The sequence below is a fragment of the Arthrobacter pullicola genome (assembly GCF_014836875.1).
Lineage (GTDB): Bacteria > Actinomycetota > Actinomycetes > Actinomycetales > Micrococcaceae > Arthrobacter_B > Arthrobacter_B pullicola.
Genome location: NZ_JACSQC010000003.1, coordinates 451,779 through 554,188, shown reverse-complemented (window position 1 = coordinate 554,188; position 102,410 = coordinate 451,779). Strand labels below are relative to the sequence as shown.

The 102,410-nt window shown below is 66.2% G+C and carries 96 protein-coding genes, 6 tRNA genes and 3 riboswitches; of the genes, 59 read left to right on the top strand and 43 right to left on the bottom strand.

Annotation, left to right across the window (positions count from 1 at the left end; all coding sequences use genetic code 11):
• The 4 genes from H9638_RS08780 to H9638_RS08765 form a co-directional block, all read right to left on the bottom strand.
• Positions 1–73: transfer RNA gene (locus tag H9638_RS08780), tRNA-Gly, on the bottom strand.
• A gap of 46 nt (positions 74–119) precedes the next feature.
• Positions 120–191 (bottom strand) — tRNA-Val (locus H9638_RS08775).
• Between the two features lie 26 nt (positions 192–217).
• A tRNA-Cys gene (locus H9638_RS08770) sits at positions 218–291 on the bottom strand.
• Positions 292–329: 38 nt separating this feature from the next.
• Positions 330–403 (bottom strand) — tRNA-Gly (locus H9638_RS08765).
• Between the two features lie 176 nt (positions 404–579).
• Here H9638_RS08765 and H9638_RS08760 point away from each other — a divergent pair.
• The 6 genes from H9638_RS08760 (at position 580) to rpe (ending at position 5,483) form a co-directional block, all read left to right on the top strand.
• Positions 580–651: transfer RNA gene (locus H9638_RS08760), tRNA-Val, on the top strand.
• 81 nt (positions 652–732) lie between these two features.
• Entirely contained in the window at positions 733–1,635 is a 903-nt protein-coding gene (locus tag H9638_RS08755; protein ID WP_191746799.1) for a PD-(D/E)XK nuclease family protein, read from the top strand.
• A gap of 88 nt (positions 1,636–1,723) precedes the next feature.
• Positions 1,724–2,299, top strand: a complete 576-nt coding sequence (gene def / locus H9638_RS08750) for a peptide deformylase (RefSeq protein WP_066298347.1) — start codon at positions 1,724–1,726, stop codon at positions 2,297–2,299.
• A gap of 11 nt (positions 2,300–2,310) precedes the next feature.
• On the top strand, positions 2,311–3,240 hold the full coding sequence (gene fmt, locus H9638_RS08745) for a methionyl-tRNA formyltransferase (RefSeq protein WP_191746856.1): 930 nt from the start codon (positions 2,311–2,313) through the stop codon (positions 3,238–3,240).
• Positions 3,237–4,799, top strand: coding sequence for an RsmB/NOP family class I SAM-dependent RNA methyltransferase (locus H9638_RS08740; RefSeq protein WP_191746798.1), 1,563 nt, complete (start codon positions 3,237–3,239; stop codon positions 4,797–4,799). Before fmt ends, H9638_RS08740 begins: the two co-directional genes overlap by 4 nt.
• 15 nt (positions 4,800–4,814) lie before the next feature.
• Entirely contained in the window at positions 4,815–5,483 is a 669-nt protein-coding gene (gene rpe, locus H9638_RS08735) for a ribulose-phosphate 3-epimerase (RefSeq protein ID WP_191746797.1), read from the top strand.
• Positions 5,484–5,498: 15 nt separating this feature from the next.
• Here the strand turns inward: rpe and H9638_RS08730 are convergent, their stop codons facing one another.
• Positions 5,499–6,323 (bottom strand): SMP-30/gluconolactonase/LRE family protein, encoded by an 825-nt coding sequence (locus tag H9638_RS08730; protein WP_191746796.1) that lies wholly within the window; start codon positions 6,321–6,323, stop codon positions 5,499–5,501.
• A gap of 135 nt (positions 6,324–6,458) precedes the next feature.
• On the opposite strand from H9638_RS08730, the gene H9638_RS08725 reads away from it, so the two are divergent.
• From H9638_RS08725 to H9638_RS08685, 9 genes are all read left to right on the top strand, one after another.
• On the top strand, positions 6,459–8,051 hold the full coding sequence (locus H9638_RS08725; RefSeq protein ID WP_191746795.1) for an ABC-F family ATP-binding cassette domain-containing protein: 1,593 nt from the start codon (positions 6,459–6,461) through the stop codon (positions 8,049–8,051).
• 22 nt (positions 8,052–8,073) lie between these two features.
• Positions 8,074–8,219, top strand: a riboswitch (FMN riboswitch).
• Between the two features lie 103 nt (positions 8,220–8,322).
• Positions 8,323–9,006 (top strand): nicotinamide riboside transporter PnuC, encoded by a 684-nt coding sequence (gene pnuC / locus H9638_RS08720; RefSeq protein WP_191746794.1) that lies wholly within the window; start codon positions 8,323–8,325, stop codon positions 9,004–9,006.
• A 2-nt stretch (positions 9,007–9,008) separates the two neighbouring features.
• Positions 9,009–10,082: a bifunctional diaminohydroxyphosphoribosylaminopyrimidine deaminase/5-amino-6-(5-phosphoribosylamino)uracil reductase RibD gene (gene ribD / locus H9638_RS08715; protein ID WP_191746793.1), complete on the top strand. Its 1,074-nt coding sequence runs from the start codon at positions 9,009–9,011 to the stop codon at positions 10,080–10,082.
• A gap of 1 nt (position 10,083) precedes the next feature.
• On the top strand, positions 10,084–10,734 hold the full coding sequence (locus H9638_RS08710) for a riboflavin synthase (RefSeq protein ID WP_191746792.1): 651 nt from the start codon (positions 10,084–10,086) through the stop codon (positions 10,732–10,734).
• A complete protein-coding gene (gene ribB, locus H9638_RS08705; RefSeq protein WP_191746791.1) occupies positions 10,731–11,372 on the top strand; it encodes a 3,4-dihydroxy-2-butanone-4-phosphate synthase in 642 nt (213 codons plus the stop codon). Before H9638_RS08710 ends, ribB begins: the two co-directional genes overlap by 4 nt.
• Positions 11,369–12,016 (top strand): GTP cyclohydrolase II, encoded by a 648-nt coding sequence (gene ribA / locus H9638_RS08700; RefSeq protein WP_191746790.1) that lies wholly within the window; start codon positions 11,369–11,371, stop codon positions 12,014–12,016. Before ribB ends, ribA begins: the two co-directional genes overlap by 4 nt.
• Positions 12,017–12,069: 53 nt before the next feature.
• Positions 12,070–12,552: a 6,7-dimethyl-8-ribityllumazine synthase gene (gene ribH / locus H9638_RS08695; RefSeq protein ID WP_191746789.1), complete on the top strand. Its 483-nt coding sequence runs from the start codon at positions 12,070–12,072 to the stop codon at positions 12,550–12,552.
• The gene (locus H9638_RS08690; RefSeq protein WP_191746788.1) at positions 12,549–13,055 is read left to right on the top strand and encodes a hypothetical protein; all 507 of its coding nucleotides are present in this window, start codon (positions 12,549–12,551) and stop codon (positions 13,053–13,055) included. Before ribH ends, H9638_RS08690 begins: the two co-directional genes overlap by 4 nt.
• A gap of 25 nt (positions 13,056–13,080) precedes the next feature.
• On the top strand, positions 13,081–13,491 hold the full coding sequence (locus tag H9638_RS08685; RefSeq protein ID WP_191746787.1) for a DUF1801 domain-containing protein: 411 nt from the start codon (positions 13,081–13,083) through the stop codon (positions 13,489–13,491).
• Positions 13,492–13,497: 6 nt separating this feature from the next.
• Here the strand turns inward: H9638_RS08685 and H9638_RS08680 are convergent, their stop codons facing one another.
• The 4 genes from H9638_RS08680 to H9638_RS08665 all read right to left on the bottom strand — a co-directional run bounded on the left by H9638_RS08680 (position 13,498) and on the right by H9638_RS08665 (position 17,865).
• Positions 13,498–14,862, bottom strand: a complete 1,365-nt coding sequence (locus H9638_RS08680) for an MFS transporter (protein WP_191746786.1) — start codon at positions 14,860–14,862, stop codon at positions 13,498–13,500.
• Positions 14,863–14,961: 99 nt separating this feature from the next.
• Positions 14,962–16,188 carry an amidohydrolase family protein gene (locus H9638_RS08675; protein ID WP_191746785.1) on the bottom strand — a complete coding sequence of 409 codons (1,227 nt, stop codon included), beginning with the start codon at positions 16,186–16,188 and terminating at the stop codon, positions 14,962–14,964.
• A 98-nt stretch (positions 16,189–16,286) separates the two neighbouring features.
• Positions 16,287–17,450, bottom strand: coding sequence for an RNA polymerase sigma factor (locus H9638_RS08670; RefSeq protein WP_191746784.1), 1,164 nt, complete (start codon positions 17,448–17,450; stop codon positions 16,287–16,289).
• 7 nt (positions 17,451–17,457) lie between these two features.
• Positions 17,458–17,865, bottom strand: a complete 408-nt coding sequence (locus H9638_RS08665) for a YciI family protein (protein ID WP_066298292.1) — start codon at positions 17,863–17,865, stop codon at positions 17,458–17,460.
• Between the two features lie 286 nt (positions 17,866–18,151).
• Here H9638_RS08665 and H9638_RS08660 point away from each other — a divergent pair, with 286 nt between their 5' ends.
• The gene (locus tag H9638_RS08660; protein WP_191746783.1) at positions 18,152–19,168 is read left to right on the top strand and encodes a hypothetical protein; all 1,017 of its coding nucleotides are present in this window, start codon (positions 18,152–18,154) and stop codon (positions 19,166–19,168) included.
• Between the two features lie 97 nt (positions 19,169–19,265).
• Here H9638_RS08660 and H9638_RS17165 read toward each other — a convergent pair whose 3' ends face one another.
• From H9638_RS17165 to H9638_RS17155, 3 genes are read right to left on the bottom strand one after another with little or no spacing between them, the layout of a single operon-like run.
• Positions 19,266–19,481, bottom strand: coding sequence for a hypothetical protein (locus tag H9638_RS17165; protein ID WP_404799647.1), 216 nt, complete (start codon positions 19,479–19,481; stop codon positions 19,266–19,268).
• A 26-nt stretch (positions 19,482–19,507) separates the two neighbouring features.
• Complete coding sequence (locus H9638_RS17160) at positions 19,508–19,861, bottom strand: amidohydrolase family protein (RefSeq protein WP_404799646.1); 354 nt, start codon at positions 19,859–19,861, stop codon at positions 19,508–19,510.
• 50 nt (positions 19,862–19,911) lie between these two features.
• On the bottom strand, positions 19,912–20,118 hold the full coding sequence (locus H9638_RS17155) for a hypothetical protein (RefSeq protein ID WP_404799645.1): 207 nt from the start codon (positions 20,116–20,118) through the stop codon (positions 19,912–19,914).
• Between the two features lie 849 nt (positions 20,119–20,967).
• Between H9638_RS17155 and H9638_RS08650 the strand changes: the two genes are divergently transcribed.
• The 5 genes from H9638_RS08650 to H9638_RS08630 all read left to right on the top strand — a co-directional run bounded on the left by H9638_RS08650 (position 20,968) and on the right by H9638_RS08630 (position 25,528).
• Positions 20,968–22,701, top strand: a complete 1,734-nt coding sequence (locus tag H9638_RS08650) for an ATP-dependent nuclease (protein ID WP_404799654.1) — start codon at positions 20,968–20,970, stop codon at positions 22,699–22,701.
• A gap of 237 nt (positions 22,702–22,938) precedes the next feature.
• Positions 22,939–23,202, top strand: a complete 264-nt coding sequence (locus H9638_RS08645; RefSeq protein ID WP_066298286.1) for a phosphoribosyl-ATP diphosphatase — start codon at positions 22,939–22,941, stop codon at positions 23,200–23,202.
• A gap of 89 nt (positions 23,203–23,291) precedes the next feature.
• On the top strand, positions 23,292–24,134 hold the full coding sequence (gene hisG / locus H9638_RS08640; RefSeq protein WP_191746781.1) for an ATP phosphoribosyltransferase: 843 nt from the start codon (positions 23,292–23,294) through the stop codon (positions 24,132–24,134).
• 12 nt (positions 24,135–24,146) lie between these two features.
• The gene (gene hisF / locus H9638_RS08635; protein ID WP_191746780.1) at positions 24,147–24,917 is read left to right on the top strand and encodes an imidazole glycerol phosphate synthase subunit HisF; all 771 of its coding nucleotides are present in this window, start codon (positions 24,147–24,149) and stop codon (positions 24,915–24,917) included.
• Positions 24,918–25,159: 242 nt separating this feature from the next.
• Complete coding sequence (locus H9638_RS08630) at positions 25,160–25,528, top strand: MmcQ/YjbR family DNA-binding protein (RefSeq protein ID WP_191746779.1); 369 nt, start codon at positions 25,160–25,162, stop codon at positions 25,526–25,528.
• A gap of 41 nt (positions 25,529–25,569) precedes the next feature.
• Here the strand turns inward: H9638_RS08630 and H9638_RS08625 are convergent, their stop codons facing one another.
• The gene (locus tag H9638_RS08625) at positions 25,570–26,430 is read right to left on the bottom strand and encodes a helix-turn-helix transcriptional regulator (protein WP_191746778.1); all 861 of its coding nucleotides are present in this window, start codon (positions 26,428–26,430) and stop codon (positions 25,570–25,572) included.
• A gap of 155 nt (positions 26,431–26,585) precedes the next feature.
• Between H9638_RS08625 and H9638_RS08620 the strand changes: the two genes are divergently transcribed.
• Entirely contained in the window at positions 26,586–27,626 is a 1,041-nt protein-coding gene (locus tag H9638_RS08620; RefSeq protein ID WP_191746777.1) for an NAD(P)-dependent alcohol dehydrogenase, read from the top strand.
• A 22-nt stretch (positions 27,627–27,648) separates the two neighbouring features.
• On the opposite strand, the gene H9638_RS08615 is transcribed toward H9638_RS08620, so the two are convergent.
• Positions 27,649–28,293 carry a TIGR03085 family metal-binding protein gene (locus tag H9638_RS08615; protein WP_191746776.1) on the bottom strand — a complete coding sequence of 215 codons (645 nt, stop codon included), beginning with the start codon at positions 28,291–28,293 and terminating at the stop codon, positions 27,649–27,651.
• Between the two features lie 91 nt (positions 28,294–28,384).
• Here H9638_RS08615 and hisI point away from each other — a divergent pair, with 91 nt between their 5' ends.
• From hisI to pyk, 11 genes are all read left to right on the top strand, one after another.
• Positions 28,385–28,768, top strand: coding sequence for a phosphoribosyl-AMP cyclohydrolase (gene hisI, locus H9638_RS08610; RefSeq protein ID WP_191746775.1), 384 nt, complete (start codon positions 28,385–28,387; stop codon positions 28,766–28,768).
• 37 nt (positions 28,769–28,805) lie between these two features.
• The gene (locus H9638_RS08605) at positions 28,806–30,395 is read left to right on the top strand and encodes an anthranilate synthase component I (RefSeq protein WP_191746774.1); all 1,590 of its coding nucleotides are present in this window, start codon (positions 28,806–28,808) and stop codon (positions 30,393–30,395) included.
• Positions 30,392–31,012, top strand: a complete 621-nt coding sequence (locus H9638_RS08600) for a Trp biosynthesis-associated membrane protein (RefSeq protein WP_191746773.1) — start codon at positions 30,392–30,394, stop codon at positions 31,010–31,012. The genes H9638_RS08605 and H9638_RS08600 overlap by 4 nt, the downstream gene beginning before the upstream one ends.
• Positions 31,013–31,111: 99 nt before the next feature.
• Positions 31,112–31,402 (top strand): HGxxPAAW family protein, encoded by a 291-nt coding sequence (locus tag H9638_RS08595; RefSeq protein ID WP_191746772.1) that lies wholly within the window; start codon positions 31,112–31,114, stop codon positions 31,400–31,402.
• Positions 31,403–32,239 (top strand): indole-3-glycerol phosphate synthase TrpC, encoded by an 837-nt coding sequence (gene trpC, locus H9638_RS08590; RefSeq protein ID WP_191746771.1) that lies wholly within the window; start codon positions 31,403–31,405, stop codon positions 32,237–32,239.
• A 68-nt stretch (positions 32,240–32,307) separates the two neighbouring features.
• Positions 32,308–33,666 (top strand): tryptophan synthase subunit beta, encoded by a 1,359-nt coding sequence (trpB, locus tag H9638_RS08585; RefSeq protein ID WP_225217155.1) that lies wholly within the window; start codon positions 32,308–32,310, stop codon positions 33,664–33,666.
• Positions 33,663–34,463: a tryptophan synthase subunit alpha gene (trpA, locus tag H9638_RS08580; protein WP_191746770.1), complete on the top strand. Its 801-nt coding sequence runs from the start codon at positions 33,663–33,665 to the stop codon at positions 34,461–34,463. The genes trpB and trpA overlap by 4 nt, the downstream gene beginning before the upstream one ends.
• A gap of 2 nt (positions 34,464–34,465) precedes the next feature.
• The gene (gene lgt / locus H9638_RS08575) at positions 34,466–35,518 is read left to right on the top strand and encodes a prolipoprotein diacylglyceryl transferase (protein WP_191746769.1); all 1,053 of its coding nucleotides are present in this window, start codon (positions 34,466–34,468) and stop codon (positions 35,516–35,518) included.
• A gap of 254 nt (positions 35,519–35,772) precedes the next feature.
• Positions 35,773–40,359 (top strand): glutamate synthase large subunit, encoded by a 4,587-nt coding sequence (gene gltB, locus H9638_RS08570; protein ID WP_191746768.1) that lies wholly within the window; start codon positions 35,773–35,775, stop codon positions 40,357–40,359.
• Complete coding sequence (locus H9638_RS08565; RefSeq protein ID WP_191746767.1) at positions 40,352–41,809, top strand: glutamate synthase subunit beta; 1,458 nt, start codon at positions 40,352–40,354, stop codon at positions 41,807–41,809. Before gltB ends, H9638_RS08565 begins: the two co-directional genes overlap by 8 nt.
• Positions 41,810–41,939: 130 nt before the next feature.
• On the top strand, positions 41,940–43,451 hold the full coding sequence (gene pyk, locus H9638_RS08560; RefSeq protein WP_191746766.1) for a pyruvate kinase: 1,512 nt from the start codon (positions 41,940–41,942) through the stop codon (positions 43,449–43,451).
• A gap of 74 nt (positions 43,452–43,525) precedes the next feature.
• On the opposite strand, the gene H9638_RS08555 is transcribed toward pyk, so the two are convergent.
• The 3 genes from H9638_RS08555 to H9638_RS08545 form a co-directional block, all read right to left on the bottom strand.
• The gene (locus H9638_RS08555) at positions 43,526–43,843 is read right to left on the bottom strand and encodes an SHOCT domain-containing protein (protein ID WP_191746765.1); all 318 of its coding nucleotides are present in this window, start codon (positions 43,841–43,843) and stop codon (positions 43,526–43,528) included.
• Positions 43,844–43,863: 20 nt separating this feature from the next.
• Complete coding sequence (locus H9638_RS08550; RefSeq protein WP_191746764.1) at positions 43,864–44,289, bottom strand: DUF6325 family protein; 426 nt, start codon at positions 44,287–44,289, stop codon at positions 43,864–43,866.
• A 253-nt stretch (positions 44,290–44,542) separates the two neighbouring features.
• A complete protein-coding gene (locus H9638_RS08545; protein ID WP_191746763.1) occupies positions 44,543–45,148 on the bottom strand; it encodes an ANTAR domain-containing response regulator in 606 nt (201 codons plus the stop codon).
• 129 nt (positions 45,149–45,277) lie between these two features.
• On the opposite strand from H9638_RS08545, the gene H9638_RS08540 reads away from it, so the two are divergent.
• Positions 45,278–45,359, top strand: a tRNA-Leu gene (locus H9638_RS08540).
• 33 nt (positions 45,360–45,392) lie between these two features.
• Here H9638_RS08540 and H9638_RS08535 read toward each other — a convergent pair.
• Complete coding sequence (locus H9638_RS08535) at positions 45,393–46,676, bottom strand: MFS transporter (protein WP_191746762.1); 1,284 nt, start codon at positions 46,674–46,676, stop codon at positions 45,393–45,395.
• A 194-nt stretch (positions 46,677–46,870) separates the two neighbouring features.
• Here H9638_RS08535 and H9638_RS08530 point away from each other — a divergent pair, with 194 nt between their 5' ends.
• Entirely contained in the window at positions 46,871–47,821 is a 951-nt protein-coding gene (locus tag H9638_RS08530; RefSeq protein ID WP_191746761.1) for a zinc-binding dehydrogenase, read from the top strand.
• On the opposite strand, the gene H9638_RS08525 is transcribed toward H9638_RS08530, so the two are convergent.
• Complete coding sequence (locus H9638_RS08525) at positions 47,818–48,780, bottom strand: 5'-3' exonuclease (RefSeq protein ID WP_191746760.1); 963 nt, start codon at positions 48,778–48,780, stop codon at positions 47,818–47,820. The genes H9638_RS08530 and H9638_RS08525 overlap by 4 nt on opposite strands.
• Positions 48,781–48,913: 133 nt before the next feature.
• On the opposite strand from H9638_RS08525, the gene H9638_RS08520 reads away from it, so the two are divergent.
• Positions 48,914–49,882 (top strand): bile acid:sodium symporter family protein, encoded by a 969-nt coding sequence (locus H9638_RS08520; protein WP_191746759.1) that lies wholly within the window; start codon positions 48,914–48,916, stop codon positions 49,880–49,882.
• 124 nt (positions 49,883–50,006) lie between these two features.
• Entirely contained in the window at positions 50,007–50,303 is a 297-nt protein-coding gene (locus tag H9638_RS08515; RefSeq protein ID WP_191746758.1) for a hypothetical protein, read from the top strand.
• Positions 50,304–50,348: 45 nt separating this feature from the next.
• Here H9638_RS08515 and H9638_RS08510 read toward each other — a convergent pair whose 3' ends face one another.
• Positions 50,349–50,942, bottom strand: coding sequence for a helix-turn-helix domain-containing protein (locus H9638_RS08510; RefSeq protein ID WP_191746757.1), 594 nt, complete (start codon positions 50,940–50,942; stop codon positions 50,349–50,351).
• 110 nt (positions 50,943–51,052) lie between these two features.
• Between H9638_RS08510 and H9638_RS08505 the strand changes: the two genes are divergently transcribed.
• On the top strand, positions 51,053–52,051 hold the full coding sequence (locus tag H9638_RS08505; RefSeq protein WP_191746756.1) for an NAD(P)/FAD-dependent oxidoreductase: 999 nt from the start codon (positions 51,053–51,055) through the stop codon (positions 52,049–52,051).
• Here the strand turns inward: H9638_RS08505 and H9638_RS16835 are convergent.
• Together H9638_RS16835 and H9638_RS08495 are read right to left on the bottom strand one after the other, a co-directional pair.
• Complete coding sequence (locus tag H9638_RS16835) at positions 52,048–53,784, bottom strand: HNH endonuclease (RefSeq protein WP_318241825.1); 1,737 nt, start codon at positions 53,782–53,784, stop codon at positions 52,048–52,050. The genes H9638_RS08505 and H9638_RS16835 overlap by 4 nt on opposite strands.
• 718 nt (positions 53,785–54,502) lie before the next feature.
• Positions 54,503–55,357, bottom strand: a complete 855-nt coding sequence (locus H9638_RS08495; RefSeq protein ID WP_318241824.1) for a polysaccharide deacetylase family protein — start codon at positions 55,355–55,357, stop codon at positions 54,503–54,505.
• A 143-nt stretch (positions 55,358–55,500) separates the two neighbouring features.
• On the opposite strand from H9638_RS08495, the gene H9638_RS08490 reads away from it, so the two are divergent.
• A complete protein-coding gene (locus H9638_RS08490; RefSeq protein ID WP_191746755.1) occupies positions 55,501–55,965 on the top strand; it encodes an NUDIX domain-containing protein in 465 nt (154 codons plus the stop codon).
• Between the two features lie 4 nt (positions 55,966–55,969).
• Here the strand turns inward: H9638_RS08490 and H9638_RS08485 are convergent, their stop codons facing one another.
• Positions 55,970–57,103 (bottom strand): winged helix DNA-binding domain-containing protein, encoded by a 1,134-nt coding sequence (locus H9638_RS08485; protein WP_191746754.1) that lies wholly within the window; start codon positions 57,101–57,103, stop codon positions 55,970–55,972.
• Between the two features lie 78 nt (positions 57,104–57,181).
• Positions 57,182–58,381: an ROK family transcriptional regulator gene (locus H9638_RS08480; RefSeq protein ID WP_191746753.1), complete on the bottom strand. Its 1,200-nt coding sequence runs from the start codon at positions 58,379–58,381 to the stop codon at positions 57,182–57,184.
• Between the two features lie 120 nt (positions 58,382–58,501).
• On the opposite strand from H9638_RS08480, the gene gap reads away from it, so the two are divergent.
• Complete coding sequence (gene gap / locus H9638_RS08475; protein ID WP_191746752.1) at positions 58,502–59,512, top strand: type I glyceraldehyde-3-phosphate dehydrogenase; 1,011 nt, start codon at positions 58,502–58,504, stop codon at positions 59,510–59,512.
• Between the two features lie 62 nt (positions 59,513–59,574).
• Here the strand turns inward: gap and H9638_RS08470 are convergent, their stop codons facing one another.
• The 5 genes from H9638_RS08470 to H9638_RS08450 all read right to left on the bottom strand — a co-directional run bounded on the left by H9638_RS08470 (position 59,575) and on the right by H9638_RS08450 (position 65,650).
• Positions 59,575–61,074 (bottom strand): CotH kinase family protein, encoded by a 1,500-nt coding sequence (locus H9638_RS08470; protein ID WP_225217154.1) that lies wholly within the window; start codon positions 61,072–61,074, stop codon positions 59,575–59,577.
• A 46-nt stretch (positions 61,075–61,120) separates the two neighbouring features.
• Positions 61,121–61,921 (bottom strand): polyphosphate polymerase domain-containing protein, encoded by an 801-nt coding sequence (locus tag H9638_RS08465; protein ID WP_191746751.1) that lies wholly within the window; start codon positions 61,919–61,921, stop codon positions 61,121–61,123.
• A complete protein-coding gene (locus tag H9638_RS08460; protein ID WP_191746750.1) occupies positions 61,918–62,544 on the bottom strand; it encodes a DUF4956 domain-containing protein in 627 nt (208 codons plus the stop codon). Before H9638_RS08460 ends, H9638_RS08465 begins: the two co-directional genes overlap by 4 nt.
• 100 nt (positions 62,545–62,644) lie before the next feature.
• Positions 62,645–63,973: an LssY C-terminal domain-containing protein gene (locus tag H9638_RS08455; RefSeq protein ID WP_191746749.1), complete on the bottom strand. Its 1,329-nt coding sequence runs from the start codon at positions 63,971–63,973 to the stop codon at positions 62,645–62,647.
• Between the two features lie 48 nt (positions 63,974–64,021).
• Positions 64,022–65,650: an SLC13 family permease gene (locus tag H9638_RS08450; protein ID WP_191746748.1), complete on the bottom strand. Its 1,629-nt coding sequence runs from the start codon at positions 65,648–65,650 to the stop codon at positions 64,022–64,024.
• A gap of 199 nt (positions 65,651–65,849) precedes the next feature.
• Here H9638_RS08450 and H9638_RS08445 point away from each other — a divergent pair, with 199 nt between their 5' ends.
• The gene (locus H9638_RS08445; RefSeq protein WP_191746747.1) at positions 65,850–66,959 is read left to right on the top strand and encodes a tartrate dehydrogenase; all 1,110 of its coding nucleotides are present in this window, start codon (positions 65,850–65,852) and stop codon (positions 66,957–66,959) included.
• Between the two features lie 41 nt (positions 66,960–67,000).
• On the opposite strand, the gene H9638_RS08440 is transcribed toward H9638_RS08445, so the two are convergent.
• Complete coding sequence (locus H9638_RS08440) at positions 67,001–68,920, bottom strand: FAD-binding monooxygenase (protein WP_191746746.1); 1,920 nt, start codon at positions 68,918–68,920, stop codon at positions 67,001–67,003.
• 127 nt (positions 68,921–69,047) lie between these two features.
• Positions 69,048–69,824, bottom strand: a complete 777-nt coding sequence (locus H9638_RS08435; protein ID WP_225217230.1) for an IclR family transcriptional regulator — start codon at positions 69,822–69,824, stop codon at positions 69,048–69,050.
• 226 nt (positions 69,825–70,050) lie between these two features.
• Between H9638_RS08435 and H9638_RS08430 the strand changes: the two genes are divergently transcribed.
• Both H9638_RS08430 and H9638_RS08425 read left to right on the top strand, forming a co-directional pair.
• A complete protein-coding gene (locus H9638_RS08430; RefSeq protein WP_191746852.1) occupies positions 70,051–71,766 on the top strand; it encodes an MDR family MFS transporter in 1,716 nt (571 codons plus the stop codon).
• On the top strand, positions 71,763–72,242 hold the full coding sequence (locus H9638_RS08425) for a MarR family winged helix-turn-helix transcriptional regulator (RefSeq protein ID WP_191746744.1): 480 nt from the start codon (positions 71,763–71,765) through the stop codon (positions 72,240–72,242). The genes H9638_RS08430 and H9638_RS08425 overlap by 4 nt, the downstream gene beginning before the upstream one ends.
• A 29-nt stretch (positions 72,243–72,271) precedes the next feature.
• On the opposite strand, the gene H9638_RS08420 is transcribed toward H9638_RS08425, so the two are convergent.
• Positions 72,272–72,553: a hypothetical protein gene (locus H9638_RS08420; RefSeq protein ID WP_191746743.1), complete on the bottom strand. Its 282-nt coding sequence runs from the start codon at positions 72,551–72,553 to the stop codon at positions 72,272–72,274.
• 62 nt (positions 72,554–72,615) lie between these two features.
• Positions 72,616–74,472: an ABC transporter ATP-binding protein gene (locus H9638_RS08415; RefSeq protein ID WP_191746851.1), complete on the bottom strand. Its 1,857-nt coding sequence runs from the start codon at positions 74,470–74,472 to the stop codon at positions 72,616–72,618.
• A gap of 265 nt (positions 74,473–74,737) precedes the next feature.
• Between H9638_RS08415 and H9638_RS08410 the strand changes: the two genes are divergently transcribed.
• A complete protein-coding gene (locus H9638_RS08410) occupies positions 74,738–76,144 on the top strand; it encodes a DUF2254 domain-containing protein (protein ID WP_225217153.1) in 1,407 nt (468 codons plus the stop codon).
• Between the two features lie 72 nt (positions 76,145–76,216).
• Complete coding sequence (locus tag H9638_RS08405; protein WP_191746741.1) at positions 76,217–76,711, top strand: MarR family winged helix-turn-helix transcriptional regulator; 495 nt, start codon at positions 76,217–76,219, stop codon at positions 76,709–76,711.
• A 23-nt stretch (positions 76,712–76,734) separates the two neighbouring features.
• Here H9638_RS08405 and H9638_RS08400 read toward each other — a convergent pair whose 3' ends face one another.
• Genes H9638_RS08400 through H9638_RS08390 form a run of 3 tightly spaced genes read right to left on the bottom strand, consistent with a single transcriptional unit; the run spans position 76,735 to position 79,312 of the window.
• Positions 76,735–77,736, bottom strand: coding sequence for a heme-dependent oxidative N-demethylase family protein (locus H9638_RS08400; protein WP_191746740.1), 1,002 nt, complete (start codon positions 77,734–77,736; stop codon positions 76,735–76,737).
• The gene (locus H9638_RS17080; protein ID WP_318241823.1) at positions 77,736–78,716 is read right to left on the bottom strand and encodes a PDR/VanB family oxidoreductase; all 981 of its coding nucleotides are present in this window, start codon (positions 78,714–78,716) and stop codon (positions 77,736–77,738) included. Before H9638_RS17080 ends, H9638_RS08400 begins: the two co-directional genes overlap by 1 nt.
• Positions 78,713–79,312, bottom strand: a complete 600-nt coding sequence (locus tag H9638_RS08390; RefSeq protein ID WP_191746739.1) for a dimethylamine monooxygenase subunit DmmA family protein — start codon at positions 79,310–79,312, stop codon at positions 78,713–78,715. The genes H9638_RS17080 and H9638_RS08390 overlap by 4 nt, the downstream gene beginning before the upstream one ends.
• Before the next feature lie 280 nt (positions 79,313–79,592).
• On the opposite strand from H9638_RS08390, the gene H9638_RS08385 reads away from it, so the two are divergent.
• On the top strand, positions 79,593–81,011 hold the full coding sequence (locus tag H9638_RS08385) for a YhgE/Pip domain-containing protein (RefSeq protein ID WP_191746738.1): 1,419 nt from the start codon (positions 79,593–79,595) through the stop codon (positions 81,009–81,011).
• A 93-nt stretch (positions 81,012–81,104) separates the two neighbouring features.
• The gene (locus H9638_RS08380) at positions 81,105–82,397 is read left to right on the top strand and encodes a pyridoxal phosphate-dependent aminotransferase (protein ID WP_191746737.1); all 1,293 of its coding nucleotides are present in this window, start codon (positions 81,105–81,107) and stop codon (positions 82,395–82,397) included.
• A gap of 78 nt (positions 82,398–82,475) precedes the next feature.
• On the opposite strand, the gene H9638_RS08375 is transcribed toward H9638_RS08380, so the two are convergent.
• Positions 82,476–83,246 carry a putative protein N(5)-glutamine methyltransferase gene (locus H9638_RS08375; protein ID WP_318241822.1) on the bottom strand — a complete coding sequence of 257 codons (771 nt, stop codon included), beginning with the start codon at positions 83,244–83,246 and terminating at the stop codon, positions 82,476–82,478.
• 108 nt (positions 83,247–83,354) lie between these two features.
• Here H9638_RS08375 and H9638_RS08370 point away from each other — a divergent pair, with 108 nt between their 5' ends.
• The 4 genes from H9638_RS08370 to H9638_RS08355 all read left to right on the top strand — a co-directional run bounded on the left by H9638_RS08370 (position 83,355) and on the right by H9638_RS08355 (position 86,514).
• On the top strand, positions 83,355–83,765 hold the full coding sequence (locus H9638_RS08370) for a TOBE domain-containing protein (RefSeq protein ID WP_191746735.1): 411 nt from the start codon (positions 83,355–83,357) through the stop codon (positions 83,763–83,765).
• Entirely contained in the window at positions 83,765–84,553 is a 789-nt protein-coding gene (gene modA, locus H9638_RS08365) for a molybdate ABC transporter substrate-binding protein (RefSeq protein WP_191746734.1), read from the top strand. Before H9638_RS08370 ends, modA begins: the two co-directional genes overlap by 1 nt.
• A 72-nt stretch (positions 84,554–84,625) precedes the next feature.
• A complete protein-coding gene (locus tag H9638_RS08360) occupies positions 84,626–85,417 on the top strand; it encodes an ABC transporter permease (RefSeq protein ID WP_191746733.1) in 792 nt (263 codons plus the stop codon).
• Positions 85,414–86,514, top strand: a complete 1,101-nt coding sequence (locus H9638_RS08355) for a sulfate/molybdate ABC transporter ATP-binding protein (RefSeq protein WP_191746732.1) — start codon at positions 85,414–85,416, stop codon at positions 86,512–86,514. Before H9638_RS08360 ends, H9638_RS08355 begins: the two co-directional genes overlap by 4 nt.
• An 11-nt stretch (positions 86,515–86,525) precedes the next feature.
• Here H9638_RS08355 and H9638_RS08350 read toward each other — a convergent pair whose 3' ends face one another.
• Together H9638_RS08350 and H9638_RS08345 are read right to left on the bottom strand one after the other, a co-directional pair.
• Entirely contained in the window at positions 86,526–87,404 is an 879-nt protein-coding gene (locus H9638_RS08350; RefSeq protein ID WP_191746731.1) for a pentapeptide repeat-containing protein, read from the bottom strand.
• A 280-nt stretch (positions 87,405–87,684) separates the two neighbouring features.
• On the bottom strand, positions 87,685–88,581 hold the full coding sequence (locus H9638_RS08345; RefSeq protein ID WP_191746849.1) for a macrolide 2'-phosphotransferase: 897 nt from the start codon (positions 88,579–88,581) through the stop codon (positions 87,685–87,687).
• Between the two features lie 249 nt (positions 88,582–88,830).
• A riboswitch (SAM riboswitch) is annotated at positions 88,831–88,948 on the top strand.
• 78 nt (positions 88,949–89,026) lie between these two features.
• On the opposite strand from H9638_RS08345, the gene H9638_RS08340 reads away from it, so the two are divergent.
• The 4 genes from H9638_RS08340 (at position 89,027) to hrpB (ending at position 94,362) form a co-directional block, all read left to right on the top strand.
• Positions 89,027–89,908: a MetQ/NlpA family ABC transporter substrate-binding protein gene (locus tag H9638_RS08340; RefSeq protein WP_191746730.1), complete on the top strand. Its 882-nt coding sequence runs from the start codon at positions 89,027–89,029 to the stop codon at positions 89,906–89,908.
• A 59-nt stretch (positions 89,909–89,967) separates the two neighbouring features.
• A complete protein-coding gene (locus H9638_RS08335) occupies positions 89,968–90,996 on the top strand; it encodes a methionine ABC transporter ATP-binding protein (protein ID WP_191746729.1) in 1,029 nt (342 codons plus the stop codon).
• Positions 90,997–91,656 carry a methionine ABC transporter permease gene (locus H9638_RS08330; protein WP_191746728.1) on the top strand — a complete coding sequence of 220 codons (660 nt, stop codon included), beginning with the start codon at positions 90,997–90,999 and terminating at the stop codon, positions 91,654–91,656.
• A 63-nt stretch (positions 91,657–91,719) separates the two neighbouring features.
• A complete protein-coding gene (gene hrpB / locus H9638_RS08325; RefSeq protein ID WP_191746727.1) occupies positions 91,720–94,362 on the top strand; it encodes an ATP-dependent helicase HrpB in 2,643 nt (880 codons plus the stop codon).
• 27 nt (positions 94,363–94,389) lie between these two features.
• Here the strand turns inward: hrpB and H9638_RS08320 are convergent, their stop codons facing one another.
• Together H9638_RS08320 and H9638_RS08315 are read right to left on the bottom strand one after the other, a co-directional pair.
• Positions 94,390–94,902, bottom strand: coding sequence for a CarD family transcriptional regulator (locus tag H9638_RS08320; protein ID WP_191746726.1), 513 nt, complete (start codon positions 94,900–94,902; stop codon positions 94,390–94,392).
• Positions 94,903–95,249: 347 nt separating this feature from the next.
• Positions 95,250–96,134, bottom strand: coding sequence for a C40 family peptidase (locus H9638_RS08315; RefSeq protein ID WP_191746725.1), 885 nt, complete (start codon positions 96,132–96,134; stop codon positions 95,250–95,252).
• Between the two features lie 3 nt (positions 96,135–96,137).
• Positions 96,138–96,286: riboswitch (cyclic di-AMP (ydaO/yuaA leader) on the bottom strand.
• Positions 96,287–96,614: 328 nt separating this feature from the next.
• Here H9638_RS08315 and H9638_RS08310 point away from each other — a divergent pair.
• Complete coding sequence (locus H9638_RS08310) at positions 96,615–97,277, top strand: MBL fold metallo-hydrolase (RefSeq protein WP_191746724.1); 663 nt, start codon at positions 96,615–96,617, stop codon at positions 97,275–97,277.
• A 31-nt stretch (positions 97,278–97,308) separates the two neighbouring features.
• Here the strand turns inward: H9638_RS08310 and H9638_RS08305 are convergent, their stop codons facing one another.
• A complete protein-coding gene (locus tag H9638_RS08305; RefSeq protein ID WP_191746723.1) occupies positions 97,309–97,743 on the bottom strand; it encodes a hypothetical protein in 435 nt (144 codons plus the stop codon).
• 341 nt (positions 97,744–98,084) lie between these two features.
• On the opposite strand from H9638_RS08305, the gene H9638_RS08300 reads away from it, so the two are divergent.
• The 3 genes from H9638_RS08300 to H9638_RS08290 all read left to right on the top strand — a co-directional run bounded on the left by H9638_RS08300 (position 98,085) and on the right by H9638_RS08290 (position 101,637).
• Positions 98,085–98,360, top strand: coding sequence for a hypothetical protein (locus H9638_RS08300; RefSeq protein ID WP_191746722.1), 276 nt, complete (start codon positions 98,085–98,087; stop codon positions 98,358–98,360).
• A 63-nt stretch (positions 98,361–98,423) separates the two neighbouring features.
• Positions 98,424–99,518 carry a DNA alkylation repair protein gene (locus tag H9638_RS08295; protein WP_191746721.1) on the top strand — a complete coding sequence of 365 codons (1,095 nt, stop codon included), beginning with the start codon at positions 98,424–98,426 and terminating at the stop codon, positions 99,516–99,518.
• A 169-nt stretch (positions 99,519–99,687) separates the two neighbouring features.
• Positions 99,688–101,637, top strand: coding sequence for a glycerophosphoryl diester phosphodiesterase membrane domain-containing protein (locus H9638_RS08290; RefSeq protein ID WP_191746720.1), 1,950 nt, complete (start codon positions 99,688–99,690; stop codon positions 101,635–101,637).
• Positions 101,638–101,678: 41 nt separating this feature from the next.
• Here H9638_RS08290 and H9638_RS08285 read toward each other — a convergent pair whose 3' ends face one another.
• On the bottom strand, positions 101,679–102,332 hold the full coding sequence (locus tag H9638_RS08285; RefSeq protein ID WP_191746719.1) for a hypothetical protein: 654 nt from the start codon (positions 102,330–102,332) through the stop codon (positions 101,679–101,681).
• Positions 102,333–102,410: the final 78 nt, after the last annotated feature.

Below are 102,410 nucleotides of genomic sequence, written 5' to 3'. Positions count from 1 at the left end.
GCGGACGACGGGATTCGAACCCGCGACATCCACCTTGGCAAGGTGGTGCTCTAGCCAGCTGAGCTACGTCCGCAAATGAACATTCCACACTCTGTTAGTACACAAAGTATGAAACTTCGTGCGCGATACTGGGATCGAACCAGTGACCTCTTCCGTGTCAGGGAAGCGCGCTACCGCTGCGCCAATCGCGCCCATAAATGGGTCATGCATGTAACCGTGGAGGTGGGGACGGGATTCGAACCCGCGTATACGGCTTTGCAGGCCGCTGCCTCGCCTCTCGGCCACCCCACCGTGACCGGCTTGTGAAGGCCAGCTTACAGTGACTTGCGAGCGGACGACGGGATTCGAACCCGCGACATCCACCTTGGCAAGGTGGTGCTCTAGCCAGCTGAGCTACGTCCGCATGTTGGTGTTTCTGCGGCGAACTCCCGCTTTCCAACGAAGAAAAACTCTATAGGACGTTTCGAGGTTCGTCCAATCGGGACCATTTCACGCCGGGTGCCTAATCCGGTTTTGATCAGGCCCGATTGTGGGCTAGCATCTTTAGACGTTGCAGCAGTTTGAACGCAACTCCCGCAAGGGCGATTGGCGCAGTGGTAGCGCGCTTCGTTCACACCGAAGAGGTCACTGGTTCGAACCCAGTATCGCCCACAGAATCACCCTCAACAGGCACCGGATACCCTCCGGTGCCTGTTTTGCTTAAACGTCACCGCCGGGTGACAGACTGGGTTTATGACTGATCCAGCCCTGGCACACGCAACCGAGTTCGGACGCATGTATTCGCGCTCCCTGACCGAACCTCCGGCGGTTCCCTCCATTACGACCGTCATCGCGCAGGGAAGTACCTCGCTGGCCGGCTGGCACAGCTACATGGCGGCCAGCGCCGTCGTAAAGCACCCGGCACTTCCGGGAGCCCTGGGTAACGCCGGGCAGCTGCGTTCCATCGTGAAGGAAGCCTCCCGCGCCTCGGAGGTTTACCGGGACCAGGCCGCCGAGCGCGGAACACGCGTGCACTACTACTGCGAGCAGGTGGCGCTGCGTGCCCTGGACCAGCCCCACCAGCTGGCCGAGGCCCGGGCTGTCCTGGCAGAACACGGTGAGCACCAGTTCGCCGACCGCTTCGATGAGTGGTGGCAGCTGTACCAGGTCCAGCCCGTCGCCGCGGAGATCACCGTCTGGAACCACGATCTGGGCTACGCCGGAACCCTGGACCTGGTGGCAAAGATCGGCGGCAGGCTCTGCCTCATCGACTACAAGACCAAGAACACGGACCGCGACGGCCAGGTCAAGCAGCTTGATGACAAGGTGGTTATGCAGCTGGTTGCCGGCATGAAAGCGGAGGAATCACTGGTCGACGCCGGCCGCGGGGAATGGGAACCGTGGCAGTACGGCCAGGACCCGCTGCTGCTGGGAGTCGCCGTCGGCCAGACCGAGGTGCGTCCCATGCGGGCCAACCCGGCGGTGCTCCCGCAGCACTGGTACAAATTCTGTGCCCTGCGCCGGGTCTGGCAGACCAGCCACGATGCCCTCGCTGCCGGCCAGGCCCTGCTGCCGATCGCCCCGCCGCCGGTCCAGCATCCCGTCCAGCCAGTCGGTGCCCACACCGCCGCAGCAGGGCAGCCTGCGTCCAACTAGACTGGTAAGCGGGCACTCCGCCCCGTTTGCACAGCGCATTACACTGCGCACGGCGCAGCACATCGCGACAGTAAGGAACACATTCCAGATGGCAATCCTGACGATTCGGATCATCGGCGACCCCGTTCTGCGGACCCGTGCCGAGGAAGTGACGGAGTTCGGTCCGGAACTCGCCAAGTTAGTTGCTGACATGGAAGAGACCATGGAGGACGTTGAAGGTGCGGGCCTGGCAGCACCCCAGGTCGGCGTGAGCCTGCGCGTCTTCACCTATCGGATCGACGGCCAGGCCGGACACATCGTGAACCCGGTCCTGGAGCTGAGCGAAGACCTGCAGGAGGACGAGGTGGAAGGCTGCCTCTCCATTCCCGGCATCGGATACCCCGTTCCGCGCTACCGCTGGACCCGCGTCACCGGCCAGGACAAAAACGGCAACCCCGTCAGCATTGAGGGCGAAGGTATGCTCGCGCGCTGCTTCCAGCACGAGACCGACCACCTTGACGGGGTTCTGTACATTGACCGGCTCGAAGGGGAGAACCGCAAGGCTGCCCTCCGCGCCATCCGCATGGCCGACTACGACTCGATCGCCGAGCGCACCGCCGCCCAGCGCGCCCAGACGGTCGGCTCCAGTTTCGGAACCTTCGGTACCCCCAGCGCGGGAGCCTGACCGCCGTGGCGATGCGCGTACTCTTCGCGGGCACACCAGCCGTTGCGGTGCCTTCGCTTAATGCCCTCCTCGACGCCGGGTTCGACGTCGTTGGCGCCCTCACACGCCCGGACGCACCGCTGGGGCGCAAACGCGTTCTGACGCCGTCGCCCGTCGCGGCCCGCGCAGCGGAACTCGGGCTTCCGGTGATCAAGGCGGACAAGATTGACGACGACGCCGTGGCCGCCATCGCGGCCCTGGCACCGGACGCCGCTGCCATCGTCGCGTACGGCGCCCTGATCCCCGAACGCGCACTAACCATTCCTAGGCACGGGTGGATCAACCTGCACTTTTCGCTGCTGCCGGCCTGGCGCGGGGCGGCACCGGTGCAGCACTCGGTCATCGCCGGCGATGAAATCACCGGCGCCAGCACATTCCTGCTGGAAAAGGGCCTGGACACCGGTCCCGTCTTCGGGCAGCTGACCGAAACAGTGGATCCGGGACTGACCAGCGGTGAACTGCTGGAACGGCTGTCGCACAGCGGAGCCGTCCTGCTGGCCCAGACCCTGGCCGCGATCGACGCCGGCCGGGCCGTACCCGTGCCGCAGTCCGGCGATGTGACCCTGGCACCCAAACTGACGATTGAGGACGGCCGGATGGACTGGAAGCAGCCCGCCCTGGCGATCCGGCGCCGGATTAACGGCGTGACCCCGGAACCCGGAGCCTGGACCACCTGGGACGGCGCCCGGTTCAAGATCGGCGCGGCAACCCCGCGGCCCGATGTGACGGACCTGGCCCCCGGTCAGGTGCGGCTCGGCTCGGGCGCCGGAGCGTCGGCGCTGGTCGGCACCGGAAGCACTGCGCTGGAACTGCAGCTGGTCCAGCCTGCCGGAAAAAAGATGATGCCCGGCCCCGATTGGGCCCGGGGACTAGGCCAGCGTGAGGACGTGGTTTTTGAATGAGCACCCCCAATAACGGTTCCCCGGGGGAGCGCCGCCGCAGTTCCGGCAGCAACACCGGCGGCAGCAACAGCAGTAATTCCAGCGCTGGGCGAAACGCCAAGGGTCGTGAGCGGAACCGTCCGCGGACCCGCAGCCGCACCGAGGCAGCGCCGTCACAGCGGACCCGCGCCGCGGATCCGGCCCGCCTGGTGGCGTTCGAAGTTCTCCGTGCCGTGTCCGGTGAGGACGCGTACGCCAACCTGGTGCTGCCCAAGAGCATCCGCAAGCACCGGCTGGACAAGCGCGACGCGGGGTTCGCCACCGAACTGGCCTACGGAGCCCTGCGCGGCCAGGGAACCTATGACGCGATCCTGGCCCGCTGTGTTGACCGGCCGCTGGAGCAGCTGGACCCGGCCGTCCTGGACGCGCTGCGGATCGGCGTGCACCAGCTCGTCGCCATGCGTGTTCCCGCGCACGCGGCCCTGGACCAGACGGTGGGCCTGGCCCGCGCGGTGATCGGCGCCGGCCCGTCAGCACTGATCAACGCCGTGCTGCGCAAGGTTGCTGCCCGAGACCTGTCCGAGTGGACCGCGCTCCTGACTGAGGGAGAGCCGGACGCGGTCAAGCGCTCTGCGATCGAATACAGCCACCCTGAGTGGATCGTCCGCGCCCTGCGCCAGTCCCTGGTCGCCCACGGCCGGAACGTAGAGGAAATCACCGACCTGCTCCGGGCCGATAACGACGCCCCCGTGGTCAACCTCGTCGCCCTGCCCGGACTGGGGGACCTCGAGGAGGCCCGGTCCGCCGGCGCCGTGGACGGTGAACTCGTTGAAGACTCAGCCCTGTTCTCCGCCGGCGACGTTGGCCGCCTGGATTCCGTGCGCGCCGGCACTACCCGCGTGCAGGACGCCGGTTCCCAGCTGGTGGCCCGTGCCCTGGCTGAACTGGCGCTGGACGGTGTCTCCGTGGACGAGGACGGTGTGGAGAAGTGGCTGGACATGTGTGCCGGCCCCGGCGGCAAAGCCGCGCTCCTGGCCGCCCTGGCGCACCAGAAGGGCGCCGTGCTGCTGGCCAACGAACCCGCACCGCACCGCGCGCAGCTGGTCCGCCAGGCACTGGACGCCGTGCCGGGGGAGACCTGGAACGTCCGCACCGGAGACGGCCGCACCGTGGCCGAGGACTACCCGGAAACCTTCGACCGGATCCTGGTGGACGCGCCCTGCACCGGCCTCGGAGCGCTGCGCCGCCGCCCGGAATCGCGCTGGCGCCGCAAACCGACCGACGTCGGCGAACTCGGGATCCTGCAGCGCGAACTGCTCACCACCGCCGTCGATGCAGTGAAGCCCGGAGGCGTGGTTGCCTACGTGACCTGCTCACCGCACCCGGCGGAGACCACCGCCGTCGTGGCGGATGTGCTGCGCAAGCGGAACGACCTGGAACTGCTCGACGCCGGCGCTGCCCTCGACGCCGTGAGCCTGACCGGTTCCCTTGGCGCCGGACATGAGTCCACCGCCCAGCTGTGGCCGCACATACACCAGACCGACGCCATGTTCCTCGCCCTCATTCGCCGCAAGATCTGATTTAGGAGCTTCCCTTTGACCCAGTGCTGCATCAACCCGAGCATCCTGTCAGCCGACTTTGTGAACCTCGAAGCCGAACTTGAGCGGATCAGCGGCGCGGACGCCGTCCATGTGGACGTGATGGATAACCACTTCGTCCCGAACCTGACGATCGGACTTCCGGTGGTGCAGCGGATCCAGGAGGTCAGCAAGCTCCCGCTGGACGCGCACCTGATGATTTCCGACGCCGACCGCTGGGCTCCGGCCTATGCAGAGTTGGGTCTGGCATCCGTCACGTTCCACGTGGAGGCAGCCGCCGCGCCGATCCGCCTGGCACGGGAACTGCGGGACCGCGGCGCGAAGGCCGGCATGGCGCTGAAGCCGGCAACCCCGGTGGAACCGTACCTGGACATGCTTTCCGAGCTGGACATGCTGCTGATCATGACGGTGGAGCCCGGCTTCGGCGGGCAGAAGTTCCTGGACGTGACACTGCCCAAGATCCGCCGGGCGGCCGAAGCAGTGCGCGGCTCGGACCTGCAGCTGGCCATTCAGGTGGACGGCGGCATCGCTCCGGACACCATTGAGCGCGCGGCGGAGGCCGGCGCCAACGTTTTCGTGGCCGGGTCCGCCGTCTACGGCACTCCCGATCCGAACGAGGCGATCGCGAAGCTGCGGGCCCAGGCCAGCGCGGTGGCAGGGAACTAGTTCACTACCCCCGCTTCACGGTTTAACCCGCATGACCTGGACCCGGCCGGTCTTTTCGGAGGCCGGGTCCAGGACCTGGGGCCACTGCGCGGTCATCATAAACAGCAGGCCTCCGTCGAGGCCGCCGGCTGCACAGGAAAAGCAGCCCTGGTCCAGCTGCACCGTATCCAGGACCGTCCCGCCCTGCGCCACCCGGACGCAGCGTTCGCCAGGCACGTCGGCAAACCAGATTCCGCCGCTGCCGTCCCAGCTGATCCCGTCCGGGGCACTGCCCTCCAGCGCGGCCCAGCTTCCTGCGGGATCCAGGCCGCCGTCCGCCCGGATGGCAAAAGAGGCCAGGCGTCCGGCGTTGGACTCGGCGACCACCAGCGTGCCTCCGTCTGCGGAGACGAGCATCCCGTTGGGAAAGGACAGCCCATCGGCCACCTTCTCGACGGAGCCGTCGGGCCGGACCAGTGCAATGACACCGGTTTCCTGGGGCTCGCCGGCATAGTCATAGCCGATGCCGTTGACGTAGATGTTTCCGGCGGGATGAACGGCAATCTCGTTCCAGGGGTGTTCGGAAATGCTGCGGAGATCGGCCAGCGGCACCAGCCCCGCGTGCGGTACCTCCACCAGCACCGCGGCGTCGCTCCCGGAGACCACGGCCATCCGCCCGTCCGGAAGCCAGTCAAAAGTGATGGGGAAGGAGGGCACACCGGCCACACGCCGGACGTTCCCGTCGCCGTCGAGCGCGGAGATGGTTCCGGCGATCCAGTCGGCGTAGAAGAATTCCCCGCCGTGCCAGCGGGCCGATTCCCCCATGCCGAGGCCGCTGACCAGCGTTGTCGCTTCACCCATCGGGGGGACTCCTTTGTGCAGGAAACGGTGTGTGTTGTGCAGAACAGTATGCGGCGGGCAGGGCCACAGGGAACAGGGGATGCCGCTGGCACCGGTAGGATGAGTGGCTGGCTTCCACCCCCGAGAGGACCCCGAATGAGCCTGATCAGGCTGCAGGACGTCAACGTTGGTTTCGAGAAGACGCAGATCCTGCGCGAGGCGTTCTTCCGCCTGGAACCCAAGGACCGGGTGGGGCTGATTGGAAAGAACGGTTCGGGAAAGTCCACCCTGCTGAAGCTCATCCTGGAGCAGGTGGAACCGGATTCCGGAACTGTCACCGTGGAGCAGGGCGTGAAGATCGGCTACTTCTCCCAGTTCTCCGAACTCAACGGCGAATCCACCATTACAGAGGTCCTGGACGCCCTGTTCGTGGAGATCAAGGCCGTCGAAGCGGAGCTCGCCTCCATCGATGAGACCCTCGGCGCTGACCCGGAGCCCAAGGTCATGGACCGGCTGATCCGCCGCCAGGCGGAACTTTTTGAGGAGATGGACCGGCTGAACGGCTGGGACTACCCCCGCCGCATCGATGCCGCCCTCACCACCCTCGGCTTCAGCGAGGCACACCGCACCTGCCCCATTGATGCCCTTTCCGGCGGCTGGCGCAACCGCGCTGCCCTGGCCAAGATTCTGCTCCAGGCCCCGGACGTGCTGCTGCTGGATGAGCCCACCAACTACCTCGACGTCGCGGGTGTGGAGTGGCTGGAAGGCTGGTTCCGCGACTTCCGCGGTGCCGCCGTCGTCGTCTCCCACGACCGGAAGTTCCTGGATGCTGTGGTGACCCGCATTATCGAGGTCGAGAACTACCACCTGCATGAGTACGCCGGGAACTTCGCCGAGTACGTGGTCCAGAAGCAGTTCCGGCTCAAGGCACTGCAGTCCCAGTTTGTTCACGAGTCCGAGCTGCTGGCCTTCGAAGCAGAGGGCATCTCCGACCGGCGCGAGGCCGCCAAAGCCGGCGGCGGCGCCCTGGGCAACCGGCTGGCGAAGATCAAGAAGGCCCGCGCACCGCGCCCGGTGGATCAGATCATTACGGAAATTTACGGCGGCCTGCACGTCAAGGACAACCTGTGCCGGGTGGAGTCCCTGGAGAAGTCCTATGGGGACAGGACGCTCTTCAGCGGGCTGAGCTTCGAGATCCGGCGCGGGGACCGGCTGGTAGTGCTCGGAGCCAACGGCAGCGGTAAAACCACGCTGCTGCGGGTCCTCACCGGCGAGGAGACGCCCGACGCCGGCAGGGTCGCCTGGGCCAACGGCGCGAAGATGGTTTCCTACAACCAGGTGCTGGCGGAGCTCGACGACGCCGACACCGTCACCCACGCGGTGAACGCCATGCCGGACAGCCTGGCGCTGACCGCAACCAAGAAATCCGTGAACCGGTTCCTGACCATGTTCCAGTTCTCCGAGGCGGATCTCAAACAGAAAATCGGTAACCTTTCCGGGGGTCAGAAGGCCCGCGTCGCAATGGCGCAGTGCCTGCTCTCCGGCGCGTCGGTACTGCTCCTGGACGAACCGACCAACCACTTGGACCTCTCCAGCACCCAGGTGATGGAACGCGCCCTGCTGCACTTCCCGGGCGCCGTGGTGGTGGTCAGCCATGACCGGTTCTTCACCGAAAAGATCGCCAACCGGCAGCTGGTGTTCGGGGCCAGCGGTTCCGCCCCCGGCGAGATTGACCTCCGCGTGGCCTGACCTGTGCAAGAATGTCGTTAACAAACGTGCTCCGGGGTCGGTGTAATTCCGAACCGGCGGTTATAGTCCGCGACCCGCACGTCCAGCCGGAACCCCCGGCGGGACGGACGGTTGAACTGGTGAAATTCCGGTACCGACAGTTAAAGTCTGGATGGGAGAAGCACGTACAGTTTGTTGGACCGACGCTCGGCGTACCCATCTGGGTGCCCTGATCCGTTGATGCACCGCACTGTCGTACCCCCGGAGCCGCCGCTACGGGATAAGGAACGACATGGATTTTTTGCGGTGGCTCTTTGACGCGCAGATCCCGGTAGGGAACTCCTCCCTGCTGCTGCGCGAACTGCTTGGCAACATTTTCGGGCTGCTCAGCGCCCTCGGCGGTATGCGCCGCAAAGTCTGGGCCTGGCCGGTGGGCATCATCGGCAACGCCCTCCTGCTGACAGTTTTCCTCGGCTCGATCTTCGGCGACGCGGACACCGCGAACCTGCTGGGCCAGGCCGGACGGCAGATCATGTTCATTGCCGTCTCCATCTACGGCTGGCGCCGCTGGCAGACCAGCAAGAACTCCGGAGCCGACGCCGTCACCCCGCAGTGGGCGTCCGGCCGGACCCGGATCCTTCTGGTGGCGGTTCTGATTCTCGGAACCGCTGCCCTGACGCCGGTCTTCGCAATGCTGGGCTCCTATGAGCCGGTGTGGGCCGATGCCTGGACCTTCGTCGGGTCGCTGCTGGCAACGTATGGCATGGCCAAGGGGTGGGTGGAGTTCTGGCTGATCTGGGTGGCCGTAGACATTGTTGGTGTGCCGCTGCTGTTCAGCGCCGGCTACTACGCGACGGCGTTTATGTACCTGTTCTATGGAGGCTTTACCCTGGTGGGCTTCTTCGTCTGGTGGCGGGCCAAGGCCCATGAAAAGCCGCAGGTCCAGGTGGACATGCCGGACCCGACGGTGCGGTAGCCATGGCCTTCAACGCAGCAGAGAAAACCGCTATGGGCCAGGCCCTCGAACTGGCCCGCCGGGGAGTGCGCGGTGCGAATCCGCTGGTGGGAGCAGTGATCCTGAACAACGACGGCGCGGTGCTGGCCACCGGCTGGCACCGCGGGGCGGGGACAGCCCACGCCGAAGCTGACGCGTTGGCGACCGCCGCTGCGGCCGGAATCGACGTGCGGGGGACCACCATGGTGGTCACGCTGGAACCGTGCAGCCACACCGGGCGGACCGGTCCGTGTTCGCAGGCCATCATCGGTTCCGGGATCGGCCGGGTGGTGTACGCCGCCGCGGACACAACCAGCGACGCCGCCGGGGGAGCAGCTGCCCTGGCGGCCGCGGGAGTGGAAACAGAGGGCGGGCTGATGGCCGGGGAATCCAGGGAACTGAACCACCGCTGGTCCGCCGCCGTCCGCGAAAACCGGCCCTTCGTCACGGTCAAGACCGCACAGTCCCTGGACGGACACACCGCAGCTGCGGACGGAACCAGCCAATGGATTACCTCACCGGAGGCACGGGAAGATGCGCAGGAGCTGCGGGCCCGGTGCGACGCGATCGTCGCCGGAACCGGCACAGTGCAGGCAGATAATCCGCGGCTGACAGTCCGCGGCCGGCCCGGAGCGGAGGACGCCGCGGAGCCGCTGTCCCAGCCCCTGAGGGTGGTCATGGGAACCACGGAAGTTCCCGCCAGCGCCGCTGTCCGGGGAACCGACGGCCGGTTCCTGCAGATCCATACCCATGATCCCGCCGTCGTACTGTCCGGGCTGCATGCCCGCGGCGTGCGGCACGTGCTGGTGGAAGGCGGAGCCACCGTGGCCAGCGCGTTCCTGCGTGCCGGACTGGCGGATGAGCTGGTGGTCTACACCGCGCCGAAGCTGCTGGGGGCGGGCACACCGTCCTTCTTCGGACTGGGCGTAAGCACCCTAACGGAGGCCCAGGCCTGGCGGTTCGATGCTGCCGGCGGCGCCTTCCGCCTCACCGGCCCTGACCTGCGGCTCCAGCTGGAACCGACCCCTGAGAACAACGAACCAACGATAGGACACTGACGTGTTTACCGGCATTGTCGCTGAACAGGGCAGCGTAATTTCCCTGACACCCCACCCCTCCGGCGCCGGCAAGGTCCTGGTGATCGAGGCACCGGCCAGCTCGGCAGGCCTGGAGCTGGGCGGGTCGATAGCGGTCAACGGCGTCTGCCTCACCGCCACAGCGGTCGATGGCGAACAGATCTCGTTGGACGTCATTGGCGAAACCCTGGACCGGACCACCACCGGGTCGCTGGCCCCGGGCCAAAAGGTCAATCTGGAACGCTGTGTACCCGCCGGGGGACGCCTGGACGGGCATGTGGTGCAGGGACATGTCGACGGCGTGGGGCACCTGGTGGAGCGCGAGCACCTCGGCAGCTGGGACCGGCTCCGGTTCGGAGTGCCGCAGCCACTGGCGCGGTATATCGCCGAGAAGGGGTCCATTGCGGTCGACGGCGTGTCGCTCACCGTCACGGCGGTCAGTGAACCGGCAGATCCGTCACCGTGGTTCGAGGTGGGTCTGATCCCCACGACGCTGGCCGAAACCGGGCTCGGTGCACTGGATCCCGGCGGCCGGGTGAACCTGGAAGTCGATGTGCTGGCGAAGTACGCCGAGCGGCTCCTGGCCTTCGCCGCCGTTCCCGCATCAGCCGTCGCAGCGGGCGGGGCAGCATGAGCATCCGCCTGGATTCGATCGCCGCCGCAGTGGACGCCATCGCCGCGGGCCGCGCCGTCGTCGTCGTGGATGACGAGGACCGCGAAAACGAGGGCGACATCATCTTTGCCGCCCAGCACGCCACACCGGAGCTGATGGGCTTCACCGTCCGCTACACCTCCGGGGTTGTGTGTGTGCCGCTGCCGGGCAGTTATGCCGACCGGCTGAACCTGCCGCCAATGACCGCGGTCAACCAGGACGCCAAAGGCACGGCGTACACCGTCTCCTGCGACGCGGCGGCCGGTACCAGCACCGGGATCAGCGCTGCGGACCGGGCGCTGACCTCTCGGGTGCTGGCCGATCCTGCGTCCGTGGCCGCTGATTTGAACCGGCCCGGGCACATCTTCCCGCTGCGGGCGCACGACGGCGGCGTCCGGGCCCGCCGCGGCCACACCGAAGCCGCCGTCGAGCTGGCCCGGCTGGCCGGCTGCACGCCCGTGGGTGTAATCGCCGAACTGGTGCACGACGACGGGACAATGATGCGGCTGCCGGCGCTCCGCGAGTTCGCCGACGCGCACGGCCTGGTGCTGGTATCCATCGAGGACCTGGCGGCGTGGCTGGAAGCCGCCGCGCCGGCAGCTGCCGGGGGTGTGCGGTGACTGCCCCGGGTGCCGCGGGCGTTGTTCCGGGGCCGGAGGTCCAGCTGCCGACGGCGTTCGGGGACTTTACTGCCCGGGTCTGGACCGATGCACGCACCGGTGCCGAACACTTGAGTGTGTCTGCGCCGGGCGCCGACCGCACGGCACCGGATCCGGCCCCGCCGCTGGTGAGGCTGCACTCCGAGTGCCTGACCGGTGATGTGTTTGCCTCCTACCGGTGTGACTGCGGGGAGCAGCTGGAGCAGGCCCTGGGACTGATCAGCCTGCATGGCGGAACCGTGCTCTATCTGCGCGGACACGAAGGCCGGGGGATCGGACTGGCGAACAAGCTCCGTGCCTACGCCCTGCAGGAAGCCGGCGCGGACACGGTGGAGGCCAACGAACAGCTTGGCCTGCCGGTCGACGCCCGCGACTACCAGGCGGCCGCGGAGATCCTGCTGCAGATGGGCCTGGACCGGATCCGGCTGCTCACCAACAACCCGGCCAAGCGCGAGAGGCTCGAGGCGTACGGAGTGCACGTTGACGCGATGGTGCCGTCCGAAGTGCCGGTCCGCGCCGAAAACGAACGCTATCTGCAGACCAAGCGGGACCGGATGAACCACCACCTCAACCTGCTGCGGGCCCATCCCGTTCAGCAGGGCTGACTTTCTCATCAAAACCTGGCCCTGGCCAACCAACGAACTGAAGGACACGAACCATGAGCGGACACGGCGCACCCGATAACGATGTCAGCAGCATCAAGGCGCAGGGCCTGGACTTTAAGGTGGCTATTGTCGCCGCCAGCTGGCACACCGAAGTAATGGACGGGCTGCTCGACGGCGCGCTGCGGGCAGCGTCGGATGCCGGCCTTGGCCCCAGCGTGGTCCGGGTGCCCGGCACGTTCGAGCTTTCCGTGGCTGCCGCGCGGCTGGCACCGCACTTTGACGCCGTCGTCGCCCTCGGCGTCGTCATCCGCGGCGGGACGCCGCACTTTGACTACGTCTGCTCCTCTGCGACCCAGGGGCTGACCGAGGTCAGCGTGCAGACCGGGACTCCGGTCGGCTTCGGCGTGCTGACCTGCGACACCGAGCAGCAGGCACTGGACCGTGCCGGGCTTGAGGGCTCGTCGGAGGACAAGGGCTACGAGGCGTTTGCGGCCGCCGTCAATACCGTGGCTGCGCTCCGCGGGGCCGGGGTTTGAGCGTTCCGTTGAACAAGAAATCACTTCTGGCGGACGGATTTACCGGGTTCCGCCCCATCGCTGACCTGGAGATCAACCGGATTCCGCAGCGGCCGGGGATTTTTGTGGTGCTGCGGCCCGCCGGGTTCGAGCCGGTGTTCCTCGCCGAAAGCACCGCCGGGACGTTCAAGCGGAAGAATCCCTCGGTGTCCCGTGCGGTGCTCGCCACCGAATGGGTGGAGGACGCGGACATCCTGTTTGTGGGCAAGGCCGGCCCCGGAAGCAAGGGCAACCGGGGCCTCCGCCGCCAGATTCAGGAGTATCTGGACTTCGGCCGGGGCAAGCCGCCGGGGCACTGGGACGGCCGGCTGATCTGGCAGCTCGCTGGCGCCCGGACGCTGCAGATGGCCTGGAAGGAGCTCCCTCCGGAGGAGCTCAACGCGGCCCAGGCGGCTTATCACGAGCGGTTCCGCCAGCTCCACGGCAGGCTGCCGTTCGCCAACCTTGTCCAGGCGCGCGCCTAGGTTCCCGGAGCGCTAGGCTCGGGGCATGGAAAAATCAGCGGCCGACGTCGGCACCTTCCTTGAAGCCATAGCTCCGGCCGTGCGCCGGCGGGATGCGGGCACGCTGCTCGAGATGATGACGCGGGTTACCGGGGAGTCACCCGTGATGTGGGGACCATCGATTATCGGCTTTGGCGCCTACCACTACAAATACGCCAGCGGCAGGGAGGGGGATGCCCCGGCGGCGGGGTTCTCACCGCGCAAGGCGGCGACGACGGTCTACCTCGCCGACGGAACAGAGGCCTATGCCGAGCAGTTGGAGCGGCTCGGCGCGCACACCACGGGAGTGGTCTGCCTGTATCTGAAGGATTTGTCGAAGGTGGATCTGGGCGTGCTGGAGGAGATTGTCCGGGATTCTTATGAGCGTTCCAGCCGTGAGGGATTTGGCATCCAGTGAACGGGCTTACTCGGCCGGTTTGGGTGTCCGGATTCCGATCAGGGCAATAAATCCGGCCCCGAAAAACAGCACGGCCGTTGCCAGTGCCGTCTGCTGGAATCCGGGGTAGTCCAGGGCGCCGGCGGAGATCGTGCCGATCAGGGCGACGGCGACGAGCCCGGCCACCCGGGCCACGGCGTTGTTGACGGCGGAACCAATGCCCGCCTCTTCCTCCCGCAGCGCACCCAGCACCGCGGCAGTCAGCGGTGCGACCATCACGGCCAGGCCAAAACTGAAGAGCAGCAGGCCGGGCAGCAGCTGGGTGAAGAAATTCAGCGGGGGACTCACCGTGAGCATCAGCAGGAACCCGGCCCCCATGATCATCGGACCCACCGTCATAAAGATCCGCGGCCCGTACTTGCCGGCCAGGTTGCCGAAGAACGTGGACAGCAGGAGCAGGGCGATCGGCACCGGAAGGGCCGTGAATCCCGCCTCCGTGGCGGAGAAGCCGCCGGCTTCCTGCACGAACACGGTGATGGCGAAGGACCCCAGGGAAATCGCACCGTACGCCGCCGCGGTCACCAGGTTGCCGTAGCGGAAGTTCCGCGCCCGGAAGAGGGAGAGCGGCATCATCGGCGCCCGGGTTCGCGCTTCGCGAAGGACGAACAGCACCAAGGCTGCGATTCCGAGGAGCAGGGGCACGACGACGGCGGGATGGCCCCAGCCCAGCCGCTCCTGCTCGATCAGCGCGTAGACCGGTCCGGCCAGGCCGATGACGGCGAGGAGGGCACCGGGAACGTCCAGCGCCGTCCTGCGCCGCGGACTGTCCTGCAGGCCGATCATCAGTAAAAGTGTGAGGGCCACGGGCAGGACATTGACCGCAAAAATCAGCCGCCAGCTCGCCCAGTCCACCAGGATCCCCCCGAGCAGCGGCCCGATGATTGCCGCTGTGCCGGTCCAGGCCGTCCACTGGCCGATGGCGCGGGCGCGCTCCCGGTCCTGGAACGCCGTCGTAATCATGGCCAGGGAACTGGGGACCAGCAGTGCCGCCGCCATGCCCTGAATGGCCCGGGCCAGGATGAGGACTTCCGGGGTCCAGGCCAGGGCACAGGCCAGCGAGGCAGCGCCAAACCCGAGAAGTCCCAGCCGCAGGATCAGCAGCCGGCCGTAGGAGTCTGAGAGCGAGCCGGCCAGCAGGATCAGCGCACCGAGCGTGAGCAGATATGCGTTCACCACCCACTGCTGGGTGACCAGCCCGCCGCCGAGTTCGGCGCTGATCGCGGGCAGGGCGACGGTGACGATGGTGCCGTCGAGGAACGCGACGAAGGACGCCAGGATGGCGACGACGAGCAGGCGGCCGCGTTGTGCGGATGGACTGGCTGGGGCGGGCATCGCGGGGGTCCTTCCGGAACCGGGAGTTGCCTACATGCTGGCACTGTCCACCCGGTGTTGGACAGGCAGGACGGAGACCGGAGCCTGTGGGGGCGCGGGCTAGACCAGTTCCAAACCGTCCGCCACCACCTGGCCGCTGTGAAGAACGGTTCTGCCCGGCAGCCGGTCCATGACTGCGGCCGTCACCGTGTCGCCTTCGACCAGCACCAGCTCGGCCGGGTCGCCGGCATTGAGCCCTGGACGGTCCGCCACCGATGCCAGTCTCGGGGCCTGGGGGTTCATGACGCTGGCCCCGCCGACGGTGGCCACGGCAACGCAGTGTTCGATGAGTTCGTCGGCGCGGAACCTGCTGGTGAAGGCCAGCTGCCAGGTGCGGTCCAGCATGTCCGCGTTGCCGTAGGGGGACCAGTAATCCCGCTGGCCGTCCTGGCCCAGTCCCACCCGGACCCTGGCCGCGGCGAGCTGCTGCAGCGGGAGCGGCTGCCCGGCAGGGGCGATGGTGGCCATGGAGATGTCCAGCGCCGCGAACTCGTCGATGAGTTCCTGCAGCTGGCCGGCGGGCAGGTCGGCCAGTCCGTAGCCGTGGGAAATAGTCACGAGTCCCTGCATGCCCAGAGCCTTGGTGCGCTCCAGGATCAGCTGGGCACTGAACAGCCCCAGCTGGTCGGGTTCATGCAGGTGGATGTCCACGGGAACGCCGTACTTCTCGGCGAGCCCAAAAACAATGTCCAGATGCTTTACCGGGTCCCGGTCCAGGGAGCACGGATCAATGCCGCCGACGACGTCGGCGCCCAGCTTCAGGGCCTCCTCCAGCACCTCGGCGCTGCCGCCTTCACGGAGCAGCCCCGCCTGCGGAAACGCGATGACCTCGACGTCGGCCCGGTTCCGGTGCGCTTCGCGGGCGGCGAGGACACCCTCGAACCGCTCCAGGCCGGCGTCGACGTCCACCTGCACGTAGGTCCGGACCCGGGTGGTGCCGCGTTCAATCATGGCCCCAAGGCAGGCCGTGGCCCGGTCGGCAACGGAAGCCTCGGCGTTGCGCCAGTTCTGCCTGTCATTCAGCATCATGCCCCACACCCCAGGGGCCCCCGTGTGCGGGCGGAACGGCAGACCGATCCGGTTGGAGTCCAGATGCACGTGCACGTCGGAGAAGGAGGGCAGCAGGATCCGGCCGTTGCCTTCGACGACGCCGGCGCCCGTTGGGGCTTGATCCGCGGCTGCGGTGTCCGCCCTGACGGGCTTGACTGACGCGATCACACCGTCCTCGAGTGTCACATCGGAGGCTGCTTCGCCCCAGGGGCGTACGTTGCGAAGAAAAACGGTCACTGGTTCAGTCCTGTCGCCGAAAAGTCAGAGCGTGCGCTGCATTCTCCCATCAAAGGGCTGCCTGATGCGAAAGGGCCGGCCCCCCGTAACCTCGACTCCTACGACGATGCCTCCCGGGTAGTCCGTTCGGCCGAATTCAGGCGCGCCGCCTGACGGATCAGATGCTCGCGTTCGGGGAGGTTCGGGGCGGCGACAGCGGCCCGGGCATAGAGCCGTGCGGCTTCTCCGGTGTCGCCGCTGCGTTCGCGGAGGTAGGCCAGGGCAGCGGTATAACGGGGGAGCGCAGGGTCCAAGGCACTCAGAGCAGCCAGCCCTGCCTGTGGACCGTCTGCCTCCCCCACGGCCACGGCGCGGTTCAGCTTCGCGACCGGACTCTTCGTCAGTGCAACCAGTTCGTCGTACCACTCAACAATCTGCGGCCAATCGGTTTCCCCGGCGCTGGGGGCATCAGCGTGCAGCGCGGCGATGGCAGCCTGCGCCTGGTATTCGCCCAGCCTTTGCCGGGCCAGTGCCCGCTGCAGTATCACCACCCCTTCGGAGATCAGGGCGGTGTCCCACAGGCTTCGGTCCTGCACCGCCAGCGGGACCAGCTGCCCGTCGTCGTTGATCCGAACCCGCCGGCGGGCGTGATGAAGCAGCATCAGGGCAAGGAGGCCCTGCACTTCTTCATGCCGCAGCCGGCCGGCCAGTTGGCGGGTCAGCCGGATCGCCTCGGCGGCAAGATCCACGTCGCCGGAGTACCCCTCATTGAAGACCAGGTACAGCACCCGGAGGACCGTGGACAGATCCCCCGGAGAATCCAACCGGACCCCGGATACCGTCCGTTTGGCCCGGCTGATGCGCTGCGCCATGGTGGATTCACTCACCAGATAGGCAGCGGCAATCTGCCGGGTTGTCAGGCCGCCGACGGCGCGCAGCGTCAGGGCGACCGCTGAGGAGGGCGTCAGGGAAGGATGGGCGCACAGGAAATAGAGCTGCAGCGTGTCATCCGTTTCGCCGGCGGTCCCGGGTGGAGGTTCGGCATCGGCCCTGAGCTCACGACGACGGCGGGAGGCATCGGCCCGCCCGGCGTCGAGGAACTTCCGCCAGGCCACAGTGACCAGCCAGCCCAGCTGATCCCGCGGCGGAGTGCTGGACCAGGTCCGGACGGCCTCGATCAGGGCTTCCTGGACGGCGTCCTCGGCCGCCGCGAAACCAGCTCCGCGGCGGACGAGCACGGCGATCACCTGCGGGGTGAGTGTGCGGACCTGGGTTTCCTCCACGGGCTGTTTACTCCGTGATGGTGATGGGGGAACCCATAAAGGGGCGCAGCTCGATCCATTCGCGCAGCGGCTTGCCGCCGGCGGCAGGGGCGGCCGAGAGGTCACCGGCCAGTTCGACGGCACGGTCATAACTGTCGACGTCGATCACCATCCAGCCGGCAATCAGGTCCTTGGTTTCCGCGAACGGGCCGTCGGTCACCGGGGGCCGCCCCTCGCCGTCGTACCGTACAAATGTCCCCTCAGGGGACACCGCCTGTCCGTCGATGTACTCACCGCTGGCCTGCAGCCGGTCGGCGAAGTCCTGCATGAACTGCATGTGGGCGGACACTTCCTCCGGTGTCCACTGATCCATCGGCACATCGTTCAGGGGTGCCGGCGCGCCGCGGTAGTGCTTGAGCAACAGATACTTAGCCATAACGCTCTCCTTGTGTGGTTCAACACTGGGTCTCCTGCAACACAGCCATTGTGGCCGCATTCACTTCTAAGACGCAGCCGTGTGCCGAATCTCGACATCGGGGCTCCGCCGGGCAGTCTTGCTACGCTAAGGCACCGACTGAGGGGAGCTGGGGGCATTGAAGCGGATGCGTTGGGGGCGGGCAGGGGTGGTGCGGGGCAGCACCTCAGCTGCGGCGGTCCTGCTGCTGATGTGCGTTTCGACCGGGTGCGGGCAGCAGTTCGGAAACCCTGCAGGACCCCGGCCCGTGGCCGAGCTGGCCGATGCCGTCGACTGCACCAGCATGGAGCACATTTTTGGATCAGAGGCCCAGCCGACGGCGCCGGCGGCAGCACCGCCGCCGATAGCCGGATCGGTGCCCGAGGGCTTTGTGCCGGTCGAAGTCATCCGCTGTGGTGCCGCGCTGGAAACCGTCGAGGATCAGGACGGGCTGTGGCGGGCGGTCACGCAGGAGCGTCTCACCGGAGACCTGGACGCCCTGGCCGCGGCCCTGGCGGAACCCAGCGACGGACCCGGGTGGAACCAGGTCTGCTCCGCCGACCTGGAACTGGTCCCCGATCTCTGGCTGCTGGCGGCAGACGGAAAGGCCATGCGCGCTGCCTGGCCCACGGACTCCTGCGGTAAAACCAAGCCCGGCGTGCACGGCGTCCTGGCAGAGATGGACGTGGTCGAGGTGAGCCAGCACAAGACGGCGTTGATCCAGTCCAGGGCAGCCCTGGACGCCGGCTGCCCCGAGGAATGGAGTTTTAGCACGTGGCCGGGAGTAACGGCCCTCGCACCAATCACGACTGACGTCGAGGATGCAGCTACGAGTGGCGGTGAGACCGTGCCTGGCTCACCGGGGCTCCTGCCCAGCGCTGACGACGTCGATTCCCTGCGGATCTGCCACTACCGGATGGCACCCGCGCCGAGCACACAGACAACACCGGACGCGTCGGCTGGACTTCCCGGCAGTCCGCAGCCGGAACAGCCCTTTGACCTTATTGAGAACGTTTCGGGAACCTTCTCCGGAGGAGGAAACCTCACGGGCCCGGCAAAGGATGCCGTTCTGCGGGCGGCCGCCGCTGAACCGTCAGCGGCGGAATGCGGCGAAACGGCGACCGGGTTCGTGACGCTCTGGCCTGTGGCCCTGGGGCAGGACGCTGGTGCGCCACTGACGCTCGAGCTCGACGCCTGCCGCCGGCTTGTCAGCGTAGACGGTTCTGCCCGGACCGTAGCGGAGGAGGTGACCGCCGCCGTCGTCACGGCACTAGGGGGTAGCTGAGACACCACGTTAGTTACACGTGAATAGGGCGAAGGCCTTAGATTTGGTGGTTTATTCACACACCTGAACCCAAAGAGGTCTTCATGCCCACCGAAGTTCACGTCTGGAGCTGGCCGAAAGATTGATCCTGACCCAGGGCGATATCTCCGGTCAGCCGGTAGCCCACATGGACGTAGTCGAAAACCACCATGGCGTGCCCGTGTGCGGTCGGCGACGGAGGACAGGAGTGCTCTTGACCCGGAACCGGCTGGTGAACGCCAGCTGCCAGGTCAGCCAGCCCGTAGCCGTGGGAAGTGGTTACGAGTCCCTGCATGCCCAGTGCCTTGGTGCGTTCCAGGATCAGCTGGGCATTGAACAGGCCCAGCTGACTGGCTCATGCAGGTGAATGTCCACGGGAACGCTGTACTTCTCGGCGAGCCCAAAAACGATGTCCAGGTGCCGCACCGGATCCCGGTCCAGGGAGCAGGGGTCGATGCCGCCTACGACGTCGGCGCCCAGCTTCAGGGCTTCCTCCAGCACCTCGGCGCTGCCCGCTTCACGGAGCAGCCCCGCCTGCGGAAACGCGATGACTTCGACGTCGGCCCGGTTCCGGTGCGCTTCGCGGGCCGCGAGGACACCTTCGAACCGTTCCAGGCCGGCGTCGACGTCCACCTGGGCATAGGTGCGGACCCGGGTGGTGCCGCGTTCAATCATTGCCCCGAGACAGGCCGTGGCCCGGTCGCGACGGAAGCCTCGGCAATGCGCTAGTTCCGCCGCTCGTTCAGCATCATGCCCCACACCCCAGGGGCTCCTGTGTGCGGGCGGAACGGCAGACCGATCCGTGTGGAGTCCAGGTGCACGGGGGCGTCGGAGAACGAGGGCAGCAGGATCCTGCCGTTGCCATCAACGACGGCGGCGCCTGCGGGCGCGGCGGTTCCAGCTGCCGAGGCGGGCTTAACGGCGGTAATCACGCCCTCTTCGAGTACGACATCGGAAGCTGCTTCGCCCCAGGGGGCGGACGTTGCGAAGAATAACCGTCAAGGTGCTGGTCCTGTCGTGGAAAAGTCGGAGCGTGCGAGTTCTCCCATTAAGGGGCCTGCCGGAATTGTCGGGCGCGCCGTCGCCGCCGGTTTCGGTTGGCGGTCCGGCGACGGCACTGCGGGGCCGCACTCGAGGGTCTTGGAATGCCGTTGAGCTAAAGCGTTTCTCTCCCATAGCCGTCCAACATGATTTCGCAATACTCCATCGGACTTTTGGACGACAAACGTCCACGCGCTATAGGCATACCTCGGTAGGCGGGCATCCAGCCACTGTTAGCTCCGTCCGGTGGGCAGCCATCACCTCATCGCGCATTAGGAAACCCACATGCGCTTCCCAGGCAATTTGTTGCGGAACAGGCTTGAATCCGCCCATTGCACTTGAGAGTGCCGGTTCCTGTGACGGTAGAAATTTGACTTGTCGAGCGTAAATCTTCGCGTCTACGCTATGGTCCAGGGTGCCGCTGATCGATGAGTCCAGATCGCATTGGGGACTGCGCAGAGGAGGTCCCAGCGCCAGTGCCCTGGTGCGATGAATTCGATCTAGCGTGCCCCGGTGCTGTCACAGATCCGAGCCCACGACTAATGTGGTGACCATCTTTTGGGAGGACAGGGAATGGAACTCAGTTCCGGGCCCCGCAACGGACCTGAAAGTGATGTGGCCACTAACGACGAGGCCCAGCTGTCTCACTCGTGGGCCACACGTTGACCAAGGCGCGGTCGCTCCCTGAACAGATATATGATCTTCGTTCAGACCAAAAATTATGGGGGATACCGACACAAATGCTAAAAAGTCTCACGCTTACAAGGTATAAAGGATTTAAGACTTATTCTATCCAGTTTAAAAACGGCGCACTATTGGTTGGTCCAAATAATGCCGGAAAGAGTACCATCATAGAAGCCACGCGGCTCGCGTATGCTGCGACAAAGATTGCGGCCCGGGTTGGACCCAAGGATGTGTACTACGACAAGAATAAAACGGTCATGGGTTATCCTTTAGCACGGATACCTGAATCCGGTTTCAATAATGAGAACGTTCAATTCGAGTTTGAGGAAGAACTCACGCGTATTGGATTAACGTACACGTCCGGAGCCACGGTCAACATAGTTTGGCCGATCGATGAGGCACCTTTTTTCTGGCTCGAGCACAAAGGTTCTCACGTGGTGAACGCTGCGGCGGCCAAAAAATTAATTTCAACGGTTGGTATCGTTCCTACGCTGAGTCCAGTGGAAAAAAATGAAAAGACGGTGAGCGAGGCTCATCTCCGCACACACGTGGAGACGAAACTGTTTAGCCGGCACTTTAGAAATCATTTATATGCTACAAAAATATCAAGTGATACAGATTTTGCATTGTTGATAAGCTTCCTCCTAGAACACACTGAGGAGCTCAGTAGTCTCCAGATCACGACTTCGATACGTGACGGCGGTACATGGCTCAACCTGTATTATCTAGATGCAGTGAGCAGGACAGAAAAAGAAATAGTTTGGGCCGGAGATGGACTGCAGATCTGGCTCCAAGTGCTCTTCCACGTTTGGAGGACTCGTGAATCAGAAACAATCATTCTGGATGAGCCGGATGTGTTCTTGCATCCAGATTTGCAAAGGAGACTAGTACGAGTCCTCGAGGCCAGCGGTCGGCAAGTTATCTTGTCGTCCCACGCCTCTGAGGTGGCAAGCGAATCGGACGCTGCGCGTCTGACATGGATTGAGCGCTCCGCAAACAAGGCGCGCAGAATCTCTGACAGTTCGGAAATGGAATCTGTATCGTCGGGACTTGGGAGTTCTTTTAATCTGTCCATGGCTCGTGCGCTAAAGGCCAAGGTTGCCCTCTTTGTTGAAGGTGACGATATGAAGCTAATTCGGATAATTGCTGAACGGCTGGGATGCAGGCACGTAGCTTCGGAAAGCGGATTAGCTGTCATAGGAATCGGCGGATATTCGCACTGGCCGGGCGTTGAGTCGTTCGGATGGTTAAAACAGCATTTTCTTGGCAACGCGGTTAGTGTTCGGCTAATCCTCGATCGCGATTATCGGACTGATTCGGAGTCCACTGAGTTGATTCAAAAGGTATCTCGTTTTGGGGTGTCAGCTCACATATGGCGACGGAAGGAGATTGAGAGCTATCTCCTCGAACCAGTTCTTATTGCTAAAGTCACGAAGCTTGAGATCAGCGTCGTTTGCAATACGCTGATGGAAATCTGTGACGGTATGAAAAACGAAATTCAAGGCCAATACACAAAACACTATGTTGCGGAATTGGATTCCAAACTCGATGAGTCAACGAAGTACTCGAAGGCCTTTAGTGCGTTTGAAAGCGACTGGGCAGATCTTTCTGGAAGGATAGTGATGGCTCCGGCAAAGAGTGTGATTAACGGCTGGAATTCCCATACAAACGCTAATAAACTTCCTGGTATTACGGCAAGAAAGCTTGCGGCTATGGTGTCTGAAGACACGTTGGATTGGGAGTTTGTTGAGTTGATGAGAGAAATTGAAATGGAGCTCTCAGATAACTGACTATGCCTATGCCGGTTCTCACTACCGCTGGGCTGTGACGTGGCGGGGGCGAAGGACGCCACGTAACAGGGGTCGACGTCGTCACGTCATAGACCCAGAAAGGGCACTCGGCTAAAACTGTTGTAAGTGCTAGGAATCAGAATGGAGGCTGCTGATGTGACGGGACGTGTCCGATAGGCTGCCGTCACACCCACACCCAATTCCGCGCCGACCCGCGCCAGAGCGTACCCTTGATCTGTGAAAACCTTCGAAGAGCTATTTGCCGAACTCAGTGAGAAGGCGGCGACCCGGCCTGCCGGGTCTCGCACCGTCGCCGAACTGGAGTCCGGCGTGCACGGCATCGGCAAGAAGGTTGTCGAAGAAGCCGCCGAAGTCTGGATGGCCGCCGAGTACGAGTCGGATGAAGCCGCCGCTGAGGAAATCTCGCAGCTGCTCTACCACCTGCAGGTGCTGATGCTGGCCAAAGGCCTCACCCTGCAGGACATTTACAAGCATCTCTAGCCACGTGCTGCCCTGAGTTCCGCTCAGGCAGCGTGTGGCCCGCCGGCAGGCCCAGCTCCCATCTGACTTCCAGCGAAAGAAACAATTAAATGCTCCGTGTAGCCGTGCCCAACAAGGGTGCCCTGTCCGAATCCGCTTCCGCCATGCTCTCCGAAGCCGGATACCGCCAGCGCCGCGACAGCCGCGAACTGGTGATGGTTGATCCCGACAATGACATCGAGTTCTTCTTCCTCCGCCCCCGCGACATTGCGGTTTATGTCGGCTCCGGAACGCTCGACGTCGGACTCACCGGCCGCGACCTGTTCCTGGACGCCCAGGTGGACGCCGAAGAACTGATGAGCCTCGGCTTCGGCGCCTCAACCTTCCGCTTCGCCGGGCCGGTTGGGGACTTCTCCTCGATGGCCGAACTGAATGGCAAGCGCGTCGCCACCAGCTACGACGGCCTGCTGCGCGACTACCTCGCCGAACACGGCGTGGATGCGTCCGTGGTCCGCCTCGACGGTGCCGTCGAATCCTCCGTGCGCCTTGGCGTCGCTGACGCGATTGCCGACGTCGTCGAAACCGGAACCACTCTCCGCGCCGCCGGCATGGAGATCTTCGGGGAACCGATCCTGAAATCCGAGGCCGTGATGATCGGCCGCAAAGGCGCCAACCCGGCCGGACTGGACGTGCTCAAGCGCCGGCTCAAGGGTGTCCTGGTGGCCCGCCAGTACGTGATGATGGACTACGACGTCCGCAAGGAACTGGTCGAAGCAGCCGCCGCGCTGACTCCTGGCCTGGAATCCCCGACCGTCTCCCCGCTGCGGGACTCGGACTGGGTGGCTGTGCGCTCCATGATCAAGAAGTCCGACACCAACCGAATCATGGATGAGCTGTACGATCTCGGCGCCCGCGCCATCCTGGTCAGCACCATCCACGCCTGCCGGATCTAGGGAAGAGCTGACATGAGTGTTGCCATTCGCGTCATCCCCTGCTTGGACGTCGACGCCGGCCGTGTGGTCAAAGGCATCAACTTCGAGGGGCTGCGGGACGCCGGTGATCCAGTCGAACTGGCCCACCGGTACGACCGGGCCGGAGCCGATGAACTCACGTTCCTCGATGTCACCGCGTCCTCCGGTGCCCGCGAAACCGTGTTCGACGGCGTCTCCCGCACCGCGGAGGAAGTTTTCATTCCGCTGACCGTCGGTGGCGGTGTCCGCACTATTGACGACGTCGACCGGCTGCTGCGCTCCGGCGCGGACAAAGCCTCGATCAACTCCGCCGCCGTCGCCCGCCCGGACATCATTGATGAAATCACCCGGCATTTCGGATCCCAGGTGCTGGTGCTCTCCGTGGATGCCCGGCGCATCCACGACGGATCCACGCCGTCGGGCTTCGAAATCACCACCCACGGCGGCCGCAAGGGCACCGGGATCGACGCCGTTGAATGGGCAAAAGAAGCCGCTGACCGGGGTGTGGGGGAGATCCTGCTGAACTCGATCGACGCCGACGGCACCCGTGACGGGTTCGACCTGGAAATGATCCGCGCCGTCCGCGCCGCGGTGCACGTGCCGCTGATCGCCTCCGGGGGAGCCGGCGTGCCGGAGCACTTCCCGCCGGCCATCGCTGCCGGTGCGGACGCCGTCCTGGCCGCGTCGATCTTCCACTTCGGGCCGGACAACGCCATCGCTGACGTCAAGAAGGCGATCGCGGACGCGGGTTACCCCGTCCGCTAGGGGCGCCGTGGAGGGACAGGAGCTGCAGGACGCTGCACGCGAGGCGGCCGAGGAATTCCCGACACGCAAGACGCCGACACCCAAGGCAAGGGCGGCGGCGAGCCTCTGGACAGCGAGACCCTGGATGGGGACATGGTCCGGGAGCTGGTCATGGAGTCGTACCGGCTGGTTGTGGCGGGACTGCCGCGCGCGGAGCGGCCCGTCGACCCTGACAGCTTCGGAAAACCACGGACGGAGACTGCGTGAGGCTGGACGGTGAACAGCTGCAGCGGACCGCCCGGAGAACGGCAGACTCTCTGCCCCTGGTGTCGAACGGGCGCCCCTTCACAAAGGCCCTGGACGTGTACAAGGTCGGCAGCAAAGTGTTCCTGATCGTCACCGACGATCCGGACGAGCTAATCATCACCGTTAAGGCCGAACCCGACCGCGGGCACTCCCTGCGGCGCGAGTACGCGTCGATCACCCGTGGCCGTTATCTGGACAAGGAGCACTGGGTGAGCGTCGGCGCCGGCGAGGGTATCACCGAGGACCTGGTCAAGGATCTGGTGGAAGGTTCCTATCAGTTGGTCCGGGAAACGCTCCCCAAAAACGAGCAACGCGACGCTCAGTGAAGTGAAGCCCAGTGAAGTGAAGCCCGTGAAGTGCTGCCGGGTTAGCCCTGGCGTACAGCCACAGGCACTGATGCAGACAGGCGCTGCAGTGCCTCGGCGGAAAGGCTGCCCGGTTCGGCGGTGTAGATAAACATCGCCAGGGCCGGGTTGCCCTGCACGGACAGGGTCTCATAAATCAGGTCCATGTCCCCGACGTCGTGATGGTGGACCTTTTTCACCCCGGACTGATGCTCGTGCAGGTTGTGCTTGGCCCACCGCACCCGGAAGTCCTCGGACTGGGTGGCGAGCTCGCCGATCAGGTTGGACAGTTCCCGGTCGTACGGATTGCGTCCGGCCGAGACGTGCAGCATGGCCGCACTGTAGTCAGCTATCTCGTTCCAGTCGCGGTAGAACTGCTGGGATCCCGGATCCAGATGAATGTAACGGGCATGGTTCCAGGGCCCGCCGGTGCCGTTGATCAGCCCGGCGTACAGCGCCCGCGCAGGAGCATTCAGGGCGAGGATGTCGGTGCGGTCATTCTGGATGACCGCCGGCAGCGTGGTCATCTGGTCCAGGACCAGCTGGAGCGTGCTCCGGACGGCGGGGGAGGACTGCCGCCGCCGCGCAGGCTTCGGCGCACCGCCGTTCGAGCCACGGCTCAGGTCGTAGAGATGCCGGCGCTCGACGTCGTCGAGCTTGAGGGTGCGGGCGATCGCGTTCAGGACCGCGTCGGAGGCGCCGACGGCGTCCCCGCGCTCGAGACGGATGTACCAGCTCACGCTGACACCTGCCAGGGCAGCAAGTTCCTCCCGGCGCAGACCGGGAACACGGCGGTTGGTGCCTACCGGCAGGCCAACATCCTCCGGCCGGATTTTCGCCCGGCGGGACGCAAGGAACTCGCGCATCTCGGTTCGGTTGTTCATGCATCCGACTGTACGCGGCGCTGATGGGGTCATTACTAATGACCCCATCAAGCGGCACTCCCGGGAGCACTGACATTGCCTCGGCGAAGGGGCCCGGACCCAGTAGCGTTGACTACGGAAGTTGTACACACAGACCCCACAGTTTCGGAGATTTTATGACGACCGCACGCGCCTACGCTGCCACCTCCGCCACGGACCCGCTGGTCCCCACCACGATTGAACGCCGCGACGTCGGCCCGCACGACGTGCTGATCGACATCGCCTACGCCGGGGTCTGCCACTCCGACATCCACACCGTCCGCGGCGAATGGGGACCCATCGCCTACCCGCAGGTGGTTGGCCACGAAATCGTGGGCACCGTGGCCGAGGTTGGCGCTGAGGTCACCTCCCATAAGGTCGGAGACCGGGTGGGCGTGGGCTGCATGGTGAACTCCTGCCGCGAGTGTGAGAACTGCCTGGCCGGCATGGAGAACTACTGCCTCAAAGGCAACACCGGCACATACGCCAGCAAGGACGTAGACGGCACGATCACCCAGGGCGGCTACTCCACCTCCGTGGTGGTCAACCAGGACTTCGTCCTCCGGGTTCCGGAGAGCATCCCCTACGAAGCCGCAGCTCCGCTGCTCTGCGCCGGCATCACCACCTACTCGCCCCTGGCCCACTGGAACGCGGGACCGGGCAAGAAGGTCGCCGTCGTCGGAATGGGTGGGCTCGGCCACATGGCCGTCAAGATCGCCGCCGCCATGGGGGCCGAAGTTACCGTCCTGTCCCAGACGCTGAACAAGCAGGAGGACGGCCTGCGTTTCGGTGCTGAGCATTACTACGCCACGAGCGACGCCGCCACCTTCGAGAAGCTGGCCAACAGCTTTGACCTGATCATCAACACCGTCAGCGCTCCGGTGGACCTGCAGTCCTACCTGGACCTGCTGCGTCTCGACGGCACGATGGTCAACGTAGGTGCACCGCCCGAGGCGCTGCCGGTTTCGGTCTTTGGCCTGATGCGCAACCGCCGTTCGTTCGCGGCGTCGGGCATCGGCAGCATTGGCGAGACCCAGGAAATGCTGGACTTCTGCGCCGAGCACGGCATTGCACCGGAAATCGAGCTGATCGACGCCAGCGAAATCAACACCGCCTACGAGCGGGTGCTGAAGTCCGATGTGCGCTACCGGTTCGTGATCGACACGGCGACTATCTAACCGCCGAATCTTACGTCAGGCCCTACAGCCCGATGTCGGCGCTCTCCAACAGGGCGACGGCGTCGGGCTGGCCTTCGAACATGACCAGCGCCTGCTGCGTGCGGCCGTGGGCATGCAGGAGCAGTTCGCAGGGTTCGCCCACAATCGCCACGGAGACTGCAGCCCGCTTGGCGACGTGCCGGGGACCGTCCGGACGGACCAGGATGATGCCGACGTCGACGCCCCGGTACAGGATGGCTGCACGCTTGAGCAGGTCGGACCAGAGGGCGTCGGAGTACTCGGAATCCAGGGCCCGCGGCGCCCACCGGTCACCCGCACGGCGGATGTCCTCGGTATGGACGAAATATTCGGTAAGGTTCGCGCTGTTATCCACGGATTTCAGGTGCATGGGAGAGAGCCGCGGAGGGCCCGCCTGGAAAGCTTTCACGAGCTTGGCGTAACCCTCGGTGGTGGATGCTTTTTCCACCATGTCATCCATGGCCTTGGCAGTCTTACCGGCGAACGGCTTCATGAAAAAACCCAGCGCGGCGGCCGGCCGGTGCTCGCGCAGGTAGAGGTGCGCTGCCAGGTGCCGGGTATCCCACCCTTCGCAGAGCGTAGGCGCGTGGGGACCGGCCGCAAGCAGTGTTTCGGCCAGGACTTCACGGGAAGGTTCAACGAATTGCATCACTGCTGAAACTAGCACGGAACCCCCGGCTTTGCCCGTGGGACGCGGCCATTCGGCCCGGCCGGAGGTAAACCCACTAGAATCGGGAGTGATGGCAACAGATACCACCCCCCAGACACCCCGCCCGGACTCCGCTTTGGACCCCGGTATTGCAGCGACCCTGAAGCGGGATGACGCCGGCCTTGTTGCCGCAGTCATCCAGCAGCACGACACGGGGGAGGTGCTGATGCTCGGCTGGATGGACGACGAAGCCCTCCACCGAACCCTCACCACCGGCCGCGTCACCTTCTGGTCCCGGTCCCGGCAGGAATACTGGCGCAAGGGCGACACCTCCGGCCATGTGCAGCACGTGAAGTCAGTGGCACTGGACTGCGACGGCGATGCCCTCCTGGTCCGCGTCGACCAGGTGGGAGCCGCCTGCCACACCGGCACCCGGACGTGCTTCGAGGGCCGCAGCCTGGCCGTGTCCGCCTAAGTCTCCAGACCCCTTCTAACCCGAAAGCCCCAACACCATGCAGGATCTAGGCGTTATCAGTCCCACCCTGGAGGAGTTCCGGGCCCTGGCCGCGGACCGCCGCGTTGTACCCGTCCGGCTGAAGGTCCTGGCCGATGCGCATACCCCCATCGGCATCTACCGCAAGCTCGCCGCAGGTGAGCCCGGGACGTTCCTGATGGAGTCGGCGGCCTCCGGCGGTGTCTGGTCCCGCTATTCCTTTATTGGGGCCCGCTCCCGCGCCACGCTGACCACCCGGGACGGACAGGCCTGCTGGCTGGGCGAGCCGCCCAAGGGGGTTCCCCTGGACGGAAACCCGGTCGAGGCGATGGCCGCCACCCTGCAGCTGCTGTCAACCGACAGGTTCGACGGGCTGCCGCCCTTCACCTCCGGCCTGGTCGGATTCGTGGGCTGGGAATCGGTGCGGCACTGGGAGAAACTGCCCTCCCCGCCGGTCGATGACCTGGACCTGCCCGAAATTGCCATGAACCTGGTCTCCGACATGGCTATTCATGACAACTCCGACGGCACCGTGCTGCTGGTCGCGAACGCCATCAACTTCGACGGCTCCGATGACCGGGTGGACGACGCCTGGCAGGATGCCGTAGCCCGGCTGCACAGCATGCTGGACCGGCTCGCCGCGCACACCCCGCAGCAGGCCGTCACGGTGCTCGACGGCGGAACAGTGGACGTTGCCTCGCTCACCGCCGGTGTTAAGGAAAGCTGGCCGAAACCCGACTACCTGTTGGCTGTGGAGCGCGGCAAGGAAGCCATTGTTGACGGCGAAGTCTTCCAGGTGGTCATTTCCCGCCGCTTCGAGATGGAATGCCGGGCGGACGCCCTGGATGTGTACCGCGTGCTGCGCAACACCAACCCCAGCCCGTACATGTACCTCTTCAACTTTGAAGACTCCCGCGGCAACCCCTTCGCCGTCGTCGGGTCTTCCCCCGAAGCCCTGGTGAAGGTAACCGGCACCGAGGTAATCACCCACCCGATCGCGGGTTCCCGGCCGCGCGGCAAGACCCAGGAGCTGGACCGTACCCTGGCCGAGGAACTCCTGGTGGATGAGAAGGAGCGCGCCGAGCACCTGATGCTGGTGGACCTGGCCCGCAACGACCTCTCGAAGGTCTGCCGGCCCGGCAGCGTGGACGTCACCCAGTTCATGGAGGTGGAGCGCTTCAGCCACATCATGCACCTGGTCTCCACCGTGGTGGGTGAGCTTTCACCGCAGAGTTCCGCCTACGACGTCCTCTCCGCCACCTTCCCTGCCGGCACCCTTTCCGGGGCGCCCAAGCCGCGGGCACTGAGTCTGCTGGACGAACTGGAACCGCACCGCCGCGGCATCTACGGCGGCGTGGTCGGGTACCTCGACTTCGCCGGCGACATGGATATGGCCATTGCGATCCGCTCGGCCCTGCTCCGCGACGGCAAAGCGTACGTGCAGGCCGGCGGCGGTATCGTAGCGGACTCGGACCTGGAGGCCGAGGCCCTGGAAACCGTCAACAAGGCGGCAGCCCCGCTGCGTGCAGCTTTGATCGCCGGCGGCCTGGAACCGGTCACTCCTACAGTGACGGAATCGATTTTCAAGAGGCAGGAAACCCCTAAGTGAGCACAAAATCCGTCCCGTCTGCGCCGCGCTGGCGTCGCAAGTCGACGGTCGTGTTCGGCACCGTGCTGCTGGGCGCCGCGGCTTTCGGAACGACGACCCGGACCTGGCTCAACGTCGTCCTCCCGGAGGCGGCGGTCAACACCCCTGACATTGCCGTTGCCGGCAGCGAAGCCGCGACAGCCGTGACTGCCTTCGCCGTCGTCGCCGTCGCGGCCGCCCTGGCCGCCTCGATTGCCGGGAAGGTGGCCCGGTGGATCATCGCCGGAGTCCTGGTCGTCGCCGGGATCGGGGTGACCTACGCCAGCTGGGCCGTCATCCAGGACCCTGCCCAGGGTGCTGCCGGTGCGGTCGGCAAGGCGATCGGAGTGAGCGGAGCAGCAGGCGCAGAGGTCAGCCTGACGCCCATGCCGTATCTGGCCGCCGCCTCCGGTGTGCTGATAGTGCTGGCCGCGTTCTGGCTGGCCGCGGCATCGCGCAGCTGGCCGGTCTCACGGCGCTACGCTGCCCAGCCGGCCACCGGTGCCGCGGCCAAGGGCGAATCGACAGAGCCGCCGATCGACGAAATTGACAGCTGGGACCGTCTGACCAAGGGTGAAGATCCCACCAATTACCGCTGACGGGCCCCGCGGCACGGCAACGTGCCGCGCAACATGTAAGAGAGTTTCCGCCTGCTAATGGCAGAATGGAGACCAGATTCGTTCACGAGGAGATTCACCATGAGCACAAACGCCATCGACCAGCACGAGACCAAGCCCGAAAACGAGGCTGAGGCCCACGCCAGCATCCACGACGAGACGATCGGCCACGGCAACACGCCGGCCGCCTGGACCTGCGTGCTGATCATGATCGTTGGCGGCCTGGTCTCCAGCATCGGCTTCGTCCTTGCCAGCTGGGTGGTATTCGGCAGCGGCCTCGGCCTGATGGTTGTCGGCCTGATCGTCGGCTGGGCCATGCGCAAGGCAGGCTACGGCGTCGGCGGTTCCAAGCTTTCAGGCAACGGGCACTAAATGAGCGTTCTCGACGACATCATTGCCGGCGTCCGTGAGGACCTGGCCCAGCGGCAGCAGGACGTGCCGCTGGAAAAGGTGCAGGAGCGCGCCGCTGCGGCGGCTCCTGCCCTTGATGCCTTCGCCGCCTTGGGCGGTAACGATGCTCCCCGCACCACCCTGCGGGTGATCTCCGAGGTCAAGCGCAGCAGCCCCTCCAAGGGCGAGCTGGCCGAAATCACCGACCCGGCCGCTCTCGCGGTGCGCTACGAACAGGGCGGTGCCGCCGTCATCAGCGTCCTCACCGAGCAGCGGCGCTTCAACGGATCACTGGCAGATTTCGACGCCGTCCGGGCCGCCGTACGGATTCCCCTGCTGCGCAAGGACTTCACGGTTGACCCCTACCAGATCTGGGAAGCCCGTGCCCACGGCGCTGACCTGGTGCTGCTGATCGTCGCCGCCCTCGACGACGAGCAGCTTCGCTCTTACCTGGACCTCACGCATGAACTGGGCATGAACGCCCTGGTCGAGACGCACACCGCGGAGGAAATCCAGCGGGCAGTGGCCGTCGGCGCCCGCATCATCGGAGTCAACGTCCGCAACCTGAAGACCCTCGACGTCGACCGGTCCGTCTTCGCGGCACTGTCGGCTTCGATCCCTGCGGAAGCCGTGGTGATTGCCGAATCCGGTGTCCGCGACTCCTCCGACGTTGCGCACTATGCGGAAAACGGCGCCAACGCCGTCCTGGTGGGAGAGGCGCTGGTCAGGCACAACGACCCGTCCGCCACGATCGCCGAGTTCATGCAGGTAGGGGCGGGCGCGATCGCCGCCCGGCTGCAGGCAAGCGGCCAGGGATAACTAACGACATACCTATTTCCGGAACCGCCCGCAGCGAATCCGGACCAGAGCAGGACAGGACAGGCTCCATGACCGGGACCCCGGAAAACAGCATCCCCGCCAGTACGCCCAGTGCGGAAGAGAACAGCGTCTCGGAGCAGGTGACAGAGTCCTTCCTGGCCGGCGGAGACTCACTGCGCCACGCGGCGGGACCCTACTTCGGCGAGTACGGCGGCCGCTGGATGCCCGAGTCGCTGATTGCGGCCATGGATGAACTGAGCGACACGTTCGAGCAGGCCAAGGCTGATCCGGAGTTCCGAGCCCAGATCGCGGACCTGAACAAGAACTACTCCGGCCGTCCGTCGCTGCTGACCGAGGCCAAGCGTTTCGCCGAGCACGCCGGGGGCGTGCGGATTTTCCTCAAGCGCGAAGACCTGAACCACACCGGCTCGCACAAAATCAACAATGTGCTGGGCCAGGCACTGCTGGCCAAGCGCATGGGCAAGACCCGCATCATCGCGGAAACCGGAGCCGGCCAGCACGGCGTGGCCAGCGCCACCGCCGCCGCCCTGCTGGGGCTGGAATGCGTGGTCTACATGGGTGCCGAGGACTGCCGCCGGCAGGCCCTGAACGTGGCGCGGATGCAGCTGCTCGGCGCCACCGTCATTCCGGTCAGCCACGGCTCGGCCACGCTCAAGGACGCCATCAACGAGGCCCTGCGGGACTGGGTTGCCAACGTGGGGAACACCCACTACCTGCTGGGCACCGCGGCCGGCGGACATCCCTTCCCGGCGATGGTCCGCTACTTCCACGAGGTCATCGGTGAGGAGGCCCGCGCACAGATCCTGGAGCAGACCGGCCGCCTGCCCGACGCCGTGTGCGCCTGCATCGGCGGCGGCTCCAACGCGATCGGCATTTTCCACGGCTTCCTGGATGACGCCGCGGTGAAGATTTACGGTTTCGAGGCGGGCGGCGACGGCGTGGACACGCCCCGCCACGCCGCCACCATCACCCTGGGCCGGCCCGGCGTGCTGCACGGCGCCCGGTCCTACCTGATGCAGGACGAAGACGGCCAGACCATCGAATCGCACTCCATTTCCGCCGGCCTGGACTACCCCGGCGTCGGGCCGGAACACTCCTACCTCGCGGACATCGGCCGGGTCTCCTACGAACCCATCACCGACACCGAAGCCATGGACGCCTTCCAGCTGCTCTGCCGCACCGAAGGCATCATCCCGGCGATCGAATCCGCGCACGCACTGGCCGGCGCCATCAAGGTGGGCCAGCGCCTCGCGGCCGGCTCCGACGGCAAGGCCCAGGACAAGATTGTCCTGGTCAACCTCTCCGGCCGCGGCGACAAGGACGTGGCGACGGCCGCCGAATGGTTCAACCTGCTGGACGAAGAGTCAGCTGAAGCCGAGATCGGCAAAGAAGGAGAACAGCTGTGAGCGTCTCAACCCTGAGCAAGTCCGCCGCAGCGATCGACCGGGCACGGGCCGACGGCCGCGCCGCACTGATCGGCTACCTGCCCGCCGGCTTCCCCTCCGTCCAGGAAACCATCGACGCCGGCATCGCGCTGGCCCGGAACGGTGCGGACCTGATCGAAATCGGCATTCCGTACTCTGATCCGGTCATGGACGGCTCGGTTATCCAGGCTGCAACCGGCCAGGCACTGGAGAACGGCTTCCATGTCCGCGAAGTCTTCGACGTCGTCGCCGGGATCACCGCCGCCACTGACGCCGCAGTCCTGGTGATGACCTACTGGAACCCCGTGATGCGGATGGGCGTGGACGAATTTTCCCGCCGCCTGGCCGAAGCCGGGGGAGCAGGCCTGATCACACCGGACCTTATCCCGGACGAAGCTGCCGAATGGATGGCTGCCTCGGACAAGTACGGACTGGACCGCGTCTTCCTCGTGGCACCGTCCTCCACCCCCGAACGCATGAAGGCCACCGTGGAGGCCAGCCGCGGCTTCGTCTACGCCGTGTCCATCATGGGCGTCACCGGCACCCGGAACCAGGTGTCCGACGCCGCTGAGGGCGTTGTCACCGCAGCGCGGCAGGCCGGGGCAGAGCGGGTGTGCGTAGGCCTGGGCGTTTCCACCGCCGGGCATGTGCGTGAAATCGGCGCCTATGCCGACGGCGTGATTGTGGGAACCGCCCTGGTGGCGGCCCTGCGCGACGGCGGCCCTGACGCCGTCGGCACTCTGACCAGTGAACTCAGCACCGGAACCCGAAAGAGCTGACCATGCCGATGTCCCTGGCGGTTCCGGCCGCAATTCCCAGCCCGCCAGCCGACTTCAGCAGCATTTCGCTGGGGCCGCTGACCATCCACGCCTACGCGCTGTGCATCCTCGCCGGGATTGTCCTGGCCCTGTGGATGACGTCGGTGCGCTGGAAGCGCCGCGGGCTGCCGGCCGACGCCGTCTGGGACATCGCCATTTGGGCCATCCCGTTCGGCATCATCGGCGGACGCCTTTACCACGTGGTGTCCTCTCCCGCTGCGTACTTCGGACCGGACGGGGACCTGGCCCTGATCCCGCAAATCTGGCGCGGCGGGCTGGGAATCTGGGGCGCAATCGCGCTCGGTGCGGTAGGTGCCTGGATCGGCTGCCGCCGGGCGAACATCAAACTTTCCACCTTCGCCGATGTGGCTGCACCCGGTGTGCTGCTGGCACAGGCCGTAGGCCGCTGGGGCAACTGGTTCAACCAGGAACTTTTCGGCGGCCCGACCGATCTTCCCTGGGGCCTGGAAATCGACCCCAATAACAACAACTTCCCCGACGGCACTGCGCCCGGGACGCTCTTCCATCCCACGTTCCTGTACGAGTCGCTCTGGAACCTGGCCGGCGTGGCCGTGCTGCTGGCACTGGATAAGCGCTTCCGGCTGCGTGGCGGGCGGCTCTTCTGGCTGTACGCGGCAATCTACACGCTCGGACGCACATGGATCGAAATGCTCCGGATCGACGACGCCGAAATGATCACGTTCTTCGGCCTCACCCAGCGCCTGAATGTGTGGACCAGCCTGGTCATGCTCCTGGTTTCCATCGGCATGTTTATCTACCTTTCCGTCCGGGCCAAGAAGGCGCCCGGGGCTTCGCTCTACCTGGACGGCCGGAAGGGCGCAGAGGGTGAATCTGCTGACCGCAGTAACAATTCACCGATTGATAACAAGAACGAAACAGATTCCGGCCAGATGAAATCTGCGTCACAAATCCGTGAATCGCGTGCTAATCTCGCAGAGACAAAAAACGAGGCGTCCAGGCCTCAGCGGCCCGATGAGTCGGGCCCAGCCACTTAAGACCTCGCCGGGTTACCTCCCGGGACCAGTCTTAGGGCCACATCGAGGTGGCGGCACACGGTGACCGCACCCGGGGACAACCCCGGCAGGCAACCGCACGGATTCGATTTCCAGAGCCAGCCCCCATCCCGCATGCAGGGCCCTCACGGAATCGCGGCCGTAAAATCATTCTCTGACCCACCGGCAGGTATCTGCCGCCGGTGTGGGGCCAATGTCGTCCCCTCCCACGCACAACAGGGGGAAGGACTTACCCTATGACTGATTCATTGTCCCCGCAGCCCGCACAGGTGATTTCGCCGTTCAAACGGTTCGCAGCCTACCCGGAAGATTCAGGGCTGTACCGCGCCGAGAATGAGAAGGATGCCTGCGGCCTGGCCGTTATCGCCACCCTGCGGGGAGTTCCCGGCCATGACATCGTCGACGCGGCGCTGACCGCGCTGCGCAACCTCGAACACCGCGGCGCCGTCGGCGCTGACGAAGGCACCGGCGACGGGGCCGGCATCCTTACCCAGGTTCCGGACGAGTTCTTCCGCGCCGTCGCTGGCTTCCCGCTCCCGGCAGCCGGGAGCTACGCCGTCGGCACCGCTTTCCTGCCCACCGAGGAACGGGAGCAGGAAACCGCCAAGGCCGGGGTTGAGTCAATCGCCGAGTCTGAGGGGCTGACCGTCCTGGGCTGGCGCGAGGTCCCCGTTGCCGCCAACATCGTCGGAGCAATGTCCCGGGCCTGCATGCCGCACTTTGTCCAGGTCTTCCTGGCCCCCGCCGATCCCGGCTGCACGGACCTGGATGCCCGTGCCTTCCGGGTGCGGAAGCGGACACAGAACAAGTTCGGCGTCTACTTTCCGTCCCTGTCCTCCAAGACCATGGTCTACAAGGGCATGGTGACCACTGCGCAGCTGGAACCGTTCTTCCCGGACCTGTCCGATCCGCGGTTCAAGACCAAGCTCGGCATTGTGCATTCGCGCTTCTCCACGAACACCTTCCCGTCCTGGCCGCTGGCCCAGCCGTTCCGGGCGATCGCGCACAACGGGGAAATCAACACCGTCAAAGGCAACCGCAACTGGATGCGCGCCCGGCAGTCCCAGCTCAAGAGCCCGCTGCTGGGCGAAACCCCGGAGGAGCTGTTCCCCATTTGCACGCCGGGCGCCTCCGACTCCGCGTCCTTCGATGAGGTCGCCGAGCTGCTGATGCTCTCCGGCCGCCCGATCACCCACGCGGTGATGATGATGATCCCGGAAGCCTGGGAGAACCACGCGACCATGGATCCCGCCCGCCGCGCCTTCTACCAGTACCACTCCATGCTGATGGAGCCGTGGGACGGTCCGGCAGCGGTGTCCTTCACCGACGGCGACCAGGTGGGAGCGGTCCTGGACCGCAACGGCCTGCGTCCGGCGCGCTACTGGATCACCGAAGACGGCCTGGTGGTCCTGGCCTCCGAGGTTGGCGTGGTGGACCTGGACCCGGCGAAGATCGTCCGCAAGGGACGGGTTTCCCCGGGCAAGATGTTCCTGGTGGACACCGCCGAGGGCCGGCTGATCGAGGACTCCGAAATCAAGGACGAGATCGCGGCAGCCAACCCGTGGGCGGAATGGGTCCGGGAGAACCAGGTTTCCCTGGAGGAACTGCCCGAACGTGAGCACGTGCTGCACACGAAGGCTTCCATCAACCGCCGCCAGCGCACCTTCGGCTACACGCAGGAGGAACTGCGGATCCTGCTCGGCCCGATGGCCCGCACCGGCGCTGAACCGCTGGGCGCCATGGGCTCCGATACGCCCATTGCTGTGCTTTCGCAGCGCCCGCGCCTGCTGTTCGATTACTTCGTGCAGTCTTTCGCGCAGGTGACCAACCCGCCGCTGGACGCCATCCGCGAAGAGCTGGTCACCTCCATGCAGAGCTCGATAGGCCCTAACGGCAACATCCTGGCCCTGGGCCAGGTCAAGACCAGCCAGGTCGCGCTGAAGTTCCCTGTCATCAACAACGATGAACTCGCGAAAATCGCTAACCTGACCAACGATGACGGCGAGAAGGTCGCGCTGAAGGTCCGCGGCCTGTACCGGCCCGACGGCGGCGAATCGGAACTGCGCGCACGGATCAGTGAGATCTGTGAAAAGGTCTCCGGTGCCGTCAACCGCGGTGTGCAGTACGTGGTGCTTTCCGACCGCGACTCGAACGCCCAGTGGGCGCCGATCCCGTCGCTGCTGCTGCTCTCCGCCGTGCACCACCACCTGCTCAAGAGCGCCAACCGCACCAAGATCTCGCTGCTGGTCGAGGCCGGCGACGTGCGCGAGGTCCACCACGTGGCCGTGCTGATCGGTTACGGTGCCTCCGCTGTGAACCCGTACCTGGCGATGGAAAGCTGCGAGGAACTGGTCCGGAACGGCGACATCACGGGAGTGAGCCGGGAGCAGGCCGTTACCAACCTGATCAAGGGGCTGGGCAAGGGCGTCCTGAAGATCATGTCCAAGATGGGCATCTCCACGGTCGCCTCCTACTGCGGGGCGCAGACCTTCGAAGCGATCGGCCTGGGCCAGGAACTCGTGGACGAGTTCTTCCACGGCACCCGTACCCAGCTCGGCGGCGTCGGCCTGGACGTCATCGCCGCTGAAGCGGCGGCCCGGCACACCAGCGCCTACCCGGCGGACGAAATTGAGGAACCGCACCGCCGGCTGGAAAACGGCGGCGAATACCAGTGGCGCCGTGAAGGCCCGCCGCACCTGTTCAACCCGGAGACAGTCTTCAGGCTGCAGCACGCCACCCGCGAACGCCGCTACGACGTATTCAAGGCCTACACCCGCGGTGTGGATGACCAGTCAAAAAACCTGATGACCCTGCGCGGGCTACTGGACTTCCGCCGCGGTGAACGCCCGGCCGTGCCGCTGGCGGAAGTGGAACCGGTCGCCTCGATCGTTAAGCGCTTCTCCACCGGGGCCATGAGCTACGGCTCCATTTCGCAGGAGGCCCACGAAACCCTGGCCATCGCCATGAACCGGCTGGGCGCCAAGTCCAACACCGGTGAAGGCGGCGAGGACGTGGACCGGCTGCTGGATCCTGAGCGCCGCTCGGCCATCAAGCAGGTAGCCTCCGGCCGTTTTGGCGTCACCAGCCTGTACCTGACCAACGCCGATGACCTGCAGATCAAAATGGCGCAGGGCGCCAAGCCCGGTGAAGGCGGGCAGCTGATGGCGCAGAAGGTCTACCCCTGGGTGGCCAGCACGCGGCATTCCACTCCCGGCGTCGGCCTGATATCCCCGCCGCCGCACCACGACATCTACTCGATTGAGGACCTTGCCCAGCTGATTTACGACCTCAAGCGGGCCAACCCGTCCGCCCGGGTCCACGTGAAGCTGGTCTCCGAAGCCGGGATCGGCACGGTGGCAGCGGGCGTGACCAAGGCCAAGGCCGACGTCGTCCTCGTCTCCGGGCACGACGGCGGCACCGGCGCGTCGCCGCTGAACTCGCTCAAGCATGCGGGTGCTCCGTGGGAGCTCGGCCTGGCCGAGACCCAGCAGACCCTGATGCTCAACGGACTGCGCGACCGCGTGGTGGTGCAGGTGGACGGGCAGCTCAAGACCGGGCGCGACGTCGTGATCGCCGCGCTGCTGGGCGGTGAGGAGTTCGGTTTCGCAACGGCACCGCTGGTGGTTTCGGGCTGCATCATGATGCGGGTCTGCCATCTGGACACCTGTCCGGTGGGCGTCGCCACGCAGAACCCCGAACTGCGCAGCCGCTTCACCGGAAAACCCGAATTCGTGGTGAACTTCTTTGAGTTCCTGGCCGAAGAAGTGCGGGAGCTGCTCGCGGAACTGGGTTTCCGCAGTCTCGAGGAAGCCATCGGTCACAGCGAAATGCTGGACACCAGGGCCGCCGTCGACCACTGGAAAGCCGACGGCCTGGACCTGGAACCGATTCTGCGCGGACACGACATGGAACCCGGCGCCCCGCTGCGTAACCTGTACCGCCAGAACCACGAGCTGGACGCGCACTTCGATAACAAGCTGATCGAGATGAGTTCCGACGCGCTGCAGAACCGGCAGCCGGTGCGGATCACCCTCGACGTGGTCAACACCGACCGGTCCGTCGGAACCATGCTCGGCCACATGGTCACCAAGACGTTCAGCACCGATGTGCTGGCCACGGACACCATCGACGTGACCCTGACCGGGCAGGCCGGACAGTCACTGGGTGCGTTCCTGCCGGCCGGCATCACCCTGCGGCTGTTCGGTGACTCCAACGACTACGTGGGCAAAGGCCTGTCCGGCGGCCGGATCATCGTCCGCCCGGACCGGAACAACGTGTTCCCCGCGGAGCGGAACGTCATTGCCGGGAACGTGATCGGCTACGGGGCCACCAGCGGCGAAATGTTCCTGCGCGGCCTGGTCGGCGAACGCTTTATGGTCCGCAACTCCGGGGCGACCGCCGTCGTTGAAGGCATCGGCGACCACGGCTGCGAATACATGACCGGCGGCCAGACACTGATCCTGGGTCCCACCGGACGGAACTTCGGCGCCGGCATGTCCGGCGGCACCGCGTTCGTGGTGGACCTCAACCGGGCCCGGGTCAACAAGGACGCCCTGGACAAGGGTGAGCTGCTGCTGCTGGAACCCGATGCCGAGGACGTGGACATTATCCGCGGCCTGCTGATCAAACACGCTGAGGAAACCGAATCGGCCCTGGCCGCTGACCTGCTGGCTGACATCGCCGGCACGGTTTCCCGCATCACCAAGGTGCTGCCCCGCGACTATGCGGCAGTACTGGACGCCCGAGCCTCCGCGGCCGAAGCGGGGCTGGACCCCGACGGCGCCGAAGCATGGACCAAAATTCTGGAGGTAACCGGTGGCTGACCCACGTGGATTTCTAAAAGTACGGGAGCGCGAAACCCAGCCCCGCCGGCCCGTTTCCGTCCGCATCATGGACTTCAAGGAAGTCTACGAACGGCAGGAGCAAGGCGTGCTCAAAGAGCAGGCCGGGCGCTGCATGGACTGCGGTATTCCGTTCTGCCACCAGGGCTGCCCGCTGGGCAACCTCATCCCGGAATGGAACGACCTGACCTGGCGGGACAAGGGACAGGAAGCAATCGAACGGCTGCACGCCACGAATAACTTTCCGGAGTTCACCGGGCGGCTCTGCCCTGCGCCGTGCGAAGCGTCCTGCGTCCTGGGGATCAACCAGCCCGCCGTGACCATCAAACAGGTCGAGGTCTCCATCATCGACCAGGCCTTCGACGAGAACTGGGTGACCCCGCACGCCCCGGAGCGCCTCACGGACAAGACCATCGCCGTCGTCGGCTCCGGCCCGGCCGGACTGGCGGTGGCCCAGCAGCTCACCCGGGCCGGCCACACCGTGGCCGTCTACGAGCGGGACGACAAGATCGGCGGGCTGCTGCGCTACGGCATTCCGGACTTCAAGATGGAAAAGCTGCAGATCGACCGCCGGCTTGACCAGATGCGGGCCGAAGGCACCCGCTTCCGCACCGGCGTCGAGGTTGGCAAGGACATTTCCTGGGAGCAGCTGCGCCGCCGGTATGACGCCGTCGTGATCGCCACCGGCGCCACCGTGCCGCGGGACCTGCCCATCCTTGGCCGTGAACTCTCCGGTGTGCACTTCGCCATGGACTACCTGGTGCAGTCCAACCGGGCCGTGGCGGGGGAGAAGGTCAAGAACCAGATCCACGCCGAGGGCAAGCACGTGGTGATCCTGGGCGGCGGGGACACCGGTGCGGACTGCATTGGCACTGCGCACCGGCACCAGGCTGCTTCCGTGACCACGCTGGCGATCGGCAAGCAGCCGCCCGCCGAGCGTGCCGCCCATCAGCCGTGGCCGATGTTCCCCACCCTGTTCGAGGTGGCCAGCGCCCACGAGGAAGGTGGTGAGCGCACCTACCTGGCCTCCACTGTCGAGTTCGTGGGGGAGAACGGCAAGCTAACTGGGGTCAAGGTTGCGGAGACCGAGTTCGTCGACGGCAGGCGCCTGCCGAAGGCCGGCACCGAACGGATCATTCCGGCGGACCTGGTCTTCCTGTCGCTGGGCTTCACCGGTCCGGAACCGGCTGGCCTGGCCGAGCAGGTTCATACCGAGTTCGATGAGCGGTCCAACGTGGTGCGCGACGGCTACTACATGACGAACACACCGGGCGTCTTCGCGGCCGGCGATGCCGGCCGGGGACAGTCATTGATCGTCTGGGCGATTGCCGAGGGACGCGCCTGTGCCGCCGCCGTCGACAAGTGGCTGGAAGGCTCCACCCGCCTCCCGGCGCCCGTGGCCCCCAGCGACCGGGCGATCACTCCGCTGTAGCGGAACGCGGAGATTCAGCGGCAGGGGGCGTGGCGAAGCTGCCCGCCCCTTGCCGGGTTTGAGGATTCGAGCCCGGAGGATGAGCCGCCGGGCTTAGGTGCAGGACCAACAGGAGACTAGGCTAGAGATTATGAGACGCGCAAAGATTGTTGCCACTTTTGGCCCTGCCATCGCCAGTTACGAAAACACCGTAGCCGTGCTGCGTGCCGGCGTTGACGTTGCACGCATGAACATGAGCCACGGTGACCATTCGGTCCACAACAACACGTATGAAAACGTGCGCCGGGCTTCCGCCGAACTCGGAAAGCCTGTCGGCATTTTCGCGGACCTCCAGGGTCCGAAGATTCGCCTGGGCCGGTTCACCGACGGACCGCATTTCCTGAACCGGGGCGACACCTTCACAATCACGATCGAGGACATTCCCGGTACGGCGGAGATCTGCTCCACGACCTACAAGGGCCTTCCGGGTGACGTCAACGTGGGCGATTCGCTGCTGATCGACGACGGCAAGGTCGCCCTCCGGGCCACCGCCGTGGACGATACCAAGGTAGTCACCGAGGTCACCGTCCCCGGGCCCGTCTCCAATAACAAGGGCATCAACCTTCCCGGCGTGGCCGTGAACGTGCCGGCCATGAGCGAGAAGGACGAGGAAGACCTCCGCTGGGCCATCCGCCGCGGCGTGGATATGGTCGCCCTTTCCTTCGTGCGCAACGCCGAAGACGTTAGCCGTGTCCATGAAATCATGGACGAAGAGGGCCGCCGCGTCCCGGTCATCGCCAAGATCGAGAAGCCGCAGGCCGTGGCCGCGATCGAAGAAATCATCGACGCCTTCGACGCGATCATGGTGGCCCGCGGCGACCTTGGCGTGGAACTGCCCCTCGAAGACGTGCCCCTGGTGCAGAAGAACGCGATCGAGCTGGCCCGCCGCTGGGCCAAGCCCGTGATTGTGGCCACCCAGGTCCTGGAATCCATGATCGAAAGCCCGCGCCCCACCCGCGCCGAGGCTTCGGACTGCGCCAACGCCGTGCTCGACGGCGCCGATGCCGTGATGCTCTCGGGTGAAACCTCCGTGGGTAAGTACCCGATCGACACGGTCAAGACCATGGCCCGGATCATCGAGTCCACCGAAGAGCACGGCCTGAACCGCGTCCCCCCGCTGGGCAGCAAGCCCCGCACCCGCGGCGGCGCCATCACCCGTGCCGCCGTCGAAATTGCGGATCAGCTGGACACAGCCGCCATCTGTACCTTCACCCAGTCCGGTGACTCGGCCCGCCGCCTGTCCCGGCTGCGCCCGAAGAAGCCTGTGTTTGCTTTCACCCCGGTGGAATCAACCCTGAACTACATGTCCCTGTTCTGGGGCATCCAGCCGATGCTGGTGGAGTTCGCCGAGCACACGGACAAGATGACCGCCCAGGTGGACCGGATCCTGGTCGAACGCGGCATCGTGGACGAAGGTGCCATGGTGGTCATCGCCGCCGGCTCGCCTCCCGGACAGGCCGGATCGACCAATCTGATCAAGGTGCACCGCGTCGGCGATGCCGCAGACGCCGGTGAAGACGGCACCGGACGCCGCCTCGAGAAGGAAAAGGTCGGCCCGTGGCCGGTCAAGGAAGCCAACAAGGGCAAAGCCAAGCCGATCTAATCCGGTGACGGTCTGAATCCCAAACAGAACTGCCCGGCCGGGTCATCCGGCCGGGCAGTTCTTCGTCGCGGGGGTCAGGTCAACAAGCGGGATTTAGCCGCCGCGAACTCTTCATCAGTCAGCACGCCCGAAGCGTGCAGGTCTGCCAGGCGGGTCAGCTGATCGGCCAGCTGGTGCCCTCCTCCGGCGCCTGCGGACGGAGCGGGCTGCGGGGGAGCCGGGGGCGGAGGCGGAGCCTGTTCGGGCACGTTCGCCGCGGCGTAGTCACGTTCGCTGCGTGCCCGCGCCCGGCGGTTGACCGCGTTGGAGGTCGCCTGGGCGGTTCCTGAGATAACTGCGGTACGCGCTATGGTTCCCAGCAGGCCGGGCCGGCCGCCTCTGTCGAATGGCATGGGTCTTCCTCCGTGTCGGCTCAACGGGCCGCTGCACTGGCATCCAGCGCTGCGGTGACTGTTTCGCGGGGAATCCGGACATGCAGCGCGGTTGTGCCACCTGCCCGCCGGACCTCCGCAGAGAGGGGCTGTGCCCACTTGTGTTCGAACGCCGCAACAACTGCAGTTTCATTGGGTCCCACCGAGTCGGCGGCGACGTCCAGATCGGAATCGCTCAGCAGGGTCAGCGGGCGGGAGTCAACGAGGACATCGGCCCAAGCCTCAGGGAGGTCGTCTTCGATGTCGCGGATGTGGATTTTGCCGTCCCCGTCCCGGGTAACGAGGACCAGATCGATGAGGGTGACAGCCCCGCCGCGGACAGTCTCGCCGAGGGCGGCGATGACGCCGGCGTCGACCTCCGGGCGGGGGAACGTGAAGATCACTACTTCTACGGGGCCAAGGTCCATGCGCTGCTCCTGATCCAGTCCTGATTCCGGGAGGCTTGGCTCAATGCGGAGCCGGTGTGGTCTCAATTGTTCACCCGGTGGACCAGGAGCGGAAGCTCTGGGGCGGTTTCCCGGCGGTTTGGGTTCCACCCCCAGCATCAGGACTGAGAATCCGGCCCTGACGCAGAACGGCCGCCGCAGCACCCGAATCTGCAGGTGCGGGTGCTGCGGCGGCCGCCCGGATGTGTCCGGTAACCGGACGGACCAGGACCGGTTAGTTGACCTGGTTGATGATGGTCTCCGCAACCTCGCGCATGCTCAGGCGGCGGTCCATGGAGGTCTTCTGGATCCAGCGGAAGGCCTCCGGCTCCGTCAGGCCCATTTTGGTGGTGAGCAGGCTCTTGGCCCGCTCCACGAGTTTGCGGGTGGCGAACTGTTCCTTGAGGTCAGTGACCTCGTTCTCCAGGGCCTTGATTTCCTCATGCCGCGACAGGGCAATCTCGATGGCCGGAATCAGGTCCGCAGGGGTGAAGGGCTTCACCACGTAGGCCATGGCCCCGGCTTCACGGGCGCGTTCGACGAGTTCCTTCTGGCTGAAAGCAGTAAGCAGCACCACGGGTGCGATCCGTGCCTTCACGATGGCTTCGGCCGCACTGATGCCGTCCATGACCGGCATCTTCACGTCCATCAGCACCAAATCGGGCTTCAGCTCGGTTGCCATTTCCACGGCTTTTTCGCCGTTATCTGCTTCGCCGACAACGTCGTATCCTTCGCCGGTGAGGATTTCCACGATGTCCAGGCGGATCAGCGTCTCATCCTCCGCAACGAGGACGCGCCGCGCGGGAGTGTTGGACGGTACGGGCTCGGTTGACTCAGACACAGATGCTCCTCAAAAGACGACAGCACCACCGGTGGTGACCGGTAGTTCACGGAAACAGCCTATCTGCATGTAGAGTAGTTTCGCGCCCAACACGAGGGATCAATCCGCTTGATCAACGTCACAGGGCATGCCCGAATGGCGGAATCGGTAGACGCGCTGCACTCAAAATGCAGTATCGAAAGGTGTGTGGGTTCGAGTCCCACTTCGGGCACTTTGGCATAGGCACCCCCCTGCACCCCGGTCTTCAGACCCGGGTGTTTTCTTTTGCCGGAGGCCGAAGTCCCTGCAGGACTGTCCAGGCGATAACCACCGCCACCAGCAGGACGGCGGAGTAGCCCAGGCCCGAGTAGCCAACCGCAGCCAGGATCAGCCCCGCGGAGGCGCCGCCGAGGGCCCCGGCCGCATTCATGCCCAGATCGGAAATGCCCTGGATGGCCGGGCGTTCGGGAACGGCGACTGCCTCCGAAACCAGCGCCGACGCCGATACCACCGAGGCAGACCAGCCCAGGCCCAGCAGCACCAAACTCACCGTCACGGCAACGACGGACTGCGCGGCCAGCCCGGCGACGATCAGCGCGGCCAGCAGGAACCCCTGACCCAGCAGCACCACGGACTTGCGCCCGAGCCGGTCCGACAGCCAGCCGAACACCGGCGAGAGGGCATACATCCCGGCGATGTGCAGGCTGATCGTGAAGCCGACAATGCTGATGCTCGCCCCGTGGCTGCTCAGATGGACCGGGGTCATCGACATCAGGGCCACCATCACCGCGTGGCTGAGTGCAATGACGGCGACGGCGTAGCGCGCGGCAGGGTTGGTCCGGAGGATGGCCAGGCCGGAGCTCCGCGGCGGGGGTGCCGCGCCGTCGTTCCCTCTGTCCCGCACCCGCTGCGCAGCCAGCAGCGGGTCAGGCCGCAGGCCGGTGAGGTAGACGGCGGCGGCCGCCAATTGGGCGGTCAGGGAGAAGACAAAGGCACCGGTGAGCGGGGGAAGACCCAGGGCTGCTCCGACGACCTCGCCGGGCCCGAACAGGTTGGGTCCGAGGACAGCGCCGATGGTCGTGGACCACAGCACCACGGAGAGGTCCCGGCCCCGTGTCTGGGGTTCCGCCAGGTCAGCGGCCGCGAACCGGGCCTGGAGGCTGACTGCGCTGCCCGATCCGAGGAGTACCAGCCCCAGCAGGAGCAGTGGGAAGGCCCCGGCAACCGCGGAACCGACCGCGGTGACGGCACCCAGGGCGGCGATCAACGCACCGGTGGAAAGGGAAACCCGGCGCCCTGATGCCTCGGCGAGCCGGGCCAGCGGCACGGCCGCTGCTGCGGCCCCAAGGGTGCTCATAGTGGCCGCCATCCCGGACCAGGCTGCGGACCCGGAGAGCTCCGCGGCGAGCAGCGCTCCCAGGGAGAGCGTGGCACCCATGCCGATTCCGCCCAGGATCTGACCCACCACCAGGATGGACAGAACACGGCGCTGGGACGGGACAGCCTGCAGCTCCGGGCCGGTGTGTCCGGCCTTCCGCGGTATTCCCATTTGCTGCCCCGTTCGCGTCGCTGCTGTCCCGGCAGGATATCGCGGCGCGTCCAGCGGGATGCACATCACAGGGCATGGTGTCGGTCCTCTCCCGGCGGTCCCGGCGGCGGAAGTTCGGGAGTAGGCTCGAAATATATGTGATCGCATGAACGAATATGCGGGCACATGTCGGGAAAAAGAGAAGGAGATGCCCCATGAAGGCATGGCAGTTTACCGGTACCAACAATCCCCTGGAACTCAACGAAGTTCCCGAGCCGAAGGCGGGCCCGGGCCAGGTTGTCGTCGAAGTGAAAGCCGCAGGAGTCTGCCACTCCGATGTGACCGCACTGGATGATCCGGGGTGGATGCCGCTCTTCCCGGTCCTGCCGCGGACCATGGGCCACGAGAACGCCGGAGTGGTCGTTGAGGTCGGCGAAGGCATGGATCACTGGAAGGTCGGTGACCGAGTTGGTCTGGCTCCGGTGATGAGCGACGGCGACGCGCTTGGCTACGGACAGTGGGACGGCGGATTCGGCCCGAAGCTCCTCGCCACCGATGACAATCTGGTCAAACTTCCCGACGAGGTGTCTTTCGAGCTTGCCGCCATGGCCACCGACGCCGGCCTGACCGCCTACCACGCCATCATGGCGGTCGGCGGAGCAAAGGCTGGCATGAAGGTTGGTGTGATCGGCCTCGGCGGACTCGGGTACATCGGTGCCCGGGTGGCCGTGCTGTCCGGCGCGGAAGTCTACGGTGCAGAGATTAACCCGGAGACGCAGAAGCTGGCCGATGAGATCGGCCTCGCCGGTGTGGCTTCCTCAATTGATGAGTTCAAGGACAAGGGACTGGACCTGATCGTGGACTACGCCGGATTCGGCACCACTACGTCGGCAGCCCTCGAAACCCTGGCTGAGTTCGGCACCCTGGTGCAGGTGGGCATGGGCCGGCTGGAGTCCACCATCAACACCTACCCGCTGATCATCAACCAGCTCAGCATCAAGGGCTCCAAGTCCGGAACCAAGGAGGACCTCGAAGCACTGTATGAGCTGATGAAGTCCGGCAAGCTGAACCCGCCGATGAACATCATCACCCAGGCTGAGATCCCGGAAGCGATCGACAAGCTCCGGGCCGGCGGCGTGATCGGCCGGTTCATCGCGAAGTACTAACCGCCGGTTGCCGGCTTCTGGTGTCCGATTGCGTCCAACGCCTCCAGAAGCCGGCGCACGGAACCGCCGAGGTTCCAGTCATCGGCCAGCTGCTCCAGCCCGGTCCGGTTTTCACCCCCAACCGGGCGGAGCCGGGCCCCGGCTTCGTCCAGCGACGGCAGCTCGAGGCCCCGCACGATCCGCACCACGGCCGGCGCGGCCTCGAGATAATCCGCCGCAGCAGCGAGCTTGGCCCGCATGGCCGAGGAAAGCCCGCTGCCGCGGTCTTCGACGGCGGCGAGCAGCGACTCCAATGAACCAAATTCGGCGAGCAGCGACGCCGCCGTTTTCTCTCCGATGCCCGCCACGCCGGGGAGGCCGTCCGAGCTGTCACCGCGGAGTGTTGCATAGTCGGCGTACTGCTCCGGCAGGACACGGTATTTGGCGACCATCGCGGCGTCGTCCATCACTTTCAGGTTTTTCATCCCTCCAGCGGTGTAAAGGACCCTGATCCCGCGGCGGTCGTCAATCAGCTGGAACAGGTCACGGTCGCCGGTGACAATGTCGACGGGGGTTTCGGCCTGCGCGGCGTAGCTGCCGATGACGTCGTCCGCTTCGTAGCCGGGAATGCCGACGACGGCGATTCCCGCCAGCGCGAGCACCCTGCGGATCATCGGAATCTGGGCTTCGAGGGCATCCGGCACCACCTCTAGATCCGATCCGCCGTCGACAACCTGCGCTACCCGGTGTTCCTTGTAGGAAGGAATGAGATCCACGCGCCACTGCGGCCGCCAGTCATCGTCCCAGCAGGCAACCAGGTACGTGGGGCCAAACTCGGTGGTCAGCCGGGCAATCATGTCCAGCAGGCCGCGGACGGCGTTGACCGGTGTGCCATCCGAACGGCGGATCGAATCCGGCAGCCCGTAGAACGCACGGAAGTACAGGGATGCGGTGTCCAGGAGCATCAAACGGCCAGCCATACGCCGATCCTTGCACGGATGAGGCGCCCCGGGGAGCTCTGAACCCGACCGTTGCCGTTTCTTCTGCATGGCCATGTTCACCGCCAGCCCGTCATAGTTAGGGCAGTTCCACGTGCCGTGCCAGCATGTGGGGATGTCCTCCAACACCGTTCGTCCCGCCCCTCAGCGTGTTCAATCCTCCGAAGAGCGCAGTGCGCGGATTGCGGTCACCGTCTTTCCCCTGCTGATTCTGGCCGGGGGAGCGCTGGCGCTGCTCTTCCCCGCACCGTTTACCGGGCTGTCCCCGCTGATCAACCCGGGGCTGATGCTGATCATGTTTGGTATGGGGCTGACGCTGACGCTGCCGGACTTCGCCCTGGTGATCCGGCAGCCGCTGCCGGTTTTCCTGGGCGTTGTGGCGCAGTTCGTGATTATGCCGCTGCTGGGCCTGGGGATCGCCTGGGCCCTGCAGCTGCCTCCTGAGCTGGCAGCCGGCGTCATCCTGGTGGGCTGTGCTCCGGGTGGAACCGCCTCCAACGTGGTGACTTATCTGGCCAGGGGAAACGTGGCGCTGTCCGTCGCCATGACCTCGGTCTCGACCCTGCTGGCACCGATTTTTACACCGCTGCTTGCCCTCTGGCTCGCCGGCCGGTACATGGCGGTCGACGCCGGAGCGATGGCCCTCTCGATCGTCCAGATTGTGCTGATTCCAGTGCTGCTGGGTCTGGTGATCCGGTATCTGGCACCCCGGCTGGTGGACCGGGTCCTGCCGGTCCTGCCATGGGTCTCCGTTCTTGCCATCACCTTCGTGGTGGTGGCCGTTGTGTCCGGCAGCGCTGCCGCCATTCTCACGGCTGGCTGGCTGATCCTGCTCGCAGTCATCCTGCACAACGGTCTGGGCCTGGCACTTGGCTACGGCGCCGCGAAACTCTTCCGCCAGCCCGTCGCTGCCCGGCGCACCATGGCCATTGAGGTGGGGATGCAGAACTCCGGCCTGGCCGCCGGGCTGGCCAGGGACTACTTCACCCCCGAGGCTGCCCTTCCAGCGGCCGTCTTTTCGGTCTGGCACAACGTTTCCGGCGCCTTGATGGCAGCGTTCTGGCGGCGCCGGCCCACTGCATGATCATGTGACAGGTCAGGACTTTTCGGATTCCGGCGGCGCTGTCACCGGGACTGGGTTCTAACGGCACCGCGGACCGGCGTACCGTGTTGTTGCCGCGGCACCCGGCCGGGGTGGAAAGGCTGCCATGAGCGTTTCGATCAGGCTGACAGAGGCTGCAGCCGGGGAACTGGGCGAAACCGCCTTCATCCAGTTCGCGGACAGTGCCCAGAATGACTACGCGTACAACACGACCGAGGGCGGAACGGCGAGGATCCTCCGCACAGATCCGGGGACCGGGAACTGGAAGGTCCTCATGGAGTTTTCGCCGCCCGCCTGGATCCGGATCACCGGCACACGCTTTCCGGCGAACAGCAACATGCTGGGCGGCGAGGCAGGAACCGCTGAAGGACTCGACCCGTCCACCCGGACCCCCACCCAGTAGTCCTCCCAACTGCACCGGCTCAACTGCACCGGCGCCGCAGGATGGCTATCCGGCCGGTTTCGCCGCCGGACGGGCACGCAGATGGGCCTTTTCACCCTGCGGGCCGAAGAGCGCCAGGAACTCCACGCTGCCCGCACCGGTGCTTCCCATCCAGTGCGGCACGGTGGTGTCGAACTCCGCGGCCTCACCTGGCTGGAGGATGAGTTCCTGCGCACCGAGTGCCAGGCGCAGTGACCCGCTGAGTACGTACAGCCACTCATACCCCTCATGGGTTCGGAGTTCCGGAGTTTCCGGACGCTTCCGGGCTGGAAGGATGTACTTGTAGGCCCGGATGCCGCCGGCCTTCTCCGTGAGCGGAATAATCGTGGCGCCGTGCCGCCGGATCGGGCGCATGTGAACCCGTGGATCTCCGGTTGGCGGCGCTCCCACCAGTTCGTCGATGCTCACCCTGTAGGTCCGGGCGAGCGGCATGAGCAGCTCCAGGGTGGGACGGCGGCCGCCCGACTCCAGCCGGGAAAGGGTGCTCACGGAGATGCCGGTGTGCTCAGATACTTCGGCCAGCGTGAACTGCCGGTCGGTGCGGAGTGAGCGGAGGCGTGCTCCGACGCCGCTGAGGGTGTCCTGGAAGGTTTCGGCCATGAGGAGAATCTTGCCATAGCGGCAAAAAAGATTGCTCCTTTCGGCGATCGACGCCAAGACTGGAACCAGGGAAGCGGCGACCAGCGGCCCCGGACAGGGAGCGAAAAACAATGAACACTGAAACAGGCGCACAATCTACCCGGGCTGAGGCAGCGCTGGCCGGCGAGACTTACGACGTCGTTGTCGTGGGAGGTGGGGCTGCAGGCCTGAGCGGCGCCCTGGCACTGTCCCGCGCCCGCCGTTCGGTCCTGGTGATCGACGGCGGCGATCCCCGGAACGCTCCCGCTGGGCACGTCCACAACTATCTGGGACGTGAAGGAACGCCTCCGGCCGAGCTCTACGCCATCGGCCGGAGCGAAATCGAAGGCTATGGGGCGGCCGTTGCGGAGGGATTCGTTGCCGGAATCACGCGCGAAGACGGCGGCCTGTTTGCCGTTGAACTGACCGGCGGAAGATCAGTCCGGGCACGGCGGATCCTGGCCGCCACCGGCGTCACAGATGTGCTCCCGGAAATTCCGGGGCTGAAGGAGCACTGGGGGACCGGAGTGCTGCATTGCCCGTACTGCCACGGTTGGGAAGTCCGGGACCAGGCGATCGGCGTCCTGGCTACTGACCTGCCAACCGCCGTGCACCAGGCACTGATGTGGCGGCAGTGGAGTGCCGACGTCGTACTTTTCCTGAACGGTACAGGGGAACCCGATGAGGGGCAGGCCGAGCAGCTGGCCGCCCGCGGCATCCGTGTGCTGCCTGGAGATGTGGCCGGGATTGAGGGGCAGGACCGGCTCACCGGTGTCCGCCTGGCCAGCGGTGAAGTCGAAGCCCGGGACGCCGTTGTGGTGTTCAGCCGGCTGAGTGCGCGGGCAGGGTATCTGGCTGGCCTGGGGGTCATTCCTGCCGAGCAATTTGCGGGCGAGACGCCCATCGGCACTGCGCTCACGGTAAATCCCATGGGCGCCACGGAGGTTCCCGGCGTCTACGCCGCCGGGAACCTGGCCGCACCGATGGCCCAGGTGATCGGGTCCGCCGCAGCCGGCCTGATGGCGGGCGCCGCCATCAACGGGGACCTGATCATGGAGGACACTGCGTTGGCCGTGGCAGCGCGCGTCTAGCTGTACTGCGACAACACCTTGGTTTCACCGGGTGACCGGTGAGTCGTGTCCGAGCCAGCGTTCGTGTGAGTTCTGGTTGAATCAGTTACCGGGGAGGCGGCTCCCGGCAAAGGTGGTGCCGTGGAGCGGTAGGTGTGGCCAGTGGGGGTGATCGTGCGGACTGTGTGGCGTTGGCCGGGCCCGTTGGTGGTGCTGGACTTCCATCCAGGTGCTTCCTTGGCCTGGTTGCAGGCCTCGCAGAGACCCTGTCCATTCGCGTAGCTCGTTGGCCCTGCTTCAGTGTGCGGACGGATGTGATCGATATGCCGGATAGGTGCGTCACACCACGGTGTACGGCAGGTCTGATCGCGGGTGCGGATCAACCGGGCCAGCCCGGGCGGGAAATAGCGGGCCCTGGAATCCATCGCGACAAGCTCTCCCGTTGCAGGGTCGAGGTACAGCCGGCGCAGGGTCACCCGGGCCTGATCGTGAGTGATGGGGGTGCTGATGTCGGGGCAGAAGCAGGGCGTTTCGCGCCGGCCGGGTGCGAGGCGGTCGCCGGGATTGTGCTGGCCGCGTGGCTCTGGGGCAGCGGGCGGGGACTGTCCCTGCCCGTGGAGAGCGTCGGTGATGAGATCCCTGGCCCATTGCCCGGGAACGATGCCGTATCCGGGGAAGTACGCTGGCTCGTCCCCGGCCGCGTCACTGTTCCCGTTTCCGGCCCCGGCCCAGCTCCCGGCCCCGGCCCAGCCCCCGGCTTCGGCCCCGTTTCCGTTCCCGTTCCCGTTTCCGGCCCCGGCTTCGTCCGCGTCACTGTCCCCGGTCCCGGCTTCGGAAGGTGCCGCGCTTATGTTGCCGCTCTTGGCTTCCGCGGTCTCGAGGTGTCGGGGATTGGGCGGTCCCGGCTCGAAGGCACTGGGGAAGAGTGTCCGGTCGGTCATCACGAGCTGCACCTGAACCGGAACCTGGGCCGCGGTGGCCTGCCCGGTGATCCGTTCCACCAGGGTGTCGGCCATGATCTGGCCCCGGCCTCGTTCGTCACCGGAGGAGCGCAAGCTATCAGCGGTCCGGGACAACGCCGTGAACACTGCCACCCCTTGGGCCACAGGCAGCAGCCCGGTCAGATATGACATGGTGTCCGGGGCCGGGCGGCAGGACACATACCTGTCCGCGACTGCCTTGGCATGCCGGCGCACCTGGGAGGCGGGATCAATCGCCTGGGTGAGGGACCGGATCCTGGCTATGAGTTTGCGGTCTCCTACGCCTTCCAAGGCTGCCGGGTTTCCGCAGACGAGGGCATCGACCCGGCGTCGGTCCTCCACTTCTAGGCAGGCGGTTTCCCGGACCAGGAGCGTGGCTCGCCATTCGCTGAGGACTCCAGTGGATAGGGCGGTCAGGGTGTGGGGCATTTCGTGGACCAGGGCTTTGCCGAGGCCGAGGTGCCTGCCGCCGCGGTGGGGTGAGTCCCGCCGGGCCAGTGCGATCTGCGCTCCGATACCGCGCCCGAGCTGGGCCGGCGGGATCCCGGCCCGGGCCTGTGCCTGCCGCTGGGAGGCATCAAACGCAGCAGTGGCGCGGGCCTGTGCTGCAGCGGCTGCTGACTTCAGCTCCTCGAGGACCCGGACCAGATCAATCAGGCCGCGGTCCGTCAGGTCACGGCTGATCAGGCCGACGTTAGGAAGCTCCCCATCGGTGCCATGCTCCTGCAGCCGGGTGATCCACTGGCCGACTTCGGAAACCAGTGCCTGACCCACAAGACCTGCAGGATCCGCGGGCGGGCGGGACGATTGGTCGGGACGGTGGTCCGATCCCGCCCGCGGATCAGCTGGTGCTGTTTGTATAAGGGTCAGCTCGCCGGACTGGCTGCGGCTGCTTGGGGGCTTCGAGACGTGGATGGGCCTGCCTGTGGACTCGTCTGTGGCCGTGTCCCTCTGGGTGTTGCCGCAGAGATCCGCTCTCATTTCCAACATGGCCATAGGCTAAAATCCACCCCGCAAAACCGGGCCAGAGATTGGCTGGAATGTGGATAACCCTCGCTGCCACCGGTGTAAAGCCGAAGCTGTGCAGGAAGGGAAGGGAAGGGGAGGAAAGGGAACGGGAAGGGGAGGGAACGGGAAGGGGAGGGGGCGGGAAGGGAAGGGAACTGGAAAACGGGAACAGTTGCGCAGCGACCCGCCCGCCGCGCCCTTGGCCCGGCTCCGCCCGGCTCCGCCCGCCGCGCCTTGACCCGGCTCCGCCCCGCCAGCCGCGCCTTGGCCCGGCTCCGCCCGCCGTGCCTCCGCCCGGCTCCGCCCGCCGTGCCTCCGCCCCGCCCGGCTCCGCCCGGCTCCGCCCCGCCCGCCCGGCTCCGCCCCGCCCGGCTCCGCCCCGCCCGCCCGGCTCCGCCCCGCCCGCTGCGGCAACCACTAACCTCAGAGCCCCTCACCCTGTTCGTGTGTAACTAACGTCGCGTCTTAGTACGGCTGGTTGCACTCAGACAGCCAGGAAATCCTCCAGCAGGACCACCTCGAGCCCGGCGGCAAGCTGTGCCTGGCGGAAGGCGTTCAGATCGGTGGCGAACTCGGGCCGGAAGTGCATCAGGACGATGTCTCCGGGGCGCAGCGAGCTGCCCACCTGATAGTCCATGCCGCCGGCATTCGCTTTGGCCTCCCACGTAATGATCGCCCGCAGACCCGCTGCTGCTGCGGCCTGCTGCATCGCAGGGGAGTAGGCGCCCCCGGGCGGCCGGAAGAGGGTGGGAAGCCGTCCGTAGTGCTGCAGGGCGAAATCCTGCATGCCGGCAATCTCTGCCAGCTGCTGGGAGTAGCCGAGCTGCCGCACCATGTTGATGTTGTGGCTGACAGTATGGTTCTCGATCAGGCTGCCCTGGGCAAGGAACTGGTCGAAATAGGCAGGGTCCGCCTGCACGAATGTCTGTGACAGAAAAATGGAGGCCTGGTAGCCGTACTCGGCCATCAGGGCCACCATCTCCGGAGTCCGGTGGGCCCCGTCGTCGATGGTTAGGAAAACCACCGGGTGACTGGTGGGAATGCGGGTGATGACCGGGGCCAAACCGTTCGTGACCGGCGGAAGTACATAGTCCGGCACAAATACCGGCCGGGCAGGCGGCGAGGGGGACGGCTCCGGGAGCGGTTCGGGAACGGACGACGCCGACGGCCGCCCGGTTGCGGAGGCCCGCGGTGATTCGGACGCCGGCGGCGAGGTGGGGGCGGGCTCTGCGGCGCCGCGCGCACAAGCCGCCATCCCCAGCAACGCAGCCGCACCGAGCGCCGCCAGGGCAGTCCGTCGGCTGGCGGAGGATTCGGACGCGGGTGTCACTTCAGGCACAGGCACCCCTATACGGTAAGGAATCAGCCGGGTTTCCGCACCGGCCTGCCCGCTGTTTGATCTGATCTGGCGGGAAAGACACCCCTGAGATGCGTGTCGCCTATCCTGATCCGACTGACCTGCCAGTCCGGATGGAGGGAAACATGATCACCAGCGCTGGAATCCTGCTCTACCGGTTTGCTCCGGACGGGGAACGCCAGGTGTGGATCGCGCACATGGGCGGGCCGTTCTGGGCCGGGAAGGATGCCCATGCCTGGTCCATTCCCAAGGGTGAATACACCCCGGGGGAGGATCCGTATGCTGCTGCCCTGCGGGAGTTCGAGGAAGAAATGGGAAGCCCCGCCCCGACGGCTGATTACGTGCTCCTCGGCGAGTTCCGGCAGTCCTCCCGTAAAACGGTCACCGTCTTCTGCGCGGAAGCGGATTTCCAGCCGGAACGGATCGTGAGCAACACCTTCGCGCTGGAATGGCCACCGCGCTCAGGCCGGTTCCAGGAGGTTCCAGAGATTGACGACGCCGGCTGGTTCAGTACGGCTGCCGCGCGAACCAAGCTGGTCAAGGGGCAGGTTCAGATGCTGGATGCCCTGAGGGAGCGGCTGCACGGCTAACCCCCTACGACGGATCGAGTTCCACCGGGACCGCGAGAAATCGGCCATACTCCTCCGCGGCCCGCCGGATGCCCGCATGGTCACGGCGGGGGATCGGCGCGAAGGGATGGAGGCTGAGCACTGTCTTTTTGGCCGTGGATTTCCGGGACCACAGGCCCGCGATGCGCCCGCGGATCACCAGGGTGGGTTTGAAGATGCCATTGCCGCCCGGGACGGTCAGAGGGGCATGTTCCGCAGCCAAGGCCGCGCTGCGGTCCGTGTAACCCAGCAGATATTCGTCGAAGCCCGGCAGCAGGGCCACGGATCTGGTTCGGAAACCGGGCTCCGCGGCGTCCGTTCGGTCCGACGGATCTCCCGGGAATTCTGCGCCGCCGCTCAGCCGCCAGTGCGGGGTGCCGGCGTAATCCACCTCGTCCAGATCCGCCGCTGCTTCAGCCAGGCCTGCACGAATGTCAGCCAGGGGCAGCTTGGCCCACCAGGCGATGTCCGCGGTGCCGGCCGGGGCCCGGCCGGCAAGATACCTCCGCACCAGTTCGGCCAGGGAAGCGTCCCGGTCCAGCCGCCGCGGCTCGGATACCCACTCGTCGAGCAGCACAAACAGCTGTTCGGAGCCCTGCATCGGGCCCAGGACCGTGGTGCCGGTGACGGACAGGTGCCACAGCAGGTGATAACCGCGCTGACCGTTGGTCCGGATACCGGCAGCCTCGAAGAGCTCCAGCAGTTCCCGGCGGCTGAGCCGCCCGCCGCCGGTAAGAGCGCCAACAGCAGCCGCTCTGGCTTTCTCCAGGGTTTCCGGATCAAGCTCGAGTTCTTCCCGGCGCCGGACCGCGGAGCGCAGGATCCGCTCGGACGTCAGGGCAAGGGTCCAGTGCACGTCTTCGGCGCGCAGCACATGCAATGTGCCGCGGAAGGGCCAGCTGCGGACCAGTGTGCCGTCGTCGAACGCTGCCGTGACCTCTGTCAGCGTGCTTCCGGAACGCAGGCCCAGGGACCACAGTGCTCCCGGAAGGTCCTGCCCCTGCAGGGCGAAAAGCCGGTCCACGACGCCGGGTGCACCGTCGGGGATGGAAACCGGCGATGTCAGGGCATGGCTGTGCAGCCGCCGCGCCAGCAGCTCCGTGCGTCGAATACTGTCCATACCCGCGACCCCCGCCCGCCCGGAAAGCCGGATGTCCCGGGGCAGGGCCAGTCTAGGACAGGGAAACCGGACTGTCCCCTAGGCAGCAGGCCGCGGCGTGAGCTCGAGCATATGTGCTTCCACATGGTCCAAGGCAAGCCGCACGGCCCCGGTGGGGACCAGCATTTCGCCCAGCCCGGAGACCGCAATGCGCGGCGGGTCCGGCACATACCGGCCAAGTTCCTCGGTGATGACCGGCAGCAGGGCGGTGGCCGAGGCGGCAACGGCACCACCCAGCACAATCAGGCGCGGGTCGAAAAAAGTGGACACCAGGGCCAGGACCCGGGCCATGCGCCGGGCAATCCGGTCCAGGATCCCGGCGGCCACCGCATCGCCGGCCGCCGCGGCCTCAAAGACATAGCGGGCAGAGGCACGGTCGGTTTCGGTCCCAACGAGCTCCCGAATCAGGCCGTTATGTCCGGCCTCCAAGGCGGCGCTGCCCCACAGGCGAGCCAGCTTGGCAATGCCGTCCTGGTTCCCGACGCCGTCCACCAGCTCCAGCCCGCCCATCGCCCCGGCCCGGCCGCGGGCGCCGTGCAGCAGACGGCCCGCTTCGATTACGCCGGTGCCCAGGCGTTCGCCCGCCAGGATCACGGCGAGGTCGGATTCGTTGGTGCCCGTACCGCGCCACCGTTCGGCCAGCGCCGCCAGCTTCGCATCGTTCTCCACGAGCACCGGCCAGCCGGCCTCCCCGAACTCCTTCGCCAGTCCCAGATCGAACATTGGGGCGAGCTCCTCGCCGGGCGCGATCGTTCCCTGACCGGTGACCTGAGCGGCAATGCCCATGGCCGCACACAGTACGGACGACGGCGTGATCCCGGCATCCGCCATCGCCTCCGCTGCGGCTGCCAGGACGGCGGCCCGCCGCTGCTCCGGGGTGCCGCCGTGCCGGGGAAACCGTACTTCTGTCTGTCCCACCACCGTGCCGGCCAGGTCGGCGACCAGCACGCGGACAGTGGCCAGGCCGACGTCGAGCCCTAAGACATAGCCTGCCCGGGCGTTGAACTCGAACCGGCGTGCGGGGCGGCCCTTCTGTCCGGCAGCGCGGGGAGACTCCTGCTCGCGGGCCCAGCCACGGCGGATCAGGTCATCGCAGACGGCGATCACCGTGGCGCGGGTGAGGCCGGTGGCCTCGATCAGATCGGATCCGGTCACGGACGGAACGGAACGCAGCACATCGAGGACGGTGCGCAGGTTGGTGCGGCGCAGCAGCTGAGGTGTGCTGGCGGAGGAGTCCATGGGTGCCCTTTTGACGTGTGGCGGTTCTAACAGCATAATTGTACTAGTTCATATATTTAGTGCCTAAATAAATCACTGGATGTATTGATGAAACTTAGTCGAGTGCCTGAGGAGGCCCAAGTGACGATCCGCGTCGGCATCAATGGTTTTGGCCGCATTGGCCGCAATTTCCTCCGCGCCGCCCTGCAGAACGGAAGCGGCTTCGAGGTCGTGGCCGTGAATGATCTGGGCGACCCCAAGCAGCTGGCCCACCTGCTGAAGTACGATTCCGTGGCCGGCCGCCTGTCCCAGGCCGTTTCCGTCAATGACGGCAACCTGGTGGTGGGGGAGAAGACCATCAAGGTCCTCGCCGAGCGTGATCCCGCCAACCTGCCCTGGGGTGAGCTGGGTGTGGACATCGTGATCGAATCCACCGGCTTCTTCACCAAGGCCGATGACGCCAAGAAGCACATCGCCGCCGGCGCCCGGAAGGTGCTGATCTCCGCACCCGCCAAGGGCGAGGACTTCACCGTGGTGATGGGTGTCAACGACGGTGACTACGACGCCGAGCAGCACAACATCATCTCCAATGCCTCCTGCACCACCAACTGCCTGGCGCCGATGGCGGATGTCCTGAACAAGGCATTCGGGATCGAAAAGGGTCTCATGACCACGATCCACGCCTACACTGCGGACCAGAACCTGCAGGACGGCCCGCACAGCGACCTGCGCCGTGCCCGCGCCGCTGCGCTGAACGTGGTGCCGACGTCGACCGGTGCAGCCAAGGCCATTGGCCTGGTCCTGCCGGAGCTGAAGGGCAAGCTGGACGGCTACGCAATGCGCGTTCCGGTCCCCACCGGTTCCGCCACCGACCTGACCGTCACCGTGAACAAGGAGACGACGGCGGAAGAAGTCAACGCCGCGTTCCGCGCCGCTGCTGCATCCGAGCAGTGGTCCGGCATCCTCACCTACACCGAGGACCCGATTGTCTCCTCCGACATCGTGGGCGATCCGGCATCATGCATCCTGGACTCCGGCCTGACCAAGGTCATGGGCAACCAGGTCAAGATTGTCGGCTGGTACGACAACGAGTGGGGCTACTCCAACCGCCTGGTGGACCTCACCAGCCTGGTCGCCTCCAAGCTGAGCTAAGCAGCCGGAGCTGACAGATGGCCCCGCCCGGACCAAACGGTTCGGGCGGGGCCATCCGTTTCTCAGGGGGCTTCAGCTCCAGCATCCGCGTCCGCCGCGGGTGCAGGGCCTGCCGATGTGGCCGTTCCGCCGGCGGTGAAGTACTCCGCGATCCCGGCGGACTCCTCGAGGACTGTTTCCGGAGAAACCAGGTCCGCTGCCTGTTCGGTCAGCAGGTCAGTCCAGCTCTCGAGGATTTCCTGCGCCAGACCCGACTCATAGAGCTCCGTCCGCAGGTCCTTGAGCGCCTGCTCATATTTGGCCTCGAACTCCGCGTCCGCATGGAACCGGGTGGTTAGCGGGTTCTCAGTTGATCCCGGCATGCCGGCGCCGTTCCCGGGTTCCCCGCCTTCCGGGAGCGGTGCTCCGGCAGGACGCTCCATCCCCTCAGGGAGGCCTTCCGGTGGTTCCATTCCTTCCGGGAGGCTTTCCGGGAAGCCCTCCGGTGGTTCCGTCCCTTCAGGCATTGCCGGTCCGCCGGCATTCCCCGCTCCGTCCGGCATGCCGCCGGTGCCGCGCATGCCGCCCATGCCGCCGAAGGCCAGATTCAGGTCCCAGGTGACGACGGTCATTCGGCCGGTTTCGGAATCGTAGCGCAGATAGGAGTTGTTGCCCGGACCGTCGATGTCGTCCATGTTCCCCATGAGTTCCTGGACGGCCAGGTACCGGGCAAAGGCGTCGACATCAAGGTGATCAGCCAGGTGGGCGCTGAATTCCTCGTCTGAGGAATTGTTGATGAAATCCAGGAACTCGATCACCGGCTGCAGATCTTCTGTCTCGCCGGCTTTCTGCTCGAACACATCCGTGTACGACTCCGGATCCTCGCCGCGGTAGGTGTATTCCCCGGTGCTCTCGGCCTTGTAGATGCTGCCGTCGTCTCCGAAGGTGTCTTCATTCCATTGGTCATCGTCGGGGGACTCGATGACCAGGCGAAGCTGCTGGGCACTGCCGTTGACGCTGAACCGGGTCGCGGCAGCTTCCAGTGTCGCGAGGTCCGCGGCACCGACAACTTCCAAGGCAAGGGCCTCGTTAAGGGAACTTTCAGTGTTGTTGCCGCGGACAACCAGGTCCGTGCGGCCCTGGTATTCCTGGCCGTCAACAAACTTGTCGGTGCGAATGAGCCAGGGAAGGGTTTCCGGAGACTCGGACGTTCCATTCCCGTCTCCGCCGGTGCCATGGCCGGAGAGTCCGTTCAGGCTGGAGTTACCTTTCAGGCGCAGCCCAACGTTCTCCAATCTGGTGCCGTCGATGGTCACGGATGCGGAGATCCAGTCCTTGTCACCCGAGTCACTGTAGGCGGCCAGCATCGCCTGGTAGTCGGCGTCGCTGAACTCCACACTGATCTCGTGGACCACGGAGTCATCGAAGAAGGCGATGGCGTTCTCCGCTGTGGACCCTTCGCTGGTGACGGCGCCGCAGCCGCCGAGGCCGAGGGCAATCGAGAGGGCCGCGGCTGTCAGTGCCGAGCGCGGCCAGCGTGGACCTGATACGGGTGTGGAGGGCGATGTTCCAGGGGTAATCAATGGTGAAGCTCCTTCTTAGTGCCAGAACGTAGTGCGGAGCTGAACTTCACCCTGCGTCCTCAGGACGCAGGGTGAAGCCAGCCGCCAGAGTGCGGTGCCACCGGTTGGACGGAAGCTCCGGACACAGTGCCGCGAGCCCGGTTGCGAACTTTGAGATGCGGCATGGCCGGACCCCGTGTGCCCAGAGGTGCCGGTCGAGCGCACCGGCCGTGGAACCGGATTTTGTTTCCACCACGACCTTGCGGTCCAGGGTCCAGCCGCGGCTCCCCGGGATGCGCCAGGTAACGTCCGTATCGATCGTTGCGCGGCTGCCGGAGCCCGGAAGGTAGAGGGTGGTGCGGGCGTAACCGGTTTCCAGAACCGGACCCAGCAGCGTCAGAGCAGGCTGCGTTCCGAAAGCGCTCAGGGTTTCCGAGATGTAGTCCAGTCCCGCCGGGGTCAGGCGGTTCCGGTCCGCCAGGCCGTAGGGGATACGGTCCTTCACCGTGGCAGACCGGGCTCCTTCGGTTTTGACCTCCAGGAAGCTCAGTGCGCTTTCCAAGTAGGTGCGGGTGCGGATTTTGTATCTCCGGCGCCGTCCATGTGCCGCAAGTAGATAGCTTTCCCGTGCGGGGGTGTCGAAGTAGACGGAGTCATACGTGAAGGACCGCAGGCCATCCATTTCCAGGACCATCGCGCGGGCCGGCAGCGTGGCCAGGAGCTTGTCCGCCACTGCGGAATCCACCAGGTACTTTCGGTCCACACGGGTCTGCAGGGCCGCGGAGGCGTTCAATTCCTCAAGGCCGATCGCCGGCAGCACGTCCGCGAACGTCAGTTCGCCCAGCCGGTGGAAAGTCCCGGAGCTCATGCGCTGCGCGTGGGGAACGCAGGATCCTGGGTCCGGTACGTGGCGGTGCCCGCTTCCGCCGGCACCGGCAGCCCGGTGGCCGGCTGGCTTGAATAGCGGACGTTGACAATCGTCTTGTCGTTGACCAGATCCAGCTCGAGCACGGTGGCAGAGTGCACCTGGCCTCCCAGTACTTCGCTCAGCCGCCGGTACAGCTCGTCTTCGCGGCTGACAGCCTGGTCCAGGACAACTCTCTGGTGGCGGTAGGCGGGAAGCACCCGCGGATGGTCGCCCACGAACATCACCGCCAGGATCAGGCCGATGAGTGCCGGTGCGAGCCAGGCCGGGGTGCTGCCGATCCCTGAGATGAGTCCAATCGCCAGTGCGGAGAAGTAGTAGGCCACCTCATGCTGCTCCAGTTCGGTGGAACGCAGCCGGATGATGGAAAGCACACCGAACAGTCCGAGGCCCAGCCCGGCGGTTGCAGCCGAACCGCTGAGCACGGACGCCACTGCGAACACACCCACGTTGATACCCAGGTAGGAGACAGCCAGGTCCCTGCGGCGGTGGCGCCGCAGATACAGGCCGAACGTCAGCAGGAAAATTGCGGCAAGATCTGCCGCTGCCATGGTCACGATATTCATGCGGTGTTCTCCGAAAATTCATGTTGGGGGAGAACCCATGTTTACAAACCATGCTGTGCTGGAGCTTTGCCGCGGTTAGCTGCAGCTTGTTGTGTCCCGGCTAACAGGCCCGCTGCCTGACCTGCCGGCGGGCACCTTTCCGGGCACGCCTGCGGTGGGCATAAATCCTGGCCCGGTCGCTGGACAGGGCCAGGAGGATCAGGACGTCGAGGGCATAGGCTGGGCGCTCACCCTGCAGGGTCCCGGGGCCGCCGCTGACGAAGGAGATGCCCTGCAGCAGGATGGAGACCGTGCTGAAGGCCATGGCCGTTAGCCTGGCCCCATTGCTTCCGCGCAGGATCAGCACGGCCAGGGCTGCTTCAACGCAGGCAAAGAGCACCATCGCCGTGCCGATGGGCACGTAGGCTTCGGTGGCATCCAATACCCGCTGGTCCTGGCCCATCAGGTCGCCGATCCAGGTGCCCTCCACTGAACCGGTCAGCAGCACACCGGAGACTGCCAGGGCTGCGATCATCCGGAGCAGCACCAGGGCGGAGCCGACAACCGTGGGCGCGGGCAGCCGGTCGCGGCTGTCCGCCGGGGCCGTCACAGGTTCAGCCGGCCTGGGCAGGGCGCGCAGGTCCACGATCGGGAGATCGCCGTCGGTCTGAATCGAGTCCCCGCCGCCGTTGCGGGAGTGATAACCGGTGGAGTAGTCCTTGATCACGTGCACGGACGCTGCCGGTGACGTCCGGGTCACGGTATCGAGGACGTGGTCCCGCTCCCGGTCCACGTTGGGGCTGATCCGGTGGGTGACCTGCAGCGTGAAGTAGGAAAGTCCGACGGCGCGGTCATAGGAGGCGGCGGCGAGCCAGTCCACGGCGATGCCGCCGGGCAGCATCCACCCCGTCGGGCACTTCCAGAAGCGGATGTGGTGCCGCCGGCCGGGGGTGCCGTCCACTTCCTGCTGGTAGGCGAAGTCCTCCTGCCGGTCGAAGAGCAGCAGGGGACTGACGGGCGCGGCGTCGTAGCTCCGGCGAAGGACCGTGGAGGTGATGATGCGCCAGCTGCTGGCCAGGTTAACCGGATCTGCCTCGGTCCACCCGGCCCGGACCATGGCATCACGCACCTGGTCCGTTTCGCCCAGGAAGGCGAGATTCACCGGATCCCCGAAGAGACCGTCACTGGTCCGGGTGCGGCCCATGAAGTAGTTGGGAACGTAGATCCGGGTCAGGATCCGGTGCAGGCGGGGCAGCACCAGGTACGCGAGGGCCGCCCAGAAAACAATCAGAAACCAGATGCGCTGCCAGCTCAGGCTCTCGTCGAGGAGCAGGAAAGCGAACCAGACGGCCGCGATCCCGCCGAAAACAAAGAACGCCCAATCCAGGACGGTGGCCGAAACCGGCGGGTCGGCGCCGTCGTCCGCGGGTGCTGTACCGCTCTGCGTCATAGGCACACAGTCACCTCCCGCGGGGAGGGGAGTCAACCCTGGCCGGGCCTATTGGCCGATTCCCACCAGGCCCACCATGAGCGGCAGGATCGCGATGATCAGGATGGCGCCGAGGATGTCGAAGACCAGGCCGGTGCGGATCATGCGGATGATCGGCACGGCGCCGGAGCCGTAGACGATCGCGTTCTGCGGCGTCGATACGGGCAGCATAAAGCCAAACGACGCGGCGAACGTTGCCGCCAGCGCGGGCACGAAGGGGTCCAGCCCCATGGCCGTGCACAGCGGAATGACGATGGGTACGACGACGGCGGCAGACGCGGTGTTGCTGGTGGTCTCGGAGATCAGGATCGCCAGCAGGGTCGAAAATGCCGTGATGGCAAGAAGGCTGGAGATGCCCAGGCTGTCCGCAGCGGTGGTGCCGATGGTTTCGGCGAGGCCGGTTTCTGCCAGCAGGGCGCCAAAGATAATGCCGGTGCCAAAGAGCAGGATGGTTCCCCAGTCGATCTTCGCGGCGTCCGTCCAGGTCAGGGTGGCTTTCCGCTCCTTCCAATTGGTGGGAAGGATGAACAGCAGGGAAGCGCCAAGCACCGCGACGATCCCTTCGTCGAGCCGGTCGTCCATAAAGACATAGACCTCCGAATCCGTCCCCGCCACCAGACTGACAACGGCCGGCGCGAGCCAGAGCGCCACGGTGGTGCCGAACGCAATCAGCGTGTTGATTTCCGCACGGCTCATTTTTCCGTGCTGGGCCCGCTGCTCCCGGATGTATTCCTCCACCCCCTCGATCCGCCGCACCTCCGGCCGGTTCAGCAGGAACATCACCAGGACCAGGACAATGAACATGCCCAGGCACAGCGGAGCCGCAGCCGCCATCCACTGGGCGAAGGAGATCCGTTCCCCGGTGGCTTCCTCGATCAGGCCCCGGCCGATCAGGTTGGGCGGTGAGCCGACCGGTGTCAGCAGCCCGCCCACGCTGGCCCCGTAGGCCAGCATCAGCATGAGTGCCGCGCCCACCCGCAGGCGCAGCGGATCGAAGTTGGGCCGTACTTCACCGCGGTCCTGCATCAGTTTGGCAATAACAACGAGGATGCCCAGCGCCGTGGGAAGCAGCATGGCCACGGTGGCGGTGTTGGAGACGAACGCCGAGAGCAGACAGGTGATCACGCCAAATGCGGCGATCACGCGGTAGGTGGACCGCCCGACGCCGGGAATGGACAGCACCGCGAACGCCAGCCGCTGCGCCAGGCCGTGTTTCAGCATCGCCTGCGCCAGGATGAACGCACCGATAAAGGTAAAGATGGTGGTGGAGCCAAACGGTGCCAGCACCGCACTGGCGGGGGCAACGCCCAGGATCACCACGGCAGCAACGCCGATCAGGCCGCCCACTGGAATTGGAACCGGTTCGCAGATCCACAGCACGATCACGCCGAGCAGGATGGCCGCCAGCAGCTGCTGCGTCGGATCCATCTCCGAGGGCCACAGGGCGAAGACAACCGCTATGGCGGGTGCGAGAAAGAATCCTGTCGTTTGGCGGGCCCGTTCAAACCGTTCCTCACGGGGGGAGAGGGTCTGCTCGCTCAGGGTGCGGAAGGTCCGTCCGCCCAGCAGGGCAGCTTCGACATCGGTCCGTTCCGGCTGGTCCCCACTGGTCCGGGAGGGGGAAAGGTCCTGGGACATCGGTGTCCTCCGTGTCGCGTAGAAGGGCCGAAGCGGCACGGGCGCACGCCGCGGTTCCGCCAAAATAGCCGCTGTGTGCCAGCGTGCCCAGAGCCGTACAGCGGATTGGCCGGGCTGGCGGACAAATTTGTTCCCGTGTCAGCGGATCCGGGCTAGGCTCCCGGCACACCGTTCAGCAACTTCCAGGGAGGAAGCAGCAATGGAGCACGGTCAGATCTTCCGGATAGCGGCCATTCCCGGCGACGGCGTTGGCGCCGAGGTGGTGGCGGCCGGCCAGCAGGTACTCGACAGCCTGGCGCAGGCCTCGACCGGAAAGTTCAGCATTGACTGGATCAGCTTCCCCTGGGGCAGCGCCTATTATGCCGAGCACGGCGTGATGATGCATCCCAAGGGCCTGGAAATGCTGCAGGACACTGATGCCATCTACTTCGGGGCAGTGGGCTGGGAAAATGTGCCGGACCACACCAGTCTGTGGGGCCTGCGGCTGAACATCACGCAGAACTTTGACCAATGGGCCAACATCCGGCCGGTGAAATTCCTGCCCGGCATCCAGTCACCGCTTGGGCGCACCGATACAGCCGAACTGGACTGGGTGGTGGTGCGGGAGAACAGCGAAGGGGAGTACGCCGGACTGGGTGGCCGTAACCTTTCCGGGCGGGGCCCCGGCAGCGAGGTCGCCGTGCAGACCGCACTGTTCACAGAGTCAGGATGCGAACGGATCATCCGGTTTGCCTTTGAGCTGGCACGCACCCGTCCCGTCCGGAAGGTCTCCTCGGTCACCAAGTCCAACGCGCAGCAGTACGGGATGGTCCTCTGGGATGAGGTGTTCCGGCGGGTAGCGGCCGGTTACCCGGAGGTGGAGACCGAAAGCGTCCTGGTGGACGCCATGAGCGCCAAGTTTGTCCTGCAGCCGGAACAGCTGTCCGTCGTCGTGGCTTCTAACCTGTTTGCCGACATCCTCTCCGACCTCGGCTCGGCGCTGGCCGGCAGCCTGGGGCTGGCGGCCAGCGCCAACCTCAATCCGGAGCGGCGGTTCCCTTCCATGTTCGAGCCGGTCCACGGGTCGGCCCCTGACATTGCCGGGCAGGGAATCAGCAATCCCGTGGGCGCGGTCGCCAGCGCCGCCCTGATGCTGGACCATCTGGGACTTCCGGAGGAAGCGCGCCGGCTGGAGGCCGCCATTAAAACGGTCACGGCCGCAGGAATCAAAACGCGCGACGTCGGCGGCACCGCCGTCACCCAGGAGGTCACCGACGCTGTGGTCGCCGCCCTCCTGAGCCAGGATGCCGCCGTCGGGCCCGAACGGTAACTGCCGGCGGCTGCCGCTCCACGTGGGTCCGGCCGCCTTCCTTAGGCGGGCAGGAAAATGCCGGACAGGAATTTATCCAGTTCCGTGCAGGCATCCAGCGGCAGCACGTGGGCGACGTACTGGTCCGGGCGCACCAGGACAATGGCTCCCTGCGCGCGGTCGATGCCGCGTGCGTCGAAGATGTCCTCCGACTTCGGATCCGGAGTGAACATCTTCTCGTAGTCGACAAGCCCGAACGGGCCCTTCCGGGGCAGCAGGAAGGCAGGCATCTCGTTGAGCATCAGGTCCCGGTGGTGCTGCTGGAACACGGCCCGGACATCAAACACGGCATCCGGGTCAGCGGCCTGCGGCGTAAACCGGCGGATGGGAGAGTCCGCTGATTCCAGGTGCCGGCAGAGCGCTGCGAGCCGGGAACCGGATTCCGTGGGGGCCGCGGCGTCGGCAAAGGCATACAGCCGCCAGCGTCCGTCGGCCTCCGCCGTGTGTCCGAGGCCGAGCGGCTTGGCATCGGCCAGGCGGAGCACCGGTGCCGAGTAGAACCGCTCGCCAATGGGGAAGCCTTTGGCCAGGTGCTCGTGGGTGTCGATTCCGGTGATTATGGAGGCCTGGTAGTCGGTGGCGAAGCCGGCCGTGAACCGTCCTGCTTCCACAAACTGCCGTTCCACTTCCGCCGGGTCCACACCGTCCTGGTCGGGCGCGCCCGGATCCTTGGGCTTCGAGCTCATGGTCTTGGACCAGCGGGTGTCGAAGTCGATAAGTTCCTGGGCGATGGCCTGGCGCTCAGCGGTGTAGGTGTCCAGCAGGCTGGCCGGGCTGCGGCCTTCGAGGACGGCGGCGATTTTCCAGCCGAGGTTGAAGCCGTCCTGCATGGACACGTTCATGCCCTGGCCGGCCTTGGCGCTGTGCGTGTGGCAGGCATCTCCGGCAATAAAGACCCGGGGACTGCGGCTGCCGCGCTCAGCGGCGGGAACGTCGTCGAACCGGTCCGCGACCCGCTGGCCAACCTCATACACCGACCACCAGGCGACGTCCTTAACGTCCAGGGTGTAGGGGTGCAGCACGTTCTGCGCGGTCTGGATGATGTGGTCCACGGTGAACCAGCTGCGGGCCTGGCGGTCCGCGGGGTCCAGATCGCCCAGGTCCACGTAGAAGCGGGTCAGGTAGCCGCCCTCCCGGGGGATCAGCAGGATGTTGCCGCCGCCGGCGGACTGGATCGCGGCCTTTAGCCGGATATCGGGGAAGTCGGTGACCGCCAGGACGTCCATAACGCCCCAGGCGTGGTTGCGGGCATCACCGGAGAGCTCGACGCCGATCGACTTCCGGACGGCGCTGCGGGCGCCGTCGCAGCCCACCACGTACTTGGCCTTTACCGTGAGGGGAGCTCCGCCGTCGTCCCCGCTTTCAGTGGTCCGCTGCAGGGTAGCCGTGACCGGGTACTCGCCGCTGTCCGCCACCGCAACGCTGACGGCTTCCAGTCCGTAGTCCGGCTGCAGCCGGCTGGGGGAGTTACGCATCCGTTCCAGCAGGAAGTCCTGCATCCGGGCCTGGTTCACGATGACGTGTGGATACTCGGACAGGCCGTCGGCCACGTCCTGGACCCGCCCGCTGCGGATGATGCTGCTGCGGTCGGTGGCATCGGGCCGCCAGAAGGAGGTCTCATTGACCCAGTAGGCTTCCCGGAGCAGCCTCTCGGCGAGGCCGAACGCGTTGAACATTTCCACGGTGCGGCAGGCGACGCCGTCCGCCTGGCCCTTTTCCAGCGCCCCGCTGCGGCGTTCCACGACGCGGGTGGTGATGCCGGGGAACTCGGCCAGCTGGGCAGCAAGGACCAGCCCGGCCGGGCCGGTGCCTACGATCAGGACATCAACTTCGGCGGGCAATTCGGTGGCATGCTCACGGCCGGGTGCTGCGGGGCGGATATCGGGATCGCCGGGGCGGTAGCCGTCGGAATAGAACTGCACTGTTGCTCCTGCTGTTCGGCGGGTCCGTCCTTGGACCCGGGTCTTGGAAGCGCCGCCGCAGGCGCTCCAACAACCCTAGTGATCCAGCTGACATTTCCGGTAGACGATTCCGCAGGGCAGAATCCCGCTACAGGTGCCCCTGCGTTTCCAGCTCCAGGCGCAGGGCAGCGCAGCAGGTCAGGAGCGCCTCCACTGCGGCCGGGTCCTGGATCTGCCGGGCCCGGGACAGGGGTGCGCTGATGGACAGTGCCAGTGCTGCCGGCCGGGTTCCGGACGCCAGCGGCGCGCCGACTGCCGCGAGGTCCGGCTCGGTCCGGCCGAGGTTGACGGCGAAGCCGCGGCTGCGGACGTCCCTGAGTTCTGCCAGCAGCTCATGCACCTCGGCTGCCGTGAGTGCGAAGCCGCCATGCGGGGGCTGGCGGGCGCACACCGCGGAAACCATCTCGTCCGCAAGCGTGGAAAGGATGGCTTTCCCGGCGGCGGAGACATGGGCCGGGAGGATGGTTCCGGCGCGGTTGCCGACCCGCAGCAGCTGCGGCCCTTCGACGGTCGCCAGGTAGCGGGCCGTGGCGCCGACCCGTTCCACCAGGTTCACGGTCTCCTGGACCGTGGCGGCCAGCGCCTCTAGACGCGGGCGGGCCGCGGCGATCAGGGCGCGCTCCGCAGCGGCGGCAGGTTCGGGGTGAAGGGCCGGCCCGGCGCAGTACCGGTGCTGATCGTCCTGCAGGGCGAATCCCCGGTAGACGAGCGTGGACATCAGCCGGTGTGCGGTGGACGGTGCGACGCCGAGGGCTTTCGCTGCCTGGCCGACGCGCAGCCACTCGGTTTCCTGCAGAAGGAGGATCAGCTGCAGCGCCCTGTCCACGGAGTCGACGGCGTAGCCGGGCTTCTTGACGATCCGCATGTTCTGCACAGCAGAATCTTAGCCCTCCGGGTCCAGCAGGCTCCGCGTCACCGCGTGTGCGCTTCCTTACTTAATTAGTTGTCTGAAGCAACTAGTTTATATAGTTGACCTAAATCAACTACCAAGCAGGAGCCAGATGCCGCCCGCAGAACCCACTCCGGCGAAAACGCCGAAAAAGAACTCCCCAGCGAAAGCGCCCAAGCGCACCGTCTCGCCCGACGGCACCATGACGCAACGTCAGGTGCTGGAAGCCCTCTCGGGGCTGCTTATGGGCATGTTCGTCTCGATTCTCGCCGGAACCGTGGTTTCCACGTCGCTTCCGCTGATCATCTCGGACCTCGACGGCGACCAGGCCGCCTACACCTGGGTGGTAACGAGCACACTGCTCGCGACCACGGTGTCTACGCCGCTGTGGGGCAAGTTCGCCGACCTCTTCAACCGCAAGCTGCTGATCCAGCTTGCGCTCGGGGTCTTTGTGCTCGGCTCCGCCCTGGCCGGGTTCTCCCAGGACACCGGCACGCTTATTGTGTTCCGCGTGCTTCAGGGCCTCGGCGCCGGCGGTATGGCAGCACTGAGCCAGATCATCATGGCGGACATCATCAGCCCGCGTGACCGCGGTAAGTATGCCGGCCTGTTTGGTGCGGTGATGGCCGTCGGAACCGTCGGCGGACCGCTCCTTGGCGGCGTCGTCACTGATGCCATTGGCTGGCGCTGGAACTTCTTTATCGCCCTGCCGGTCGCCATCGCGGCGATCACCCTGCTGCAGCTGACGCTTCACCTGCCCAAACACCCCAAGCGCAAGGTCCACATCGACTACCTGGGTGCTGTCCTGATCGCCGGCGGCGTATCGCTGCTGATGATCTGGGTGACGCTGGCAGGAAACCAGTTCGGTTGGGCCTCCCTGGCCTCGTTCCTGATGGTCGCCGCTTCCGCTGTGCTGCTTATTGCCGCCGTGCTGGTGGAATTCAAGTCCCCGGAACCGATCATCCCGCTGTCCATGTTCAAGAACCGCACCTTCACGCTCGCCGTCGTGGCCAGCATCTCCGTTGGTGTCTCCATGTTCGGCACGTCAGTGTTCCTGGCCCAGTACATGCAGCTTGCGCGTGGCGCCACCCCGACCCAGTCCGGCCTGCTGACAATCCCGATGATGGCCGGTCTGCTGATCTCCTCCACGCTGTTTGGTACGGTCATCAGCCGCACCGGCAAGTGGAAGGCCATTATGGTCTCCGGTGCTGTCCTGACGGTGGTCGGAACCGCCCTGCTGAGTACCCTGGATTACCAGACCAACCTGGTGCTGGTGGGCATTTACATGGCCGTCCTGGGTGCCGGTCTGGGCATGCTGATGCAGAACCTGGTGCTGGTGGTCCAGAACTCGATCGAGGTCAAAAACCTCGGCGTGGCTACCAGCTCCGTGACGTTCTTCCGCAGCCTTGGCGGAACCGTGGGCGTCTCGGTCCTCGGTTCGGTACTCGGAACCATCGTGTCCTCCCAAATCAAGGACGGCATTGGCGGCCTGTCTCCCGCCGATCAGGCAGCCGCAGCCGCGGCCCTGGGCAGCGGAACGATCCCCAAGGTCTCCGAACTGCCGGGAGCCATCGCGGCCCTGGTGGAAAGCGCCTACGGCGTGGGCGTCGGTTCGGTGTTCCTGTACAGCGTGCCGCTGGCCATCATCACCCTGATCGGCGTCATCTTCCTGCCGAACGCCCAGCTTGGCCGGCAGAACGCCGTGCAGCTGAAGAACGCTGCTGCCACGGCTCCGGCTGCGGCGGGCACCGGTGCTGCCACCGCTGAATCTCCGGCACCGTCCCAGGACGGACATTCGGAAACGGAAGAGGCGCTGCCGGAAGGGTTTGCGCTGAGTGCCGCTGCCACAGGTTCCGTGGCCATGGTGGACCCGAACTCACCGGTGAATCCGGCGCATGGGGAGCCGGGAGCAAAGTGAGTCAGCTCGAGCTGACCCGGGAGCAGGCGCTGCAGGAGGTCGAGGACAGTCTGCGGCGGCTCACCGAGCTGGTCCGGGCGCGGATGCGCGCGGCGGCGAAGGACGTAGATCCGTGCCTCTCCCTGTTCGGGCTGAAGGTGCTGCAGCTGCTCAAGGGCGTGGGTCCGCTGCACCCGGGAGCGGCTGCCGAGATGCTGATGGTGGATAAGAGTGTCATCAGCCGTCAGTCCCGTCAGCTCGAGGAGCTGGGCCTGATCGAGGTGCAGCCGGACCCCCAGGATGGACGTGCCCGGCTGCTGGTACTGACGCCGGCCGCGAAGGAACGGGTCACTGCTGTCCGGACCGGGATCATGCTGGACCCCCGGGTGCTGGGCTCCTGGACGGTCGAGGAGCTGCACGAGTTCGCCGGATATCTCACCCGGCTCGGCCGCAGCGGGGAACCGGTTGCCGCGTCCGTACTGGCGGAAGTGCGGTAAGCGCGTAGCCCGGGCGGCCCTCCGCCGCCTCAGGAATCAGGCGTGGGACCGCCGGGCTGCGCCGGGCCCTTGGGCGGTGAGGCCTTCCTGCGTCCGCGGGCCGAAAGGAATGAAAAGGCCGTACTCAGAATGAAGAATTCGCTGACATAGCCCATGGGGCTGGCGGGCAGGGGAGCGAACTGGTGGTAGAGCACCAGGGCCGAGACCATGAGGATGGCGGGCTGCGCACGGCGGATCCATTCGGCGGGGATTTCACGCGGCCAGGGATAAAAGCCTTCTTCGGCTGCAGCGTCGGCGCGGGAGGGCAACATGTACCCATCCTGCCAGAACCCTCAGTCGAAGTGTGGCGGGCACAGCGGGGCCGCCTCCCGTGTCAGCGTCTGCTGCCGGTTTCGGCACCGGTGCGTTCTGCCAGCCGGGCGAAAGGACCGTTCCCGCTGCGAAGCTCTGCCGGCGTGCCGCGCTCCACGATACGGCCGCCGTCGAGCACCACCACCTGATCCGCGTTCTGCACGGTGGAAAGCCGGTGCGCGATGGTCAGGGTGGTCCGCCCCGCGGAAAGCTGTTCCAGCGCCAGCTGCACCTGCGCCTCGGTGGTGTTGTCCAGGGCGGAGGTGGCCTCGTCCAGGACCAGCACCGGAGGGTTCCGCAGGATGGTCCGGGCGATCGCCAGGCGCTGCTGCTCACCGCCGGAGAAGCGGTGTCCGCGCGCACCAACCAGTGTGTCCAGACCCTCGGGCAGGGCGCCGATGGTGCCGGCCATCTGCGCGGCGGACAGTGCGTCCCAAAGCTCGGTATCGGATGCTTCCGGGGTAGCCAGCAGCAGGTTCTCGCGGACCGAGGCGTGGATCAGGTAAGTTTCCTGCGACACAACCCCCACTATCCGGGCCAGATCCTCTGGGGCCAGGTCCCTAACGTTGATGCCGTCAATCGTGATCCGGCCGCCGGATGCTTCGTTCAGGCGCGGTACCAGTGAGGCCAGCGTGCTTTTGCCCGAGCCGGTGGGCCCGACGACGGCGGTGGTGGACCCGGCGGGCAGCGTCAGGGTGATGCCGTGCAGGACGTCAGTGCCGCCGTCGTAGGAAAAGCTGACGTCCTCGAACCGGACGTCACCGCGCAGCCGGGAAGCATCCAGCCGGACCGGATTGGCGGGCGCCTTAATCTGCGGATCCAGGTCCAGGTACTCGAATATCCGGCTGAAGAACGCCAGGGCGGTGACCCACTGGACGCCGATGTCCAGGAGCCCCATCACCGGGCGGAAAATCGTGGCCTGCAGGCCGGTGAAGGCGACCAGGGTGCCGATCGTCATGCCGCCGCTGGTCGCCGGGAATCCGGCAGCCAGGTAAATAATGGCCGGAATCGCGGCGAAGACCACCTGCATGGTGGCCATCCGCCAGCGGCCGGCGAGCTGGCTGCGCAACTCCAGGCCCACCAGGTTCTCCGACCGCGCGGTGAACCGCTCGGCGTCGCGCGGAATGGTGCCCAGGGTTTTGGCCAGGCGGACGCCGGAGACGGAGAGGCCTTCTTCGACCTGGGTGTGCAGCGCCGCGAGTTCGCGCTGGCGTTCGTCGGTGACCGTCCGGCGGAGTCTCGCGACCTTGCGGGACAGCCAGATTGCCGGTGGAAGGACCACCAGGGAGATCAGACTCAGTCCGGGGGACAACGCGGCCATGGCCGCGGCGGTTGCGATCGTGGTGGTGAGGTTGGAGGCCACACCGGTCGCCGTGGTCGTCACTACCGACTGCATGCCGGAGATGTCGTGCGTCAGCCGGGACTGGACTTCGCCCCCGCGGGTACGGGTGAAAAAGCCGAGGGACTGCGCCTGCAGGTGGGTGAAAAGCTGGACGCGGAGGGTGTGCATCACGCGCTGCCCCATGGCTGTGGCCAGCCAGGTCTGGACAACGCCAATGGCGGAGGTGAGCGCGGCAACGCCCACCATCGAGGCGGTGAGGATCAGCAGCAGCGTGGTGTTTCCGTGCGGCAGCGCATCGTCGATCACCGCGCGGACCAGGAAAGGCTGGGCCAGGTTGATGACCGACGCGACACTGATCAGCAGCACGACGACGGCGATGGTCCGCTTGTGCGGGGCGAAGAGCCGGGCGATGCGGCGCAGGCTGACCGGATGGCGGGCCAGCTGTTTTTTGTCCGCCGGGTTCAGGCGGGCTGGACCGCGTCCGCCGCCACCGCCGGACGGGCCGCCGCCTGGAACCGCTCCGGGTCCTTCGGGAATGCCGGCGCCCGGGCGTTCCCGGGTGGTGTTGTGAATGGCCAAAGATTCCTCCTCATGAATCCGGGTTTGCGCAGCAGTGCTTCGCGCCGGATATGTAGAGGTTACCTCATTATGTGGTTGCCGTGAACCATGCTCTGGTTCCGGCTGATGTCAGCTGGCGGTCCGCCGTCTCAGGGGGAACCGCCACCGGCTCCCGCGAAATTGGAGGCCCGTGAAACGCCCGGGGCACAATGGACAGGAAACGAACGGTTGAACCAGCGAGGAGATGCATAAGGTGTCGGTGCCGGGAAGTATGCGGGATCCGTCGACGGTCCGTAAGCCGGGTGGAACTGCTGGGAGCCGCCCCCGCTTCCGGTTCAACCGGGAGTCGCTGCGGGCGTCGCTGTGGTTCTGGCCGGTCCTCGCGTGCCTGGGCGCACTCCTGCTGACGCTGCTGCTCCTTCCGGTGCGGCCGGACGGCGGTCCGGGTTCCGCGGACTGGCTGTGGCCGTCCGGCGTTGACGCCGCAGCCACGCTGCTCCAAACGGTGGCCACCAGCGTTATGACGGCCGCGACCGTGACGTTCTCCCTGACCGTGGTTGCGCTGCAGCTGGCATCCCAGCAGTTCTCGCCCCGGCTGCTGCGCGAATTTGCCCGGGATCCGCTGACCCAGGTGGTTTTGGCGGTGCTGCTGGCAACGTTCGTGGTGAGCATTACGGGCCTGCGCGGTATGGATCCGGAACGCCCCGTGCCGGTGCTGGTGGTGGCCCTGGTGTATGCGCTGGGCATCGGCTGCGCTGCCGTGCTGCTCCTGTTCATCGGGCACATCACGCGTTCCCTGCGGGTGGACACCATGATGCTGACCGTTCACCAGACCTGCCTCGCCGTACTTGACGACACCTATCCGGCGTCGGAGAAGGGCGAAGTCCAAACTTTCCCCGCGGCCGCCGGCGGAACTCTCGTTCCGGCTGTCCGCAGCGGGATCGTCCAGGCGGTCCACTGGCAGCCGCTGATGAGAATCCTTGAGGAACAGCGCCTGGTCCTGCGGATGCAGGTGCAGCCGGGCGACCATGTGACGGTCGGGACGCCTGTGGCCACGGTCTGGCACGACGACGGCGGCGGTGCGGTTGACCTGGCCGGGCTGCGGCAGTGCCTGGTGGACGCTTTGGAGATCGGCTACGAGCGCACCCCGGAGCAGGACGCGGCCCTAGGGCTGCGCCAGCTGACGGATATCGCCGTCAAGGCGACCTCATGGAGCATCAACGATCCGATCACTGCCGCGCATGCCCTGGGCTACTGTGCCGACCTGCTGGTCGATATCCAGCGCCGCAGGCTGGGACCGGAAGGCCATGCTGATTCCGCAGGGACCGTGCGGCTGGTTACCGTGGGCCGGGATTACCGGTACTTCCTGGACCTGGTGTGCGGGCCGGTCCGCCGGTTCGCGAACTCCGAGCCGATTGTCCTGACCGCGATTCTGCGGCTCCTGCGGGACTGCGCTGCGAACGCCGTTAACCAGGACCAGCGGAACGAGATCCGCCGCCAGGCAGAGCTGGTCCTGGAGACCATGGCGGATGGCCTGATCGGGGCGGATGAGCTCGAAATCCGGGATATGGCCAGGCGGGTGCACGCGGCCGCCGACGGAAAGATCGAGGAGGCCTTCGCGGACCGGGCAGGGGAGACCCGCTCGGTTTAGCGGTGGTCCGCAGTCGCCTGCGGTGCTGTGGTTACCTCACAGTGTGGCCGGGGCGCGGCTAGACTGGGTGGCATGCCGCACCCAGAAGCTGACTCCGCCGTCCTCGGTGACCTGATGCATGCCGCGTTCCGCGGCCTGCGGGGCCGTTGGCTGACGCAGCTGGCACCGTTCGACCTGACACCGCATCAGTACCGCGCGCTCAACGCCGTTGCACGGAACGCAGACGACGGCGGCATGCGGCTCAAGGAACTGGCGGAACAGCTGCGGATCGCTCCGCGGTCGGCGACTGAAGTGGTAGACCAGCTTGAGGGCAAGGGTCTGCTGGCCCGCGGACCGGACCCGTCCGACCGGCGGGCGACGCTCATTTCGCTGACTGCCGAAGGCACCGCAATGCGCGACGGCGTCCGCAAGGACCGTGCCCGGGAAGCCGACGAGTACTTCGCTGCACTATCCGCCGGGGATCGGGCAGAGCTTGCCCGGATCCTGGGCGTGCTGGCGAAGGGCGCACCCGAGGGGCACTTCCGGCACGGCCGCGGAGGACGGGCAGAGTCTCAGCCCCGCAGATAGTTCTCCCGGCACAGGCGCAGCCCTTAGTCTTTGCCCGACCCCAGCAGCCAGTCGGCGGCGGGTCCGCGGATTCGGGCAAGCCCCTTGTACTCGACCAGATCCTCCGGCAGGCCACGCAGCACCTCGCCGAACCGCGCGCGCCACACAGGGACCAGGGCCAGATCCCGCAGGGACAGCAGATGCGTGCGGATCAGGAACAGCAGGCCACCGGTGCTGGGGACCTTGATCAGGTGCTGGACCTCCACCCGCAGGTGCAGCCGGTCCGGCAGGGCCGGATCCTCCGCGATCGAGGCCCGGTGCGGCCCCCACTCGGGATAGGTCTCGGTGGAGATATCCAGGCGCCGGTCCACCGAAACACTCCAATTGGTCCGCCGGTAGGGCTCACCGGGCTGGAGGCCAATCAGGAACTTTTCCGCCCGCTCGATGACGCCCAGGTCCGCCACCCGGGGCACGGGTGCATGGATCTCGCTGAAGGGGAGACCGACGTCGAACCGCAGGGACCAGTTGGAAGCAAACGTCACCACTCCGGCATCCAGCCAGAGCGCCCCCTCCCGGTGGTGCAGCAAGGCAAAGTCCTCCTGCATCTGGCTGGAGAGGAACCTCAGCGGGCCGCCGGGCACCGTGGTGTCGTCTCCGTAGGTGAAGAAAAGGCCTGTGCCGGTGAGTTGATTGGTCCAGCGGCACCTGGTTCCGCTGCGCTCATACCGCATCGAATCCGGATAGGCGCCGGCCAGTTCAGTGAGGACAAAGTTCAGGGCGCCCCACACACTGGGACGCAGGTGCGGGGTTTCGGCGGCGCGGCTCGGATCACGCGCCAGGATGCTCCGGCGCACGGAGAGGTCCTGTGAGTAATCGTCGTCCACCTCCACGATCCGCCGGCCCCACCCGCCGGCAGCTGTAGGCCTGAACCGGCCCGCCGGCTCCACATTGACGCTGTACATGTACTGCCCGTGCGGGAAGGGGAAGGGGAACCGGCGCACGTGTGCGGGAAGGCCGGGAGTGGGCTCCGCGCCGCCGTCGCGCATCACAGGTCCACACCGATCCGTTCACCGGCAGCCCGGGAAACGCAGGGCATGATCACGCTATTGCTGCTTCTGGCAGCAGCCGGCAGATAGCTGTCGCGGTGGAGCGGGACCCCGGATGTCACGGTGAGCCGGCACTCGCCGCACACGCCCTGCCGGCACAGATTGGGGATCTCCAGGCCCTCGTCCTCGAGGGCTTCGAGCAGCGACATTCCGGCGGGCACGGGAACAGTCCGGCCGCTGCGTTCCAGATGGACGGTGAAGGGTTGTCCCGGTTCCAGGACAGCGTTATCAAACACCTCCCGGTGCAACCGCTCCTCCGGCCAGCCGAATCCCCGGGCAGCGCCGATCACCGACTCGACGAAGCTGGTGCCGCCGCAGACATAGAGGTGGGTGCCCAGTGGCTGGTGTGTCAGCGCAGCGGAAAGCTGGCGGACAAACACCGGCCGGTCCGGGCACTCGATGAGCCTGCCGCCGCACAGCTCCCGCAGCTCCTGCACATGGGGTGCAATGCGGTGCCGGTAGCCGTAGAGCACCGAAAACGGCTGGCGCCACATTGCTGCAGCCCGGGCGTGGGACAGGACCGGGGTCACGCCGATGCCGCCGGCGATCAGCAGGTGGCGGGTGGCCGTGGCCTGGGGGCTGAAACCGTTGCGCGGGCGGGAAACCCGGACCCGGTCTCCCGGGTGCAGGCCGTGGAGAAAGCGGGAACCACCGCCGCCGTCGTCCTGCAGGAGAACTGTGATCGTGTACGCGGACGGGACTGTCCCCGATGCGGTGAGCGAGTAGGCATTCACCTTGTTGCCGCATTCGACCAGAAGGTGGCTGCCCGGCACGAACTCCGGCAGCGGCGAGCCGTCCGGGCTGGCCAGGGCCAGGGACCGCACTCCGGGTGCTTCGTCGCGGGTGGACTGGACCACCAGGGTGAAGCCCTGCCGCAGGGGGAGCGGACGCCGGTAACCCGCCGCGGCAGCGTGATTCACGTTGGTCCCTCCTGTTGTGAAACCGGCTCGATGCCGGCGGCGACCCCCAGGTACGCGGACAGGGTACGGGAGAAATGGTCGAAGATCTCCAGACTGCGGCCGCAGCCGCTGCAGCAGAGGCGGGATCCGGGCTCCAGGACGGTGCGGGTGATGGTCCTGCAATGCGGGCAATAGACGCGGCGGGCGGGATCCGACCTGGACAGCAGCAGAATCTCGGCGGAGACCATGCCATAGGCCAGGGCATCGGTCCGGGCGGCAAGAACATCGGTCTCCGGACCGGCCAGAACCAGCTGGGTTCCGACGACGGCGGCGCTCACCTCGCTGCGCAGCCACTCGGCCGCTGCTGCACCATAGAGGGCCGGAACCGCAGGATGCACGCCGGAATCCGGGCTGGACGCGGGAGGCGCCGGCCGGAAGCTAGCCGTGATGGTGGCGGCCCGGGCGGAACCCAGTTGTTCCAGCATTCGGGACCGGTCGGCATCGGTGAAGGCCAGTGCGATCCGGCAACGCACGAACTGGTCCGGCGGGGCGGGGGCAGCAGGGCTGCCGGCGGCAGGGTGTGTCTGGCCAGCGGCCGGCAACGGAACAGGTTCCATATGTTCCTCCTGGCAGGTCAGCGGGCGTGCACCGGGGATCGCTCTGCCGCCCAGCGTAAGCGCTGGTTGCGGTCCGCGTCAGCCAGTAGTTTGCGGGAAGCCAGAACCGGCGGTGCTGCCCAGGCAGGAGGCAGTCCCGCCCGGGGATGAGTTGAGCCGCTTCCACGCGGTATGCCTGGTCCGGCCTGTTCTCCGCAGCGAACCGGCGCGTAGCGTCGATGGGGACAAACGCTCCCGCGGATCAAACGGAGCGTGTCCGGCGATCCGGGAGGTTCTTCCCATGCCAGCACATAACTCCCTGCCCGGCGACGCCGCCCGGCCCAGACGCCATCGGAGTGAATCCCGCGCGGCCGCGTTCCTGTCCCCACTCACCTGGCTGCTTCCGTTGTTGGTGCTTCTGCTGCTCGGCGGCACGGGTTCGGCCCTCTACATCGGCGGACTTGGCAGTCCGTCCGGGCACCTGCAGCACGTGCCGATCGCCGTCGTTAACCGTGACCAGGGGAGCGACGCCGGTGGTACGGAACAGAACTTCGGACAGAACATCACGGACACCCTGACCGAGAATTTCGGCAAGACCGATGAAATCGACCTCCGGCCGCTGAACTGGGACGACGCCCAGCATCAGCTGAGGTCCGGACAGGTTTATGCCGCTGTGGTGTTCAACGAGGACTTCTCCGCCGACGCCGCCGGGTTGGTGACGTCCAGCCTCACGGCGTCGGAGGCCAGCAGGCCGCAGGTCACGCTCTACACCAACCCGCTCGCCAGTCCGCTGGGGAGCCAGCTGGCGGGTGAAGCCGTGGAACCTGCTCTGCGGGAGGCCAGCAGCAGCCTGGGGGGACAGCTGGAGTCCTCCGCCCAGGCCGCCCAGACCGAGGCGCAGCGGAGCCTGGACCGGCAGCTGGCCCAGGTGCCACTGCCTGCAGCTGTGGAGAGCAGCCTGGCCCCGCAGATCGACGGAACGGCGGAGACGGTGCTGCGGGATCCGATCCAGGTCACCGAAACGCCCTTCGAAAGCCCGGCCCAGGGGGAAGCACTTGGCATGGGAGCGTTCTTCTACTCCGTGCTGCTGATGGTGGTGGGAATCAGCGGATCGGTGACGCTCCACTTCCTGATCGACTCACGGCTGGGGGTCAGCCCGGTCGAACTGGGGACCAGATTTGTCCTCGGCCCCCGGCTGCAGCCGGCGCGCTGGGTGACGTTCCTGCTCAAGTGGGGCCTGATGCTGGCTATCGCGGTGCCCACCGCGGGTTTGATCATGTGGATCGCCAACCTGGTGGGCATGCCCATTCCGCACGGCGGATGGTTCTTCTTCAGCACCTGGCTGTCGCTGGCCACCATTTCAGCGGTCACGCTGGGACTGGTGACCCTTTTCGGCAGCGCCGGGCTGATCCTCTCCATGATCTACGTGGTGTTTATGGGGCTTCCCGCGGCCACGGGTGTGGTTCCGCTGGAAATGCTGCCGGGCTTCTTCAGCTTCATCGCCAGGGGCGAACCGCTCTATCAAATGACTATCGCCAACAAAGCCATCCTCTATTTCGACGCCGAGGCAGGCGCCGGACTGCAGGCCGGCCTGATTGGCATGGGCATTATCATTCTGGTCTTCGTGGTGATCGCGCTGGCCGCCGGCTTGCTGTACGACAGGCTGTTCGGCGTCCGGTCGGCGCTGCCAGAGCGGAGGAAGGCTGCGGCCCGGACCTGACACAGGCGCTTCCGGCAGTAATTCCGGCCCGGTTCGAGCCGTCATGGAACGGCCCGTTTTGGCGCAAGGGCCAGGTGGTGGGAAAATCCGATGATGCGTCCCATGCAGAATTCCAGCCGTTTGCAGAACATCCGCTACGATCTCCGGGGCCCCGTGCAGCACGTGGCCAAGCAGATGGAGGCCGCCGGCCAGCGGATCCTGAAGATGAATCTGGGTGATCCGGCGCCCTTCGGACTGGAAGCGCCGGAATCGATCGTGGTGGATATGATCCACCACCTGCGCGGCGCCCAGGGTTACAGCGACTCAAAAGGCATCTTCTCGGCACGGACCGCTATTTCGCAGTACTACCAGACCAGGGGTCTGATGCAGATCGGCGTCGAGGATATCTTCATCGGCAACGGGGTCAGCGAGCTGATCTCCATGACGCTGCAGGCATTCCTGGAACCGGGCGACCAGGTGCTGATCCCCTCACCGGACTACCCCCTGTGGACGGCCTCCGTGATGCTGTCCGGCGGTGAAGCCGTGCACTACGCCTGCGACGAGGAGAACAACTGGTGGCCGGACATGGCCGATCTGGAAGCCAAGATCACCGACCGCACCCGCGCGATTGTGATCATCAATCCGAACAACCCCACCGGCGCCGTGTACCCCCGGCATATCCTGGAACAGTTCGCCGACCTGGCCCGCCGGCACGAACTGGTGCTCTTCTCCGATGAGATTTACGAGAAGATCCTCTACAAGGATGCGGTGCACATTCATACCGCGTCGGTGGCCGGGGACCTGCCCGTGCTGACTTTCTCCGGCCTGTCCAAGGCCTACCGGATGCCCGGCTACCGCGCCGGCTGGGTAGCCGTGACCGGCAAGCGCGCCGATACCGCCGCCTACCGCGAATCCCTAGAACTGCTGGCTTCGCTGCGGCTCTGCCCCAACGTTCCTGCACAGCATGCGATTCAAACCTCGCTGGGCGGCTACCAGAGCATCGGGGACCTGGTGAAACCAGGCGGACGCCTGGCGGAGCAGGGGGACCTGGCGTGCCGGCTGCTGAATGAAATCCCCGGCGTCAGCTGTGTCCCGGCCGCCGGCGCAATGTATCTGTTCCCGAAGCTGGACCGTGAGATGTACCCGTTCGACGACGACGAGAAGTTTGTCCTGGACCTGCTCGAGGAACAGAAGATCCTGGTCTCGCAGGGAACGGCCTTCCACTGGCCGACCCCGGATCACTTCCGCTTCGTGATCCTGCCGGCCGAGGATGACATCCGCGACGCCGTCAACCGGATCGCGTCGTTCCTGGCCAGCCACCGGCGCACCCCCGGTACGGCGGGCTCAGCGCAGACGGCAGACGGCGGCATTCTCGAACCGGCCGGGGCCGACGTTTCAGGGGACTAGAGCTCCGGAGACCCGGGAACCTCCGGCGCGCGGTCACGGCGGGATCAGCGCCTCAGTCCGCTCAGCACCTCAGCCCGCTCAGCACCTCAGTCCGCTCAGCACCGTGGCGTCCGATTTCTCCTCCCGCAGAACCTCGGGCCGCAGACCTGCGGCGGTAAAAACAGCCGTCAGTGCGGGCACCTGGCCGGTGCTGCACTCCACGAACAGGCGGCCCCCGGGCCGGAGCCAGGCCGGTGCCTCAGCGGCGATCCGGCCCAGGACCTTGAGGCCCTGCTCACCGCCGTCGAGCGCGTCTGCTGGTTCGTGCAGCCGGGCCTCCCGCGGCATAAAGACCAGGCGCTCCGTGGGCACGTAGGGCGCGTTTGCCACCACCAGGTCAGTGCTTCCGCGAAGCCTGTGCGGCAGGGCGGCAAAGAGGTCGCCCTGGTAAACAGCGGCACGGGCTCCGAGATTCAACCGGGCGTAGCCGGCTGCATCCGCAGACAGGTCAGCGGCGTGCAGCCGGGCGGACGGGACGGCTGCCGCAACTGCCGCGCTGATCGCACCTGATCCGCAGCACAGCTCCACCACCAGCGCTGCGGCGCCTCCGCCGCGCTCCGCCTGCTCCCGCAGGAAATCTACGACGGCGGCTGCCAGAAACTCGGTCCGCCGCCTGGGGATAAAAACGCCCGGACCGACCCGAATCCGCAGCCCGCTGAACTGCGCCCAGCCGAGGAGGTATTCGAGGGGTTCGCCGGCGGCCCTCCGGGTCAGCAGCGACTCCAGCTCACTGCCCGAAGCTGCCGCGGTAACCAGCAGCAGCGCTTCTTCTTCGGCGAATACGCAGCCAGCACTCCGCAGCCGCGACACTGACTGAGACAGTGACGCGTCTCGATCCAACCGATCTAGCCGATCAAAGTTCCGCATATATTTCAGGTTCCTCTGGAAATAGACGCATGTGCGGCATATTGTCGGACTATGCCTAGCCTGAGAGTCGCCGAAGCAGCACGGTTTCTGGGAGTCAGCGATGACACCGTCCGGCGCTGGATAGAGCACGGTACCCTGACCGGCCGCCGCGATGCCAGTGGCCGGCAGGTTATTGACTCCCTGGAACTGGCACGTCTGGCGCGGCGGCAGGCGCATTTGCCGGAGGACCCCACAGAGATTGCCAGTTCTGCACGGAACCGCTTCGTAGGCCTGGTGACTGAAATTGTGATGGACAAGGTGATGGCCCAGGTTGAACTGCAGTGCGGGCCGTTCCGGGTGGTATCGCTGATGAGTTCGGAGGCCGTGCGGGAACTCGGGCTGGAACCCGGGTCCACGGCCACCGCCGTGGTGAAGGCAACCAACGTTATCGTCGAAATGCCCCCGGTAAAGAAGCAGGCCTAATGCTCCACAGGAATCGTCCGTTTCGTGCTGCCCGGACGGGTGCACTGTGGCTGGCCGCCGCGATGCTGCTGGCCGCGTGTGGCGGGACGACGTCGTCCTCAGATTCGGAACCTGCGCGCGAGCTGATGGTCTTCGCTGCGGCGTCGCTGTCCGGGCCCTTCACGGACCTGGCCGAAGAATTCGAGGCCGTCCACCCCGGCACCACCGTCCGGCTGAACTTTGCCGGTTCAGCGGATTTGGCAACCCAGATCCACTCCGGCGCCCCGGCGGATGTCTTCGCATCAGCGGACAAAGCCAACATGGACAAAGTCGCCGCTGACGGCTTGACGGCCGGCGATCCCCAGCCTTTCGCCGTCAACACCCTGACGATCGCTGTGCCGCCGGGCAATCCCGCGGGTATCACCGGGTTCGGTGACCTGGGCGAACCCGGCAGACAGGTGGTGATGTGCGCGGAGCAGGTTCCCTGCGGCGCCGCGGCTGCGCGGATCGAAGCAGTCACCGGAACGGAGATTAGCCCGGTGAGCGAGGAGTCCTCTGTCTCCGGCGTCCTGGGAAAAGTCTCCTCCGGAGAGGCGGACGCGGGGCTGGTGTACGTCACCGATGTGCTCGCGGCCGCCGGGAGCGTGCAGGAAGTGGCCTTCCCGGAAGCAGCCCACGCGGTGAACACCTACCCGATCGTGCGTATTGTCCACGCCCGGCAGCCGGTGCTGGCTGACGATTTCATCAGCTTTGTCCACAGCGGCGCCGGCCAGGACGTCCTGCGGGAAGCAGGTTTCGGTGCGCCCTAGCAAGCTGCGCCCTCCACAGGTCCGCCGCAGCCGGGAAGCCATGGCAGGCATCGGGGCAGCCGGAGCGCCACGATGATTCAGCTGCCACGCTGGGTACTGGCTGCTGCCGGCCTGGGAACGGTGTTTCTTCTGCTGCCGCTGGCGGCCATCACCGCCGAGGTGAACTGGGGAGAATTCATCCCCCTGATCACCTCCGAATCGTCGCTCGCTGCGCTCTCGCTGAGCCTGCGCACAGCTACCGTCAGCACCCTGCTCTGCGTACTGCTTGGCGTGCCGCTCGCACTGGTCCTGGCCCGGCTGCAATTTCCCGGCAAACGGCTGGTGCGGGCACTGGTCCTGCTGCCGCTGGTGCTGCCGCCCGTGGTTGGCGGGATCGCGCTTCTCTATACCTTCGGGCGGCAGGGGTTGCTCGGTGGTGCGCTGGAGGTCCTGGGGATCCAGATAGCGTTCTCCACCACCGCCGTCGTCCTGGCACAGACCTTCGTGGCACTCCCGTTTCTGGTGCTCAGTGTCGAAGGCTCACTCCGGACAGCGGGCACCCGGTATGAGGCAGTGGCGGCAACCCTGGGCGCCGGCCCCGGAACCGTCCTGCGGCGGGTGACCGTTCCGCTGGTGCTTCCGGGGCTGGCCTCCGGCGCCGTCCTATCCTTCGCCCGCTGCCTGGGCGAGTTCGGTGCCACGCTTGCCTTCGCCGGGAGTCTCCAGGGCGTCACCCGAACGCTTCCACTGGAGATCTACCTGCAGCGCGAGACCGACGCCGATGCAGCCGTGGCCCTTTCACTGGTTTTGGTGGCGGTCGCGGTGATCGTTGTGGGTCTGTCCTACCGCAGCGCTTCCTCCGGTACGGCCGTGGTGCGCCCATGAGGCTGGACCTGCGTGCTGTGCTCCCTGAGCGGGGCCTCGACGTCACCCTGGAAATTGCGGCCGGTGAAACGGTGGCGCTGCTTGGACCGAACGGTGCCGGGAAATCCACGGTGGTCTCCCTGATCGCCGGTTTGCTGCAGCCCGGGGCTGGGCGGGCGGAGCTTGGCGGACGGGTACTGTTCGACGTCGACGAGGGCGTGCTGCTGCCGCCCCACCGCCGGGGCACTGCCCTGCTGGCCCAGGAGCCGCTGCTCTTTCCGCACCTGAGCGCCGAGGAGAACGTGGCCTTTGGGCCCCGAAGTGCCGGAATTCCCCGGAGGGAGGCCCGGACGGCGGCCCGCTACTGGCTGGAACAGGCCGACGCGGGCGGTTTGGCCTCCCGCAAACCCGCCGAACTGTCCGGCGGGCAGGCCCAGCGGGTGGCCCTGGCCCGTGCGCTGGCCGCGGAACCGTCCCTGCTGCTCCTGGACGAGCCCATGGCGGCGCTTGACGTTCACAGCGCACCTTTACTGCGGCGGTTACTTAGCCGCGTCCTGGTTGAGCGAACTGCCCTGATTGTCACCCACGATGTTCTGGATGCCCTGATGCTGGCGGACAGAGTGCTGGTCATGCAGGGCGGACGGATCGTTGAGGGCGGCCCGCCGGGAGAGGTCCTGCGGCAACCCCGCAGCCGGTTCACGGCGAGCCTTGCCGGCTTGAACCTGGTGGAGGGCAGCCGCAGCGGCAACAGCTTCAGGGCGCGGGGGTTCGAGGTTCAATGCGCATCGGCAGCGGCCCCCGGCCAGCTCCTGGATGAGGAAGAATGGTTCGCTGCCTTTCCGCCGTCTTCGGTTTTGGTCAGTGTGACGGACCCGGCGGCTCCGGCCGGGCCCGCCCACTGCGCTGGGCAGGCCCACGCCGGAAACGTTCTCAGGGTCACCGTCACTGACCTTGAGCCCCGGGGTGACAGGATCCGGGTCGGAGCGGGGGAGCTCGCCGCCGACATCAGTCCGGCTGAGGCAGCGGATCTGGCACTGCGGCCGGGTCAGGAGATCTTTTTCACCCTGGACGCGTTGGCCATGGCGTTCTATCCCGCGCAGACCAGCCCGATTCTTTAGCCAACCTTCCGTTAGCGGTCCAGCCAATGTCCGGGGCGGCTGAGCACCGGAGGCAGAAGCGTGTTGCTGTTCCCGCGGGCCGCATTCACCTGCGGCTGCGTCAGGAACAGGGCGCGGGTGAGGTCGGCACCCTCAAGCCGGGCGCTGCGCAGGTCCGCACCGAGCAGATCCGTGCCGGCAAGGTCGGCACCGCGGAGATCCGCCCCGATCAGGTATGCCCCGCGGAGGTCCGCACCGCAGAGGGAAGCCGAACGCAGGTCCCGGCCCATCAGGTCCGCGGAGGGCAGCAGGTCAGTCCCGGCGTCCTGCTGCCCCTCGGCAAAGTAGCCGGCGCGCACCTCGGCGCTGACTTCCAGCAGGAGGGCCCGGACCCGCTCGTGAAGTGCGGGAAGATCCAGGGCCCCCAGTGCTGGCGGGCCCTTGACCAGCTCCCGTCCGATCAAGTCGCGGAGTTCCTCCGCCCGCCCTGCAGCGTCCGGATCGAAGGCCCGCTCCACAGCCTCCGCCAGGTACCAGAGCATCTCGTGCAGCTGCCGGACGGCGGCGAAGGTGCTGAACATCTCCCGGGCAACTTCGGGATGGGTCCGCCAATCTTCACCGGCGTAGTAGCCCTGGGACACGGTTTGGCCGGCTCCATGGCAGTCAAACACCGTGCAGCCGGTGAAACCCCGCGGACGCAGGGAGGTATGGATGGTGCAGGTGAAGTCCTCGGCCAGATTGCTGCAGGGGGTTCCGGCGGCTTTGTCGACGGCGAAGTCAGCGGACCGCGCGAACCCGAAGGCCGTGCAGCACAACGCGTAACAGTTGGAGCAGTCCGGGCGCAGATCCTCCCGTTCACGCAGCGGGGTAAGGGAAAGGGATCGTCCTGGTGCAGGTTGTTGGACAGGCATGGTTGTTCTTCCGTGAAGTATCCGGTGGTGGGCCTGAGCATCCGGGACCCCTGGCGGGTCCCGGTACCGGGGCACACGAAATCACTACTCGCCATGGAGCAGTTTCACGGTTCCGCGTGTCAGCGGAAGCACAGCGCAGAGAGTTCTGCGTCACGAAAAAGAAGAAATTTGCACTGCTCGCAGGATACACGGGGCCCGGCCCCGGCCACCAGCAGTAGCCGGGCCTCCGGGACCGGCCGCAGGTGCCTCCATGGCCTGGACTGCCCGGTAACGAATGAAGCTATTCCGGGTACAGCTGGGCAGCTGCGGCATCCCGGTGCTCGGGCAGTCCCGTAGTCAGGGCATAGAGCGCGTAGTTGAGCGGACCGGCGGCGATGAGAGCCGCACAACGCTCCACCAGGAAGGGCTCGGCGGTTCCGGTGGCCTCACGGTACCAAGAGACCACCTCCGGCAGTGCAGCGGGTGAAATGAGCTGGACATACATGAATTCCAGGGCAGGGTCGCTGACCTTGGCAGTGGTCCAGTCCAGCACGGAGACAATGCGGTCCGCCTCGTCCAGCAGCAGGTGGGCGGGATACAGTTCCCCGTGCGTCAGGACAGTCCGGGCCGGCCAGAGCCGGTCATCGCTGAGCCACTGCTGCCAGCCTGCAAGCAGGTCCGGCGCGATCCGGAACTCCTGTTCCACCCTGCGGAGCCCCTCCGCCCAGTGCTGCCGGACGGCGTCGGGAGTTTCAGCGGGAATGCCGGCGGCTGCTGCGGCGGCGGCATCCATGCTGTGCAGGGACGCGATCAGCTCCGCCAGGGACTGCAGGTAGGACTTCGACGACGGGTCGAAATGCCAGTCCGGCTGGTTCGACGGACCCACGGTCAGGCCGGGGGAGCCGGGCAGCAGCGGGTAGGCAATCAGGTCATCGGCCTGGATCCTCCAGCCCGGGATGGCCACGGGCAGGCGCGGGCGGACAAAGTCCAGGATGGCCCGTTCCTGGTCCTGGTTCGCGGCAACGTCCGGCCGGCGCGGCACCCGAAGTACCCACTGCTCATTGGTTTCGGCAGCGCTGGCGAAAGCCACCCGGTAGTCCAGTCCGGCCTCATTAAACCGGACGGTCCCCGGATCGAGCACCAAACCGTGGCGCGCCGCCAGGGCACAGACATCGTCCGCGCCCAGATCCTCAACCATGCCCATGATCAGCCTTTCTGGAGCAATCAGCCTTTCCCGGATGGTTCGCTGACGTTGATTCCGCGGCAGGAAGAAGTAAGCCTACCGACCCCGCGGCCAGAGCTCCATCAACAGGAACGGAAGAAAAGCCGGAACCGCTTCTGCCCCTGTATGACAGCACATGGCGTCATATGACCTGCGGTGACGGTGCGCTACGCCTTATGGCGCAACATTTGGCCCGTGCCGCCCGCGCCCCTAGCGTGAGTCCGGAATCAAGAGTTCCAGCCATCGGCCCTGGCCGGCTGGACAGCAACCCTCTCGTCGTAGCGGGGTGCTCCAGGTGAAGATTCGGCCTTGGCGGAAACCCTCCGCGGGGCAAGTACGGCGCCGGCACTGCCCTCACAGCGGCCTGCGCCTCCCCACTTCCGTGCTTCGCCGCGGACCCATTCAGGAGAAGAACCGAACCATGAAACTCAGCAGGAAAATTCTGGCACTTGCCGCAGCACCCCTCCTTGCCCTCGGCATGGCCGCCTGCGGTTCAGCGGCAGGAGACGAAGGGGCGCCGGTGAAAATCGGCGTCGTCGGTGCCAGCGATCCGTACTGGGCCACCTACACCGAGGCAGCCAAGGCAGAAGGAATCGACGTGGAAATCGTCGACTTTGGCGAGTACACGCTGCCCAACCCCGCACTGACCGAGGGCGAACTGGACCTCAACCAGTTCCAGCACATCGTCTACCTGGCCCGCTACAACGTCTCCGCCGGGGAGGACCTGACCCCGGTCGGATCCACGGCCATCTACCCGCTGGGCTTGTACTCCACCCAGTACGACTCGGTTGAGGAAATTCCCGACGGCGCAACGGTCGCCATCCCCAATGATGAAAGCAACCTGTCCCGCGGACTGCTGGTGCTGCAGTCCGCCGGCCTGGTGACGCTGGAGGGCGGCGGCAGCGCCTTCTCCACCCTCGACGAAATTGATGAAGCCAAGTCCAAGGTCAAGGTGACCACCCTGGAGGCGTCACTGACCCCGACGTCGCTGCCCGACGTCGCGGCGGCCATCATCAACAACGACTTCGTGGAGGACGCGGGGCTGAAGTTTGAGGACGCCATTGCCCAGGACGATCCCTCCGATCCGGCCGCGATTCCCTACGTGAACATCTTCGCCGCCCGCGCCGGCGAGGAAAACAACGAGACCTACCTGAAGCTGGTGGAGATTTACCAGAACACCCAGTCTGTCCAGGACGGCGTGCAGGAGGCCTCCGGCAACACCGCCGAGTTCCTGAAGGTTCCGGCCGAGGATCTGCGCACGTCCCTCGCCAAGGTCCAGAAGGACATCGAAGCCCGGGGCTGATCCCGGCGCATCATCGTAGCGTCCCCGCCGGCCCCCCCGTCTCTACCCAAGGAACCGTCATGGCCCTTATATCGCTGCATAACGTCAGCAAGACCTATCCACCGGCGCGGAAAGGCGAACCCCCTGTTGCCGCGCTGCAGGAGATCAACCTCGAGATTGAAGCCGGAGAGATCTTCGGGATCATCGGTTACTCCGGGGCCGGAAAAAGCACCCTGGTCCGCCTGATCAATGCGCTGGAATCCAGCACCTCGGGAACCATCACCGTAGATGGCCGGCAGGTCTCCGGGGTCCCCGAACGGAAGCTGAAGTCCATCCGTCTGGGCATTGGCATGATCTTCCAGCAGTTCAACCTGTTCAATTCGAAAACCGTGCGGAACAACATTGCCTATCCGCTCCGCGTGGCCGGGCAGAGCAAGGCGGAGATTGCGGCGCGGGTGGATGAGCTGCTCGCTTTCGTCGGCCTCACCGACAAGGCTGACAGCTACCCCGAGCAGCTCTCCGGCGGGCAGAAGCAGCGGGTGGGAATCGCCCGCGCACTGGCCGCAGCACCCAAAATCCTGCTCGCAGACGAGGCAACCTCGGCGCTGGACCCGGAGACCACCCACGAGGTGCTGGCCCTGCTGCGCCGGGCTAACCGGGAGCTGGGCATCACCATCGTGGTGATCACCCACGAGATGGATGTGATCAAAAACCTGGCCACGCGGGTAGCCGTGATGGACGGCGGGCGGATCGTGGAACAGGGCGAAGTTTTCGAAGTCTTCTCCAATCCCCGCCGCGACTCATCGCAGAAATTTGTCTCGACCGTGGTGCGGGGCATTCCGTCTCCGGATGAGCTTGCGTCGCTGAAGGCCCGCCATGAGGGGCGGATCGTCACGCTGTCCTTCCGCGACGGCGATGAAGCCCAGGCAGGTGTCTTCCTGGAACTCGCCGCGGCAGGTGTGGGGTTCGAACTGATTTACGGCGGCATCAATGACATCTCGGGGCGGGCCTTCGGGCATCTCACCCTGGCACTCAAAGGAGCCGACCAGGCGATCGACGACGCACTGGCCTCGGTGGGCACAGGCATCAAAGTAACGGAGCTGAGCTGAATGGAAGAACTGATTCCCCTGACGCCCCAGCTGTGGACGGCCGTCGGAGAGACCCTCTACATTGTGGGACTGAGCCTGCTGTTCGGCGGATTGGGCGGCATGCTGATCGGCCTGGGCCTCTACACCACCCGCAGCGGAGCGCTGCTGGCCAACCGTCCGGTCTTCGGCACCCTCAACGTGCTGGTAAATATCTTCCGCCCCATTCCGTTCATCATTTTCCTGCCCGCGGTCCAGCCGCTGGCACGGTCAGTGACCGGCAGCGGCATCGGCAACAACGCCATTATCTTCACGCTCTCGCTGGCTGCCGCGTTTGGCATCAGCCGGATCGTGGAGCAGAACCTGCTGACCGTGCAGCCCGGTGTCATCGAAGCAGCCCGTTCAATGGGTGCAGGTCGGCGCCGGATCATCCTGACCATCCTGATTCCCGAAGCGCTGGGTCCGCTCATCCTGGGCTATACCTTCGTCTTCGTCGCCCTGGTGGATATGTCCGCGGTAGCCGGCTATGTGGGCGGCGGAGGCCTGGGAACCTTCGCGATCCAGTACGGCTACCGGCAGTTCAATCCGGTGGTGACCTGGGCCGCAGTGGCCGTGATTATCGTGCTGGTCCAGCTGGTGCAGCTCCTGGGCAACCAGGCGGCACGGAAGGCGCTGCGCCGGTAGCCCCGCGGCCGGTGCGTCACGGTCAAAGTCGGCCACGGGAGAGACACGGGAGAGAATAGGTGGGTGAGCACACCACTGCCGGCGGCCGGTCCACTTCCGGACGGACCCTTCAACCTCTCCGCCCTCGGCCGCGGGCTGACCTTTGCCCGTTCCCTCCCGGACCTCGCGGCAGCCCTGGATCCGGCGGACGGAGGACGCACCGCCGTCGTGCAGGCACCACCGGGGACCGGTAAAACCACCCTGGTTCCGCCGCTGGTGGCCAACCTCACCGGTTCCGGGCAGGGGCGGATTATTGTCACCCAGCCCCGCCGGGTGGCGGCCCGCGCTGCCGCCCGCCGTCTGGCCTCCCTCGCTGCTTCCAGCGTCGGGGAGGCAGTTGGATACACCGTGCGCGGCGAGCGGCATGCCGGCAGCCGCACCATCGTGGAATTCGTGACCCCCGGCATCCTGCTGCGCCGGCTGATGGATGATCCCGCCCTGGAAGGCACCGCCGGCGTCATCCTCGACGAAGTCCATGAACGGGGGCTGGAAACCGATCTGCTGCTGGGCCTGCTTTCGGAGGTGCGGCAGCTGCGGGAGGATCTGGTGCTCATCGCGATGTCCGCCACCCTGGACGCCGGACGCTTTGCCACGCTGATCGGCGGGCCGGACGGGCCGGCGCCGGTCATCGACTGCCCCTCCGCGCTGTACCCGCTCGAAGTGCGCTGGGAACCGACCGCCGCCCGCCGGCTGGACGACCGCGGCGTGACCCGGCCCTACCTCAGCGAGCTGGCGCAGACTGCCGCGGCGGGGTACACCGGGACACTTGAAGCTGATCCAGAGGCGGATGCCCTGGTGTTTGTGCCCGGGGCCCGGGAAGTGTCCACAGTGGCGGCACACCTCCGGCAGCTGCTGGGCAGGACGGCCGACGTCCTGGAACTCCACGGCCAGGTGCCGGCAGCGGAACAGGACCGGGCAGTTTCCGGCCGGCCCGCCGGAGGCCGGCCGCGCATCATCGTGACGACGTCGCTGGCCGAGTCCTCGCTCACCGTGCCGGGGGTGCGCCTGGTGGTGGACTCCGGGCTCTCCCGTGAACCGCGCCGGGACGCGGCCCGTGGAATGTCCGGACTGGTGACAGTGAGCTGTTCGCGGGCCTCGGCCCAGCAGCGTGCCGGACGCGCCGCCCGGCAGGGTCCGGGGACAGTGATCCGGGCCTATCCGGAGGCGGCCTATGCCGCGGCGCCGGCGCAGCAGACCCCGGAAATCGCCACCGCGGACCTCACCTCGGCAGCCCTGGTACTGGCCTGCTGGGGGACTCCCGGCGGACGCGGACTAACCCTCCCTGACCCGCCGCCTGCAGGCGCCCTGGCCGACGCGGAAGCCGAACTCCGGGCCATCGGCGCAGTTGACGAGGAAGGCCGGGCCACAGACACCGGCCAGACACTGTCCCGCATCCCTGTTGATCCGCCGCTTGCCCGTGCCCTGGTGGATGGGGCTCCCGTTACCGGGGCACGCACTGCAGCGGAGGTAGCCGCCATGGTAGCCGGCGACTTCCGGGTGCCGGGGGCGGATCTGGTCCGGCAGCTGGCAAGGCTCCGCTCGGGCGGGGACCCCGGTGCGCGCGCCTGGTCGCAGGAAGTCCGCCGGCTCGAGCGGTTGGCGGCGCAGCAGGCCCGGGGTGCTCTGCCCGGCCTCCGGCTGGACCCCGGTGAGGCGGCCGGATTCATCATTGCGCTGGCCTTCCCTGCCCGCGTAGCCCGGCGGGTGGCAGGAAGTGCGGGGGAGCAGTACCTTCTTGCTTCCGGCACCCGGGCGGGACTGCCGGCGGACAGCCCGCTGCGGGGGTCCGAATGGCTTGCGGTTGCCGATGTGACGCGGGCCCAGGGCCGCGCGGCCGCGGGCACCGGTGCTGTCATCCGCGCTGCGGCGCCGCTGGAGGCCGGGACGGCTGAGGCTGCGGCCGCTCATCTGCTCACGGAATCCGTTTCGGCGGAATTCTCCGGCGGGCGGGTGAACGCACGGCGTGAGCGCAGGCTCGGCGCCATCGAACTGGTCTCCACACCCATTCGGGCGACGCCGGCCCAGGGCCGGGCGGCCGTCGCAGCGGCCCTGGCCGCCCAGGGGCTGTCACTGATTGGATGGTCGCCGGCGGCAGACGCCCTGCGGCGGCGGCTGGCACTGCTGCACCGTGAACTTGGCGCACCCTGGCCCGATGTCTCCGAACCGGCGCTCCTGAAACGTCTGGATGAGTGGCTCGGTCCGGAACTGGATGAGCTGGCCGGCGGTGCGCGGGCTGCCGGGATCAATCTGGCTGATCCGCTGCGGCGGCTCCTGCCCTGGCCGGAGGCATCGGGCTTGGATGAGCTGGCGCCGGAACGGCTGCAGGTGCCCAGCGGCTCCCGGGTGCACATTGCTTATCCGGAACCAGGGGACGACGACGCGCGGCCGGTGGCCGCTGTCAAGCTTCAGGAATGCTTTGGCTGGGCGGGCTCACCCACGCTTGCCGGAGGACGGGTCAGGGTGCTGTTCCATCTGCTCTCCCCGGCCGGCCGGCCGCTGGCGGTCACGGATGACCTTGCCTCCTTCTGGGCTGGTCCCTACAACCAGGTCCGGGCGGAAATGCGCGGCCGTTACCCGAAGCATCCCTGGCCGGAGGACCCATGGTCTGCCGCTGCGACTGCACGGACCAAAACCAGGTCGCCAGGCCCGGACACGGGTAAACGGTAAACGACGGGATGGCCCGGGGGCCGGAGGCTAGGTAACCGGCTCGGCCAGGGAGGTGCCCGCGCCGGCCCAGACGCCGTCGAGCACTGCAGAGGCTTCCTCCTCGCTGACCCCGAGGGACAGGGAAATTTCCGTGAGCAGCGGCCGGCGGGCATGCCGGAGCATGTCCCGCTCGGCGTGGGAGAGTCCCTTGTCCAGGGAGCGCAGCGTGAGGTTGCGGACCACCCGCGCCACATCCGAGATCCGGCCGCTGGCCAGCAGTTCCGTGTTTTCCTTGAACCGTCTTGACCACTGGGATTCCTCGGCATCCGCAGCAGCCTTGAGGATCTCCATGAGTTCTTCCAGCTGCGGTGAATTCAGGACCGGGCGCAGCCCCACGTCCTGTGCCTTGGCGGTGGGCACCCATACCTCAAGCTTGTTGGCATGTACTTCCAGTACCAGGTACTCGTGATCCACGCTGCGGATCTGGCGGGTCGCCAGGCGGCGGATGGTGGCCGGGCCGTGGTGGGGGTGGACTACGGTTTGACCTACGTTAAACGTCAATGTGATTACCTCTGGCTGGATCGAAGCCGGGCCCGGCAGCCGCGGAGCGCTGCACTGGACAGGGTCTGTTGTTGGGACGGGTGTCCCGCGCTTGCCCGGATTCCGGTGACAGTCGTGACGGAAGCGCGGCCGGGAGCGCCGCACATGGGGGTGAAACGCCGGGAAGCCGCGGGTCTGACCTGACTATTATTTCACGTCTCGGTGGGCATGTTCCCCCGCAGCCGCAGGGCAGTTCCGGCAGCGGGGTAGGAGTACATTCCTGTGCCGGAAGTGAAAAGCACCCCGCCTGGTTCCAGGCGGGGTGCTTCCCGAACATGGGCGGACCGGACAATCCGCCGCTGTTTTGGCTAGGCGCGGTAGTAAACCGGGCCGGAGCCGACGTTGACGGACTGGATAACGGTCTGGTTGCCGTTCCAGCCGCTGTGGATGGCCTGGCCGTCGCCGATGTAGATCGCGATGTGGGCAAAGCCCATGCCGCCGTCGGCGTAGTAGACCATGTCTCCGGGCTGGGGGTCAGAGACCGGAGTGCCGTAAGCGGCAAGCTGGGCGGGGGCCAGGTCGCCAACCGAGTGGCCGGCGGCGCGGAGTGCAACCTCGACCAGGACGGTGCAGTCCTGGGCAGCACCGAGCTGCGAGTAGGCAGAGTTCACCATGATCTGGCCAATGGCAGAGGCGCCGGCGCTGGAAGCGGCCGGGGTGACCTGGGTGCTCAGCGTGGTGTAAGCGCCGGGGTCGGTGTACGAAGCCGCTGCGGGAGCCGCTTCAACCACAGCTGCGGTTTCCACCGGCGTGTAGGCGGCAGCGGGCTGGATGGCAGCAGCGCCGGCGTAGGTAATAACGTCACCGGGGTAGATGATCGAGGACATCGACAGGCCGTTGAGCGCGAAGATGCTGTCCAGGCTGACGCCATAGGTGGCGGCAATCTGGCCCAGGGTATCGCCCGCAACTACGGTGTGCGTGGCTGCGGCTTCCACGGCCGGAGCCTCGGCCACGGTGGCTGCGGCGGGAGCTGCAGCAGGAGCTGCGGCAGCTGCGGCAGCCGCCGGGACGGGATCGTTGGCGACGACGCCGGCCTGGGCCGGGGCAGCCATGCCGAACATGAGTCCGGAACCGGCAACAACGGCCGCTGCGGTTCCACCGAAGGTGCGTGCCTTCACCGGTGAGACCTGGGCGATGGTCGTCCAGATGTTGGAATTTGCGCGGTGGCGTCCGCGGTTCTTATTGATAGACAAGGAATTACCTCTCCCTATACCTGCGAGGTGAGCTGTCGGATTCGGATGGGAGTCACCCGGCCGACGGACTGAACCGTCGGCTTAACCCCAAGGATTCAAAGGATCCAAAATAATTGGGTCCCCCGCCCCTGCCGTCGTAGTACAAAGGGGACCTTGGCCAGCGGCAGAGTTAGGTAACAGGCCAAGGACGCCGCATCAGTATGGCGGCATGCCAAGGACACTACAGGGAATTGCGATTGCATTGCAATTCGGTAACGGTGCCGTGTTGTTGTTGTGTGCGTCCCGTCACTCTGCTAATGGAAAGCGTGCTGTTCTGTTTAGTCCCAGCCATCACAATGCGGTGGCTGCCGGGGCTTCCAGGCCGGCCGCCACCGCTGGTTCCTTCCGGTGTGGGAACCCTGGATTTTTGCGGAACTCGGCGACGGATGCCACGGTGCGGGAATACGCTGGAAGGGCCGACTATCCAGCGAAGGAGGGGCCATGAGTGAGCAAACCGGTGGCCGCGGAGCGCAGCTTCCCGTTCAGGACGTGGTGCGCGAGGTGGTGATCCCAGCCGGCGTCGCCGGGCCGGATCAGCTGATCATGGATGTGCGCTGTTATGCCGTAGCTCAACCCGCGGGAATAGTGGTGATTGACACAGGCATGCCGGACGCAGAAGCGGGTATTGCCGCCGCCGTCGAAGCCCTCGGCGGGGATTGGTCGGATGTCCGTGACATCGTGCTGACGCACCTGCACATGGATCATGTCGGCTCTCTTTTTGCCATCGCCGAACGGGCCCCCCATGCTGCGATTTACGCGGGTGGGCCGGATTCTCCGGATATCCGCTCCCCGCGGCACGTGAGCGCGATCAGCGAAGGAGCCATGGTGCAGGACTTGGAGATCCTTGCCACTCCCGGCCACACGCCGGGGCATATTTCCCTGTTCCATGAGGGGACAGGGACGCTTTTTGTTGGAGATGCAGCCGGATCATCCCATGGGCAGGTGGTCCGGGGGCCCAGTGCGTTTATGTCCGACGCCGGCCGGGCGGAGGAGTCCCTGGAACGGATTGCCGCCCTGGGGCCGGATCGCGTTCTGTTTGCCCACGGTGCCGAGGTGGACTCGCCGGCCGACGCTCTCTCGAGGATGATTGGCGGCCCGCACTGAACCCGCGCGGCTGGTGCCGCCATCACGGACCTTACGCAGCCTCCGGCCCGGCCGCCGGTGCCTTGGGGCGGGTAGTGAACCACACGAACCAGGTGCCCACCGCCGTCGTTACGACGGCGGCCACCGGCAGCAGCACGGTTACCGGCGTGCCGCCGGACGCTGGGACGCCCGCATAGAGGAGCCAGCATGCGGCCAGGACCAGCGCCGCGGCAGCTGCGCAAAAGTGCCGGGACTTTCCTGCGTCCGCGCTGAGGAAGGACACCACGCCTGCCGGGCAGGCAAAAGAAGCACCGAGCGCTGCGCCGCCGATAAGCGTCCAGAGGATGTAGCTGGTGAGGTCCTGGGATTCCACGGCCGAGGCGTAGTTTCTCTGGAAGTTCAGGATGGCCAATGCCATGCCCGCCAGGGCGCCAAGGGGAATGAGGAAAAAGACAGACCTGCGGGCCCGCGCGGGGGTGTTGCTCATGATGCAACTCTATCGCCGGTCCCACACCACCCGGCGCAACAGGAGGCGCGGCAACTGAATGGCTCCGGGCTGCCGGAACTCCAGCGTGCTGAAGTGCCGCGGCGCCGCCTTTTTATGAATGACTCAGAATAACTGGTAGAGTCTTAGCAGACGCCGCGCCAGCCGGATCTGCTCCACCGCAAGGAGTTCAGTACGGCAGGACCCCTCTTCGGAGGCGGGTACGCGGCCCGGGGCACTGCGCGCCGCACCTAAGCGGCAGCGCGTCGCCCTTCCCCCATGACAGACACCGCAGCCTGTGCCGGCTTGCCCGGTGCTGCCCTTTAATCCCCAGGAGTATCTCCTTGTTCAAGACCATGTTTGCCCAGACCGCCCGCACCGCAACCCCGGCCGGCACGGGGACTCTCCGCGCCGCAAGCCCCTTGGGCGGGAGCTACGTCGCAGTGTTTGACCGCCCCCAGATTCCTGTCGAAACCAGCGGCGGGCACTACACCGCAACCTTCGGTGGCCCCACCGTCCGCTGCGCAGCCAAGCCCGTTGACAGCTACGTCGCCGCATTCGGCACCGCCGGGCGTCCGGCCCGCGGCCGCCGCGGCAGCTACACCGACGCCGAGCGCTGAATCGGCGGCCCGGCCCCGGCTAGGATGAGGATCCGGTAACCGTAGTCCGCAGCAGGGAGCAGTATGGGTGCCATGGATGACCTGCTGGGCCCCCGGCAGATAGCGGAGCTCTGCGAATCGCTGGAGCGTGCCGACCCGGATCGGGGATTTGATGCCCTGCTGGAAACCAGTGTGCGCCTCGGACCCCTGCCGCTGCGCGGCAGGACGGACGTCGCTGCGCACGCCCTGGCCGGGATCTTCCCGGAGTATTCGGAGGCGGCCGAGGCTTTCCGGACCGCTTTGAAGGATCCCGCCTTCAGGAGCTGGGCCCTGTGGCCGGTCACTGAAGCGGCTGTCACGCTTGCCCTCAGGCAGGGTGGCAATCAGGCCTTCGATGACTGCCTCGATCTGCTCGCGGAACTTACGCCCCGCTTGACCAGTGAGTTTGCCATCCGCCGGCTGCTGCGCGCCGACTTGGACAGGGCTTTGACCCGCATCCAGGCCTGGACGGCAGATGCCGACCCGCACGTTCGCAGGCTGGCCAGTGAAGGCACCCGCCCCTACCTGCCATGGGCGGTCCGGGTGGCAGGGCTGATCGAGCGCCCCGGTGCCACCGTGCCGATCCTCGATTCCCTGCGCAATGACCCCAGCGGTTATGTCCGCCGGTCGGTGGCCAACCATCTCAACGACCTGGCCCGGCATGCACCGGAAATGGTTCTTGGGCTGGCCTCTCAATGGCAGGACTCCGGCACCCCGGAAAGCGCCTGGATCACCCGCCGCGGATTGCGGACCCTGGTGAAAAAGGCAAACCCGGACGCCCTGGCACTGATGGGCTTCCGGCCTGCCGAAGTAGCCGTCGAGGGCCCGAATTCGGAGACCGGGCAGCTTACACTGCCTGCAGTGCTCAGCTTCGATTGCGTCCTGACTAACAAGTCCGCCGCCCCCGCCCGCCTGGCTGTCGACTATGTGGTCCACTATGTGAAGGCCAGCGGTTCCACGGCGCCAAAGGTCTTCAAACTTGCCGTGCTGGAGCTGGATCCCGGAGAATCGCGGCAGCTGTCCGGCCGGCATGCCTTCCGGCAGATGACCACCCGGCGGCACTACGCCGGGGTGCACCACCTGGAACTGCAGGTCAATGGAATTCGTCACGGACGGCTGGAATTCGAGGTCAGCCTGTAGTCACCCGGTGTTCCGCAATCCTGTATGTGTCGCGGCTATGACGGTGTGTTTGTGACGCAGCTTATATACTCTGACAAAAGTTGGACGTAGTCCAGTTTCCCGGGCCAGCCACGTACCGGAGCAGCGGTGCGCATGGAAGCCCTGTTTGCTCCTGAGCAGAGGAGCAAGCATGAGGACGACGGCGCCGGCGACGGACCAGCCCAGACAGGATGGGCACTATGGTCCGGACAGCTTCCGTGCCCTGGTGCCGGGCCTGCTTGGCGCAGGCTGGAGGACGCTGCGTACCGGCGGCTGGCGCCTGCTGGCACTTTACGCAGTGTCCCAGGCGGTGCTCCTGATGTTCTTCTCGCCCCTTATCCGCTGGATGTTCACGGAGGCTCTTTCCGCGGCCGGGATGTATGCCGTGGATTCCGCCGCCCTGGCATCCCTGCTTGGCAACGGCGGCTCGATCGCCTGGCTGACCGGGCTCTGCCTCGTAGCCGTGCTCGGGGTCTCCCTCCAGCTGATGCTGCTGGTTGTGGCAGCGGCCAGGGTCCGGGCCGGACTCGGGCTCCACCCCGCCGCCCTGGCCCGGGTGCTTCTCCCGGTCCTGCGGCGGCTTTTGCGGCCGGGTTCACTGCCGCTGGCCTGGTACCTCTTCCTGGTCCTGCCGCTGGCCCAGGCCGGCTTCTTCTCGGTACTGACGCACTCCATTGCCGTCCCTAACTTCATCTCCGGAGAACTGCTGAAGTCCACCCCGGGAGCGGTCTCCTACGTGATATTCCTGCTGGTCGCTGGAACCCTCGGTATCCGCTTCTCCCTTGCCCTGCCGATCTTCGCCCTGGCGCGCGTTACCGGCGGCAGCAGCATGCGGCTTAGCTGGTGCCTGACGCGGAGGACCGACTTCGCGCTCACAGCTGCAGGGGCCGCCGCTGCGGCCGCGGCCTTCGTCTGCGGTGCGGTACTCGTGGCCGCCTCGCTGCTGCCGACGCTGGCGGCGGACCTGGCAGCGCCAGGCCTGGCCGCCGTAACCGCCGCCTTCGCCCTGGGTGCTGCCCAGGTTGGCGGCATCGTCATCGCAGGCAGCTTTGTGATGTTCCTGGCCGCCATGCTCATCGAGCTGACGGTCCGGAGCCTCCCGGGGCTGCCGAAGGGCCTGATGCTGTCCTGCGGCACTGAGCGGGACGGAACAATTGCCGCAGGGGAGGGCACTGACCGGACGATTCCTGCGGCCGGTCCGCTGCCCTGGGCGAAAGCCGCCACCGGCCGGTCCAGGCGTGGTCCGGCCCTGGTGACTGCCGCCGTCGCCGTTCCGGCGTTGATCCTGGGCGGACTGAACATCCAGCTTATGGAGGGCCTGCGGCAGGTGCCGCAGACCCTGGTGCTGGCCCACCGCGGTTTCAGCAACGGCGGCGTGGAAAACACAGTTTCCGGCCTGAAGGCCGCTGCCGATGCCGGCGCGGACCTGGTCGAAATGGACGTTTTGCAAACTGTCGACGGCGGATTCGTGGTGATGCATGACGCTTCACTTAGCCGGCTGGCTGGCCGCGGCCAGTCCGTCAAGGATCTCACTCTGGCCGAGCTCACAGCCGTTACGGTGCATGACCAGCTTGGACACCAGGACACCATTCCTTCCCTGGAGGAGTACATCCGTGCTGCGCAGGAGTTCGGCGAACCGCTGCTGATCGAGCTCAAGATGCACGGAGGCGAGACCGCGGACTACGTGCCGCGGCTGGTGGCAGAACTCGAATCCCTTGATGCTCTGCGGGAGAACATCTACCACTCGCTGGACAAGGACAAAGCAGAGGAGCTGAAGCGGCTGCGTCCGGGTCTGTATGTGGGCTTGACCATGGCGGTGGCCGGGGTTGCGGCTCCGGACACAACAGTGGACTTCATTGTGGTGGAGGAAGCGTCCTATACAGACGCGGTGCGGGAATCGGCCTGGGCCAAGGGCATGGAAATCTATGTCTGGACGGTCAACGGCACCGGCAGTATCCGAAACATGCTCCGGGATAATGTTGACGGCATCATCACGGATCACCCGGATGCAGCGCTGCGTGACCGCGGTGCCATGGGACCGGGGGAGCTCATGAGCACCAAGCTCTATGACGCGGTCATGCGGTTCGTGGTGATCTTCTAGCACCGGGCACCGGGCACCGTCCCGGGCCCCGGCGTTCGGGACTAGAGCACCACTCCGTCCGGAAGCTCCGGCGCCTCGAACTTCTGCCGTTCGCACTCGGCCTGCAGGGCCGGATAAGTCCGGGCGATCAGATCCAGGATCCGGTTCCGGACCACCAGATAGGCCTCACCGACACCGACAACGCCCTTGAATTCCTTCAGCTCCGCTTCATACGAGGTCTGCTTGTGCCGCAGGTAGTTGACGGTCAGGCGGTCGAGCCGGGAGCGGGTGGTCCGCGGGCCGGCGGGGGACTGGTTCCTGCGGAGCCGTGAGTTGTAGTGCTCGATTGCCTTTCGCTGAACCTCTTCCCAGGACTCCGGCACGAGCTGCAGCTCCAGGGCTTCGGCCACCGCAACCGCCTGTTTCTTTTTCTCCAGCGCCCGGCCGCGGGCCGCGAGCTGGCGGTTCCGCGAGGCCTCACGGGCCCGGCGGAACTCCTCCGTCGCCTCCACTTTTTCCACCCGGTCCAGCGCATACAGCTTCATGGGCGCGGCCTTGCGGGAGAACGGATTCCTGGCAGTCTTGTCCGGTTCCGGCAGGAAGGCCTTGATGTGGGTTTCGGTCCAGCCGCGTTCCTTTTTGAGGTCCGCTGCGATCAGGAAACCTTCACTGTTGGCGGGCTTGGGACGGGGAGGGTGGTGCTTTCCTCTGGACATGGGTACTTCCGGTGGTGCGGGCAGGGCGTCCACCAGTCTAGTAAACCGGCGGGGGGCCCCCCCCCCCGCCGGGGGGGG

Bases quoted from the DNA above. Each gene is read 5' to 3' on its own strand.
- H9638_RS08455 (WP_191746749.1), bottom strand. From the start codon at position 63,973: ATGACGCAGAGCGGTACAGCACCCGCGGACGACGGCGCCGACCCGCCG.
- H9638_RS08360 (WP_191746733.1), top strand. From the start codon at position 84,626: ATGATTCAGCTGCCACGCTGGGTACTGGCTGCTGCCGGCCTGGGAACG.
- H9638_RS08290 (WP_191746720.1), top strand. From the start codon at position 99,688: ATGAGGACGACGGCGCCGGCGACGGACCAGCCCAGACAGGATGGGCAC.
- H9638_RS08435 (WP_225217230.1), bottom strand. From the start codon at position 69,824: ATGCGGATCGTCAAGAAGCCCGGCTACGCCGTCGACTCCGTGGACAGG.
- H9638_RS17165 (WP_404799647.1), bottom strand. From the start codon at position 19,481: ATGCAGGGACTCGTAACCACTTCCCACGGCTACGGGCTGGCTGACCTG.
- H9638_RS08535 (WP_191746762.1), bottom strand. From the start codon at position 46,676: ATGGGAATACCGCGGAAGGCCGGACACACCGGCCCGGAGCTGCAGGCT.
- fmt (WP_191746856.1), top strand. From the start codon at position 2,311: ATGCGCGTACTCTTCGCGGGCACACCAGCCGTTGCGGTGCCTTCGCTT.
- pyk (WP_191746766.1), top strand. From the start codon at position 41,940: ATGAGACGCGCAAAGATTGTTGCCACTTTTGGCCCTGCCATCGCCAGT.
- ribH (WP_191746789.1), top strand. From the start codon at position 12,070: ATGAGCGGACACGGCGCACCCGATAACGATGTCAGCAGCATCAAGGCG.
- H9638_RS08345 (WP_191746849.1), bottom strand. From the start codon at position 88,581: ATGGTTGAGGATCTGGGCGCGGACGATGTCTGTGCCCTGGCGGCGCGC.
- H9638_RS08410 (WP_225217153.1), top strand. From the start codon at position 74,738: ATGCATAAGGTGTCGGTGCCGGGAAGTATGCGGGATCCGTCGACGGTC.
- H9638_RS08525 (WP_191746760.1), bottom strand. From the start codon at position 48,780: ATGGCTGGCCGTTTGATGCTCCTGGACACCGCATCCCTGTACTTCCGT.
- H9638_RS08680 (WP_191746786.1), bottom strand. From the start codon at position 14,862: ATGCCCGCCCCAGCCAGTCCATCCGCACAACGCGGCCGCCTGCTCGTC.
- H9638_RS08685 (WP_191746787.1), top strand. From the start codon at position 13,081: ATGGAAAAATCAGCGGCCGACGTCGGCACCTTCCTTGAAGCCATAGCT.
- H9638_RS08460 (WP_191746750.1), bottom strand. From the start codon at position 62,544: ATGAATATCGTGACCATGGCAGCGGCAGATCTTGCCGCAATTTTCCTG.
- pnuC (WP_191746794.1), top strand. From the start codon at position 8,323: ATGGATTTTTTGCGGTGGCTCTTTGACGCGCAGATCCCGGTAGGGAAC.
- H9638_RS08730 (WP_191746796.1), bottom strand. From the start codon at position 6,323: ATGGGTGAAGCGACAACGCTGGTCAGCGGCCTCGGCATGGGGGAATCG.
- H9638_RS17160 (WP_404799646.1), bottom strand. From the start codon at position 19,861: ATGATTGAACGCGGCACCACCCGGGTCCGCACCTATGCCCAGGTGGAC.
- H9638_RS08520 (WP_191746759.1), top strand. From the start codon at position 48,914: ATGTCCTCCAACACCGTTCGTCCCGCCCCTCAGCGTGTTCAATCCTCC.
- H9638_RS08335 (WP_191746729.1), top strand. From the start codon at position 89,968: ATGGCCCTTATATCGCTGCATAACGTCAGCAAGACCTATCCACCGGCG.
- H9638_RS08445 (WP_191746747.1), top strand. From the start codon at position 65,850: ATGGAGCACGGTCAGATCTTCCGGATAGCGGCCATTCCCGGCGACGGC.
- H9638_RS08340 (WP_191746730.1), top strand. From the start codon at position 89,027: ATGAAACTCAGCAGGAAAATTCTGGCACTTGCCGCAGCACCCCTCCTT.
- H9638_RS08430 (WP_191746852.1), top strand. From the start codon at position 70,051: ATGACGCAACGTCAGGTGCTGGAAGCCCTCTCGGGGCTGCTTATGGGC.
- H9638_RS08465 (WP_191746751.1), bottom strand. From the start codon at position 61,921: ATGAGCTCCGGGACTTTCCACCGGCTGGGCGAACTGACGTTCGCGGAC.
- H9638_RS08555 (WP_191746765.1), bottom strand. From the start codon at position 43,843: ATGCCATTCGACAGAGGCGGCCGGCCCGGCCTGCTGGGAACCATAGCG.
- ribB (WP_191746791.1), top strand. From the start codon at position 10,731: ATGAGCATCCGCCTGGATTCGATCGCCGCCGCAGTGGACGCCATCGCC.
- H9638_RS08490 (WP_191746755.1), top strand. From the start codon at position 55,501: ATGATCACCAGCGCTGGAATCCTGCTCTACCGGTTTGCTCCGGACGGG.
- H9638_RS08595 (WP_191746772.1), top strand. From the start codon at position 31,112: ATGAGCACAAACGCCATCGACCAGCACGAGACCAAGCCCGAAAACGAG.
- H9638_RS08505 (WP_191746756.1), top strand. From the start codon at position 51,053: ATGAACACTGAAACAGGCGCACAATCTACCCGGGCTGAGGCAGCGCTG.
- lgt (WP_191746769.1), top strand. From the start codon at position 34,466: ATGCCGATGTCCCTGGCGGTTCCGGCCGCAATTCCCAGCCCGCCAGCC.
- H9638_RS08310 (WP_191746724.1), top strand. From the start codon at position 96,615: ATGAGTGAGCAAACCGGTGGCCGCGGAGCGCAGCTTCCCGTTCAGGAC.
- H9638_RS08620 (WP_191746777.1), top strand. From the start codon at position 26,586: ATGACGACCGCACGCGCCTACGCTGCCACCTCCGCCACGGACCCGCTG.
- H9638_RS08355 (WP_191746732.1), top strand. From the start codon at position 85,414: ATGAGGCTGGACCTGCGTGCTGTGCTCCCTGAGCGGGGCCTCGACGTC.
- H9638_RS08605 (WP_191746774.1), top strand. From the start codon at position 28,806: ATGCAGGATCTAGGCGTTATCAGTCCCACCCTGGAGGAGTTCCGGGCC.
- hisF (WP_191746780.1), top strand. From the start codon at position 24,147: ATGAGTGTTGCCATTCGCGTCATCCCCTGCTTGGACGTCGACGCCGGC.
- H9638_RS08615 (WP_191746776.1), bottom strand. From the start codon at position 28,293: ATGCAATTCGTTGAACCTTCCCGTGAAGTCCTGGCCGAAACACTGCTT.
- H9638_RS08650 (WP_404799654.1), top strand. From the start codon at position 20,968: ATGCTAAAAAGTCTCACGCTTACAAGGTATAAAGGATTTAAGACTTAT.
- H9638_RS08420 (WP_191746743.1), bottom strand. From the start codon at position 72,553: ATGTTGCCCTCCCGCGCCGACGCTGCAGCCGAAGAAGGCTTTTATCCC.
- H9638_RS08755 (WP_191746799.1), top strand. From the start codon at position 733: ATGACTGATCCAGCCCTGGCACACGCAACCGAGTTCGGACGCATGTAT.
- def (WP_066298347.1), top strand. From the start codon at position 1,724: ATGGCAATCCTGACGATTCGGATCATCGGCGACCCCGTTCTGCGGACC.
- H9638_RS08295 (WP_191746721.1), top strand. From the start codon at position 98,424: ATGGGTGCCATGGATGACCTGCTGGGCCCCCGGCAGATAGCGGAGCTC.
- H9638_RS08740 (WP_191746798.1), top strand. From the start codon at position 3,237: ATGAGCACCCCCAATAACGGTTCCCCGGGGGAGCGCCGCCGCAGTTCC.
- hisI (WP_191746775.1), top strand. From the start codon at position 28,385: ATGGCAACAGATACCACCCCCCAGACACCCCGCCCGGACTCCGCTTTG.
- H9638_RS08480 (WP_191746753.1), bottom strand. From the start codon at position 58,381: ATGGACTCCTCCGCCAGCACACCTCAGCTGCTGCGCCGCACCAACCTG.
- H9638_RS08665 (WP_066298292.1), bottom strand. From the start codon at position 17,865: ATGGCTAAGTATCTGTTGCTCAAGCACTACCGCGGCGCGCCGGCACCC.
- H9638_RS08510 (WP_191746757.1), bottom strand. From the start codon at position 50,942: ATGGCCGAAACCTTCCAGGACACCCTCAGCGGCGTCGGAGCACGCCTC.
- H9638_RS08405 (WP_191746741.1), top strand. From the start codon at position 76,217: ATGCCGCACCCAGAAGCTGACTCCGCCGTCCTCGGTGACCTGATGCAT.
- H9638_RS08370 (WP_191746735.1), top strand. From the start codon at position 83,355: ATGCCTAGCCTGAGAGTCGCCGAAGCAGCACGGTTTCTGGGAGTCAGC.
- H9638_RS08725 (WP_191746795.1), top strand. From the start codon at position 6,459: ATGAGCCTGATCAGGCTGCAGGACGTCAACGTTGGTTTCGAGAAGACG.
- ribD (WP_191746793.1), top strand. From the start codon at position 9,009: ATGGCCTTCAACGCAGCAGAGAAAACCGCTATGGGCCAGGCCCTCGAA.
- H9638_RS08330 (WP_191746728.1), top strand. From the start codon at position 90,997: ATGGAAGAACTGATTCCCCTGACGCCCCAGCTGTGGACGGCCGTCGGA.
- H9638_RS08285 (WP_191746719.1), bottom strand. From the start codon at position 102,332: ATGTCCAGAGGAAAGCACCACCCTCCCCGTCCCAAGCCCGCCAACAGT.
- H9638_RS08390 (WP_191746739.1), bottom strand. From the start codon at position 79,312: ATGGAACCTGTTCCGTTGCCGGCCGCTGGCCAGACACACCCTGCCGCC.
- H9638_RS08625 (WP_191746778.1), bottom strand. From the start codon at position 26,430: ATGAACAACCGAACCGAGATGCGCGAGTTCCTTGCGTCCCGCCGGGCG.
- H9638_RS08450 (WP_191746748.1), bottom strand. From the start codon at position 65,650: ATGTCCCAGGACCTTTCCCCCTCCCGGACCAGTGGGGACCAGCCGGAA.
- H9638_RS08400 (WP_191746740.1), bottom strand. From the start codon at position 77,736: ATGCGCGACGGCGGCGCGGAGCCCACTCCCGGCCTTCCCGCACACGTG.
- trpB (WP_225217155.1), top strand. From the start codon at position 32,308: ATGACCGGGACCCCGGAAAACAGCATCCCCGCCAGTACGCCCAGTGCG.
- H9638_RS08350 (WP_191746731.1), bottom strand. From the start codon at position 87,404: ATGCCTGTCCAACAACCTGCACCAGGACGATCCCTTTCCCTTACCCCG.
- H9638_RS08530 (WP_191746761.1), top strand. From the start codon at position 46,871: ATGAAGGCATGGCAGTTTACCGGTACCAACAATCCCCTGGAACTCAAC.
- H9638_RS08515 (WP_191746758.1), top strand. From the start codon at position 50,007: ATGAGCGTTTCGATCAGGCTGACAGAGGCTGCAGCCGGGGAACTGGGC.
- gltB (WP_191746768.1), top strand. From the start codon at position 35,773: ATGACTGATTCATTGTCCCCGCAGCCCGCACAGGTGATTTCGCCGTTC.
- H9638_RS08380 (WP_191746737.1), top strand. From the start codon at position 81,105: ATGCGTCCCATGCAGAATTCCAGCCGTTTGCAGAACATCCGCTACGAT.
- hisG (WP_191746781.1), top strand. From the start codon at position 23,292: ATGCTCCGTGTAGCCGTGCCCAACAAGGGTGCCCTGTCCGAATCCGCT.
- H9638_RS08385 (WP_191746738.1), top strand. From the start codon at position 79,593: ATGCCAGCACATAACTCCCTGCCCGGCGACGCCGCCCGGCCCAGACGC.
- H9638_RS08485 (WP_191746754.1), bottom strand. From the start codon at position 57,103: ATGGACAGTATTCGACGCACGGAGCTGCTGGCGCGGCGGCTGCACAGC.
- H9638_RS08550 (WP_191746764.1), bottom strand. From the start codon at position 44,289: ATGGACCTTGGCCCCGTAGAAGTAGTGATCTTCACGTTCCCCCGCCCG.
- modA (WP_191746734.1), top strand. From the start codon at position 83,765: ATGCTCCACAGGAATCGTCCGTTTCGTGCTGCCCGGACGGGTGCACTG.
- trpC (WP_191746771.1), top strand. From the start codon at position 31,403: ATGAGCGTTCTCGACGACATCATTGCCGGCGTCCGTGAGGACCTGGCC.
- H9638_RS08305 (WP_191746723.1), bottom strand. From the start codon at position 97,743: ATGAGCAACACCCCCGCGCGGGCCCGCAGGTCTGTCTTTTTCCTCATT.